Here is a 112899-nt window from a genome sequence, read left to right on the forward strand (position 1 = left end):
TTCTCAGACCACGGCCGCTCTCGATGGCGATCCGAAGGGGTTACGCCAAACTCCAACTCATGAACAACGACGAGCCGCGTACATCATGCGATTCGAGCGAAGGTGCGGCGACGACCGTCCCCACTTCGAGCAGTACCGCGAGTGGGTCGCGCAAATGCGTGATGCCGACGGAGATCACCTCGATCAGATCCTGGACGCCGAATTTGACCTAGTCGGCGACGCTTCTGCTTAGTTCCCGATAGGGCGCATAACGTGCGTTACGTGAATGATGCAATTTTCGACCATGCGATTCAGACGGAACTGACCCATGTGCAGAGCATCCACGACGCAGTGGAAGAGAAAGCTGGCCATCGGGCTGACGCACACAGCGACCTTGCCGCTGACGAAGCCCGATTTCCCGAGATCTGGGCGACATCAGTTGCCCAGCGTGGTCTGGTCCATGCCTGCGAATGCATCGAGGCGGCGGGAGCCTTGATGCTCAACTGGAGCTGGTTCTACCCACAATTTGCACTTCTACGCGCCGCATACGAGTCGGCTGGTGCCACAGTCTGGCTTCTGAGCGCGGAAGACACTGATACACGACTCGCCAGGTTGATCTACCAACACCAAGAATCTTGGCGATATTCATCGAGGGCGTTCGACGGCACACCACTCGACGACAACGGTGAACATCAAGAACGACAGCAGTGGGTGAATGATGTTGCCACCAGGCTGCAGATCGATCCGAGAAGGGGAAACCCCGGTGGATACGAAAAGCTGATCAAGGCAATTGACGACCTCCCTGGCCACCCAGAATCACTCCTCACCGCCTGGCAACTCTGCTCCGGAGTCAGCCACGCCAAAACATGGGCGTTGAACACCGTAACCACCGAAGTAGAGAGCTCCACACTCTATGCACATGGAACCCTCAGTGGACGTGTCCCGAATTCGGACCTGTTTCTATCGACCCTTCGAATCGCCCGGCGCTCAGCGCAGTACGCCTGGGCCCTCTACCAAATCCGAACCACTACTCGACCACACACGCTCAGCTTGAAAACTGTTCAACGAGACAACGACAGCGGCGAAGAAGTGAGTCGACCAACCGCAGAAGGGTGACGACCGCTACCGGTCCAGCTCTCGCAATTGCCCTGCTAAAGCGGCAGTAGATACGGCTTCCCTTCGCTGAGATGACCATGACTGAATACCCTGTTTGAAGGTAACAAGCTCGGTTGGTCTCGGAGCTCTAGCTCAGGCAGCGCAGCAGCTCACCTCGGCGTCCGGGGTGCTCCGCGATGACCTGATCGCAACCATCTAACGCGGCCGTCCATCTACAGTACTGGCGTAGAACGTACTGTCTCACAGCATAATTGATTAGTAGAAGCGCAATCCGGCGGTTGCGATCGTCTCGAACGCACCGTTCTCGTCAGGCTTCATTTCCTCCCCTGCGATGGTTCGCAGGGTCAACATCAGTGGCTGCAATTCACGTAGCATCGCGCGTGCTTCATTGACTGATGGTCGTTTACCGATGGCAACCTCCAGGGACAACCTGTTGACCATTTGTGCATTCAGGTCACCGTTCCGCAGGACGGCCCAGGGCTTTGCATCCTCAACCTCCACATCGTTGAATCCCTCCTCGAGCTCCGTCCTCGCGCGAGCGGCTAGCACTGCGGCGGAGCCGACTACGAGAGTGTTCTTCGGTGCTTCCAAGTAGTACATCTGCGCAGCAGATAACAAGTGGTAAGGGTTGATTTCGTACAAGGGTTTCGACACCGAGTCCGAAACACCAGACGGGAGCGAACCTTGCTGCGCCTCTCTGACTTTGGCCAGGTCGTACAGAAAATCAGCTATAAGTAGCTGACCGACCACGCCGTATCCGCCGAGCAGGATGAGGTCCGGGAGGTGCACATCGTGGTCGAAGTCGATGGCACCGCGCTGCCGATCGGCCAGAGCGAACATCGTGGCTAGGGCCCTTCCGGAAGTCTCTGCATTGGACTTCCGTTGCGCCACCAACGATTCTAAGAGAAGCTCCCTCAGCCGCCGGAACTCCGAACGGTCGTACTCGACGTGGGGATCTTGATCGTATGCGACCTGCACACCACACATTCTCGTCAGGAGCGGCACGAGGACTCTGGGCGGGAGTGTGCCGCCATCGCGCGCGTATTGCTCCAACTCCAGGGCAAGCGTCACGATTGAATTTGCCTCTGCTGCGGCATCTTCGTTGACCAAGGCACTCGCTCGAGCCCTGTGAAACTCGGCCACAGCGGCGTTGAGCGGCTGATTCAGTTTGATCTGGAATCGTCGCTCTTTTGCCTTGTTCGTCGCAACCGCCGTGAGGTTCCTCGTCACGGCCAGTTTCGCACGCAGTATCGCCACTTCATCGTGCAAATCATCTTCGACTGTACTGCAGGCGATTTGAGCTGCACGTTGGGCAGCGGCCGCTGCGTTTCTCGCCAGCTGCCCACCGAGAGCATAGTGGCGTCCTTTATCGGCTTCGATGTGCTCCGTACCGGTTTCGGCGACCTCTTGCGCCTCACTGACGGCCGCGGCCGAAGGCGGCAGCATGAGCAGACTGTACGAGAGGTGACAGCACTGCGCCGCCAGCAGATGATGCTCGTCCGGATGCGTGCGAACCGTCTCCGCGTACATCTGTCGCATGCGACCGACCGCGTCTTCGACACTCGACTCGCCGAGGGCTCGCAGAAGACGCAGCTGATCCTGGACGAACTCGCGGTTGTCGTTGACGGTTTGCCGCTCGGTCTGCGCTCGTAGACGAGGAGAAACTTGGGCACCGACATCGTCTCGCTGCTTCACGAGAGCAGCTACGACGTCGTTCACCGTCCGAAATTGGCGTGTCACCGTGTTCGGTGCGACCTGCGCCTCTTCCGCGAAAGCTTTCATGGTCATGGTCCCGAGGTCCACCCCGGAGCTCTCGAGACGCTCGGCCACGCTCAGGATTAGCTTCCTGCTGTTCTGCATACGTGTCTTCGCGGCCCGCTGTCGCGCTACATCCGCTTTGTTGCCACCATCCGACATCGAACACCGCCTCTTCCCGTAACTGTGCGTCATCGAACTGTAACCGTTGACATCCACGTGGATATCGACAATCAATGTGTGTCGATTCTGCCGAGGCGTATGTACAGCACCGTCGATCCTGAGCTACGTTTCCGATGCAAGGTTCAAAACAGCCTTTCACCAGGAGGAACGCAATGTCCATCGACATCCTGCCCGCGGACCGGATCACACCTTCCGAGAAACACGTCCCGAACCAAACTGATGCAGAACGGGCGGTTGCTGGAAAGCCCAATTTTCCGGCACGTCTGCGCCGACTGGCCGTGACCGCTGGCCTCACCCTGATGATCGTTGCGGCCATGGTGGGGCTCACCGCGCCGACCGCATCGGCGAAGAGCGGAGACTGGGGCCATACTCCAGGCACAAGCCTCTACGGCTGTACGAACCCGTCGGTGTGCAGCCGCGGAGCTCAAGCAGTCGGTGCAGGGTGGATCCAGGTGTGGTGCTGGACGGATTCGTACTGGCAGAAATGGTTCAAGGTGAGGGCCTGGACCGGCCGGTCATGGAACGAAGGGTGGGTGCCCACGGTCCGAGTGGACATCCAGCCGCAGGTTCCGCGCTGCTAGGCAAGAGCCAAGCGTATCGAGAGAGCACGTCGAGAGGGCCCCACCATCTGGTGGGGCCCTTTCGCGCGTGTCAGCAGGCTGCGGTCAACTGCTCGAGGTGGATCGGGCACTTGGTGGCCGTTCAACTGAGCAAGCTCTGCACTCCGACTCCGACAAGGTCTCGGGAGGTTGGTGGGGTGACCGCATTGCCGCACATCCGCACGTTGCGTTGCTTCGTTCCACCGCATAGCACGTAGGTCGACGCGAATCCCATTGCGCATTGGAGCTCCGGTACGTCGAGCATTCTGAAGCACAGGTCTTCGACAGCAAACGAACGCCGTGTGGTCTTCCGGTGGTGAGTGGCCGCGGGAACGACCAAGCCATGGTGGTTACCCGATGCCGTCACGGTGCAGAGAGCGTCGCTGACCGATCGCGCAGTCGAACCTCCACCTCGTAGCTCTGCGATGAACGGGGTGATCACCGCATGATGGCGGCCGCCCGCGGATACGGTCGAGAGCGCCTCCGAGGTTCGATGATTCTTCGACTGGCCCCGCAGCACCGACACGAACGCCGGGGCCCGCCCCTCAGACGGCCGTGGGCTTGCCTGCCGATACTCGAACAGCGTGCCCGCGGATTCTCTCGCGTCCTCGGCATGCGGAGCTGCCCAGTACCGGTCGATGCCGGCCTGGATTCGTGCGATCGTTTTCGGCTTCAGTGGACGAGTGCGGTCCCCGATTCGCTGGCCGGTCTTGGTCCAGTCGATGATGGTCGAGGCGGGCAGCCAGTCGGGCTCGAGCACGGTATCGGCACACGCACGTGCGGGGCACCGGTAGGAGTACTGGCTGCGGTACTTGCCCACGGCCACCGCTGGGTTCTTCCAGGCTTGCAACGCACGCACGGGCCCGCAGCGAGAGCAGGTTGCCGGCGGACGGACCGCGGTCTCGAAGTCAGGTGCCCGGTTGCCGGCCTTCCAGAAGCACACGTAGACGCGATCGCGGGACTGCGGCGCTGGTGTCCCGAAAGTCCATGAGTGCATCGAATTCAGGCAAATGAGGCGATGTTCGTAACCGAGGGCGCGCATCGCCGCGATCCATGGCCTGTAGAGAGGCCATGAGTAGATCTCGACGACGTTCTCGACGAAGACCAATTCGTATCGGTGATACTCGGTGAACCGAACGACGTCCCACATCGTCGCCCTCGATCGCTCGGCGGCCTCGGACGGTAGGTCGTCGGACAGCAACGAGATCTGCGCGGCGAGGCGCTTGGCCCCGCGTGCATTGGAGTGCCAGGTGCATTCGGGGCTGAACCATCCGATTGTCGTGCGAGGAAACAGCTTCGGAGTGATCTGAGAGAGGTCCGCGAGGATGTGCTCGGTGTGCTGGTGGTTGTATTGGTGCGTCTCGATTGCTTTGTCCCAGTGGTTCGATGCTGCCGATACTCTCACCCCGGGGATGGAGATCATGCCGGTCGTGGATCCGCCGGCACCGCAGAAGAAGTCCGATGCCGTGATGTCGAGCGATCCTTTCATCGGCCGGCTCCGTCGGGCGTGCTGTCCCACACCCGTCGGTCGAGGATCCGGCCGGCGGCCTTACGGCCGACTCGTCGAACTTCGGTGCCGTCGTCGAAGTGGTGGTAGTCGCGGAATCGGGCGATCACCTCCGCTGGTGCCCACTCGCCCCACTGCTTGAACAGGAAGGGCACATCGGCAGCGGTGCACTGGTCCCGGATATCTCGTACCCATCGCGGATGCATCGGCCGTGCCTCGCGGCCTGACTCACCGCCGACGATCACCCAGTCGAGCGCTGGTTCGAGCTCGCCGCCGCATTTCGAGTCTTCGACCGGACGAAGCCCGTCGCGAGTCAGCGCTCCTCCGATTCTGCTGGGTCGTAGGCGCGTGAAGTCGATCGGTCCGAGGAGCGGTTCGGCAGAGACGAACCGAAGAGCTGCAGGCGTGTCCAGCAGCGCCCATACTCGCAGGTCTGCAGTCTTCTGGTCTTCGGCCGAGACGCCGATCCACAGGTTCGGCAGGGGCCAGCTCTGGTACCAGACATCGGCGGGGCGGAAGGCTGCGACGACACCTGCGATGGCGTCGTCGACGGCGCGGCGGAAGGCATCGGACTGGAGCAAAGACCGCATCCGAGCGGGTCTCTTGGTGAGCAACTGAAAGGTGTGCTGGCGGGCGAGCGCGATCACCGCGAACACCCTGGCGATGTAGTCGTCCGGGATTGCAGGGTGGAAGAGGTCGCTCATCGAATTCACGAAGATCCGGCGTGGTCGGCTCCATCGCAGCGGCTGGTCGAGCTTGCCGGGGCGCATCTCGACGTCGAATCCGTGCTCGAAGTAGTGCCCCGGTGTGCCGCGGAACCGCTCAGCGAGGGTTTGGGCGTAGCAGTGATCACATCCCGACGAGACTGCGGTGCAGCCGGTGACCGGGTTCCAGGTTGCGTCGGTCCATTCGATGGCCGTGGCGTCGCCCATCATCGCTCTTCCGGGTCGTGGAGGGCGTCGAGGAGCTGGAATCGTAGGTCGGCGTCTATCTCGAATGAGATACCCCTGCTGGGCAATTCGATCGTGTAGCTGTTTCGATCAGGTGTGGTCGTGATGATCCATGGGTTGGGGTGGAGCGGGGCAGCGTTTGTGTCGGTGGTGGGGTCGGTTTCGGTCATGGCGTCCTCCGAACGTTGGGTCATCGGCTGCAGACGCTCGACGCTGTTTGCGCATCGGCGCTGGTGATGTCGAGGTCGTATTTCGCGGCCACGGTGAGATACGAAGTGACGTAACGGCATTGGTAGGGCGTGTTGGGTGGCAGCCAGGTGTCGATTCCTTTGTCCGACTTCTGCTGATTCGTACGTCCGTCCACCGCGAGCAAGTTGACGTCCACGTCGTTGGCGAAGGCGGTTCGCTGGTCGATCGACCAGGCCCACGCCCCTGCGTTCCACGCCCTCGCCAACGGGTACACGTGATCGATCTGAATCTTCCCGAGGTCGTCGATCGTCGATCCTGTGTAGGGGTCGTGGAGTATCCCTGCTGCGACTTTGCAGTCGCGGGTTCCGGGCTTGAACCCGACGTCGATCAGTTGGGTTGCCAGGACGTCGTTTCGAGTGTCACAGCCGTTGTGCGATCCAGGGGCGGAAGAGTCGTCGGTCCACGCCGGGCCGAACACGCACCCTGAGCCCTTCTTGCAGGATCGGTCGTATCCATCGACGTCTGGGAGCGAGTCCACCGTTTCGAGCTGAGCGAGGAGCTGCGCGATGGGTACAGGCGTGCTCGCCGCAGTTCTGTCAGCGGTCTGGACCACCGCTGGTCGTGAGAGCGGATCGGCGTGCGTTCCGAACGTGTAGGTCCCGACCGCGAGTAGGGCCATCACGATGGGCACCGCGATGCGGAGTCGTCTGCGCGCGCTCATCGAACCGCCTCCGCCGGCAAGGCTGCGTGCCCGCAGCTTCCGCGCCGATTACCGTCCGAGTGATCTGGCCACCGATGCAGTAGTGCCAGGGTCAGCGCCGAGAAGGCAGCGAGCAACGTGCCGGCCAGGGAGACGACCAAGCTGACGGTGACCAGGTCCTTCACGATCGGCAGAGCCCCGTTGAAGATCGCGAGCATGCCGACGACGTAGCCGACACACGCGAGCGCAACAGTGCGAGCCTCACGGCGGGCATCTTCGGCCGCGAGGTGGCGCTCTACGTCGTGGATGGCGCACTGTCGACCAGATTGTGGGTCCATCAGGGAGTCCTTTCGTAGTGGGCGCGGTGGCAAACGCAGTCCTGTACGGGGTAGATAGCGTGGCGGTGAGGTCTGTGACAGCTGGCCACTGAATCGCAACCCAGGAGAGTGCTCCTGTGGCCGCACCGTGCGGGCGATATGCGACCGGGTGTCACAAGCGTTGCGAGTTCGGGGCCGTCGGGTACTGGTCTAGTGGCCGGTCGCCGGGATGGACCGGGCCGACGTTGCGACGCCACGGCCCGGTCAGGTAGTCGTAGTGCTCTTGCGTGAAATCGGAACCGATCAGATCTCGTGCGACCAAGCCTCGGCCGACATCGCGGGCAGCGACTCTGGCAGCCCCGCGGCCGAGGACGCCGAGCAGATTCATCGTCGCTGTGAGTTCGTGACGCCGATTGTCGCCGCAGGCCGCTGTGTGGGCAGCGTGCGTCGCCATCCGCCAGCGGGGTGCGCACCACCACGCGGCGCTGACCGTTTCCGGCGCCGTCTCCAGAAGATCGGACTCGACGTCGAGGGTGCGCGCCAACGCGAAGACCTGCCGCCATTGTGAGCCGAAGACCACCTCGAAGACGTGATCTGTCAATTCATGGGCAGGAACTGTCGGCTGGAAGCGGTCGGTGGCGGTCGGGGTGGTAGCGAAATACGTCTCGGACAGACCGTGTTGCATCCGGCGATGGACTTCGCCGGCGATGGCCCGGTATGCCCTGCTGTTCGGGTTGCAGCCGGTACTGCCGGCAGGTTGTGCATGCGGTGAGAGGCGGACCGCCGGCGGCCGCGTTGTCGAGCTCGAAGATTTCATGGGTACTCCCGTTTCTGTGGGACAGATGGTCGGTCTGTCGATCAATTTCTGACTGGTCTCTGTACCGCTATGCGACCAACAACGCGGCTCTATTTCACTCTGCTACTTCACTTTCCGATCTTTCAGTGCCGTCCAGCCAGTCACCGATCCTGCCGCGGACGGCGTCGCCACCAGGAGGATCGTCGTAGGCGTCTTCGAGCGCTCCCCGCGCCCCGGATGAGATGACCGCGAGATCGCAGTCACGTGTCTCGACCCAGTCGCCCCACGTCCACCCCCTTCCTGCGTCGATATGAAATTGCGTCGCTGCTGCCGGAACACCGTCGACGAAGACTTGCGTGTGGGTAGGTCCGTCCGGATCGCGCACGACGATCACCTCGATCCGCGGTGCGGGGGCGAACTCTCTCGTCACGATGTCGCACCGGCCAGACGCTCCGGTCTGTCGAACTCCCCTGCCGCCCGACTGTTAGAGCTCACGATTCGGTGCCGGCGGGAAACATCCTCTCTCGCCGGCCGTGCCCTCTGAACGGGCTTGGCATCCATTGCGCCACTGCGCCGTCGAAGCAGCCACTCGATCCCAGTTGCTACAGCACACGCCGAGCAAGAAGCGGCGAACACCATCGCTACACGGCGCGGATCTCCGTCGATGGCGGCATGGTCGGTCCGGCGTAGCAGTGCAGCCCAGGCCAATCCGGCAAATGCAGCAAAAACCGCCAACACTCCCGCCGCACCACGCGTTACGGCCAGCGCGCAGTATCGCGGCGAACCCGAACTGCTCGCAGGTCCATGATTCCTACCGTCGATCCGGACGAGGACTCTCATATTCGACACACCTCTGCTCTTCTCGGAAGTCGGATGGTCAGTCCGCTCATCTGGTGAAAACGGCGACAACAACGAAATGGTCGACGCCGCGGCTTTTGTGGAACCACCCACCAAGCCGATACGCCAGGACACTACCCACCGGACCCGGAGTTTGCTAGGGCTCAGCAGCGAAAACGTCCCCGGCGCACCCAGTGCCGGGGACGGGCCTGGGGCGAGCAGCGACCCGGCGCAATCGAACGCCGTTCACTCCTCTCCCCCAGGGCGTCCCCTACTCGGTCCCGTACAGCTCGCAGCGGTAGTGGTCTTGACCGCGTTCGTCCACGGCGTCCCAGTCGACGCCGACGGCGTCGGCAAGGTGCCGCAGGTCGCTCAGGAAGTCTCCGAACACCGTTGTCAGTTCCTCGGTTTCGAGGCCGATCGGTCTGGCGTATGCGATCAGCCCTTCGGCAGCGTTGGCCGCTCGGACACCGTTGTCCCGGCTTTGGGTATCGAGGGTGTAGCCGATGCGCGGACGCTCGCGTCCCTCGACCGATGCGTGGAGTTCTTTCGGCGTCTCGATGCCAGGTAGTCGCTCGGCCCTGTACTCGATATTTGTGTCGGACATGTTGTGTGCCTTTCTTTTTGGGGGATCGCTACACGATGGTCGTGCAGTGCAGGGCGGCCATCAGGCCGGTGTGGGTGGCGTGAGCCGGGGATGGTTCGGCGTGGTCGAGGACGTGGGCGGTGGCGTCATCGATGACCACGGTCATGTGGGCTCGGTGGCGGGTGAGCATCACGCACGCTCTGCCGGGGTCGAGATTGAACGGCTCGGCTGTCCGGTACCCGGCAAGTGGGTGCAACACGACAACGGCGGCGCGTTCGAGGCCTTGCAGAGAGTTTGCGGTGCCGACCAGTACGTCGGGGTGATCCGAGAGCAAGGCCCGGACAGCGGCAGCCTGCGTGACATGAGGGACGACGACAGCCAGGTCCGCCGCTGTCATGGCCCGCTGTCCGTCCGGTGTGGTCACATCGGCGTCCAGCAGTTCTCGCGTGCGCTGGGCGCACTGTGTGGCCAGGACTGGGTCGGTTGGGCCTCCGATGACCCGCACTGGCCGATGTGCGAGTTCGGGCAGGTCGGGGCCGCTGGACTCGGTCAGATGCTCCGGTGGGCGACGGGAAGTGAAAGGCAGGCCGGGGTAGAACAGCGGTTGAATGAGGGCCGTTGTCCTCGCGCCGAGACGCCAGGTGTGTTGCAGACGGACCACGCCGACCGAGTCGCCGTGAGCTGCTTGCAGAGCGAGGGGGGCAGGCAGGTTCGGTGCGGTCTCGCTGTCCGACCACCGCGATACGTCTCCGGTGACCACCGGATCGATCTGTCCGGGGTCTCCGACGCAGACGACCTGTCGAGCCATCGCGCCGAGCGCCCCCAGATCGGCGTAGGTGCATTGCCATGCTTCGTCCACGATCAGCACATCGGCACCGATTCGGTCCGGGTCCGAGAAGAGCCACCGCGCCGTGGTACCGATGAGAATTGCGCCAGTGTCATTCGGCCACCGCGATTTTCGTCCTGTCACTACGGGAGTGTTTCCACTGTCGGGGAGGGGTGCTTTCGCCTTCCAGATCAACGCTGCTCGATCTGTCAGCGCGCCGAGCCGACGTGCGATTTCCACGGCTTGTTCTCGGGTTTGCGCCGCGATACCCACCCGGAGGTCTGCGCGATGGGCCAAGGCGGCGGCGAGCAACGCGACCAGTCGAGTCTTTCCTGCGCCCGGTGGTGACGGGACGACGACGGCGGGGTCTCCGGACCACACGGAGAACAGCACGCGTGCAGTGATCGGGTCGGCCATGATCTGCGATCCGGGCCATTGGGCGGGCGACGACGGTTCGGTTCCCCTGAAAGGTGTTGCGTCGGATTTCGGGGTGTCCGTTTGGGGTGCGACGAAACGCATTGTTGTGCCGTTCTTCTTCTAATGTGTTGTCAGTGAACATTTTTGATCCCCTAGTGATCACGGGCATCCTCTGCACCCGCTATCAGGACATCGAGCGGGACTTCGCGGCGCACGGCGCTCGGGGCTTGTCCGGTCGAAAGCCAGGAACGGCGAGCGCGGTACAGATTCCAGTACCTCGCCCGTCCTGCTCGCATCGTCGCCGGTGAAGGCGGTTGGGGCATCAGGGTCACCTGGTCTCCGTCGTTCGGTGCGTGCGCTCCGACCGAGCCGAGACCGAGCGTCAGTTTGCCGTTGACCACCTGTGCGGACGTGACGTCGGCAGAGAAGCGCTCGAAGGGTTGATCGAGCGGTGATCCGACCCATCCCGTAACTGCCGAATCAACCCGCATCCTCGAGTCCAGCCGGTCGCAGGTCACCGACACCGACACGTTGCGGCGGCGTGAACCTGTCGGCGGTGCCGCCACCGATGCGATGCCCTGGGCCACGCGTCCTGTATGCAGCGCACGTACTCGCCACAATGGATCACTCAGCAACGCAGCGGCTTTGAGGTCGGCGGCATCGCATCGGGTCCGCAGTCCCATGGCTGCACTAGCCGAGTTGTCCGGCCGTGACCAGTCGTGGCCCGCAGTCGCAGCCGACAATGTCCGATCCCAGGAGTATCGGTCATCGTCGTGTATCGAATCGAGAAGCGGCAACAGCGGTCCCGTTGCGATGCACGCTGCCCACTCATGCAGGCCTGCGACACTCTCGTCGGTAATGCCGAGCCAGTACCGCCATGTTCGGGCCGCTCGCTCGGCGTCGGGCGCAGTGCCGAGGACCAGATGCGAGGACGACGCAGCAACCAGATCGATCACCGCCGACGTTCCGGGATGGTCGGCTCGATCGGCCCACCATCCGATCATTGCGGCAGCCCCCGCTATGTCCGGATCAGGGTGGTGGGCGTGCGCACGCGCCAGGGCCAGCAGGCTCGGTATCGTCCCGGCGTCATCGGTGAGCAGCATGGCCGGTTCGGCCGTACCCATTGTGGTTGCGCCGTTGCGAGCGAGCAGGGCCAGAGCCTCGGTGTCGTGCGCGGATTCTTCGGTGCGTCCATCTCGTGCGACGGAGACGAGCGCAGTTGTTCCTCGTGTGGCCGCACGCACGGCCACGGCGGTCGTGGACGGCTTGAAGGTGGCGTGGGCGAGCCGAGGGACCGGTTGCATCTTCTCGGCGGCGTAGAGGCGTTGCGCGAGGTCGAACCACTCCACGCTCATCGCGCGTCACCGTCGACGAGGATCGCGGCGTTGCTTGCGCAATTCCACCCTGCGCGCAACGCCGTTGTGGCTGCATCGGCCGCTGCGCTGGCGACGACAGCGCGGATATCGGCGGCTGCGATTCCAGTGCCGGTGAGCACCCTGTCTGCGTACTTGAGCAGTTCCCCGGGTCCGGTTTCGTTCATCGCGTGGCCCCCGATCCGACTGGCACGTGCACCGTCGATGCCCATGCCGGTGTGCCGCCCCTGCCCTGGACGCCGCCGATGATTGCGCACACCAGGTGCGACCTCGTGGGCCGGTCGGGCCAGGGTGTATCGCCATCGGTCAGCACCACGACGACGTGGGGTGCAGGGCGCGCAGCGTTGGCGGCGGCGATTCCCACCCTCATATCGGTTCCGCCACCACCGACCAACGTCACATCAGCGACCGATCGTACGTGTTGTGCCGTAGTGGATTTGGCGTCACACGCCAGAATCCGAACCCGGTCGCGTGCGATGCCACCAGCTTTGAGAACTCCCGCCACTTCGCCCATCGCGGCATCGAGGTCCGCGCTCGTCATCGACCCGGACGTGTCGATGACGAGCGAGACCGTGATCGACGGCCCACGCATAGCCGGGGCGACGATTCCGGGAATGCGACGGCGGGAGGGACGGGAGTAAGAATAGTTCGTCCTACCCGCCTGCTCTGCCAACGCACGCCGAATTACGGCCCGTAGCAGCCGATCCCACGCTACCGTGGGCGGGGCGAGAACGTCAGCTGCCCACCGGACCAGTCCCGCCGGGGCACTACCCCTACCGGTACCAGATGCTTCGCGAACTGCCTGCGCGACGGATCGGCGCACCAGGTCCGCTTCCGCATTGTCCAGCCCCTCCGTGATCACTTCTCCCGAGCCGATGAGTTCGCCGGGGACCGCAGGGCACCCCGATCCTGATCCGCATCCCGGATCGCCCTCAGCGCCAGCGAGTTCGGTGACAGTCTGATGCGCAAGCGGGTCACGCAGGTAGTCGTAGTACTGCTCGGCTGTGTCTCCGGAAAGGCAGCCGAATGATTGAGGGGTGATCACCCCTTCGGGCAGGCCGACTCCCGCAGCCAACAGGTCGTCGTTGATTTCGGCGTCGGCCGCGAAGTTCCACACCAGGTGATCGATGGGCTTCGCCAGAGCGGCGGCGCGGTCGGCGTGTGCCCGTAACAGATGCCCGACCTCGTGCAGCAGCACTGCACCGACCATCGGCACCGGCCACGCGCAAGGCCCGACCAACAGATCCGGGTCCAGGTACAGCCGCCACCGGGCGTCGACCGCGAACGTACCCAGGCTCGGTGCCGCCACGGGTTGCGCTGCGAACAGAGCGCGCATGAAGTACGGCATGTGTTCGGCCGACACCAGCCGCGCGAGTCGGAACGCTCGCATTTCAGCCGGTTCGAGCTCGCGCACGCCGCTCATGCAGCTGCCTCGACCAAGCCCGCTGCCACCAGCATCGGCGCAAATCGGCGCGCGCTGGCCGGAACGGAGGCCTTCGCGGGTCGCGCTTTCGCCAGAGTTCGTGCCGCAGCCCCGGCTACGTCGGGCGCTCCTGCCTCGGCGGCGGCGATCAGCGGACCCCACGCGTTGCGCCACGCTTCGACGGTGCCGCGCGAGGCCGCCCACGCCGTCACGCCGGACAGCACTGCCCACACCAGATCAGGGCGCGAGCGCCAGTCGAACGCTGTCTCGGGGTTTTCGATCACGGCTACGGGGTCAGGGAGGTCGGCATTGCGACGCCATTCGAGGAACTCGACACCGGTGCCGTCTCCGATCAGACCGAACACCACCGCGTTGGTCGCGGCATTGTCGTCGTCACGAAGATGCGGCAACACCTTCGCGAGCATCGACCAGGTGCGCCGAGACGGCCATGCTCCCCCTGTCTGCACTCCGACCTTCGGGAACGCATCGAGCGCCTCGGGTGCACGCTGGATGTACCCGATGATGGAACTGCGCACCAACGCCTCTCGCTGCTCGTCGGTGGTCACCGCACGCGACGAGGCGGTGCTTGCCCATCCTGTCGCCATGCCGTCGAGCCATTCATCGACAGACGGCGTGAACTCGATGTGGCAGAAGCGGTTTGCCAAGGGGGCCTCCAACTCGTACCCCCCTGCCGCGCAATCGGGCGGATTCGCGCCCGCGATGACCCGCGTTCCTTTCGGTAATTGCAGATCACCCACCTTCAAATCCAGTGCGACTGCCAGCATTGCCGCCTGAACGGCCGGTGGGCTCGTGGTCAGTTCGTCCAGAAAGAGGTAGCCCCCACCCTCGGCATGTAGTCGTCGCGCCCAATCCGGGGCCTCCAACCTCACACCGCTCTCACGGACAACCGGCAATCCTGCGAAGTCGGCAGGCTCCCGCAAGGACCCCAAGACTGTTTCGCACAACACCCCTTCGGATGCAGCAAGTGCTCGAACCAGGCTCGATTTGCCCATACCTGGACCTGAGATCAGCAAGGACGGGACACCCGCCCTTCCGCACGCGTCCACAACAGTTACCGCAGTCGCCAAATCCGGCATTGAAAAGCTCCTCGAAAGATGGGCAAGATGGTCAGTCTCACCAACAACAGAACGCCTCAATCATACCGCGTACAAGCGCATTTCACCCGCCGTAGCGCCTTCCGATGGTCCCCGGCGCACTCGGTGCCGGGGACCATCGGAAGGCGGGGCTCAATGCGCACCGTCCGAAACGTGCGCTGCGTGAAGTGTCCGGGTCCCTCGATATCGTCGAACCCACTCGAAAGACCGGGTCGTCCGAAAGAAAGGATCCAACACGTGGACTCACTCGATACAGCCATCGCTGCGCCATCGACCGTGACGGACGAAGTTCCGTCATGGCACTCGGACGCGTTGTGCGCACAAACCGACCCCGAGGAGTTCTTCCCGCCCCCGGGTGGAGCAACCAGCAGAGCAAAGCGGGTCTGCGCAGAATGCCCCGTCAGAGCTGCTTGCCTCGACCATGCACTGACATACAATGAACAACAAGGCATTTGGGGCGGAAAGACACCACGAGAGCGCCAAGAGCTGCAGCTCACCACAGCCGCAGAGCGCGGGCCTACCAGGCAGCAACAACAGGCGCTCACGATAGCTACGCTCTCGGCCCAGAACGTCCCAGCCGAGGCCATTGCAAACCAGCTCGGACTCACCACCCGTCAGGTGTACCGAATACGCTCCCGCACAGCGTGAGCCAATGCGCGTGTTACCGGTCAGACCTGACTGGCGGTGCCGACGCGTCTGCAGCTCACCAGAACTCTCTGTCGTCGACCATCCACAGCACGTCAGGGCGTGGAGTGGTATTCCTCCAACGCTTCCAAGCAGAGGGCTTGCTGGCACCGGTCATGCTGGCGATATCGGTAGTCGTGGCACCCTTTACGGCTGCCTCGAGGGGGGGGCAGCCTCAGACACATGGGCTTTAGAAAACATCTCGAGCAACGAGGCCACACGTAGTTCGGAAAGCGCAGTCTCGCGGGCACGAGCAGCAGGATCGTCACTGTCGTTCGCGATCACCAGGCCGTATCTCCGACAGATGTCTTCGAGCTGTTCGCGGAGTTCGATTGTTTCCCGAGGAGTGAGTCGGCGCATGCGGTCACCCGTGGTTGATCGTTGAAGCGTCTCGACTTGCGTCGCTCCGCGTTGAAGGCTTCTCGTCGCGGGAGACGTCTTCGCCGGCGAGAAGGTCGGCCAGGACGACCGCGCGTGCCGCATGGGCCAAGATTTCGGCAGGTAGCGGTGGACCATCGAGGGTTCGGATTCGCATGGTTGTCAGTATGGCGGCCGGTACCGACAAGTTGCTGTCCCGCAACACTTCCGGGGCTAGCTAATGGGTCAGTGGGGCGTCCATGGCATGCATACCTCGCGCATTCTCGATCGGTGCATATGCGGTGGCCGTATCGCGCCTCGGCCCACACCGCCTGTTTCAACTGTTGGCCTGCCCTGCAGGCAGATGCGTGGGCTCAGGCGACCGAGGTGGCCGTTGGGATGGAGATGGCCGGCCGACCAGGCATCGATGTCGACGGGCTGCACTTCCCATCTGAGCACGTGCCCCTCGCCCTGGCTGCGCTTCTTCCCGATCGCATCGATCGAGGCCAGCGTTGTGCTCACTCGGTCGATGTCGCCGACACCTCTCCAGAGCACAGTCCGCGTGGAGGTCAGCAGGAGCGGCATTTGGCGCGCGCGATACCGGCCCTGTCGGTCGGAGATGACCGACGGTCGGTACCTCGCGAGTTGCTCGAGCGCACGGTGGTCGGGACGGCCGCTCCAGTGATGAATCTCCGGGGCGTCGGTCCCGTCCTCGGGATAGGCACATGTCGCGTACCAATGCCAGTCGTCACCTCCCGCCAGAGTGCATCGAGCGAGTGGTAGATCCAGATCGGCCGGGACCTCGTCTGGGCCCGCTGCTTCGAGGTAGTTTCCGCGATCGCGCGCCGCGGCTTTCTCGTCTTCCCACATCTCAGATGCGAGCAGTCCATCGAGGCTGGTCGCCCACGGGGCTGCATGCGCAAGTCCAGTCGCCAGGTGTGCTCTCACCTCGAACGGTGTCATCACGTCAGCGCCTCCATTACTGCTAGCGCCTCGTCCCGGTGCTCACGAAGGTGGGCACGCCAGTCGAGCTCGTTCGGCTCGTCGCCGGCGAGGAGGGTCCGCTTGAATCTAGTGCGAACCAGGCCGTGCCCGATCGCTGTACGCCCGCCGATGGTTCCGGATTCTACGAAGGCGTCAACGACGTCGGCGAAGAACGCCGCGTCCAGATCGGTCGCGCGATCGAGACGCAGGAAGGACTCGAATCGTGTACCAGCAGGCAGTGTTTCGATCTCGTATCGCATCAAGGAACTGCCCTCGACCGAGGCTTCGTCGGTTCGGGCGACTGTGGGAAAGTCATGATCGGTGGAATCGTCGAACCGGCTGTACCGTTCGAGAGCCATCGTGTCGAATTGGCTCAGGACAGCACGGTCTGGTGCGGGCCGGGTCATGAGGTGGTCGGTTTCGAGGACGTGTGGGATGACTTTCCCCACGCGGAGACAGCCGTCGATCATCCGCCCGCCACCGCTGCCTCCGAACACGCTGATCTGGGGGTTCAATGCCCGAAGCCGATGGAGCCGTTCGCCGGACAGTGGCTCTCCGGTGACCTTGGTCAGGCTGCCCCCGTTCCGGAGTGTGTGTGCCGCGGACAAGCTGAGAAGCCCTTCGTATGCCAGGGCGTCCCGCAACAACTCCTCACCGATTCGGCGGAGCGCGCCTCGGAAGGAGTTGCCCGACACTATCGGCACCAAGGCCGCGGACCCGTTGGGCTGCAGTATCTTTTCGCGACGGAACAAGGTGGTTGTGGTAGCGCTGTGTTCACCGCGGTGCGAGATCGCCGAGACCGCTGTGATGTCGAGCTGCCAGCGCAGGGTTGAGGTCACTTCTGCCTCCTGGGCGATGTCGCAGCCTTCGTGGTGGACCGGAGCGCTTGAACAGCCTCTGCCACGATTCGCGTTCGGAGAACGAGAGCAGTGGTGTTTTCCCGCAACAAGGTCAGAACCGGGATCGAGTCCTCGCGCAAGAGGACCGATAGTTCGAGGCGCTGTTCCTTCGTCGACGGCGCTGACTCGAGATCAGTCGCCACGGTGCTCCACCAACGATCGAGGTCGGCTCCACCGGTGTAGGTCGCGACCCGAACTCGGTCTGGCAGATGATGGTCCCAGTACAACTCCCTTCGGCGGCCCACCCACCCGGTATCCCAGTTGATCCCGTAGTGCAGGAGCAGCAACAGTCGTTCAGCTGTGGCCGCAGCGCCTGTGACCGGCGGCAGAAAGTTCGCTGCGTTCAACCAGGTTTGGGTCGGCGTCGCAGCTCGGGTAGGCGTCATGCCGCCCCCCTTTTGGACGTTGAGGCCGTCGCCGCGAGGTCGAGATACACAGTCCGCTCCCGCCAGGGGCCAAGGCGGTCCCAATCCGCGAATACCGACGACCACGCACGATGCGGAATGGCCTTCAAGGTGCCGAATGCTGGCGCTGCGCGCGCAAGAGCTGTCACGGAAAACCCGCGCCGTCGCAATCGGACGACTGCACTCAAGCGTTCCGCGTCGTACTCGGTCCACGGAAGCGCAACGTCATCGACTGCTACGCGGCCCCACAGAGCATGAGGGAGAACATGCTTACGCCCGGGACGTAACGGGACCACGACGGCAGAAGTTGAAGAGATTGCCGTTCCGAGAACGCTACGCAAGCGGGTCTTGGACAATTTGGTCGCGCACGGAGGGTCACTGGTGACCAGCATGAGATCCGAGCGAAGTGCCGTGGTCGAGTACACCCAGACGCAGACGCGGCACATCGTGGGAGCTGCGACATCCACCCACCCGTCGAACCCTGTGAACGTTCTCGACACAGTCTCACGCACTCGCCGGCCGGCACCTTCTGTCGCGCGCCCGCACCTCGCGCACGCGGTGTCACCCGGAACCCCGGCCGACACCCACGAAACCGGGGATCCTGTTGCGGCGACGTAGGCAGTCGTCACAACATCGAGTAACGCACTGCCCCTTGATAGTTCGACCATCTCTGCACTATATCGGTGCCCCCGGACACTACGGACAGGCCAACTTTCGCCGACATGGTCCGACTCACCAAGGAGTCGGACCGGATGTTGGCGCGTGCCGGCCGACGTTGGGAGGAAAGTCGTCGGCCAGCAAAGCGGCTAGCTCCACGAACGCGCGTTGCGCAGGCTTGCCCAGCAACTCGAGATCGATTGTGTCCCCTTCGGCGAGGTGGTCGTCGTACGGAACTACCTGCACGGCACGAGTCCGCTCGGCGAAGTACGACTCGAGCTGCTCGATATCCAGGGCCGTCGAGCCCTTCCGCGATTCGTTGATGACCACGACGGTGCGTTTGACCAGGTCATCGAAACCGTGTCGCGAGAGCCATTCGAGGGTCGCCCCCGCGCTGCGTGCCCCATCCTTGGCAGCGGACGAGACCAGGACCAACGCGTCGGCTTCTTTGAGTACTCCCGCCATCGCCGAGTTCATCAGACCAGTGCCGCAATCGGTCAAGATGATGTTGTAGAACGATTCGAGGATGCGCAGTGCGGCGATGTAGTCGCGCTCGTTGAATGCTTCCGACACAGACGGATCACGTTCGCTTGCAAGCACTTCGAGCCTGCTTCGCGCCTGCGAGGTGTAGATTCGCACATCCGAGTAGCTGTGTACTGCTTTGTCTGCCAGTAGATCTCGAACTGTGCGGTCGCTGTCTCGGTGAATACGGTAGGCAAGAGTTCCGAAATCCGGATTGGCGTCGTAGGCAATGACGCGGTCACCACGCAGTGCGGCAAAGGTCGATCCGAGACCTGTTGTCGTCGTGGTCTTGCCGACCCCACCCTTCATCGACAGGACTGCGATCTTGTAGTTCCCTCGGACCGGTTGACGCACTCGCCGAGTGAGTTGTTCGTACTCGAGTTCGGCGGGCGACTGACCGGGATTAGCGGTGCCGAACGAGAGTCGGTAGAGCCATCGTCGCCAGCCCTTGCTCGGCGGCAATTGGGCACGTCGGATCAGTTCGATCTCATCGATCGACCGTGGCGACGCAGCAGGGGCAGCTGTCGGCACGGTCGCACGCTCCGGCGCTACGAATTGAACAGGCTGCGAGGTGAAGGGGCGACGAACTGTCACTGCCTGAGAGTCGGGGACGGCACTCTGCTCCGGGCGAGCCACCGGTGCTGAACTGCTGTTCGACTCGTCACCGAGCCACTCCTTGGCGGACTGCGCGGATCCACTCTGCGCTCGGCGTGCCGGCTCAGACGATGCCCGGTCCGGTATGGGCGGGTGATCATCGTCGGCTCGTGGCGGCCACGGGATCCTCGCGGACCGGAGAGCATCTGTGTCTGCCTGCCTCTGGGTCGAGGTGTTGGGCACGTCGTTTAGCCGGTCATTCGGTGCGAGTTCTGATGCGACATCAGGTGCGTTTTTTGATGGGTTTTTGGACGCACTTTCTTGCACCCCTTCATCCGCGTTGTCGGATGCGATTCGAGGTGCGTCGATTGGCACGAACTCACTGGCTGGGGGGAGTTCCCGGTCTGCCGACTGCCCGCCAGAGCGGTGGACGGGGGCTTGATCCTGCCCAGTGGGGCGATCTCCTGACTGCACTTCCGGGCCAGAGGCGACCGGCTCCTCGGTCGATTTGTGCGCCGCCGACGGATCGACTACCCACCGGGGCAGCGCGCTGCCTGTATCGGACTCTGCGGGACTCATCGGTCGCCACCTCTTCCTCTTACTCATTCAACGGACGATATCCGGGCGAACATAACACCGACACCGGACACCTCGAACACCCCAAAAAACTGCACCGGAGGCGACCGCATTGAAGCGGGCGTTCACCCGTTTTGTGCCGAAGCGGCTGAGTAGTCGAGGTTGAAACTGTCCATGTTCCGACTATCGTTGTGGCGGTGCGCAGCAACGATTTCGACGGTCTCGATCTCACTCACTTACGGTCCCTTCGATCCCCGCGGCATAACATTTCGGCGATCATCGACCGTGTCGGAGAACACCTCGATAAATTCGACGGCTATGTCGCATTCAGTGGCGGAAAGGACTCGGTGGTTGCTGTTGATCTGGCCCGCCAGGCCGATCCAGATGTCCCGGTGGCATTTTTCGATTCCGGCCTCGAATATCCCGAGACCTACGCCTACGTCGAGCAGATTGCGACGAAGCTGGGACTGGACTTGCATATCATTCGCGCTGAACCATCACTGCTGACGGTAATGGCCCGGACCGGGGAATGGGACCATCGCGGCATCCCATCGGCTCACGTGCCCGTACAAGGGTTCGAGACCTTGATCGCGCAGCCGGCCCGAACAGCACATGCCACGTTCGGCGACGGAGAAGTCTGGGGTGTGCGGGCAGATGAATCCAGGAAAGGGACCGGCAGGTGGTCGATGTACTACTCGGCTCTCGCACGTGAGATCCGCGAACGCTGCCAGGGCACGAGCTGCTGCAGCAGCAGAGCCGAGCAGCGTCTACACCACGGGGGAACGATTCGACGCGCCGATGGAACCGTGGCGTACGGGCCAGTGTGGGATTGGTCGGCGGCTGATGTTCTCGCGTATTCGCACCGGCACCAGCTGCCGACCAACCCTGTCTACGCCAAGCTGGCCGCCTTGGGCGCACCTGCAGCGAACCTACGCGTGTCGCACATTCTCGACGGGAATTTCCTCGAATCGGGCAAGATCACTCGCCTCCGTCGCGGTTGGCCAAGCTTGTTCGAGGAGATCGCCGCAGCGCTCCCTCGAATACGCGAATTCGTGTAGATCGCCATATCGACTGTGCGCGTGTAGTATTGCCGACACTGAGATTGCACAGGGTGAGTCGGAGGCACACCACACGGTGGCCTCCGACTATTTTTTGCGTCGAGCCAGAGCCAGGAGATCTCACATCGGCCGATCGGCGGTCAGATCACTCTCACCTGCGTCGGGTCACGTTTGTCGGAGAGGTGCCAGAAGAACTGCGTCCGCAGTTCACGCCACCTCGTGATGATCTCATCCAACCGCTCCTGCGACTGTGGGTGCGCTAGCTCAGCTGTGGCCTCGCTCAGCCACGGTACGAAGTGCCGCTCCGCCTCGCGTCCTCGCGCCGAGCTCGACATAAAACCCTCGAGGCCCGCGCCCGCCAGATCTGCTCGAAGCAGTCGCACCAACTGGCGCTGAGTGATCGTCCTCGGCTCATCGGACAGCGACGGGCTCTGCTCGGCGGCCTTCCTCCGATGCTTCAGCTCGTACTCGCACCGATGAGAGGCTGCATCGATCACCGCAAGAGCTGTATCGGTGTCGATACCATCGGGCAAACGTGCAATGACCTGTGCTACTTGCGCTTCGATGGGTGCCCAACCTTGATGATCACTCGACCGATACCACCAGGTCATTACTGCCGCGTGATCCCATGCCGCCACCATTCTGCGCTCGAGCTTCGGCAACGCACCGACTGCATTGCCGATCGCAGACAGCTGATCGCGGCAACGCGCCCGCGCTGCGTCCGCGAGTAACCGGTCATCGTCGCTGTCGGTGATCTCAGCGATACGCACCAATTCCTGCTGCTGAGCCAGCGCAACTCGCGCCTGCGTCACCAACGCCGCGGTCTCGGTTCGCGCTGATTGCAGCGCGAACCGTGTTGACCGACGACGGGAAGGAGACCAGGGCACCCGAAGATTCATCACGCTGTCCATGATGCCAAAACCCTCGACTCAATTGCACGAGCTACATCGGCACTAGGGCGTGTCTCCTAGATGTGAGTGTGGTTGTGCTCGAGAATGTTTCTCGTGTCGAGATTGCAGATGTTCACCGATGAGCAGTGGGGCCTGATCGAACCGTTGTTGCCCTCGTCCGATGGTCTTCGAGGTCGGGCGTTCCGGAACAATCGGCTGGTGGTCGAGGGGATTGCTTACCGATATCGGGCGGGGGTGGCATGGCGTGATCTGCCCGCAGACTTCGGTCCGTGGCAGACGGTGTGGAAACGACACCGCCGCTATGCCGGTGACGGAACGTGGGATCGAGTGCTCGCGGCGTTGTTGAGCGCCGCCGATGCCCGCGGCGGGGTGGATGGGCAGGTGTCGGTGGATTCGACAATCAACCGAGCACATCAGCACGGCACGAATCTCGCTCGTTCCACAGGGGGATCTGTCGAATTACATGAATCTGCTTGCCGAGCCCGATGATCACGGTATCGGTCGCTCTCGTGGTGGGTTGAGCACGAAGATTCATCACCTCACCGATGGGAACGGTCTGCCGTTGGTCGTTCTCATCGGTGCCGGGCAGGCGGGTGACAGTCCGATGTTTCCGATCTTGCTCTCGCACTTGCGGATCGAGCGGGCGGGGTCGGTACCGGCGCGTACTCGCCCGGATGCGGTGCTCGGTGACAAGGCGTATTCCTCGCGTGCAATCCGAGCGTTGCTGCGGTCGCGGCGGATCGAGGCAGTGATCTCCGAACCTCGCGATCAGCAGGGCCATCGGCGTAATCGGGGCAGCGGTGGTGGTCGGCCTCCGAAGTTCGATGCGCAGAAATACAAAGGCCGCAATGTAGTCGAGCGTTCCTTCAATGCCGTCAAACAGTGGCGGGGGCTTGCCACCCGGTACGACAAATTGGCGCTGACGTACCGGGCGGGCGCGCTCCTACATGCGATTTTCCTGTGGTCGCGCCACATCACCCTTTAGGAGACACGCCCTAGGCCACAAAGTGCGGTTCCCCTTGGTCAGAGCACGAAACGAAGTACGCGGACGTCGTGGTCCGGAAACCCGAAGCCCCCGCCGTCAGCCGGGGGGTCGTACGCCCCAGGCCGATCGCACCAGAGCCGGAATCATCGGCTAGGTTGCGCCGCGTCGGCGGGACACCACTGGCGATCTAGCCGAAGAAACCCTTTGCCGTTTCCGATCGGTATCTGGAAGCTCAGACAGCAAATCCACTGTCCGCGTGCTGTTTTCGCCCACGCATGAAGAAGACCGGGCGATTTTACGTCCATCGAGAGGCCTTCGGACCTCTCGCCTGTCCGTCACTGTTGCTGGAGCGTGACCGTTCAGGATGAAGTCGTCGTCCAACCGACCGATCTCCGATCGAGCGCACGACGGGCAATCGAAATGGTCCTGAGCTTGACCTACGGGGACCGCACCTACCTCCAAACCGAGTACTCATCCTGGCCGTTGCCGCGGAGGCGTGGGGATGTCGGGTTCGGTGCTGTTGATCCGCCGAAACTATGCTCGCCGTCATGTCGTACGACAGCTTAAGGGCGAGGATCGAAAGAGTTGCTGAGATTGCAACCAACCTGACCAATGATCCGAATGCTCCGAAGTATCACCACGTGGTCCCTCAGTCCTACATCAGACGTTGGACCCCCGGCGGAAAAGGCGCGGTACGGTCCGTTCGGATCGACGATGGTCGCGGGAAGCTCGTGGGGCCCAGGAAGGTTGGCGGGGTAGAGCAATTCTATCGACTCGAAGCCGACGACATCGACCAGACCTCGACACCCCCGCTGGTCGTCGAGGTCCTACTGGAGGTGTTCGACAAGCTCGCCAAGGTTCGGATCGACGAACTCCTCGCAGCCGAGCCTGGACCTGTCACCGACGTCGAGATGAAGCGCGATCTTGCGATGGTGGTTGCCGCGCAGATGAGCCGTGGCCAATCGTTTCGCCAGGAACAGCTCGATCTCCTCGAGTATGCATCCCGGCAGGATCCGATCGAACACTCGAAGGTCGCAGCTCGTATATGGCTCTTGTCGACCGGCCAAAGCTTGGATGACGAGACGATTGAGGTTGCCGCAGCACAGATGCGCGAGAAGGACCGCCGATCGTTGATCAGCCAAGACCACAAGCCTCAGGCAATCCAGCTGATGATGCAAAATTTTACGAAGCTGATCGTTCCCTTGATCACGCGGAATTGGGCCGTCTACTGCACTCAAACGCCTCTGTTGACCAGTGACGACCCGGTCGTTGTTATCGGAGGTCCGTCCACTGATCGCCGTGTGAAGCCCGGTAACGCCAGTGCGGCCGTGTGGATCTACCCCATCGACCGTCATCGGCTTCTCGCGTTCTTTCGCCCGGGCATCTCGCCGCAGCTCCCCTTCGTTCTCGACGCGGTCGAGACCTACGAGATCAATCAGGAGATCGTCGCTGCCGCCTACGAAAAGATCTTCGAGCATCCCGACGACGACATCGCGAGCACCATCACAGTGCCTCCGTGGCCGGTCGTTCCCCGCGCCGAGACAGTGGTCGAGCTGTCACGTCGTCCGACCCGGTGGTTCGAGAGCGCGGAGCTGCCGGCTGCACCGGTGTCCCGTTGGTATCAACGCTGATTCAATGACCCCTGCCGCGGTAGACAACGTGCATCCGTATCACTTGGGGACGTGTCGTTAATCCATTTCAAAACGGTCAATTGGGTTGTTGGTCTGCAGGTGTCGTGCTGGCGTTGTAGAAAGCCCGCGCGGTGTCGATTGCGGCACGGGCGGGTCCGGTGGTGTGGGCGATATTGAGCGGCGGCGTCCACTGCGCGATGACAGTGGCTTCGACCGCGTCCGGTGATGAGTGTTGGCACCAGCTCAGTTGTAAGTGTGTGTGCATCCATTCGGTCAGGTGAATCTCATCGGGGCTGGCTTTGCCGTGCGCCCGCTAGCCGCCGCCGTCGGAGATGCGTCCGATGGCTTCGCCGGTTTCGTCCGACACCGCTTGTCGGTGAGTTCTGACACCACTCGGGCCGGATCCACGCCGGGGATGTAGGTCTGCGTCGACACCACTGCTCGGGCGTACGACCTCCGGTCAGCTCGTCTGCTTCTTGGTGGCCTGGGCCAGACGATAAGAGTCGGTGCCGGTCTCCAGGATGGTGCCACCGAAGGTAAGCCGGTCGACGATGGCCGCGCACAACCGGGGGTCGGTGAATGTCTTGGTCCAGCCGCCGAAGGACTCGTTGGACGCGATCGCGACCGAGGCCTTCTCCTCACGCTCGGTGAGGACCTGGAAGAGGAGTTCCGCACCGCGGCGGTCGAGCTGCATGTAGCCGAGCTCGTCGATGCACAGCAGGTCGACTCGGCCGTAACGGGCGATGGTCTTGGCGAGGGTCATCTGGTCGGCTGCTTCGACGAGCTCGTTGGCGAGCTGGGTCGCCAGGGTGTATTTGACGCGGTAGCCGGCCATGGCGGCCTCGGTGCCAAGGGCGATCAGCAGGTGCGACTTCCCGGTGCCGGAGTCCCCGATCAGACACAGCGGCTGGCCCTTGTGGACCCATTCGCCCTTGGCAAGGGTGTGCACCACGGCGGGGTCGATGTTCGGGTTGGCGTCGAAGTCGAATGCCGGCAGGGACTTCTCCCGTGGGAACTTGGCCGCCCTGATCCGCCGCTCGGACCGGCGGCGGGCGCGGTCGTCGCACTCGGCGAGGAGCAATTCGGCGAGGAACCCGCGGTAGGACATCTGCTCACGCCCGGCCCGGTCGGCGTACTCGGTGAAGGAGCCGCGGATGGTGGGCATCCTCAGCATCCGGCAGGCCTGGTCGATCGCGGCGTCAGCGGCTTCCTCGGTCATTCCACGGCGCTTGGTGGTCACGGTGCAGCTCCTTCGTTCGGGTTCTCGCGACGGTTGGGCAGCAGCTGGTCGTACTTGTCCACGCTCGGCAGTGGGCGAGTGTCGGCTGGGAGGTGTGCGCGCAGCCGGCGCTCGGTCAGCGATCGCACGGCAGGGGCCTCGCCTTCGCCGTACGCCTCTGAGCCGACATGGGCGGTTGGGTGGTCCAGGGCCGCGTCATCTGCCGTGTCCTCGTGCTTGCGTGCCTCCAACGCGACCGCGTCCGCGGTCAGCGCACCGGCACGTAGCGCGGTTGCGAGCCCGGCGACGACCTGCTCGTGGGGAAGGTGGCGATGCAGCATCAGCACCTCGATCAGGGCCCGGGTGCCATCGGCGTCCCCGTGGGCCTTGCATGCCGCTGCCCACCAGGCGTCGTGCACCTGGGTGAACCGTCCCGATGCCCGTGCCTGCTCCAACGCTGTTGCTCCGGGGAGCGCGCCGGGTTTGCGGAGGAGGACCTCGAGGTAGTGGTCCAGGTCGACCCGAGTCGCGCCCTTGGTCATCAGTCGCTCGTGGCGGGCGATCTCGGCCTTGCCGTCGTAGATGATCAGGTCGCTGGCATTGAGAAGCACCCGGGCTTGGCGGCCGACCAGACGCGCGGGGACGGAATACTTGTTCATCCTGACCGTGACCTGGGCGTACCGATCCACGCGCGGGGTAAACCACCGGCCGGTCTCGAACACCTCGACAGGTAGTGGCGCGAGCAGTGGCTGCTCGGTGACGAAGTGCTCCCCGACCGTGCGGGCCCGGGACCCGATCCGACGAGTCTCGTCTGCCAGGTCCCACTCGTCGACCAAGCTGTTGAGCTCGGAGAGGGAGTCGACCTCGGGGATGGGGACGAGGTGGTTGCGGCGGAACCAACCGATCTGGCCCTCGACGCCGCCCTTCTCGTGGGCCCCCTGGATGCCGGGTTGGCAGTAGAACGCCTCGATGCCGTAGTGCGATCGGAACGCCGTCCAGCGGTCGGCCTCGACCCGCTGACGGCTGAACCCAATCACGCTCGCGACCGCGGCCTTGAGGTTGTCGTAACGGATCTTCCCGACCGGCACCCCGCCGAGGACGCGGAAGGCGTGGGCGTGGCCTTCGAAGAAGGCTTCCTGTCCCGCAGAGGCACTGATGCGGTGCACGGCCTTGCCGGAGTAGGAGAGTCGGAGGCTGAACAGCGCGCAAGTGACAAGCTCGCCCCGCAGCTGGATGGCCACATCACCGAAGTCGACCTCTGCCTCCCTGCCCGGGAGATGTTCTTGTGGGATGAACGTGGCTGCGGGCTCTCGACCGGCCTCGATCCGGATCTCCCGGCGTCGGGTCGCGACGTAGTCCCGCACCATCCCGTATGAGACCTCGTGGGCGTCGTGCTCGTCCAGAAGCCGATCGAAGATTCGCTTGGCGGTGTGACGCTGCTTGCGCGGAGCATCCAGATCGTCTCGCAGCCAGGAATCGATCACCCCGCGGTGTGGATCGATCCTCGATCCACGCTTCGGCTGTGGCTTGCGTGGCTCCGGCCACGCCGAGGCCTGCGCGGCAGCCACTGTCCGGTACCCCACGCCGTGCTTGCGCTGCAGGGCGCGGTTGGACATCCCGGCGCGGACATCGCGCCGGATTGCGGAGTACAGGTCGACCCTGGACCTACCCGCCGGCACGGACACGCCCGTCTTGGGTCGGGCCGGAGGTCATCGGCCATTGCCGGAGGTTGGTGTGCCGAGGCATTTTGCGATGCCGTCGAGAATCAGGCCGACACCACGCCGGTAGGCACCTTCGGGGTCGTTGGCTTTGCCGGTCTGTTCTCCGAGGGTGCGGGAGACGCGCGAGGCGGTCGGGAACCGGGTCTGGTCGCCGATCGCGTTGGTCAGGGCCGGTTCGATGTTCGACCACCAGTCGGTGTCGTGGTCTTCGCCCGGCAGCCTGGAGTCTTGGGCGGCGCGTGTGGCGCGGGCGGTTCCCTGCACCAACGAGAGCAGGGCGGTGAGGGTGTGCTCCATCTCGATGTCGGTGAGCCCGATTCCGTCCAGGGCGCGCAACTCGGTCTCGTACTTCGTTGAGGCCCCTGGTCCCGGGACTGGGCGTCCGGTAGCGAGGTCGGTGATCCAGGGATGGGCTTGGCAACTCGCCCAGTTCGCTTCGGCGAGCGCGGTGACGCGTTCCCGCCAGTCCGCGCCCTCGGGGATCGTGACGGCCTCGTAGGTCACGCCGGCGACTTGATCGAGCATGAGCTCGACGAGTTCGGCACGGCCACCGATGTGTGGATACAGCGCCATCGCGGTGACCCCTGCCTCCTCGGCCAGTCGCCGGATTGTCACGGCGTCCAGGCCTTCTCTGTCGGCGAGGTCGACTGCCAGTGTGGTGACGCTTTGGGTGCTGATCCCGCTGCGTGGGCTCACCGGCGAGTCACGCCAGAGCAGTCCGATCAGCTTGAACTCGTCCACGCCTGTGCGCTTGGCCATCTCTGTCCTCCTCGAACTCTACGTTGTATACTACACCGTAGAACGCGACGAGAGGAGCAGCATGGATGTCGAGATGAGCCCACCTGGCTCGATCCGGGTCGAGGCGGTGCGCAAGACCTTCCCGAAGCGGGACAAACCCGCGTTGACCCGGGTCGATCTGCGCGTCGACTCCGGCCGGGTGTGCGCACTGCTGGGAGCCAACGGTGCTGGCAAAACGACCCTGGTGCGGATTCTGACGACGCTGACGGGAAAGGACTCCGGCACTGTGAGCGTCAATGGCTGGGACGTGGACCGCGATCCTGCACGGGTACGGGCATCGATCGGCGTCGTGGGGCAGTATGCCGCCCTCGACGAGGTGCTCTCAGCCAGGGAAAACCTGGAACTGTTTGCCCGGCTGATCGGGCTCTCACGTACCGCGGCCCGGTCGCGGGCAGCCACGCTCCTGGAGCAGGCGGGCCTGAGCGAGCACGGCGGGCAGAAGGTATCCGGGTTCTCCGGTGGCATGCGACGTCGCCTGGACCTCGTGACCTCGATGATCACCCGTCCCGCCGTGCTCCTCATCGATGAGCCGACTACGGGCCTCGATCCGATCGCCCGTCGCACGATCTGGAACACGGTGCGCTCGTTGGTGGACGAGGGTACTACCGTCCTGTTGACCACGCAGTACCTGGAGGAGGCCGACGAATTGGCCGATGACGTCGTGATCCTGCGCGAGGGTTCCGTGGTCGCCACCGGCACCCCATCGGACTTAAAGGCGCTCGTGGGAGAGCCGCGGATGGAACTGCGCGACCCCTCCCTCGAAGACGTCTACCTGCATCTGCATCAAGGGGGCGACGCAGCATGAGCGCCACGACGATCGAGCACCACGGTCCGGCCACGGGCAGCATTCTGCGCGAGGCCGTTATCCTGACCGGCCGCGCGATGCGGCACTGGCGGGCGCGGCCGGTCACGTTCAGCATCCAACTGCTGTTCCCCGTCTTGGTCATGCTGCTCATGGGCGGCCTGCTCGGCGGGGCGATCGCCGGCACCACAGGCGACTACATCGTCTTCGTCGTGCCGGGCATTCTCGCCTTCACCGTGCTATCGGGAATCGAGACGACGATCACCGCTGTCACCGGAGACGCCGCCAAGACCGTCACCGACCGGTTTCGCACCCTGCCCATCTCCCGCGGTTCGGTGCTGCTGGGACGGGTCTTCGCTGACATGCTCACTGCCGCCGTGGAACTCGCGGTCGTCACCGCCGCAGGACTGCTGCTCGGCTGGCGTCCCGAAGGGGGCGTCGCCGATGTTGTGCTCGCCTACGTCCTGCTGCTGTGGCTGAGGTTCGGACTGCTGTGGGTCGGCGTCTGGATCGGGTTGAAGGCCGGCACGCCAGAGGCGGCCACGACCGCCCAGCTTGCGATCTGGCCGGTGGCGTTCCTCTCGACTGTGTTCGTCGATCCGCGCACGATGCCGGCCTGGCTCGGAGTCGTCGCCGAATGGAACCCCCTGTCGGCGACCGCATCCGCGGCGCGTGAACTGTTCTCGGGCACCGACCTCACCGGGGTTACCTTCGTCGCCGACCACTCCGTGCTCTTCGCCATCGGCTGGCCGCTCGCGCTGACCGCGGCGTTCATCCCCCTCGCCATTCGTGCCTACCGGAGACTGTCATGACGACCACGACCCACGACGTGATCCGCGTACGCGGAGCCCGTCAGAACTCACTCCAAGACATCGACGTCGACGTCCCCAAGCATCAGCTCGTGGTCGTCACCGGCGTATCCGGATCAGGCAAGTCCTCGCTGGTGTTCGACACGATCGCGGCCGAATCAGCGCGCCAGCTCAACGAGACATTCTCGGCTTTCGCCCAAGGCAGGCTCCCCAGCTACGCCCACCCCGACGTCGACCTGCTGGAGAACCTCTCGGCCGTTATTGTGGTGGATCAGCAGCGCCTCTCCGGCGGACCTCGCTCCACGGTCGGGACCATCAGCGACATCGGCGCACGTCTACGGCTGCTGTTCTCCCGCATCGGTGAGCCGGCCGCCGGCTATTCCAACGCCTACAGCTTCAACGACCCCGCCGGCATGTGCCCGAACTGTCAGGGGCTCGGCGTCGCGGCCTCGGTCGTGGAATCCGAACTCGTCGACGACGACCGCTCCCTCAACGAGGGCGCGATTACTTTCCCCAAGTTCAACCCGGGCACCTGGCTGTGGAAGGCCTACGCCAAGTCCGGGTTCTTCGACCCCGACTTGGCGATCCGCGACTACACCCCCGAACAACGCGAGCTGCTCCTGAACGCACCCGCCGCCAAGCACACCCCGCCCGCCGGGATGGATGCGGTCGGCACCGCCTACGAAGGCCTCGTCACCCGGTTCAACCGGATCTACCTCCAGCGCGAACCCGACTCGTTCAAAGGCAAGCAGCGAGAGGCCTTCGAGCGGATCGTGTCGCGTGGCCCCTGCCCCGAATGCCACGGCTCCCGACTCGCCGCGCCTGCCCGCGCCAGCCTGATCGACGGCAAGTCGATCGCCGACCTCAACGCTATGCAGATCAGTGACCTCGCCGAGCGCGTCGCCAAGATTGACGGTATCGGCGTGGCACCGCTCGTCGCGAACCTCTCCGTCCACCTGAAACGGATGATTACCCTCGGGCTCGGCTACCTCAGCCTCGACCGGGCCACGTCCACCCTCTCGGGAGGTGAGGCCCAACGGATCAAGATGGTCCGCCATCTCGGCAGCGCCCTGGCCGACATGCTCTACGTGTTCGACGAACCCACCGTGGGCCTGCACCCCCGCGACGTCGCCACCCTCGGACAGATGCTCGAGGCTCTGCGTGACCGCGGCAATACCGTGCTCGTGGTCGAACACGATCCGGACATCATGTCAATCGCCGATCACATCATCGACCTCGGCCCCGGAGCCGGAACCTCCGGCGGCCAGATCGTCTACCAAGGCGACTACGACGGCCTCACCCAGGCCGACACCCCTACCGGGCACGGACTCCGCGAGCACCGGCGCGCGACCCGGACGCGGCGTGAACCCGACGGCTGGATCAGCATCGACGATGCCACCACCAACAACCTCCAGGACGTCTCCACCCGCGTCCCGCGCGGCGTGATGACAGCCGTGACCGGAGTCGCCGGATCGGGCAAGTCCAGCCTGATTCTCGGCAACCTCCCCGCCGTCGAACCCGACGCGATCGTCATCGACCAACGCCCCATCCGTGGATCGCGTCGCTCCAATCCGGCCACCTTCACCGGCCTGCTCAACCTGATCCGTGATGTGTTTGCCAAGACCACCGGAGCACCTGTCGGGCTGTTCACCCCCAACTCCACCGGAGGATGCCCGGCCTGTGAGGGCAACGGCATCATCTACACCGACCTCGCCTTCATGGAAGGCGTGATCACCCGATGCGAAGTTTGCGAAGGACGACGGTTCACCCCCGAGGCCCAAGAGCATCAGGTCGATGGCAAGAGCATCGCCGACGTGTTCGAGATGAGCGTTACCGACGCACTCGGCTACTTCACCCAGCCCGCGATCGGGCGCATCCTGTCCCGGCTTCATGACGTCGGGCTCGACTACCTCACCCTCGGACAGACCCTCACCAGCCTCTCCGGCGGCGAACGTCAGCGACTCAAACTCGCTACCGAACTCGGAACCTCGGGCCGCACGATCATCCTGGACGAGCCGACCACAGGACTGCACATCGCCGATATCTCTCGGCTCCTCGGGCTGCTTGACCGGCTCATCGACGCCGGATCGACGCTCATCGTGATTGAGCACAACCTCGACATCATCGCCGCCGCCGACTGGATCATCGACATCGGCCCCGAAGCCGGACACGAGGGCGGACAAGTCGTCTTCGAGGGCACACCAGACCAGATGATCACGGACGGCGGGACCTACACGGCCGAACACCTACGAGCTCGCGCGAAAAACTGACACGGTAAGGCCAGCCGCACTGCCTGGCTCCGGCCTGTCCTCACCACCGATTCACCGACGTCCAAGACAGACGATCTGGAGCCGGTCCACAGCTCGAGATCAAGCGGTGTCAACTCTGGCCGACACCCTCCCAAGCCATAGCCGGGTGGTGCTGGCTCTGGGCGACAAGCGGTGTCGGATGAGACCCCCGTAGCCAGTCCGACTTTCTTCACGTCCAGGTGCACCATGTACCCGGGATGCTTCGCGGTGATCGTCTGGATTTCCCGGTTCGTCTCCGTCTCACCGTTCGGGTCGATGAATCGGCGGCGGTTCAGGCCGAGCTGGGCCAGGTGCCGGGTGATTGTGCGCCGACTGACCGCAACACCGTCTGCATGCAGTTCGAGGGCGATGAGGGACGCCGACCACTTATGCCCGCGCCGTAGCCTCCTCGATCCGAGCTACTGTCTCGCCAGCTGTCGCTCTCGGCTGCTGGGCTGACGCAGACGAGCGGACAAGCAGGCCGAGCTCGCCGAACTGACGGTACCGGTTCACCCACTTCGATGCAGTTGCGCGGGAGATGCCCATCTCTGCCACGGCGTGTGCGATTTGGTGGGTACGGCAGCGTTCAATCAGTCGATTGCGGCCTTCGGGAGCGAGCGGCGCATTCTTGTGGCTGCGCCTGCGTGGTTTGTCGCCGATCGACGAACTTGGGCTCGAAGTCATGCTCTGCGGCCCAGCGCTAGGACGTGACAATCCCGTCATGGATCGATACGCCTAGAACAGTCCCAGCACCAGCGTGATCGCCAGGAACAGTGCCAGCTGATAGCCGGTGTTGATGGTCGTCAGCTTCAGTGGCTTCTGCTCGAACGAGTTGTGCTGAAGAAGGGTCGATGCGGACAGTGTCAGCCAGGCGACGACCCCAACCACCACGGCCATCCACACGGAGTCGTTACCGGTCGCAGCCGATGTGAGCCCGACGGCGAACGCGAGACCGACCGTGGTCGCGGCGTTAGACACTGCGAGCAGGATCAGGTTCCGCGTTCGGACAGGTTTGTTCTTCTCCGGCGTGATGCCTGTGAGCCCCTCCCAGGCGTCCGCGATGGCACCCTTTAAGTACCAGGCCATCGCGACAACCATCCCCGCGACGAACGCGAGGAGCACACCAATCCAGCTGATCTCCATGCCTGTACCTCCCCGATGGCCAGGGCACGGCCAGCCCCTAGCGACGATGATGTTCACTTGATATAATCAATCATGGTTGAAAATGTCAATCGGGCGTCACGTCGATCTTACGGCCAGTTCTGCGGGCTGGCACGCGCGCTCGACATCGTCGGAGACCGTTGGAACCTCCTGATCGTGCGCGAGCTGCTGCCAGGCCCCCTGCGATACAGCGACTTGAAAGCCTCCCTGCCGGGCGTGGCGAGCAACCTCCTGGCCGAACGGCTGCGGACGATGGAGGAGACCGGCGTCGTGGAGCGAGCACTGGGAGACGCAGGCGTCCTCTATGGACTGACGCGATGGGGCGCGGAGCTCAAGGAGCCGATGGAGGCTCTGGGGCGGTGGGGCGTCCCTCTGCTAGCTACCGGGCGGGGCGATGACGAGTTCCGGCCACGATGGCTGACTCTTGCCCTGCCTGCCATCCTCAATGGGAGAACGGCAGCACCGCCTGTAGAGGTTGGCTTCGAGGTGGAGGGCCTGCTCATCGTTCTCCGTATCGACGAGGATGGAACGAGCGCGCGCATCGGTGACGACCATCGACCGGAGACCGTTCTGGCGGCCGAGGCCGATACCGTCGTCGGCCTCGTCGCCGGTACCCTCACCGTCGACCAAGCGCTCGATGCAGGTGAACTCCGCGGAGACACCGGCACCCTTCGGCGAGCGTTCGTAGGCGACGCCGCCTCCAAGGCCCTGGATCCGAAGGGTCCGTAGTCGGAGCGACGCCGTCAATACCGTCATGGCCAGCAACAGCTAGAGACCTTCGGATCCCACCTGCCCGTCACTGTGGCTGGAGAGTGACTGCATCCCCAGTGAATGTGGTGGCGGTGTGGTTGCTGCATATGGCGGCGATGATGTGTCGGTGCGCAGCCCTGCGCCCCGGCGCTCAGACTAAAGATGTGCTCAGCATGCTCTTCGCCCCAATTGCCAGTGTTCGTAGCGCGTTGTTCGGACTCAGACCTAATTCGGCCAGCGAGTACTACCGCGGTCGATGGCTATAACCGTCCTTGCCCAACGTCATCGTTGGTGAGTGCGGTCATGTGTTCCGTCGGTCGCGCCGGGGCCGAAGCGCGGACCGTAGTGTCCTGATTTTCGACGGCCGTAGCCACACCGTCGAGCGCGGTACGGATGAGTTCACCGTAGGAATCGTCAGGTAGAGCCGATAGGCGTTCGCGGGCTGCGGTGAGGTGTTCACGGGCGGTGTCGAACGAGCCGAGGCGACGATAGTTGTCGGCGAGGTTGAGATGGAGTGAGGGATAGAAGCCCTCGATGTGCAGGTTGGTGTGATGTTGTTGGACGCGTTGTTCGCTGACGGCGTCGGCGGCGTCGAGTGCGCGCACGTCCCACGCGAGGGCTTGTGCAGGATCGGTATGGAGATCGGCCATGTAGTGCGCAAGAGTGCAGCGGTGGAACGGATCTCCGCTGACTCCGATGAGCTTCCACAGGTCTTGGAGTTGGGTGCGTGCTGTGTCTGCGTTTCCGCTGCGTCCGTCGGTGACGGCCTGAGCAATGAGGTCCATCGTCGGGTCCGTGTTTGCGTCTGTCATAAGTGGTGCTCCTTCGGTGGCGTGGATTCGTCTGGAGGTGGGGGCATGGTGGGCATAGCGACTGTCGTGAGGTCGCCGTGGTCGGCGGAGCGAATGGTGGCCGGCTGTGTGTGGCCTCGGAAGTCGATCAGCAGGTCCGCTCCGATTGCGCTGCTGATTGCGGGATAGAGCGTGGTGAACTCGAACCAGACTTCGATCGGACTTCCGCTTACGCTGGCGGGTATTTCAATACGGTTGTCCGACTCACTATTTCCGATGTCGACGCCAATTTCAGTGACGCGAAGCCCGATCAGGGCGGCTGAACTGTCCTCAAGAGCCTGTCGGAGCATTGCTGTCGACACTTGGACACGGGTAGTTATCGCTGGCATGTCATCGAGCATCAACCGGTAGTCAGGGAACGGCTCGGTCAGTAGTCGGCAATACCGGTCATCGCAGTTTGGCAGCCGCATCCACAGGCCGTAGGCGGTGGCTTCGATCCGTGCCTGCGCAGTCCGTCGTAGATCAGCCAGGCAACTGCGCAGATCATCGCCGTTCACCGTTGCAGCCCACGCTATGGCGGTCGGGTTCGTGGTTGTCAGGGTTCGAGTGGACAGTCGATAGCGATCGGTTGCTGTCACGGCCACAGTGCCGGTTTGCGCTTCGAAACGCACACCACCCAGTACGGTGACGCCTGGTTCGTTGCTGGTAGCGGTGAGTACCTGCTCTATCGCTGCCGCCAGTACCGGTCCGCTCATCGCAACCACCGTCGCCGAGGCAATACCGGTCAGCGTTGATTTGATGGCGTCTGACTGCTGACGTGCGGTTGTAGCGTCCTTGGCTACGGTGTCGACGTGTTCATCGATCAGGCGGATGGCTTCGTCGACATCAGCATCCAGAACCGATTTTGCCTCGTCGGACAGCCAGCCGTAGACGTGCAGGAGATCTCCGCCGCCGCACGCGGACGCGGACGCGGACGCGGACGCGGACGCGGACGCGGACGCGAACATCATCTGCGCAAGTAGTTCCTGTGCGCCGCCGTCGAAGTACGCCTCGATTTTGGCCGAATCATCGCGCGATGCGGCAGCGAAGTACGAGGCGAGCTTGCGGGCGGCGACGATGGTGTCGATTCCGCGCAGCGGATTCCACCAGAACCCGTCGCTCGTGGTGAGCGGACCTTCGGCGATGCCTTGCAGGTCGTAGCGCCACACCGTGCCGACCTCCTCGCGGACACCGCGAGTGAAGTCGTGTCCGTCGCGCTTGTTGGAGGTGAACAGCGCCGCGCCGGGCGCGGTGCACAGTGCGTCGATCGCCAACGCCGCAGTCTTGCCCATACGAGGTCCGGCGAGGGCGAAGAGCATGTCCTCCCATGACATGAATACCTTCTGGTTGCCCTGGACGGTGCGTCCGACGACGACTCCGATGTCGGAGTCGTCGAGGGTGTCCAACTCGGCAAGATCGGTTCGTAGCGACTTCGCGCGTTCGCGTGCCTGTTTGCCGGTCACCCCGGTCAGCTTCGATGTCGGTCCCATCAGGCGGGCCTTGGCGTCGACGTCGTTCTTGCCGCTGCCCGTCGCGCGGGCTGCGGCGGCGACGCCGGTGAGACCGGAGACGATGATCACCGCGATCACGAAGATCCATGTCGATACGCTCGGCCACGTCAGCTTTCCGCCGGCGACCGAGAACAGCGCCCCGAACGGGTTGACGGGGATATCTTCACCGGTGTCGACGAATACGTGCCCGAGCCACAGTGAGCCGTAACCGAGCGCTATCAACACGATTACCACCGAGACGGCGATCAGCGGGAACATCGACGACGATGTCCCGGCTCCCTTGGAGGTCGGCTTCTTGGTCACCATGCGTCCACACCAGCCCCGGTGGCAGCGTCGACGCCGCGGTCGATCTCGATGACGTTCGCGACTCGGTCGGTGATGTCGACGACCGACTCCGACGGGCGGTTCTGGCGTGGTGTCTCGAGCATCAGATCGGCCAGACGGATCGGTTCGACGTCCGCAGCGGTGGAGGACACATCGAGGGTGCGTTCGGCTATGTCGTCGAAGTCGAGGCCATCGAGCTCGGCGGGCAACTCAAGGACGTCCAGCGACAGACCCGGGCGCAGTACCGCGTCATCGATGCCGTTGTCGATCAACCGTTCCCGCCATGCATCCTCGTGCACAGCCGTGCGGTCGAACGTGGCGTTCGCCCACTCCTGCTGCACCGGGTCGGTGAAGGTCTGCGCTGCGATCAGCTCGTGTGCGACACCGGTCGCGGCGAGAAATGCCGCAGCCCGCGCCAGCGAGAGGTCGGAATCGATCAGACCGAATGCGCGACTGTCACTGCGCGGCTCGTAGGAGTGCGAGCGTGCGCGAATTTCTTCGCGCCGGGTGTGCGCCCGGTCGGGCAGACTGCGGCGGCGTGCGGCAGCCAGCGCAGCGCGGCGACCGCGTTCATAGGCGGCTGCAGCGATCTGTGAACGACGCTGCAGCTCGGCCGTCGAGACAGAGCGAGTTGTCATCGACGTTCACCACCGTCGATGGTGAACGAGATGTGGTCAGTGCTGGGGGAGAGCGAGTGAGGAATCGACATGGAGGGCCTTCACTGGGAGCGTCGGCCAGCCCACAACGACTATGCACGCACACGAAAAGCGGTGTGGTGAAGCGCTGTTGCTGGATGGACGCTCGACCGTGACCCTCATCGACGGTCGAACCTGAACAAGCATAACTCATCGCCGGATGCTCTCGCATCCTCTCGGCCAGACGCTTAGTCACGTCCTGTGATCACCCCGTGTACCCGCTCAACCTGGGTCTCTGCAGCGAAAAGGCATCGAAGTCGTGCGTGACTCGGCGACGGACCGGCAGCATGACAGTTATGGGTGATGTCATCGAGTTCGTCCCGCGGTTCTTTCTCACCGATCGGCAGCGGAGGCTGATGCGGATTCACGCGGGGGTATGCGCCGACGGCGCGTACGACGACATCGAAGAACGCGGAGACGATCCTGTCGACCCGACCGACTGGTGGGATCTGTTCGACCGACTGCCGGAGTGCACCTACAACGAATCAACCCTGTGGCGACGCCAGATGGCCCGATCGTTCGACGACCTGGCCGAAGACCTCGACGCCGGCCGCCTTCCCCGTCCCCGCACGATGGCCGAGCAACTGGCGCTCATGATCGTTATCTTGCAGGCCTCGGCCGCTCTGTCCGACGCCGAATACGGCGAAGACGTCGCCGCCCTCGACGCTCATCCTCACGACGGCGACTGGGATGCCGTCTCGGACGGCCTGATGGACGATCGTGACGCCGAAGCGTTCTATCACCCCGCCACTGCCGTGCAGTGGCTACAGATTTTCCCTTGCGATACGTGGTTCGCACCCCGCCTTGGCGAACAACCCCGCGATTCTCGCCGGGGGTTCAGGCGATGAGTTCCCACGAGCGGCTCGTAGCACGGTCGTTGGTCCTCGCGGACTTACGACTCATCGAGTAGACCACCACGAGCAGCCTTGCGGGGCTGGCGATCCTTGTCTCCTGTTTGCGCAGGCCATCGCACCCCCATCGTTGCCAACTCGTCGGCCGTAAGTACCTCGCCGTCGAGAATGTCCTCGAGCAGAGACTGCTGGGCCGGTTCGAGGTCGATCAGTTGTGTCAAGACACTCAATAGGTCGGAGAACTCGATCGACCATTCGGCGGGCCACGTTGTGACATTGACGCTATCGAGGGGCGATCTTCTTTTTCCCTTGGGCCTTGCGAGCCGGTAACCGGTCCACGAATCGATGATGTTCGCGCCGCCGACGGTGTAGTCGCGGACCTCCTGGGTCACTCCAGTCCATCGGCCTTCGCCTAGTCGTAGGATTTCTGACTCGGGGTCGTAATCAACGGACGACGGCATCGAGTTGCCGACAGATGTCGCGTAGACCGGGTGTGCGGCTCCTGGCTGGACTCCCTCCTGAACCGAGATCTTTCCTGAGGGGTGTTCGCCCTGATCCCCGTACGTGTGAAGCCAGACGATGTGCCTTCCGAGTTGAACGGCTCGGGTCCATAGTTCTGGGTTCGTTGTAATGGGGACTCGCACGCCCGGGGTCTTGAGATCGGCGGAAAAACGCTCGACGAACCCGGGGTGCGAGCAGACTGCAGCGAGGTAGTACACAACATCGGCGGGGGCGACGCCCAGATCGAATTGGGCTCGCAATGCCTCGACCAAACCTGCGGCCAGGTTAGGCGTTCCGTCAGGATGCAGCATAGGAAGCGCCCGGCCTCCACCACTGCCGCGGAAATGGTGGACGTCAGGAATGAGCGACGTGAAAACAAGCCCTGGCCCTGACTTCGGAAACTCTGAATGGAGCTCGATCGTAAAAACCTGGCCCGGTATGCGTGCGTGCCATAAGTCCGGTGAGGGCTGAATGATCAGCCGTTTATCCGCGATCAGCCATTGTCGATCGAAGGACCGATAGCCGACACGCACGATTTTGGGGTCCGTGATGATGACTGTGGAGTTGAAAGGTGTCAGGGTGTCGGTCTCGACATCGTCACCGAACAGTGGTGTTTTCGTTTTGGTCAGTGACGCGTCGCGGCCCTCGCCGAATTTGGTCGACTTCACGGACGGATCGGATTCGTTGACTAGATCTCGAAGGCGTTCTTCAAGAATGTCTTTACTGGGTCCGTACACCCAGCCCCGTCCTGCGAGGACGCCGTTGGCCCGCCATGGCATCAGATCATCGACAGCAGGGTATTGGTCCCAGGTGTCGGAGCCTGCCGGGACGAACGAGTCGGTCCAGCCAGTGCGAGCTTGTTGCCAACCCGGATCGGAAAGCTGGAGGTGCGCGAGGCGCTCGAACTTTTCGCCTCGAGTTCCGTTGACGTCGATGTATCGGATATCAGCGGGTACGTCTGCGTCGGTGTCCGGGCGACGCAGGAACATCGCAATGGCCACAGGGGTTTCGATGTTGAACACGGCGTTCTTACTCGGGGGCTGCTTGCCCTCCGGCGTGACGTTGATGATCCACCCATGTGAACAAGTCGACCGCAAGTACTGTCGCATTCCGCGAAACCCAGGACCTGAAAGGTACCCGGTAGCAGTGATGAAGCAGACTACGCCGCTGCCGCCGTCGCGAACATCAGGATGATTCGTCGATTCGAAGACCTTCCATGTGGCCCATCGCCAGAAGTAGGCATAGAGGTTGCTCAGGTGCCGCTCGTGCCGCCCGTTTCCCTCCAGTTTGAACGCATTCAGCGGGGGCAGGTTCGTCGCTGGATCGCTGCCGGCCTCGATCCATCCGCCCATGCCGCCGGCATGGTCTTTGTAGGGCGGATTGCCGATGCAGACCTGGATATTGCGCTCGCGTTTGACTGCGTTCGCTTGCTGTCGTTGCTTGGCAATCAGCTGGAGTGTGTAAGAAAGTTGCGTCTTGCTCGCACTGTAGGGGTCTTCGAGGGTGTCAGCGACGTAGAGATTCAGTCCCGAGGCAGGCATCTGCGCCCCTGAATCGCGCAGCGCGGCGGACACTCGCAACTCGGCAACGGAAAACGGCCCGGACTGCAGTTCGATTCCGTACAAGCGTGCAACGGTGCTGGCAACCGCTTCCGGCGCAGCCCCCGGGCCGTACTGCTGGGCAGCAGCGGCACCGACGTGCCTGAGCACAGACAGTGGATATGTTCCTGTACCCATCGCGGGGTCGATGATGCTGACGTGGGGATTGCGCAACCCCTCGGGCTTACCGAGGTGACTTTTCAGAGCGTCGTCTGTGAGTCGGACCATCGCATCCACCACTTCGACCGGGGTGTAATACGAACCGGATTTTTTGCGCTTCTCGGGGTCGTACGTTCCGAGAAAGTGCTCGTAGAGGTGTAGATAGACGTCGTCGCCGCCAGCAGCGATCGCGGGCCACCGTGCGGCGGAGAGAGTCCGCGCAATTATTTCGATGGCGGTCCATGTGGGGGTCTTGGTGACGTGGGCGGTCAACAGGTCCAAAGCCTTACCCATCAGGCTGTAGTTGCCTTCGAGCTTGCGGGCGACATCGTGCAACGTTCCAGCACTGATGTCGATCCCGTCACTGACAGCGAGCACCAGAGCGAAGACCACCGTCTGTGAGAAGCCGTCTGCGAACTCCTCGTCTCGGGAGTGCGGGAACAACAGTGTGCGCCAGTCTCGAGCGATGCCGAGGAACGGTTGTAGGTCAGGATCTGCGCCAGCTTTGATTGCACGTCGCTCTGCCTTGAGGGCCAACCGAACTTCCTCGCGAAGCATCCGAGCCAGCGGTGCCAATGTGTCGACCAGTTTAGAGACCGATGAGATCGGGGCAGGCTCCCACCGCAAGAAGCCGTTGAGCAGCATCTCCATGCGACTCGGCGCTGTGAGCTTGCCTCGTGTTCGCGTCAGACTGGGTGTGTGAAGGCTGACCGGCTCGTCCACCAGTTCGCCGTATCGCCACAGACGCCACTCCACGCCGTTGGTGTGAAGTAGGTTGGGAAGTTCTTTCAGGCGCTGCCACTGCCGGTAGTTGTGGGTCGTCTTTCCGTAACTCTCTGGGTCGAGACTTACCCCTGGCGCTTTGAGCTCGATGTGCCCCACCAAGACGTCGTTGACACGAACACCGAAATCGGGGCGAACCGATCCGTCCTGCTCTCGAACCTCATCGTGCGCAACGGTTTTCATGCCAGATTCGGCTCCCAGGTCTTCGATCAACCTGGCGACAGGGCCGGAAAGCAGCGCTTCACGCTCTCCCGGCCCGTCGAGCTTGTCTTTGGCAGTGGTGCCGAACTGGGCGATAAGGTCCGCAAACGTCATCTGACTACCTCCATTTGTTGGCAAACCGTAACCGTTGAACGCGCGGGCCCGGCGTCCGGGAGGCATGATCGGCTGGGCCGAGAAGCCACCTTTGTACCAAGCCGCAGGCCTGCACACGACCTAAGCGAAACTTGTCCGATGAACCCCGCGGACCCTGCGCGCCGACCCCACACGGCTCGCGAGATCACAGACATCACTCGCCAGGCAGTGATAGACACACTGACACTCGATCGCGACTATTTCTGGGTAGGCAAACTCGACGAAGTCACTTTCCTGAGCGCCCTATACGACCTGCACGACCTTCCCAGCACCGACCGTCGGTACACGGACGCCGCCGGCGACATACACCAGCACTGCATCAACAACACTGACTGGGGAGAGGGCTGGGTCTTCGGGGACACCAGGTTCAGCATCCGCACCGGTCCAGATGATGCTTTCCTTCGGTTTCTCACCCGCACCGTGCACCCTCTCGTACGAGACCCCGATATCGCAGAATCCATGGTCATTCGCCTCAACGAACTGCTCGCCCCCGACAACTACGAGCTGGTCGCAGACGGAACCATCAGTGGGCGAACACTTTACAACTGGCGACGAATCAGTAGCTTCCATGGCGACCGCCCCGCCGGCCTGGTCCTCGACCGAGCAACACTCGACGACCGTACAACTCTCGATCGACATCTGAGACGTATCGAAGCAAGCATCGCAACGGATCCCGAAGCTGCAATCGGCGCGTGCAAAGAGCTGATCGAGTCTGTGTTCATCCAAATCCTCGATGACCTTGGAGGGACCTACAAGCGCAGCGACGACCTCCCAACCCTCTACAAAGCGACCAGCAAAGCGTTGGACATCGCCGGCAAATCAGTCGAAGGTGACGCCGCCGCGAGCTCGGCCGTCAACGGGCTCTTACGAGGACTCGCCAGCTCGGTACAAAGCCTCGGCGAGCTGCGGAACAAAATCGGAACCGGTCACGGCCGAGGATCTCCGAGCACCGCCGATCGACGACACGCCCGGCTCGCCCTGAACTCAGCTGTGGCCATCAGCGAATTCCTGTTCGATGTATGGGACACACGGTAGATCGAAACGCGCTACTCGAATCGGCCTACGACGACATCCGAGGAGCGTGGCGACGTCCGGTCGATCCGGACCCGTGGTGGTATCCGTTCGCGATCCCCGTCGGGGATTCCGGCGATGAGGCGGCGAAGCGCTTCTCCGTCGGTCGGTCCGTCGCCACGAGTGTCAGGTGCGGACTGTTCGTCAGTGCCCGGCTCTACAGTGGCGAGTGTGAGCGACAACGAGTCCGCGGCCACGGTGCCTGAGCGTGTGCTCGATGAGTGTGCGCACGTGTTGATCGACAAGATCGATCAACTACTCGATCGGGTGACCGACCGCGCTGTGGCAGCACCGACGCCGGGGTCGGCGGCGTGGGAGTTGGAGTGGAGCATCCGAGACACTCCGATCGGACGTACGCGCGTGGCCGAACGCTCCCGTGTGCGAGAGGAATTGGCGCGCCGCGCACTTGCCGGCCTCAGCATCGCCGAAGGTTCCACACTGGCGGTGCCGGCTCGGCACGCTCCCCCGGTCCGGCCCCGCCGGACGAAGCCCGGACGTGTCCACGTCGACGAGGCACAGCTGACATTCTTCTGAACCCGCCGCTCGAACTCGTTTCCCGATGGGTGCAGGCGTACGGCCCCGGCTGCTGTCCTGCGGCACCCGTTTACCGACGCACGGTGCGTTTCTTGGTGCCTGCGGTGGATTTGCGGTCCTCGAATTTCAGTTTGAATCCAAATGTCTTGCTGCCCTGAAAGGTGCTCGCGGCCAGTGCGCCTCGGGCCCGGTAGGTTTTACCTGTCTTGCTCGTGGCGTCGAATTCGATGGTCTCCCCGGCCAGCAGCGCTGCGACTTCCTGCTCGGTAAAGTCCTTGCCGGGCCAGTGGTCGTTGGCACCCCATCCGCGGCCTTTGAACGTGACCTGTTTGCCTTTCCACACTCCGCTGACCAGATCGGTCCGAGGTGCACGCTCCTCGAACTGCGGGTTGAAGCTCACGTGTGGGTACTGCTTGCCGTCCTTGTCCCTCACTCCTGGTTCGAGTTTTCCCGTGCAGGTGAACGTCTTTCCCGACTTCGCGCTCGTCGCGACGATCTCGATGACCCGGCCGGCGAGCAGTGCCGCTACTTCGGTGTCGGTGAACCGGTGGCCGCCGAAGACCCGCTTCGCACGGGTCACGACCGTGCCTGCGTGAGTGAAATGCAGCTCCGGTGGCAGCTCGATCATCTCGACCGTTTCTCGGGTCACCCCGGCCTTGCCCATCCGTGCGGTGAGCTCGCCGGACAACGTCCTCGCATTCGCCGTCATCGTCGCGAGGTCGCGGCGCACCAGATCCGCCACGAGGGACAGATAGTCGGCTGCCTCGCCGGTTCCGGCCTCGATCTGCGCCATCTGCTCGAAGACCTGCTCGGTGATCGTCAGATCCCCGATGTGCGTGCCCGGCAGGATCCGATGGTTGAGTTCACCGATCGCGCTGAGGGTGATCTTGCCGCGCTTCTCGACCATCAGGGCCTTGCCGGCCGAGTTGTTCGTGACCTCGGCATAGGTGCTCGTCCGGGTCGCACCTGTACCTACGCTCCGCTTCTCGAGCTGTTTCATCAGCCATCCCATCGTCGGATGCGGCGGCCGCGGCGGGAAGCCTTCGTGGACGAAGGGGTCCGCGACGCTGCCGAGCGCGGTGACTCCTTCCGGCTGGTCGCCGGTCTGCTGGTCCTCCTCGTCGACGACGAACACACCTTTCCATCCGAGTACTGCGGGCACATTCAGCGTGCCGACGAAACTCGGGTATTTCTCGACGTGCCCGCGGTGCTGGTCGTACTCGTAATCGGGGGCGAGCATCGTCAGGTAGTTCTTGGCGAGGAGCTCGTAGATCTCTTTGCCCAGCTCGCCGTAGGCCTTCTCCACTGCCGCGAGGCTCGGCGGCACGTTGGGCCCTGGACGGTTGGCACCGTGCGCGCCACCGGCCTTGATATGGCTCGTACGTGGGCCGCGATGGCTCAGCGCCGCCGGATCCACGCCCACCACACCGGCGATCGCGTCGACCGATGGAAGCAGCTCGTTGAACTGCTCGATCGAGATGAACTTGTCCTCGGTGCGCGGGTAGGACACCACCTGCGCCTCGTACATCTTCTGATAGGTGTCGAGAACGTTCTTGGCTCCGAAGCCCTTCTTCGCGAGCAGAGACGACAGTCCGGCCAGGTCCATCAGTCTCGGCGGTCCCGTTTTCTTGCGTGTGGTCCCGTCGTGGGCGACCGGTGACGACTGCAGGCCGCCGGGAACATCGTTCTCGTTCTCGAATTGATCGACCTCGGGGTCGGTGTACGTCACGCCGTTCTCGTCCCTAAACCGGTTCTCGTAGAACGCCTTCTTGACGTATCCGTGGTGCGCGTCGAGCCCGTCACCGACGATCACGACCATCGCGGACTTGAGCCGCCCGTTACGCAGTACCGTGCTCGCCCCGGTCGTCTTGGTCGCAACTCTGGTGAACTGCATCGAGAGCATGTCCCACTTCGACCGGAAGTCGGCCTTGCGGTAGTCGCCCTCGGCAGCGATCGCCGTGACCGACCGACGGGCTGTGAATGCCTTACGCAGTGATGCCGGTGTCTCGTCCAGGAACTCCATGCGTTCGAGCTTCTTGTTCTCGAGGCCCAGGTACTCCACGATCTCCCAGCCCAGCAGTGAGCCTTCACCGGTCGGATCGAGATCGGCTGCATTGCAGATGCTCTCGCAGCCCGAGAGGGTCGTCTTCAGTTCGTGGAGCAGGCTTTTGGCGTCCGGATCGATGACCAGCTTGCCGCCGGACACCCGGCGTCGGATTTCTCGCTCCCAGCGGAAGTCGTCGGCGTTCCACGGGAGATGTTCGAGCTCCCAGCTCTTGTACTTGTCGGTGAGAGGCGCGGGCACCATGGCGGAAGGGTCTTTCAATTCCAGCAGGTGGCCGCGAGCGTGGACGATGACGTACTCCGTGCCTGCGAACGTGCCACTCATTCCGCCCAAAGCGGTCGCGAAGTTACGTGCTGCGGAGGGCTTTTCGGTGAGGATTCCGACTTTTCCCATGACAATAGATCCTTCTCTGCGGTTCGTGCGGCGTGTGGACAGCGAGGGTGTTGCCGGTGGCCAGTCGGCTAGAGACCTGCGCTGATGAGGCGATAGTTCGCGACTTTCCAGCCGTCGTCGGTGCGTTCGAGGTCGACGGCTCCGGTGTAGCCGGTGAACGGGGTGATCTCACCGCTGCGGTGTTGGACGACGCGGTCGATGACGACAGCCACGGTGGCCTACTTCGCTGGCCTGTCCGTCACTGTTGCTGGAGCGTGTCCGTTCTGGAATGAAATCGTCGTCCAGGGGATCTACGCATTCGCTGCGCTGGGCGGGGAGGTTGTCAGGCAATTGGCTCCGAACAGGGCCTTGAGATCGCCGTACAGGGCTGGTGTCTTGTGTACTCGAAACTTCGGATCGGTTGCCCACCGTGTCGTCGTCGTGCCGGTCAGGGCGATGTGAACGTCGGTGTTCCCGGGATGGCGTTGCAGAGTTTCACGAAGGGCTTCGATGTTCGGTCGTGTACAGGAGTGCACCGCGAGGGTGAGGGTCATTGGGGAAAGAGATGGGTCGGCATTCCCCAGCTCAGGCACGGAGATGTCGACTGCAACGACTGACGTTCTACCTTCGCGAATACTGACGTTTGCGGTAACAAGTAAGACTGAATCCTCAGTGAGCGCATGTTGGGAGCCGGCGTAGGTCGTCGAGAACACCAGTATCTCGGTGGCAGCGTCGAGATCAGCGATCTCGACGATGGCCCACGACTCACCTTTCTTGTTCACGCGACGGTCGACAGCGGCGACGATGCCACCAATCTTGATCTTCTGGCCGTGACGAACCTTTCCGGCATGCACAGCCGCGATGGAGGTGTCCGTCATCGATCTGAGCGAAGTGGCGATGCCGTCGAGCGGGTGGCCGGACACATACAGTCCCAACATCTCTCGTTCGAGTGCGAGCTTGTGCTTGGTGTCCCACTCCTCGTCCGGCACTCGGACGTTGAACACTGCGGAGATGGACTCGTCGGCGTCCTCACCGCCGAACAGATCGAATTGACCGATCGCCTCGGCCTTCTTGGTGCCCATCACCGCGTCGATTGCGTCGGCGTGAATGAGCATCAGGCCCTTGCGTGGATGGTCGAGTGAGTCGAACGCGCCGGCCTTGATGAGGGATTCGGTGACTTTCTTACTGCAGGCAGTGGCGTCGATCTTGCCGAGGTAGTCCGAGAAGTCGGCGTACTTGCTCGTCTGCTCGCGTGCCCTGATGATCGACGCCACCACGTTGGTTCCTACGTTGCGGACCGCACCGAGGCCGAAACGGATGTCTTTGCCCACCGAGGCGAAGTCGACGCGAGAGGCGTTGACGTCGGGAGGCAGCACGACGATGCCTCTGGTGCGGCAGTCCGCTAGGTAGATAGCGATTTTATCCTTGTCATCGCCGACCGAGGTGAGTAGGCCCGCCATGTACTCGGCTGGGTAGTTGGCTTTGAGGTAGGCGGTCCAGTACATGACCAGGCTGTATCCGGCGGCATGCGATTTGTTGTAGGCGTATCCTGCGAACGGCAGAACGGCCTCCCACAGTGCGGTGACAGCATCGTCGCTGTATCCGTTGCTGCGCATGCCGTTTCGGAAGTTCTCGAACTCGGCGGCGAGAACTTCGGGCTTTTTCTTACCCATCGCTCGCCGGAGAAGGTCGGCCTGCCCGAGCGTGTAGCCGGCCACCTTCTGCGCGAGCTGCATGATCTGCTCCTGATAGACGATCAGGGCATATGTCTCTCCCAATATTTCGCGGAGTGGTTCCTCGAGTTCCCGATGGATCGGGGTTACTGCCTCGCGGCCGTTCTTGCGGTCCGCGTACGCCCAGTGCGCTCCGACCCCCATCGGACCTGGTCGATACAGTGCGTTCGATGCGATGAGGTCGTTGAACTCGGTCGGTGCCATGCGAAGTAGAAGCTCTCGCATACCAGCCGAATCCATCTGGAAGACACCGAGGTTGTCTCCTCTGGCGAGCATCTCGTAGGTGGCCGCGTCGTCCAGTGCAAGGGTGTCGAGGTCGAGGTCGATTCCGCGGTTGGCCTTGATGTTGTCGATCGCGTCACCGATGACGGTGAGGTTGCGCAGACCGAGGAAGTCCATCTTGAGCAGGCCGATGGCCTCGCACGACGGGTAATCCCAGCCGGTGATGATCGCGCCGTCCTGCGCGCGCTTCCACACCGGAATGGCGTCGGTGAGCGGCTCCGAGGACATGATCACCGCGCACGCGTGCACGCCCGCGTTACGGATCAGGCCTTCGAGGCCCTTGGCCGTCTTGTAGATCGTCGCGACGTCGGGGTTCGAGTCGATCAGCGCGCGAACCTCGACGGCCTCCTTGTAGCGCTCGTGCGACGGATCGGTGATGCCCGCAACCGAAATGTCCTTGGCCATGATGGGCGGCGGCAACGCCTTGGTGATCTGATCGGCGATCCCGAAACCGGGCTGCCCGAACTGCACGCGCGCAGAGTCCTTGATGGCCGCCTTGGTCTTGATGGTGCCGAACGTGATCACCTGAGCAACGCGATCGCTGCCCCACTTCTCGGTGGCGTAACGCACCATCTCACCGCGGCGACGATCGTCGAAGTCGATATCGATATCGGGCATCGACACACGCTCGGGGTTGAGGAATCGCTCGAACAACAGCCCGTGTGGCAACGGATCGATGTTGGTAATACCCATGGAGTAGGCCACCAACGATCCGGCCGCGGAACCACGGCCCGGCCCGACCCGGATACCGACGGAACGGGCGTAGTTGATGAGGTCACCGACGACGAGGAAGTACGCCGGGAACCCCATTTCCAGGATGACGCTGATCTCGTACTTGGCGCGGTCGCGGTACTCCTGCGGCACACCGCTGGGGAAACGCCATTCGAGGCCTCTGTCGACCTCTTTCGTCAGCCAGCTGCCTTGGGTATCGCCCTCGGGAACCGGGAAGATCGGCATCCGGTCGCGGGGTGCCCACACCTCGTCGTACGGCTGGACTCGCTCGGCGATGAGCAGCGTGCTGTCGCAGGCACCGGGCACCTGGTCATCCCACAGTGCACGCATCTCGGCGGCCGACTTGAGGTAGTAACCGTCGCCGTCGAACTTGAAGCGAGTGGGGTCACTCAGAGTCTTACCGGTCTGAATGCACAGCAGCGCCTCGTGATTCTCGGCAGCATCCTTGGTGACGTAGTGGCAGTCGTTGGTAGCGAGCGGCGGGATGGAGAGCTTCTTACCGATATCGAGCAGACCCTCGCGGACACGCCGCTCGATGGACAAGCCGTGATCCATCAGTTCCAGGAAGAAGTTGTCCGGTCCCCAGATCTCCTGCCACTTGGCAGCAGCTTCGAGCGCCTCACGCTCCTGACCGAGCCGAAGACGCGTCTGCACCTCCCCCGACGGGCATCCAGTGGTGGCGATGATGCCCTCCGCGTGCGAGGCGATGATCTCCTCGTCCATGCGCGCCCATTTGCCGAGCTGGCCTTCGATCGACGCGAGCGAGGACAACTTGAACAGGTTCCGCACGCCGGTGGCGTTCTCCGCCACCATCGTCATGTGCGTGTACGCACCACTACCGGAGACGTCGTCGGACTTCTGGCTCCGCTCACCCCACAGCACGCGCTTCTTGTTGAACCGCGATTCCGGGGCGATGTAGGCCTCGATACCGATGATCGGCTTGATACCGGCCTTCTTGGCCTCGTTGTAGAACTCGCTGGCCCCGTACATGTTGCCGTGGTCGGTCATGCCGACCGCCGTCATCTCCAACCGCGCCGCCTCGGCGAACATGGCCCCGATCTTGGCGGCACCGTCGAGCATCGAATACTCGGTGTGGTTGTGCAAATGCACGAACGACGTTCGACTCATGGTCACCCCGATCAGCTAAGAACGCCTACTGGTTGTCGGGATCACCTCGTCCCCAGTAGCCATATGAGCAGCTAGAGTCACAATGAGTCGAACAATCGACACGCGTAGTCGAACAACTGTTAGATGTAGAGCAGGTGGCGAAGTTGGATCTGGATCTGTCCGCGCTACGCGCGGTGGTCGCTATTGCCGATGAGGGTCAGTTCAGTCTGGCTGCGTCTGTGTTGGGTGTAAGTCAGCAGGCGGTGTCCAAGCGAATCGCCAAGCTCGAGGGCCAACTCGGCACTCGTTTGCTCGAGCGGCAGACCGGCAACGTCGCGCTGACCGTTCACGGTGCTCGCTTTCTGCCGCACGCGCGCACAGTCCTTACATCGGCCGACACTGCAATCGCAGCGGTGCGAGAACTGCAGGTACTCCGTGTCGCGGTGCATGGTGCCCAGATCGTCGACGGAAACCTGATGAGGTTCTACTTGGAGAGGCACCCGGACGCCCAGATCGAGCTCATCATGATGGGACCGTCGAAGACATCGCGAGACGCGGTGGTCGCCGGCCGAGTGGATGTTGCATTCGCCCGCCATAACTGGAGTGCTCATCGTTTGCCGACCTATGTCAATGCTGCGCCGGCCTACCTCGACGCTCTGCATCTGTTGGTCGGTAGCGGCCATCCGCTCGCGCAACGCGACCACATCGAGTTCGACGACCTCGCCGACCTCACCGCATGGGTGCCCGGAGCCGGATTCGACTCCGAAGTAGGCGACTTCTACCGCCAGCTGAGCGCCAGTTGCGGCGTCACAATCAACTCCGAGCGGCACCCCGGCGGAATAGGTTTCACCAACATCCTCGACCGCATCGCGGACTCCCAGTCGTTAGTCACTTTCGGCGGCGAAGGAACCACAACGCCGTGGCATCCCAATATTCGTCGTGTACCCATAGTGAACCCCACGCCCGCCTACCCCATGGCACTGCTGTGGCGAGAGACAGCAAGCTCCCATCCTGCGCTCAACTCGTTGATCGACTTCGTCGCCGGCAGCTACCGCAGCAACGAAACCAGCTCTGTATGGCTACCAGAACCAGATCGCGCATTGTTCCGAAAATGACCGCCGCACCACGCAGGTGCGCACTCCACTCAAAAGGGATCGCCGACAGCCGTTGCTGTACAACGCTTTCTGAGATGAACAAGCCTTTCCGCAAGGGCCACGCCCGCAACCCGGAATCAGTCAAAATCGATTGCAACAACAACAGTTCACCGGCTAGAGACCCTCAGAGCGGACCTTGAGCGGCGTCCCGTCACGGAATGAGCCGCCTCCCGACGAGCCTGCCACAGTGAGCGCCACGTTTTGTGCACGGATGGACAGATGTCCACGTACTGTTGCCCACCATGCCGAGACCTGGTTGGCGTGTTTGTATCACTCCACACGAGTTGGTGCCGCGGCCAGCGGTGCCGGACACAAATTTGGAGTGGCCTGGGTTCGCGCGGCCAGAGTTGGTGGCCGGCACGCCGTTCCTCATTGACCCATCATTTGAGTATGACATCGAGTTGAATGCCTTCTTCAGATCAGTCGATATGCAGGCGAAGGCGCGCCACACCCAGGTGGGCTACGCCCGCGATCTAGCCGCGTTTTTGAACTTCGTTGCTGTCTCACGAGACAGAGCTCGTTGGTGCGACGTCAACGAGGCTGACCATCTGGCGTACTGGCGCTGGCGCAGGATCGACTCTCAAGGGCCGCACATACAAGGTGCGACATGGGACCGAGAGGTTGCCGCAGTCGACAAGTTCTATCGATGGCAGGTCCGCGCGGGCCATATATTGAACAACCCTGTGCCGCAGAGAGTTCGACGACCAATGCCGTTCGGCGCGGGCCTCGTCCGTCATGACTCTTCGACCACAACACCGGCAACCTACTCGCACGATGCCGCGACGGATCGTATCGAGTGGCTCCCACCCCAGTCCTACCGTTTATGGCGCGATGTCGGGATTCGCGGATATCGCGCCGACGGTGTCCACGACACCGGGTTTCGCGGTCGCTGGGCGGCGCGCAATGCATCATTCTGCGACTTGATGGTGCGCACCGGCATGCGGTTGTCCGAGCAAGCGGCGCTGACGGTATTCGATGTGCCAACAGCTCGCGGTCTCGGGGGCTATCAACGTTTTTGGCTGCCGACGGCCATCGCCAAAGGTCGTTCGGCCCGCCGAGTCTACGTTCCTGAATCCGTGATCGCCGACCTGATCGGGTACGCGACACTCGATCGCGCGGAGGTCATCGCCCGCGCACGCGCCTGCGGACGGTACGAACAGGTTCGCCGCCCGCTCGTGATCCCTGATCCGCATTCGCCGGTCGTCGTACAGACTCGGTCCGGTCTGCGATCGACCGTGAAAGTTTCCAACCTCGATGCCGACGAACGACGCCGCTTGCTCATCGACGGGCCCGATGGCTTGACGCCGGCCGCGTTCTGGCTGTCGGAGTTCGGCACCCCCATCGCGGTCTCGACCTGGAAAGACATGTTCGCAGTCGCCAACACACGGTGTCGTCGAGCAGGAGTTCCTCTGACTGCACATGCTCACCTCCTGCGGCACACGTTCGCGGTGGTGACTCTGGAACAGCTACAGCGCGGACATATCAGCGCGATGACCGAAATGACTGCCGAACAGCGAGGGCAATGGACACAGATCTTCGGTGACCCTCTGGACTGGGTGCGACGTCGCCTCGGACACCGCTCCGTGGTGACAACACAGATCTACTTACACGCGCTGTCGGAATTGGAAATGGAAACGCGAATGATGTTGGTGCCCAACACATGGGAAGATCCCCGCGACACTCCACTCGACGTCTTCGACGTCGCCACTGAGAACAAAACACAGTGAACGGTCGCGGCAGTACCGGCACCGGGCGCCGCGCGATGCTCCCATCTGGCCCGTACACACCGACCGAAGGCGAACACGCCATCGCCTCCGGCCTCACGGTCCGATTCGATGGTGAAGACGGCCGGACTCTGCTGGTGGACGTCGCGAAGATGGCGCTGCCCGGTTGGCACACGGCAGTTGCAGAGGCTCTGGCCCTTGCCCTCGGGGCGACGGGACGCAGCAGGACGCTCAGCTCAGCGAAGGGACTGGTTACGAGGGTGCGATCCATGCTGCGATCCCTCTCGGAACTGCCGGATCCACCGACCGGACCACCGTTGCTGGAGACCGCCCACCTCCAATCTGTCTACAACCAGCGCAGAATCACGCAGAAGGACGTCTACGCCTGGCGAGGCATCGCACTTTTCGGACAGTTCCTGACGTTGCCACCGCTGGTCGATACGGTGAATTCATCAGTGATCGACTACACCTGCCGCCAAATCGGGCAGACCCGGATTGGCCAACCTGGCTACTCGGACGGAGAGTTCGATCGTATTCTCTCAGCCGCTCGGTCAGACATCACCGCATTGCGCGATCGAATTCGACTCTCGGAAGCTGCAATAGGACAAACGGGTGAACAGGAAGGCTTGGAGGGCGACAAAGAGCTCGTCGCGATTGCGGAATCAGGAGTCGTACCCCCGAGCCGGAGCTTCAGCGCGCACGTCGTCAGACTGGAGCTTGCGAGCCGGCTCTATATGACGATCCGGGACCTCGCGCCAATGCTCGTGTTGATGGTGGCGCTGACCGGCCGCAATATCGAAACCATCAAAGAGCTCCCCTGGGAACACCGAATCCTGGAGACACGCGCCGTCGAAGTTCGTGTCATCAAACGCCGCCGCGGCAATCACCGATGGTTCGAGACCGCGACGTGGGAGATCGGGCCACCGGGTCGCGAACTGCACTATCCCGGCGGTCTTTACCTACTGCTACACGAACTGACCACTCGCAGCAGGAACACTTCTGGCAGCGCATCCGTTTGGTCGATCTGGCGTAGCGGCCACAACACCGGCCTTCGCGGTATCGAAGAACATTTCGACCCATTCGCTCGCGAACTGACCGCGACAGCAATCAACCTTGCCGGATGGCGCACCCGGCATTGCCTCCACGCTGACGTCGTCGACGGAACGCCCCCGGCTCCGCTTGCGGTCACCGGCAACCGGATCAAGACCACGGCAGACGTGCGCCGTACCAAACAGATCGGCGGTCACCTCCCGTCCGCTGCCCGGAGCAACACCATCCCGGTTCTGTTCCGGAACTATCTACGCGGAGACCCGACAACACAGGAATGGGCACACACCGTTGTTGCGGCTGCCGTCAGCGACGCCGAATCGAGCGCTCTGGCAGCACACAGACGGGCGCTGCACGTTGCAGGAGGCACACTGAACGTGCAGCCGGAACGCTCCGCCACCAATCCTCACGGGGATACCCCGCCGACGCACACAGACGCAGCCGATACCGCCTGGTCAGCGTGCCGGGATCACGACCACCATCCCGCCACCGGGAGAAGCTGTCGCGCATCGTTTCTCGACTGCTTTCACTGCGGAAACTGCGTGATCACGCCTGATCACCTTCCTGGACTGCTCGGATTGCTCGATGCGCTGGCGGCCCGCCGCGATCAGCTGTCGGAGGCCGATTGGTGGGTCCGATACGGACCGACGTGGGCGGCCATCCGCCATGACGTTCTCTCGAAGTTCAATCGGTCCGAGATCCTGGCGGCAACGGAGATCAAACCCACCGATGCACTTCTCGATCTCGTCGAATCACCATGGGAGCAAACATGACCAACGCCCACCCTCAACCGTCGACGTCGCACCCGTTCGACGAACGATGCGTACTGAACGGGCGGCCGGTGCGCCCGGAGACAGAACTCAGCCGAGCTTCCCGATTCGTAGAGGACGTCTGGGATCTCAGTCCAGCTTTCTTTCAGCAACATCATGTTGCTCTGATCCTCGACTTCACATCCGTGCCGTCTGTCTATCGCACCGTGGCCAAAGAACTTTTCATCGGGCTGCTGGGCGGGCCTGCACCCGCCAGAGGACGCGGCTTACCGAAGGTAGCGACGATTGCCTCGATGTTGCCCACGCTCCGCCACTTCTTCTCCTGGCTCGCTTCGCGACCCAACCTGCGCCAGCCGCTGCTATCGGAGTTGCAACCTTCCGATTTGATTGCGTACCAACTGCATTTGCTCGCGACGCAACCCACTCTCACGGTTCGTGATCGCTATCGCAGTTCGGTTCGGTCGCTCTATCGCTACCGCGGACTCATGGTTACCGATCAGCTGACTTTCGACCCGTACCACATCGATGGTTGGAGCGAGTCCGGCGACAGGAGCGGGCCAGACAACGCGACCGCCAGAATTCCGGAGGCGGTGCTCGGACCCCTACTCACCTGGAGTCTGCGGTTCGTCGATGAGTTTGCATCGGACATTCTCGCGGCAGACCGCGAGTGGCGACGAGTTCGATTGCAAGAAGGGGTAGTTCCGCCCGAGGCAAGGCGTTGGGTAGAGAAGGATCTGGTCCATCTGTTAGCTGAATACCGTGACGCAGAACGCCCACTACCGGGACACAACGGCCAACCGAGCTTTCGCCACCTGTCCCGCCTGCTTGGATGCGATCGCTCGACCTTGCGGACTTACCATGACCTCATCGAGGACACAGCTCGACTGGTCGGGGTCGACAACGATGTCTCGTGTGACGTGGTGATCAACGGACGGATCAACGGGTCCCCCTGGATTGACCGCATCCTGTTCAATCGGCGTGATCGGCAGGCCGGGATCTTGCACCTGCTGTCGGCGCTGAGCGCAGCCTGCTACGTGATCATCGCGTTCCTGTCCGGCATGCGTGACAGCGAGATCAAGCATCTGCAGCGGGGCTGCATCAGCGTCAAACGTGACCCTCACGGCAGGCCCTACCGGTGGATGATCACCAGCCTGGCGTTCAAAGGTGAACGCGACCCCACCGGAGTGCAAGCGACCTGGGTTGTCGGCGCTCCGGCCGCCCGCGCCGTGGCGGTCCTCGAACTCCTCCAACCCCGTAACGAAACCCGGCTGTTCGCACCCTCAACTCATGGCACCGCTGTGCGGATCGGCAAAACCGCCGCCCACGTCAATTTGACCAAGACCACGAACGACCACATCAACAATCTGGTGTCCTGGATCGATGGCTATTGTCGCGCACATGATCTCGCAGAGGACATTCCGGCTGTGAATGCCCAAACGTGGCGGCTGACAACCCGCCAGTTCAGACGAACACTCGCCTGGTTCATCGCACGCCAACCCGGCGGATCCATTGCCGGGGCAATTCAATATCGCCACCAAGCTGTCCAGATGTTCGAGGGCTACGCCGGCACATCGGATAGCGGTTTCCGCGCCGAAGTCGAGTCAGAGGAGGCCCTTGCCCGAGGGGAGGGTCTGATGGCAATGATCGATGCCCACGAACACACCGATCTCGTTGGACCCGCCGCCGACGAAGCCCGCCGACGTCTGAGCGAGCTCGAGTCGAATATCCGATACCAAGGACAGGTCGTCACCGACCGGCGTCGGCACGACCGCTTAATACGCCGATTCGACCCAGCAATCTATCCAGGCCGATACGCCACCTGCGTCTACGATCCGGACAAGGCACTGTGCACACGCGCACAAAACCTTTCGGGCCAGAACGCGCCGACGCTCGGTGGTTGTCGACCTCTCGAATGCCGCAACGTCGCGCTCACCTCAGGCAACCTCGACGAGTTGCGTTCGGAGAGCTTGATGGCGCTCATCGAAAATGCTCAACTTCGCTCAGCGAAAGTGCTCACCCGGTAGCGGTGATCACTGTAGCGGTTGACGGGTCCCGGTGACGGCTTTGCGGAGCTTCTCCGATCGTGCGTTGTGATCGCGGAGCCGGTAGGAATCACCGGACATATCGAGGACTACCGATCGATGCAGGAGACGGTCGAGCATGGCTGCTGCGACGGTGTCGTCACCGAGAACCGTTCCCCACGATCCGACACCACGATTGCTGGTGATCACGATCGATGTCTTCATATACCGTTGCGAGACAACCTGAAACAACGCCGAAGCCGCCTCTCCCGGCAACGGAAGATACCCGAGTTCGTCGATCACCAACAGTGTCGGCCCGGCGTAGAACCGCATCGTCGTCGCCCATCTGCCTTCGATCGCAGCCCGGTGACATCGAGCGGCGAGATCGGCGGCGGTGGTGAAATACGTCCGATACCCGGCATGCGCAGCAGCCCGCGCCAACCCGACCGACAGATGCGTCTTCCCGACCCCCGGCGGGCCGATGAGCAGCACATTGGTAGCGGTCTCCAAATATCTGCAGGTCGCGAGCTCGTCGATCAGCTTCTTGTCGACCCCGGCGGCGTTGTCGAAATCGAAGTCCTCGAGCGATGCCGGGGTCGGCAGGCACGCGAACCGCAACCTGCCTGCCAACCGCCGCGCTTCGGTGGCAGCAACCTCGATCGAGAGCAACCGCTCCAGCGCCGCCGTCATCGACAGCTCCTCCGCCGCGGCCTGGTCGAGGACCGCCGGCAGTGCTTCGGCGGCGTCGGCGAGTTTGAGGACCCCGAGATGGCCACGCAAACGTTGGTAAAGGCTCGCTGCTTCCGCGGTGTTCGGTGCGGGAAGTCGATCGGCAGCGGCACCTCCTTTCGGTGTTTCACTCATGCGAGAGTGTTCCTTCCCCGTGCAGCCCGCTCGTAGGCCGAGAGGTCGATGACATCCGATGATGCTGCCGCGGAATCGGTTTCAGCTGCTCCTGTCGAGTAGTTCGTACTATGGAAACTGCTGCCACGCAATACTTCTGCCGCCCTGAGCGCATCAGGCCCGGGTGGTATCCGTTCTTTGCGGCGGTGCGGTTTGCCGGTGTTCGCGGTCGCCATCGCGGCCCGTTCGAGTGCGACGACATGACCGCTGTCGCGGACGATCATGCCGAGACCGTCGGCGGCGACCGCATGCCTGGCGACAGTGATGCCGGAGGCGGTGACGATGTCGAGATGACTACCGCCGACGGGGCGGGTGACGGTGACCTGCGCGGACGCCAACTCCGGCGGGACGGAGTACTGGTTGCCGCGGTAGGACACCAACGCTTGCCGCGACGCCGTCCGACTGTCGCCGAGAATCACCGGATACGCCGTCGCCGGCGGTTCCTGCAGGGGTTCGGCCGCTGCGAGGTCGGCGACAGTGCTGGTTCCGTCCGGGGTGTGGCGGGTGCGACTGTCGGAGATGGCGGCACAGAAGTTGTCGAGATGCGCTTGGGCCTGCTCGACGCTCATGTCCGGTAACGACCGCCACCAGCGTTGTGCTGCAGTGTGATTCGCTTTCTCGACGACACCTTTGCGGTTCCCTCTCCGCGGTGGGCAGATCGCGACCGAGACCCCGTAGTACTTCGCGACGCCGGCGAAGCTGGCGGTCACCGCACCGGACTCGGGGTGGCAGACAGTGGCCATCCGGTCGAAACGCCAGACTCGGGTGGTGCCGCCGAGAGCGCGGACAACGCGGTCGAGATTGTCGACCAGATGTGGTTGATCCATCGACGGGGTCAGTACCGCCCGCCATTTCCCCGAGTGTGCGAGGGAGCCGACCCACAGGTGTGCTGTTCTGCCCCAACCCCATTCAGTCGGCGGGTTCGGTAGATCGACGTAGTCCCATTGGGTTTCTTCGCCCGGTGGGTGGTCGATGATGGCGTTGGCTCGGTCGGTTGCGGTCCTGCAGGCCAGGCAGATCGGGCGTAGTTTCTGCTGCCGGATCTTGCGGGTCATCGTCGGATAGGACAGTGCGAAGCCCAGGGCCAACAGTTCGTCGAACAGGGCGACCGCCCACAGGTGCGGGTCCTCGGTGAATCGGTAGCGGATGTAGTCGATGAAGTCCTCGAACGGGTCCGTCGTGGACTTTCGTCGCACACCTGGGGTGGTGGTTCCGTTGATGTAGTTGCGGACGGTGCGGCGGTTGCGGCCGGTATGGCGGGCGATGTCCGAGATCGACATGCCTCGTTTGTGCAGTGCGGATATCTCCATGTCCTCTTCCCATGTAAGCATGAGATCGCGGGTCTCCTTCGGGGCGCTGGTGTGTGGTCAGAGACCATCAGCATCGGAGGAGGCCCGCCCTCATTGGCGGAGCCACACGGGTGAGCACTTTCAGAGATCAGATCTGGGCACTTTCACTGAGCGCCGTCAAGCTCCGATATCGAGCGCGAGCTCGAACGAACACCGTCGCTGCCTCCGTTGCTGCAGCATCGACTACGGCAACGGAGTGAGCAGATAAATCAGTTCGTCGACCGACACGATCCGAACTCAATCCGATGAGTAAACGCATCGACCTCCCGAGCGAGCAGGACGTCCGTCGAGTGATGACAGAGCACATCGAAGACGCAGCATCGGCCGGCGGCCGCGCCACTGTCATCGGCCTTGCCCGTCGACTGGGTCTGTCCAACGCAACCTTCTGGCGGCACTACCCCGCTATCGCTGCCGAACTCAGAGCCGCTTCCGTCGCAGCTCCCGTCGCCACACGGCATGACGACCGGACCGAACTCCTTGCCTCCAACAAACGCGTGCAACGAGACAACGCGGCGCTGACTCAAGACCTCACCCTCGCACTGGCCGTCATCCAGCGGCTAACACTCGACAACCACGCCCTACGGAAAGAACTGGAAACAACGTCAGGGGTGACCTCCCTGCAGTCACGCTCGAGCTCCGCGGACGCTGTCGTGGGCGCGTGTGGCCGGCAGGACCGCTAAGCCTCGATCCACCGATAAAGCTGCAAGATACTGGGCGTCGGGGAGGAAGTATCCTCCGACCAGAATTAATTCGAGTTCTCACACAGCGAATCAGACCAGACCACTCCGAGTATGTTCACCGCTGTCCTTTTTGAGATGACTCGTTCAGCTTTTGACGTCGGATGGCAGATACACCAACGACAATGCTTGCGATCCCAGCCGCGAGGACAAGCGTTGACAGCGGATCAAATTCATTAGTCTCCACACGCGTGTCAAAATCCTGTGCAGCGCAACGCACGACGACTAGCGGTAGGAGGGGACGACTGGACTCGACGTCGACAGCCCCCGGATAAGCATTCTCGCAAATTTCTGAGGCCGAGCGACCGAGCCCAATCTGGCTGGTCGCCCCAAATGCAACACCAACGAGCAAGACGCCGATTAGAACCAGCAGGACAGCTGGCCGTAGCCACCGAGAACCTGTATTGCTCATGCGTTCGAAGTCTAGCCGCCGTCGAGTTGGCGGCGGTCACGGTGACCGAATTGTGACCAAACTCGTGTTCGCGTGTCTCTCCAACGGTGGGCAAACTGACCGTACTGTTCGGTTCGTCCTTGATGCCCTTCACTGTGGGAGCTCCATGAAACCGAGCAGGCTACCTCTCAAGTCGCATATTGGCGATCCAAGCCCATTGATCAATGTCCGCTTCAGGCAGCATCGGACGCGAAATCAAATTGTCGCTCGAAGAATGTCACTTATCGGTGCGTTAATTACATCCCTTGCATTGCTAGTTTCTACACCTGGCGTTGCGAACGCCGATCAATTTCGCAACAACCAGTGGGTATTCGGCTCCATCGAACGCGAATTTATCGATTTCCTTTCCGGTGCTAACCAATACGGCCAAGGCGGCACCTCGAGTATCGGAGAACCCACCAGTGGCGAGCTTTACGCAGGAAACAGCAACGAGGGGCGGTAGCAGGAATTCGGGTTTACTAATCGCATTTACTGGTCGCCGAATGTCGACCCAAACAAAGGTCGTCAAATCGGCGGCTTGATCATGAACAAGTGGCTTAATTTGCCATCGCGTCAGTACAGAACGTATGTCAACGGCCCGTATCAGTACGAGAAGCGAAGCGACGAACGTGGACGACTCGGGTACCCGGTCACACGTGAGAGCCCTGCTTCTGGCGGGCGGTACAACAACTTCCAGGGCGGCGCGATTACATACAAGTTCGGAGCCACATCTGCCTATGCCACCTGGGGTAACATTCGCGATCAGTGGGCTGCGCAGAACTACGAGCTTGGACCCTTGGGCTTCCCGAGCAGTGATGAGTACCTGTGTCAAGATGGAACAACGTCCAATGATGGTTACGAGTCATATGGCGCTTCCGGACAGAACTTCCAGAACGGCCAGTATCTGACGTCAGGACGCAGGCCGCCGACATTGGGCTACAGCTCAGTCCTCTTCTCCAAACTCACCTATCAGTCATCTTCCCAATACACGACCGCAATTTCGCAGGCATCCACTGCTTGGAATGCACTTGGGAGCGTCCAGGTTACCCCCTATGACCCTGTGAACCCGACGCTCACTAATGTGGAAATTTCCGACGCCAACCGTCCGGACGTCACATGGGCCGGGCTATACAGCAACACCGACTTTGGGGTGGACACTATTCAAATGAATACAGCGAAGCTCGGTAACGCCAGTAATCAACGGAACGTTATGACACACGAGATGGGTCATGCGCTCGGTTTGGCGCATAACTGCAAAAGTCAGCTGATGGATCCGATTTCAAACTCATCGGTTTTTGCGCCGCAGTTCATGGATCAAGCCGCCTACCGTCAACTCTGGGGATGACATGATGAAGGTCAGAAGTTTAGGATCAAAGTACGGCACGGTGGGCGTTGCGAGCTTATTCGCCTGCATTGTATTAGTTGGCTGCAGCACTTCGGCAGGCACGCAACCTGGAGATGCTGGCACGACTGCCAGCGTGACTACGCGCACACAAGCAGTGGAAATGGACTCGGCTTTCGATGTGACAGACCCTCAGCAGCTTGCCGGTTGGGCCGACGCGGTCTTCGTCGGAACAGTGATTGAGCAAGTCGGTACGAAGGCAGTTGGGCCGTTTCCCGAGACGCAGTTTTCTGTTGAGGTGCTTCAGACCCTAAAGGGTGACGTCGCGGGCCAAATACTCGTCAATCAGCAAGGCGGGTATGGCACCGACGGTACGTTGTACTTACTGGACGATGACCCACTGATCGAGCCGGGAGCAACATACCTTATGTCGGCTGGCTTCTTGCCGTCCGAAAACTGGTACACGGTCGCTCCACGCGCGGGCAAAGTGACGTTGTCAGCAGAGGAAGTTGCTGCCGTCAGCGATGGAACTGCGCGGCGATCAACCGATGAGCCAGCGCCGGTCGCAACAATGCGAGATGCCATCGACAACGAGATTCCGTTCGATCCGAACCGCGAATCGGAGCCCGTCAGCTCCGAACCGCCAGTGCCACCAAGGTAGGTGTGTGACTTCAGTCGACTGGACCGGAAGCTGATCTTCACGTCCCACCAGTGCAGTTCGGGGGTGTATGACTTATTCCCGAACTGCACTGACGTTTTAGCCTGTCTTGGCTGTCGACGGGCCAAATCCTCATCCGCGGTGGCTCCGCTACAGCGGCAGCTCATGGTCCGAGCGTGATTCGGGCAGGTGTCGAACCCTCGTTGGTGATGGCCCGAAACAGCGGGATACTAATCGGATGCACAGTGGTCAGAGGCAAACCCCGTCTACAACACGTTGACCAACACCCTCTGAGGCGGATCGACGATGCGGCGCGTGGGGGGATCGAAGGTCACAGGCCAGTTCTCGTACAGATCACCGTTCATTGCGCGACCGCCAATCGGTGCGGCCGGTGGACGGGAGTTGCGTCGGTACTCGCGGGGGCCCAATGCACGCCGTGCTCGCCGAACGTGGGTGCAGTGAGGGTGTAACGGCCTGTGCGCTGGGTGATTCCACGTCCGTGGACGGCGGTCTCGATGGTGATCGAGCGGATACGGCCCCTCCCCTGCTCGATGCCGCCGTAGCCGACGGGCCGAGACGAAATCCTCACGTCCAGACCAGGCATTCGACCGTCCGTGATCGCGAGTACTCCTGCGTGCTCCGTTTGTCGCTTGCCAGGGTGATGGGACCACCTGATTGCCAGAGGGTAGGGACCACCGTGGCGCGTTATTGAGGATGCTCGTTGTCGTTGGTGGCGTCAACTGTTCCGGGTCGGGTGCGTTGGCGGTAGGACGGTCCTTCGATGACGAGGGTGTGTGCTGTGGAGGTCAGTCGGTCGATGGCGGATTGAGCGAGGAGGGTGTCGGCGGTCATGGTCAGCCACTCCGCCGGCTCCCGGTTGGAGGTGACGATCGTGGTTTTCTTGCGGTGGCGTTCGACGATGAGTTCGTAGAAGTCGCTGGTTTCGGTCGCGTCGAGTGGTCGCAGCGCGAAGTCATCGATGATGAGGACTTCGATGGCAGTCAGCCGTCGGATTTCGGCGTCGACGGTGTTGTCGAGTCGGGCCGCTCGGAGGCGGGTGAACAGTTTGTCCGATCGCGCGAACAGGACACTGTGGCGGCGGCGGATTGCCATGTGCCCCAATGCTGTTGCCAGATGCGTCTTCCCGACTCCGACGGGGCCGAGGATGATCGCGGACTGGTGAGCGTCGAGGAAGCGTAGTGAGGTCAGATCCCCGAGTAGGGTGCGGTCGTAACGGAGATCGTCGTGGGTGTTCCATGCGTCGAAGACCATCGCCGGGTCCAGTCCTGCTTTCGTCGATCGCAATGTCGCAGAGCGGGAGTCGCGTCGGTTGACTTCGTCGGCGAGGAGCACTTCGAGGAACCCGATGTGACTGAGTTTGTGTTGCCGAGCCAGAGCTGCTCGTTCAGGCAGTGTGTCGGCGAGCGCGCCGAGTTTGAGGGCTTTGAGCAGTCGGACGAGGTCGGTGCCGACCGGTTCGGTGGTGGCTGGGGTGCGAGTGGTGGTCATGAGGGTCCTTCCGTGGATGTGGGGCCGGCGTCTACGACGGTCAGTGATGGTGTTGTGGTGGAACGGAATTCGGATGGGTCTCGTGAGAAGCGTGTCGATGCCTGCCCGACCGCTGCCGGTAAGGACGGTGCTGTCTTTTCGGTGGCCCGCTCCAACATGGAGGCGATCTTGGTGACCGAGACGACGTCGAGGTCGAGCGACAGTGAGCAGGCTTGTTCGACCCGGTCGGCTCCGTAACGTCTCACCAACCCTTGAAGGCGGTAGACGCTACGAATCCGCGTCCAGGGCAGTGGGTCGTCGAGGATTCGTTCGGCGTAGATCCCGATGTTGCGGCCATGGCCGTTGCAAGTTCTGATCAGTGAGGTGACATCCCGTAGCGCGTAGCCGGTCTTGTGTTCGGGGAGGTCGGCGCGGTCGGTACTGCGCCCACCTGCAGGTTGGCGGGGATGGATTTTCACCAGGGTGCCGCGGTGATAGAACTTCACCAGCTCGGTGTCGGCCCGGACCGACAGTGTCGATCCGATCCACTGCTGCGGCAACGAATACAGTGCCCGCCCGATCTCGGCGTGGAAGTCGCGGTGGACTTTCACGTCCTTGAAGATCGGCACGTCGTACTCCGCCGGCACCGGAAGCAGCGCCGGCAACTCTGATTCGTCGAACACTTCGAGCGGTCGGGCGCAGGTCGTGCCGTGGATGCGCATACCCGCGGTGCTGCTGCACCACCGCACAGCAGCGTCTTGCGCTTGGGTGAGGCTGGTGAATCGTTCACCGGCCCAGAAGTTCCCCCGCACATATTGCACGGTGCGCTCGACTCTCGGTTTGTCCTTCGGCGACCGCACCCGCGCCGGGTCGGTGACGAACCCGACGTGGGCGCTGTAGTCGAGCCAGCCATCGCTCAACCGCGGAGTGATCGGATCCGCCGTCGTGACAACAGGTTTGAGATTGTCCGGGATCAAGACCGCGAACACGCCGCCGAAGAACTTCCACGCTGCTTCGCAGCCGGCGATCACCGCCACCAACGTCTGCGAATAGCTCAGCCACACGAACATGTGTCGGCTGTAGACCGCGGTGAAGATCAAGGCGTGGACTTTGCGGGCCCGCCCGTCGTCGGGGTCGGTGAGCATCCCCAGATACCCGAAGTCGACTTGGCATTCGATCCCGGGTTCGCCGTCTACGACGCGGACCGTGAGGTTCTTGCGGCCGAAACCGCACCTCTCGGTAGCGAACCGGTGCAGTGTCCGGTACGGCACCACGCATCCTTGACGGGCAAGCAGCACTTCGATTTTCGCGATCGTGAGCGGTTTGCGTTCACCCTCACCGGCCACCCACTTGGTGATCTGCTCCTGATGGGGCACCAGTTGCTCCCATGCCGCGCCGTGACCGTGGGGCCGGTCGGGTCGGACAGTGGCGACGACCGCCGCGATCACCTCGTCGCTGACCGCGTCGGCATCGTCGGTTCTGGTCAGGCCGGCTGCTTGGGCTGCCTCGACGTAGCGGCGGACCGTTTTGCGATCCACACCGGCATGCTCGGCGATCGTGCGCAGCCCCGGTGCGGGCAGTGCCGCCGTCCCGAGCCACAGCCGTAGTACTTCTCTGATTTCGTTCACACTGATCTCCCGAAAAGCCATGCTCACCGACCTCCGTGACGGACTTCGTGCTGTCACAGACGATCGAACGAGCAAACGACGGGACCACCGGCAAGGCGCGCCGGTGGTCCCATAACTGGCAATCCAGGTGGTCCCATCACCCTGGCAGAAATCAGGTCACGCTGGTCCCATGCTCATGGCAGACGACACCGTTGACCGGACTACGCAGCGACACGCCTGATCGCATGAATCCGATCCGAGTGTCGCGGGGTAGACATCACCTACCTCGGCCTCAAGAAAGCGGTGTCGCATGATCGACGAAGCAGAGCGAAACATCGAGCAAGTCCAGATCCCCCGATGGGGCAAGGTCGAAAAATCCGACGGAACCATCCCCTGGCTGGTCGTCGACGAGGATCTGGTGCCGGTAGAGCCGATCCGGCGGTTCCTCCTCGACTTCGTCGCACGGGGTAATCGACCGTGGTCGGTCCGCAGCTACGCCTACGACCTTTTGCGATGGTGGCGATGGCTTCGTGTCTACGAGATCGACTGGGAAAGAGCGACTTCCGCTGAGTCACGGGATCTGGTTCTGTGGATGATGCGGGCCGACAAGCCTCGGAACGCAGCGCGGACCAAATCGCGGACCACTGTGGGAACAGTCAACGTGATCACCCGCAAGCGATATCTCGACGACCGATATTGTGCCCGCACCATCCGCCATTCCAATGCAGTGGTGCGGGCGTTCTACGAGTTCTGGATCGAACGCGGTGAAGGCCCACTGGTCAATCCGATGCCGGTGGCACGAGGGGCGGCCCGGGTGAATGCGCATCACAACCCGCTCGAACCGTTTCGGCCCGGTGGACGGTTGCGGTACAACCCGAAACTTCCCGTCCAGCGTCCCCGGTCCATACCCGACGATCGGTGGCTCGAGCTGTTCGGTGCGCTGCGCTCGAACCGGGATCGGGCATTGTTGGCTTTGGCGGTCAGCAATGGTGCACGAGCTGCGGAAATCCTCGGAATTTCTCTCGAAGACATCGACTGGGGAGACCAGTTGATTCGAGTGACACGTAAGGGGACACGCGTCGATCAGTGGCTCCCAGCCAGCCCGGAAGCGTTCGTGTGGCTTCGCCTGCATCTCGCGGACCTGGGAACATCCTTGGACGTGAACGGATCGCTGTGGCTCACCCTCCGCCGCAGATCCGACTCCTCCGCTGCTCTGGAGTATCGACCATTGACCTACGACGCGCTGCGCAAGGTGCTGACGCGGGCAAACGACGTTCTGGGCACCAACTGGACGATGCACGACCTCCGCCACACCGCAGCCATACGAATGGCACACGACGGAACACTCACCTCGCGCGACATACAGACGATCCTCGGGCACGCGCACCTGTCGACCACGACCGAGATCTATCTCGTCGAAGACCAAGACGACACCATCCGAAGGGTCCAGCATCATCTCGCGCACCGAGCCGAACACATGATCAGCAATCCCCCTACCGTGGCCGCTGGTTACGACTCTGCGGATCTGAATGTGCTGTTCGGAGCGGTCGAGTCATGAACGTGACACCCACCGAGCTGCCGGTCGCACAGCGGGCCAACCCACGGTTGCAGTACCGATTCAAGCGCCACGAAGACCTTGCCGACTCCGCTCCGATCGGCGGGGCCAAGGATCTACTCGACATCGAAGAGATCCTCGATACTGTTCCAGTATTTCTGTATCCCAATGGTTCTCGTGAACACGGTGCCAAAAGGGCATGCCGACTGATCCTGGAGTGGCTTCTGACCTTCCCCGGCGCGGGATGGCAGGAGCGCTGGGTTCATTCCGGTGCCGACGTAGGATCGTCCGACTGGCTCGACACCTTCCACGACAATGCCGACCCACGAACAGTGGTGACCCGAAGCCAAGAACTGCGGCGCGGCCTGATCCTTCTTCTGGTCGCGCGGGTTGTCTTTCCCAGTTACGAGTCCATGTCAGCAATGCAGTGGACCGGGCTATACGCCAAGCTGCGCACCGCTCACCACCCCGAGATGTTCACAGCGTTGGAGGCCCGTGTCTCGGTTCTGGCGGCGAACTCCAAACAATGCAGCACCGCGATGCTGGTGGCATGCAAGATCGTTCTGCATACGGGGCGCGATCTCCATGAACTCACTCCGGAAGACCTGCTGGGCTACCGCGCCTGGAACATGGTCAGTGATCGCCCGACCTCGGCCAGCGTGCAACTGGTGTGGGCGGGACTCGACGGTATCGCCGACCTGCGGGGAATCAAGAGCTTCGCTGCAGCAATTCGGCGCGGACCCCGCCCGACGGGTGAATTGGTCGACCGATACAACCTCGTGAACACGACGGTGCGGAACGTTCTGGTGCGCTACCTCGACGAACGACGACCGAGTCTGGACTACGGCGGCTTCGCCGCCCTTACCGGAGTTCTCGCCGGCAACTTCTGGGCCGATATAGAACTCCACGATCCAGGCCTCGACACCATCGACCTCCCGCCGGACGTTGCGGCCGGGTGGAAGCAACGACTGTCGGTGATCACCGACAAAGACGGAACCACACGCCCACGAGCAGGGCGACTGGCAGTGATGATGACAGTGCGCGGCTTCTACCGCGACATCGCCGAATGGGCAGCCGAAGACCCCACCTGGGTGCAGTGGAGCGTTCCGAACCCCATCCGCAAAAGTGACGTCGAGGGATACAGCAAAGAACGCGCGAAGACGACAGCGGTCGTGCACCAACGAATTCGCGAGCGTTTGCCGCACCTTCCCTCGTTGGTCGATGCCGCTCACGATCGCCGTGACCGATCGGCCGCGCTACTCGCTGCCACCGCGTCGGTGGCGGTCGGAGAGACCTTCGAGCATCTCGGAGTGCGCTACCGCCGGTCCATCGCGCCCTCGTTCACGAAATCCAGCTGCCAGCACGATCATCCACCGGTGCTCGCCGAAGTCATCGACACCGGCGAGATCATCGAAATCGAAATAGAAGAGCACGAGGCATTCTGGGCATGGGCGGTGATCGAGACGTTCCGCCACACCGGAATTCGAGTGGAGGAACTCCTCGAACTCACCCACCTCGCAGTCGTGTCCTACACACTGCCATCGACCGGCGAGATCGTGCCGATGCTGCAAATCGTCCCGTCCAAAACCGGCGAAGAACGCCTTCTGCTGGTCAGTCCGGAACTCGCGAGCGTGCTGGCAACGATCATTGCCCGCCTCCGAACCGCCAATGACGGCACAGTCCCGCTGACCGCGCGATACGACGGCCACGAACGTATTACCGATCCACCGCTACCGCATCTGTTCCAGCATCGAATGGGCTGGCTATGGACGGTGCCGACTCGAAACTTGATCCAGAAGTGGCTCAACCAAACCCTTGCCGCCACCGGAATCGTCGACAACGCGGGCAACCCGCTCCGATACACAGCACACGATTTTCGGCGGATGTTCGCCACCGAATCGGTCGGCAGCGGACTGCCGATCCACATCGTCGCAAAACTGCTCGGGCACAAGCACATTTCCACAACGCAGATCTACACTGCCGTGTTCGACGAGGAGCTCGTTCGTTCCTTCCGCACCTTCCTCGACGCACGCCGCGCCCAGAGACCGGAGGACGAGTACCGCAGCCCCACCGACGCGGAGTGGAACGAATTTCAGCAGCACTTCGAGCATCGCAAACTCGAACTCGGAACCTGCGGGCGTCCCTACAACACCCCATGCAAGCACGAACATGCCTGCATCCGATGCCCCAGCCAGCAGGTTGACCCCAACGCCCGCGTACGGCTGACGGAGATCATCGCCAACCTCCGCGACCGCATCGCTGAGGCACGCAACAACGGCTGGACCGGCGAAGCCGAAGGCCTCCAAACCAGCCTCACCGCGGCAGCAACGAAGCTCGTCAGCCTCGACCGAACGGCAGGCCCGAACGCCATGACATCGCTCGGAATCCCTGCCATGCCTTGAGGGAGCTCCATCAGTTTCTACGCGGGCCGGAGACAGGTGCGCTGCATCTAATTTGGTAAGGACACGGCGACCAGGTCATCTGTTCGCGGCTCCATCTCGCGAAGTAGGTCGAAGGCCTCGGTGTCGGGTCTACCGCAGTGATTCTTCGGAAACTGCGGCCGGTACCCGGCTCCGGACGCATCGACGAGCCACACCGCCGGAGGGTTGAGATAGTCACCCGAGCACGAGTAGAGGATCGACACCCGAAACCGGTAAGACGTGGCCTCGAATGCTGCCGCGACTTCATCGACGCCGTCGCCGGAGTAGGTCAGTTGCCGCACCGCGTAGAACGGAACCTCCACCAACTGCTGGTCCGGGCTCCCACACACCATCACCGACGCGACCGTGAAATCGGCGGGTCGGGAACCGAATTCGGGACTGTGCGGAATGCTCAGTGTTGCCCCCGACAGCACACCGCTCGACACTTCGCGATCGGCGACACACGACGGCACCGTCGCAATCGCCGTCCTCGGGGAGGGCTCAGGCCAGAAGTAGACAGACAAACCCGCAACCAGAACTGCCACCACAGGCAGCACGATCAACCATCTCCGTCGGGTCACGTCAGCTCTCCTCGGTGCGAGCCCTTGTGGTGCAGGGCGTTTCGCTATGACCATCGAGGGCAGCAGTCACGACCGGCGTCGAGTCAGAGACAAGCCCGCGACCGTCGAGACCAAGATCCACCAGCGCACCGTAGAACCAAACCACGATCTTCGGCCATCGGCGAATACCTCACAGCTTCAGTGTGCGAACTCGCCGCGTTGCGGCTGCTGCCGCATGCTGCTCGTGGGCGAACAGCAGTCCGTAGGTGAAACCGTTCTCTGCGGGTCGGGTTCCCGCCGCGGCTCCGAGGCGACGAAGGAACCCTGCTGCGACGAGGCTGTCCTGGTGTTCGCCAAGTACTTCTTGGAAGTGTTTGTAGCGCCGGATCGTTTTCTTCGAGCGCTTCGTGCCGAGTAGCGGTGTCGCCAGCTCCGCGGCGTACCGCGCACGCTTGAACGCCTTACGTGCTCGGTGCAGAGCTTCGTCATCGCCGGCCACGCCTGAGACTGCGGTCTTCAGGCGGATGCGGGCTTTCTTGCCGGCCTTGGTCGCCAGCGACGTCACGTTCCTGCGTGGGAGTGACCGCACCGAGGAGTCGAGGGTGTCGAGGGCCTTGATCAGGGTGGCATACCGGTCACCGGCGAGGACGGTATCGACGTCGGCTCGGTAGGTGCGCTGTTCGGCAGCGAGGGTGGTCTCGATATCGGCGGCCACGGGACCAAGCACCCACTCGTCGGGAAGATCGGCCACCGCTTGAGCGAAGCGGGCGCGCTGTACTTCGTGGTCGCGGACGTGGCCGAGGATTCCGGCGTACCAGGACAGTTCCTCGTCCAGACCGGTGGCGACGGCCGGGTCGAAGGCGCCGCCGAACACTCGCACGGTGCTGCGGAGTCGCCGGATCGCAACGCGGGTGGCATGGATCGGATCCTCACCGCGCCGCAGCGCTGCATCTCCTCCTCGAATGGCACTGATCTGCTCACGCACGTAGGCGGCAACGGGCGCTGCGCCAGCATCTCGAGTCGATGTCGAAGGTTTCGTCGATGTCGTCATCGTTATGGATGCCCCGGATGCGTGCCGATCGAAACCACCACGGTCGATCCACGCAGTCGCCGACCCACCCGCGCGGAGAACGGCTTCACATACGGCATATTGTTCGCGAACGAGCCTCAGGCGGCCGGAGCCGCGCAACGACGCGCTCGCGCACTGAATCTCTGACCGGTGGTCGCAGCCGCTGAGCGTCTGGCGCGCTGTCGGCCCCCTGCGTGTCAGCGATCGTCAGTTCGGGCGTGAACGACTCGCATCACGAACCCTGGATGCCGATCGCGACCGTACTCCCAGCGGATGGTTCGGGTGGGACCGTCCCGAGGAGGCCTGACGCTGATTCCGCGGTAGTCGTACCCGTCTTGCGGTACCTGCTCCCACTCGAAATCTACGGTCTCACCTTCGACCAGGTCGACGCTGGAGCCTGTGATGTAAACCGTCTCGTGCTCGCGTGTCGGAGGCAGGGTGATCGCCCGCAACATGCTGATGTGAACCCAGCAGCCGCTGGGAGTGTCGGCCGACTCGACGACGCCCCACCCTTCTTCACCACTCCACACCGCAACGACACCTGTACAGGTCACCGGCTCAGCGTAGCGACGCCGGTCGCTCCGACTCCACGCATTCCCCCCCTGCGGCGAGTTCCCACAGTGTCAGGTGAGCCGCCTGCCCTGACACGGGCATGCAGGGTGGTGGCGCGTAGAGCGGGGGAGCTTGTGGCGGTGACAGTCTGATTCGGGACCAGTGTGACGGTCTGATTCGGGACCCACCCGGGCTTCGGCGTGGCGTCGTGACGGCTTGATCTGGACCCACTTCCGTGGCGTCAGGAGGACCCGCATCCAGCGGTCCTCGCGGCACCGGAAGTGGGTTTCGGGATGAGGGTGCGTGTGGAACTGTTCGCTGCGATCCGTCGGGACGCCCGGGTCGAGGGCATGTCGATCCGAGCGCTCGCACGCAAGCACCAAGTCGGACGCGGCACCGTTCGCCGGGCCCTCACGTCCGCGGAACCACCGCCGCGGAAGACCCCGGTGCGTTCCTCGCCCCGGTTGGATCCGTTCAAGTCGGCCATCGACGACATGCTCCGCGCCGACCTTGAGGCGCCGCGGAAGCAACGGCACACCGCCCGCCGGATCCACGTCCGCCTCATCGAGGAACACGACGCCATTGAGGTGTCGTACTCGACGGTTCGCGACTACGTCCGCATCCGCCGCACGCAGATCGGCCTCGAAGCTGGCCGCCGGGTCGAAGTCATGATCCCCCAGGAGCACGCGCCAGGCGCAGAAGCAGAAGTCGACTTCGGCGAGCTCTACGTCATCCTGGCCGGGGTGAAGACGAAGGTCTTCCTCTTCACATTCAGGTTGAGTTACTCCGGGAAGGCGGTGCACCGGATCTACGCCACCCAAGGCCAAGAGGCGTTCCTCGAGGGCCACATCGCCGCGTTCAACGAGATCGGCGGCATCCCCGCCCGGCACGTCCGGTACGACAACCTCACCGCCGCAGTCACCCGGGTCGTCAACGCGCGCGGTCGTGAGCGGGTAGAGAACGACCGCTGGGTGCTGTTCCGCTCTCACTTCGGGTTCGACGCGTTCTACTGCCAGCCGGGCATCGCCGGGGCACATGAGAAGGGCGGTGTGGAAGGCGACGTCGGCCGGTTCCGCCGCCAGCACCTCGTGCCCATGCCCGTCGTCGACTCGCTCGACGAGCTGAACGAGAAGGTCCGTGCCTTGGACGCCGCCGACGACCGCCGACGGATCTCGTCGCGGATCCGGACCGTCGGCGAGGACTTCGCGACCGAACGCGAGAACCTCGCGCCGCTCCCGGTCGAGGGGTTCGACCCCGGGCTGATGCTGAACCCGATGGTCGACCGCTCCGCGATGATCACCGTCCGCATGGCCCGGTACTCCGTCCCGGCGCGGTTCATCCACCGCCGCGTCCGCGTCTCCTTGCGCGCATCCGAGGTCGTCGTGTTCGACGGCCGACTCCAGATCGCCCGGCACGCCCGCGTCATCACAAGGGGTGGCCAGTCGGTGAACCTCGACCACTACCTCGAGGTGCTCAAGGGTAAGCCGGGCGCATTGCCAGGCTCCACCGCGTTGGCGCAGGCCCGCGAATCGGGGGCGTTCACGCCTGCGCATGAGGCGTTCTGGGCGAACGCCCGCAGGCGGCTCGGGGATGCGGTCGGCACCCGGGAACTGATCGACGTGCTCCTACTGCACCGCGCCATGGCCGCCGACGAAGTCGAAGCCGGGCTGCTCGCCGCAGTGAGCGTCGGTGCAGTCTCAGCTGATGTGGTCGCGGTCGAAGCACGCCTGCACACCACCCTCGCAGCGCCCACCGGGGCCAGTTCAGACCGTCATCCCGTTGCGCAGCCCAGCGATGGCGAACGACGAGATGGCGACGCCAAGCGCAGCCGGAAGGTCGTGTCCCTCACCGAACGCCTGCTGCTCGACCCGGCCGCGGTCATCGCCGGCCTCCCGCCCGACACCCGGCCGCTGCCGTCGATGGAGAAATACCAGCAACTGCTCGGCCGCCGCACCGGCACCGACCACCACCCCGACCCGATGAGTCCCGATGAGAGCGGAGCACCCCGATGAGCACAGTCACCAGCGTGACCACCACCTTGCGCCGCCGCCGCGGCCTGACCGAGGAAGCCGCCGTAGCGGCGGTCGACCAGGCCTGCCGGAGGCTCCGGCTCCCGACCATGCGGGCCCTGCTTGGCGACGCGGTCGCGGCGGCGAACAAGGACCAGTTGACCTACACCGGATTCCTCGCCGAGCTGCTCCTGGCCGAGTGCGACGACCGCGACCGTCGGTCCACCATCCGGCGCGTGAACGGCGCCGGGTTCCCGCGGAGCAAGTTCCTCGCGGACTTCGACTTCGACGCCAACTCGAACATCAACCCCGCCACCATCCACCAGTTGGCGACCGGCGAGTGGGTGCGGAAGGGCCAGCCGCTGTGCCTGATCGGGGATTCCGGCACCGGCAAGTCTCACCTGCTCATCGGCATGGGGACCGCAGCCGCGGAAAAGGGATTCCGGGTAAAGTACACCCTCGCCACGAGGCTGGTGAACGAGCTTGTAGAAGCAGCCGATGAGAAGCAGTTGGCCCGCACGATCGCTCGTTACGGCCGCGTCGACCTGCTCTGCATTGACGAGCTCGGCTACATGGAACTGGACCGCCGCGGCGCCGAACTCCTCTTCCAGGTCCTCACCGAGCGAGAGGAGAAGAACAGCGTGGCAATCGCGTCCAACGAGGGCTTCGCCGGCTGGACCAAGACCTTCACGGACCCGCGCCTGTGCGCGGCCATCGTCGACCGCCTCACCTTCGGCGGCAACATCATCGAAACTGGTACCGACTCCTACCGGCTGGCGTCGACCCGGTCAGGGAACGCGTCGCGGTGACGCAATCAACCGAGCCTGTTTCGTGCGCACGCCGCACCCGGTGGGCTGTCACTGCGTGCTGTCCCGCGTGGTCATCGGGCGCCCCCGAAGGATCCGGCGGCGTCGCTGGAGAACCCCGAGCGCCAGCACTACCAGCGCAGACGCGGCAGCGAGCGCGCCGATGAGTGTCGCCCGTGTCTGGATCCAGCTGGAGACCACCGCGGAGACGTCAGTGAGTCCGCCACCACGGCCCGCGGCGACCGGGGCGTCGCTGGTGGCCGCCGGGTACCAGTACCAGGCCAGATAGGCGCCGGTGAGCAGCAGGACGACAGCGGTGACCCGTGGGCCATGGCGGGCCAATCGCGCGACGTGGCGGGTGAGTCCGCTGCCTGCCGCGGCGGTGGCCAGGGCGAGCAGCAGCAGGACGGTCGCCGAGCCAGCAGCGTAGACACCGAAGACGAGCAGGAGCCCGGCATAGCTGTAGGTGGCCTGCGCCTGCGCGATGACCGCGAGGATCACCCCGAACGTGCACGACAGCGAAGCCAGCGCGTAGCCGACCCCAAACGCAGCCATCCGGGCAGTGGGTGGGAGTCCCGCGGCTGCCCGGCCGGGGATCCGAGGCACCCGCACCGAGACCGAGCGTCCGGCTAGCATCCACAGGCCGAGAACCACCAGCAGGATGCCGACGGCCAGGCCAAGCGACGGCGCGGCGCGAATCAGCCCTCGGGCGCCGGCGCTGACTACCAGGCCAGCTGCCGCGAGGGTGCCGGCGAACCCCACCGCCAACACGAGACCGGCCCGCAGCGCCCGCAGCAGCCGCACCGGGACCGTTGAGGCATCGGTGTCGCCGAGGGTGTGGGTGATCCAGGCCGGGAGTAGCGCGAACCCGCACGGGTTCACGGGCGCGACCATGCCGGCCGCGAAGGCGAGGGTGAGCAGTCCGCCCATGGGTCAGGCTCCGGCCTTTGCCAGTTCGGCGGTGATCGTCGCGGCGTCGGGGTCGGTGGCGCGGAAGGTCACCGTGCCGTCGGCGTCGACGACGATCAGGGTGGACAGAGCGGCCACCTCGAATCGCCGGGAGAGTGCCGCGCCATCGTCGATTGCGGCCGGTACGTGTTCGGCGTCGACGGACTCCATGAAGTCGCCGATCAGGGCCTTGGATTCGCCGGGGTCCATGTCGACGGCGAGGAAGCTTGCCACGGTGCCGGCGTTCTCAGCGGTGGTGGCGGCCTCGCCGAGGGACCGGACGCCGTTGACGCATTCGCCGCACCCGACGGAGAAGAAGAACACCGCGGTGGGCTTCCCGTTGGCGGGCAGGCTGATCTGCTGGCCATCGACGCTGGTCACGGTGGCGGGTGAACCGGAACCGGCGGTCGCGGGGTCGGCACTGTTGCCGCAGGCGGTCAGGGTCAGCGATCCGGCGGCGAGTACGGCGGCGATCGAGAGCGCGGCGTGGTGGCGGCGGGTGATTCTCATCGGTTCTGCTCGTCCTTCGGGTCGACGTTTTCGTTGGTGGGCATGGGCGGGCAGCAGCCGTGGCCGGCGGTGCCGCCGCCGCGGCGGGAGATGGCAATCAGCGCGAGGATCGCCAGGGCGATCCCGGCGCCGATGACCCACGGGTTGCGGAGGAACGCGCCGATACCGGCGATCGCGCCACCGGCGATGAGGATGGGGAGCAAGGCGCAACAGGCGACCATGAGCAGCGCGGCGCCGGCTCCGAGGAGCAGGCCGCTGCCTCCCGGGCGATCGTCGTGGTTGGACATCATCGGTGTTCTCATTCCCTTCAGTGGGTATGGGTCAGCAGCAGCTGTGGCTGTCGTCGGCCGCGGCGGGCGCCTGGAGGCGGTTGAGCAGGCCGGTGGCGAGGGCGGCCCCGATCCGGCACGCCTCGGCCACCGGGACCACCTCCGCGCCGGGGTGCTCGGCCAGCCAGCCCGCGGCGTCCTCGGGGGAGGTGAAGTAGTGCACCTGGTTGCAGAAGGAGGAACGGATCGAGGTGATCTGCTCCGGGTTCACCAGCGACACCACCGCGGTGGGCGGATCGACGCTGGTTGCACCTTCTGTGGGGTCGACGTTGACCCGAACCGGCTCGCCGCTGACCGGGGAGGCCGACTCCACCTTTGCCGGGCGGTCCAGCAGGGCGGGGAAGATCAGCGTGTCCAGCGCACACCAGGTGTAGAGCTCCTCACCGGCCACGGTGAACCGGTGCGGGGTGGGGCGCAGGGTGAGGCCCTGGCCGATGATCCGGCCCTGATCGTCGTACTCGGTGTCCGGCACCGCCGCGAGACCGCGCCGTACGTCATCGAGGGTGCGGCTCGCAGCCGCGGCGAGTTGCTCGACGGTGACGGGGTCGCCGTCGACGAGCAGCCGCAGCAGCGGGATCAGCAGGCCGGCGTCAAGGCCGGTCTCCTCGGGTCGGGTGAGTCGTTGGGGCAGTTGGGTGCTGAGGTCCGACATCGCGGATGCCTCCTTCGTTGAGTGGGGTGGGTGCGGGTCAGGCGCAGCAGGAGAGCTTGGAGACGTCGGTGGTGAAGGCCTTCGCGACGATCCGGATGCCCTCGGTCATGGTCAGGTAAGGCGCCCAGGCGTCGGCGACCTCGGCGATGGTCTTGCCGATGATGTGGACGCCCGCGGCGGCCAGTTCGCCGGCGTCCTTGGCGACCGCGGTCAGGCCGAGGATCTCGCCGGTGTCGGCGTTGGCGACCATCTTGATGAAGCCGCGGGTGTCCCGGTTGACCAGCGTTCGCGGCACGTATTCCAGCGGGAGCACCCGGCAGTCGCAGCGGATCCCGGCCGCGAGGACTTGGGCCTCAGTCATCCCGACTGCGCCGATCGCGGGACTGGTGAACGTGACCCGGGGCAGCCGCATGTAGTCCACCGACCGCTCGGCGTCGGTGAAGGCGTTCTCGGCGACCACGGTGCCGTGGTGGGCGGCGACATAGACGAACTCGGGGTGCCCGGTCACGTCACCGGCCGCCCAGATCCGCGGGTTGGAGGACTGCAGCTGGTCGGTGACCACGATCTCGCCGACCTCGCCAGTCTTCACCTCGACCGCGTCGAGGTTGAGCCCGTCGGTCACCGGTCGGCGGCCGAGAGCGACCAGAACCTCGTCGGCGCGGAACTCCTGCGCGCCACCGGAGACGTCCGCGGTCACCACCACCTGGCCGGTGGCGGCGTCGCGGGTCACGCGGGTCGGGACCGCTCGGCGGACCACCCGGATGCCCTCATCGGCGAAGACCTCCTGCAGCGCCTTGGAGACCTCCGACTCCTCCTTCGACGCGAGCCGGGACCGAACCAGCAGGGTCACCGTCGACCCGAGCCGGGCGAACAGCTGCGCCTGCTCCAGGGCCACGTAGCCACCACCGAGCACCAGCAGCGAGTCGGGGACCTCGGTCAACTCCATCGCCGTAGTCGAGGTCAGGTACCCGGCCTCCTCCAACCCTTGGATCGGCGGGGCCCAGGGACGGGACCCGGTGGCCACCAGGTACTGCGCTGCCTCGATGGTCTCGACGCTGCCATCCGCCGCGGCGACCTCGAGCAGGGGCGAATCCGGAGTGCCGGCGAACGCGGCGTTGCCGCGGCGGACCTGCCAACCGTAGGAGTCGGCGACGTCGACGTACTTCTCACCCCGCAGGGCCTCGACGAGATCCTGCTTTCCGCCGATCAGGGCCGGCATGTCCACCGCGCCCGCGACGCTGGCGATGCCCGGGAACCGGGTCGGCGCGTCCGCGGCCACGTGCCGGGCCTCCGCGGCTGCGATCAGTGCCTTCGACGGCACGCAGCCGGTGTTCACACACGTGCCGCCGAACGTGCCACGCTCGACCATCACCACCGACTTGCCCAGAGAGGTCGCACGAATGGCCGCCGCGAACGCACCGCCGCCGGATCCGATGATCGCGAGGTCGTACCTGGTCTGCATCCCGATTCCTCCCAGAACTGTTGGGAAACGCTCCTGATGCAGCGATACTGGACCTTCCAGTAAAGGGGAAGGTCAAGCGAGACCTGCGACACGATGGAGGCCGGGATGCGGATCGGAGAACTCGCCGAGGCGGCAGGCACGACCACCAAGACTCTGCGGTTCTACGAAGAGCAAGGGCTGCTGCCCCCGGCCGAACGCACACCGGCCGGCTACCGCGACTACACCCCCGACGCGGTCAGCCGGATCGACTTCGTCCACCGCGGCCAAGCGGCCGGGCTCACCCTCGCCCAGATCAAGCAGATCCTCGACATCCGCGACCACGGCCAAGCTCCCTGCGGCCACGTACGTGACCTGCTGGACGCGCGCCTTGCCGACATCGACGCGCAGATCGCCGACCTCACAACACTTCGCGACAACGTGGCTGCGCTCCGCGACGATGCAGCCCTCCCAGAGCCCGAAACCTGTAGCCCCGATCAGGTCTGCAGATACCTATAGCCCTCGCCACTCGGCAGTGACCACCGAGACCAAGGGCGTGATTAGCCGGTGCCAGGTGGGTCCCAGTCAGGCCGTCATCGTGGTCCCAGATCGGGTTGACACAGCCAAGCTTGAGGGCTTCTATCTCTCCTCTAGGGGTGCGGTAGTCGAGGAACCTGCTCCAGTAGTCGAGATGCGTGAGTCGATCGAGAACCAGTGGATCCGTACACCGAATAGTCAGGCATTCGGTAACGCAGTGGGAGGTGCGCCGTCCGTGGCGCACCTCCCACTGCCTTACGCCGGGAGTTCATACTCCTGTGTGGTGACCGCAGGTACTCTTTCGATGGCCGTGAGCGGGTCGCCCTTGAGTTGACCACAGCTGTCTTTCGGCAGCTCGAGGCGCACTGCGCGAGATTGTGGATCTACAGCCCACACCACCGGGATCGGCGCTGAGCCGACAGCATCGCAATCCTCTGGATCGCGGGGTGGGTCGGTCGGTGTGTTCACAACCGCTAGCGCACCGACCACGTCCCCGCCTGCGCGTTCGGTCTGGCGCATTATCTGCGTGCCGTTCTCCGGTCGGTCACCGTAAAATTCACACACCACAAAGCCCACTGCATCGAAGGTGGCCGGAAGTGCGCCTGCGACTGGGGCATTAGGGATACCGGGATTACTGGTCGCGGCACCAGGCATCGCACTCACGACGACGTTCGGGGCAAGGCAAGATGCCTGCGGGACGACCTGACCTGCCGGTAAGGCTACCGATTCGCCGCGGGATTGAAACCAGAACGTAGCCCCGGCGACAACAATGAGCAGCGCGACTCCACCGATAGCCACGCTGCGTCTTCTAGACATGGTCGCATCGTAAGCGCACCACACCCCTAGAGCTTGCTGGTCAGATGTAGAGCAGGTGGGTGGCGGTACCGTCGAAGCGTTCGAGGTTGTCGAGGACGCCGGTGTAGTTTGCGGGCCCACAGGCGACGATAATCCATGGGTCGGCATGGCACCGATCGAGTCGCCCCGTCGATATCGATCATCGGCGACCCGCTCGTCCTCAGGACTGGGCCGGGGCCAGCCGCGCGGACGGGTCGGTGTCGTAGTGCTCACTGGTCTGCGTTCCTGACAGAGTGGAGTCACATTCAGGGCGTTTGTTCACTGTTCACCTGTCCGTCGCCCTATGGTTGCTCGCGGCGGCTGCGACGGTCGACGGGCCGGGTGATACTGCAGTAATGCCGCTGACACCTGACACCCCGCACGAGCGAGATCGGATGCTCGCGTTCGCCGTGCAGTGGATGCCGTACGGGGGCGGCGACGCCGAGGACATCATGGTTGCCTTCGGGATTCCGCCGGAGACGTATTTCCGCAGGCTGCGACACCTGCTGGCCGACCCCGCGCGGCCCGTCGACCTCGATTCCCGGACCACGGACGCTTTGCTGCACGTATGCCGTCGTCGCCTCGAACACAGCGCGGCATCCGCCGGCCGCCCACAGGTAGGGCAATGACCAGCACACGCGAAGCGGCCACCGCCAGGGAATCGGCGCAGTTCATCACACATTCACCTGGGGCGGAACACTCGCCACGTTCCGGTGGCCAGAAGATGAACGCACCCAGCACGAAACCGTCGTCGACCACATCCCGGCGAGGGCCCGACAGCTCCGATCGTGCGCAGGCGCAGATCTTCGCGGCAATGCTGACTGTCGAGATCAACGCTGTTTCGGCGCTCGTCGACGAAGCCGAACAACTCGCCCACAAAGCCGGGCGAATCGGCCAAGGCACCGCCCGGCTCTGGCACAACGAAGAAGCCCGGTCGCAGCGAAAATTGCTGTACGCGCTGCACCGCCAACTCGACGCCCTCCACACACGGTTTACCGATGTCTCGGGGTAGGCACCGACTGCCCGACTCCGGAACCACGCCGGACACCCAATTGACCACACCCCGAACAGAGCGGATCGTTCAAAAGATGACTACCACCGAACACGAGCACATCGACGCCGTCCGCGATCGCCTCGGTGCCCAGTTTCCCGATGTGCCGCGCCCGGTCATCGACGACACCATCGCCGCCGAGCATGCCCGTTTCGAGGGCAACTCCATCCGCGATTTCGTCCCGTTGTTCGTCGAACGCAAAGCCCGCCAAGCACTCCAGGCCCACGCCCACTAGCGGTCCGCGACACTCCGCCGGTTCAGGTCGAGGGAACGCTTTGGTGCAGCCACGAACTCTGCCCGTTCTCGGCAGCACGATCAGCTTCACCGATGCGGGTACCGGTCCACTCGTACTGTTCCTGCACGGCAATCCCACCTCGTCCTACCTGTGGCGCAACATCACGCCCGCCGTCGCAGCACACGGCTACCGCACAATCGCGGTGGATCTGATCGGCATGGGAGCCTCAGGCAGGGTACGGTCCGTCGAGAGCGTGTGACTGGCTAGCTCAGACACCTCGACTTGCTAACCCCGCTTAGTCCGGATAAGAGTACGGTTTCGGGCCAACAGGGCACGCGCCCGGGTCGGCGGTACGTCGCGACCATGGACAGTGGTCACCACAAGATCGAGGCCATCGAGACAAATACTGGCGGCGTCGAGAGGGTCGGCTTGACCGGGATCGATCAACGCGATCTTCGACAAGTCCCCGCCGTGTTCGTGGACGGCAAGGAGCCCGAACTTGGGTTGACCGATCAGGGCGACGTGGTGGCCGGCCGCAGTGGCGGAGGCGACAAGTCCGACGAGAATCGATCCGGCACCGGTGATCGACAGGGCCGTTCCGCGGGCCAGTGCGCCGCGTGGGAGCAGTTCCGACAGCGGCATGGGCACCGGCAGGGTTTTCAGGGTTCGCGAGCGCACAGGGACACTCAGGGCTCGTTCATCGCCTTCGGTCGCGGCGGCCTGCGCGTGCGGCTGCGGCGGGGCGAATACGGGCGAGTCGTCTGAATCGGTGGGAGCGTGGTCTCGGCGTCCAGGGATCGCAGCCATGCTGCGGCGCAGAGCGGCGAGCTGTGCGGCCTGGTCCAAGGTGGTGAGGTCGGGGATCGAGTCGACGGTACCGGCCATGAGCTGCGACCTTTCGCCGAACGGATCAGTCCCCTCAATCTATGGGAACATACGTTCGATGTCGAACTACCTGCGTACGTCCGATCCCCGCACTGATTCCTGAACCCTGGCGGCGTTCACGAGGTATTCGAGACGGAGTTCGGGGTCGGCCGTCAGGTGGCGATGTTCGGCGAGCACCCGGCGGACATGCTCAAGGCCTGCGCGCACGGTGGGGTCGTCGGGGTCGTAGCCCTCATCGACGATGGCGGCGCGTTCTCGATCGGGTCCATACCTACTTGGACGCGGCGGCTTCTGGTGCGGTTCCGGCGTCGTAGATCAGATCGTCGGCCCCTTCGTAGCGGTAGGCCCGCTGCCCACTCGGCAGGGTCACCCACCCCGACTGCCCGTGATCAGGGTCCGGATCGAAGCTGCGGTCATCGGTCATCGGCCAAGTATCCCTCAATCAGATTGCGAAACCGATCCCATTCAAATACCGGGCTACGCTGCCGGCGAGGACGCACCCATGTGGCCCGGAAGTTGCGCCTGTCACCAGTCCCAGGACCACTGCGCTCCGCGCACTACACAACCGATCTCGGCGGTACTTGATCGTCGTCCGCCCTGGCATCGGCGGTAGCGGCTGGGGCCAGCCTGATGAACATCTCGACGCAGAGTGCTCGACCTTTACTGGCGTGGTCGGCTTCGGTCGTACTCCTGGCGTTGATGGCGGCGGCTCCGAGATCTCCGGCCGCGCGGTAGAGGAACGATGTCAGGAGGGCGAGGGTGCGTGGAGCGGGAGTGGTGACGATGGGAGGCTCTCCTTGCTTGATTGCGACATCCGAACTCGATCGACTTCCAGAGCGGCGTGTAGGACGGAAGCTGTTCATGAGCTGTAGCCCCAGGTATGGAACCTTGTTTCTGTACATGCCGGGCAGTAGTTTTCGTCGTCGTGACTCCACCCGGGTGGAGTCACGATCGCGGCGACGGCGGCGCGCCTGTCGAAAGCTGGTAGACCGCATCCGGTGCACCAAACATCCCACCGCTGCGCGCATTCGATTCGATCGGCTTGTGTGATTGCTTTCCCAATCAGGACTGCAGCAGCAGCCGAGACCACAAGTGCCCCAACACCGACCATCAAAATTGAGATCGTCATCTGCAACCTATTCCGCCTGCTCGTCGGTGCCGATTGCTCCGTCGGTAGGCCCCGTTGCGGGGTCGTCCTCGGGTCGAACTGCGCGGAAGTCTGCGCGCGGCATGATGTCTGGATGGAATCGCCATGGAGCGCGGCGTTCTCGTCTGTGCGGTGGCGGTGAGGGGTTCTCGGTTGCCATGGTTCTTTCCTTTCGTCGATCAGTCTGTGTCGATGTCTTCGAGTTGTACGACGAGCCTTTCCCCGACGGGCTGACCCGGTCGCTCGTAGGGGACGAAGTGCGAGTTGACAACGCGATAGCGGGTGCCACGCGGAAGGAGATGGCTCGTGTCGTCTCCCTTGTCCGATGCTCCGAGGTACAGGCCTCGCGTTGTCTGGATCTCGAAGACTGCGTCCGTCGGATGGCTGTGCGCGTCGAGCTCGTGGATCGAGTGGCGGGCGCCGGTGAAGCGGTCGAAGGCTACGACCGAGCCGGGTGAGAGGGTCTCCGGTAGTTCGGATGGATGGATGACGGCGTTGGGCAAGCTCACGACGGTGTAGACCAGGTGTCCACGTCCGGACTCGCGCTCGTACCGCTGGATGGCGCGGTCGACCCGCTGGATGTGGCGGCGCTGGTCGTCATCGAGCCGCACTGCATCGCCGTTGACATCGGACAACGCGTCGTTGGTGCGCTTCCAATTGTCTGGATCACCGATCAGCGAGCTCATCGCGCGGTACTGGGCATGTGGAACGTTTTGCTCGACAGTTCTCTTGGTAGCCGATCGTGCATTGCGCTGGCGTGCGCTGAGACTTCGGCGGAGTTCGATTGCAGCCGGCAGCGTCCGTCTTTTTCGTTCGTTCGTGATCGGCGCGGTGGTGTTTCGAGGAAAGGCTCGTTCGAGGTCGCGGCGCGCGCGTGTGAGACCGGGGAGTCCTTCGATGTCGGTATCGAGACCGCGGGCGTGCTCCCGGTTCGCGGCTCGGTCGGCGAAGCTTGCGTGGGGTAGAACTACCCCCTGCTTCTTCTCCAGGTCTCCGCTGGATCCACGGTCGGGGTCGAACGCGCCCCCGTCTGGGGTGACGCGATTGCGACTACGGCGCGCGGACGACATCGAACTCTGCACTGACGGGATCTCGCGGTTCTGGGCGCATAGGGAGTACTGCCATCCCGCGCCGAGCGGCTTGGCTGACGCGACCTGCAGCGACGCCGAGGTGTTCGACGGCGCTGCAGGTGCACGATTGTCGGGTGCCGCCACCCGGCGACGCGACTGCCGGGGTGAGGGTCATCCCGGCCGACCGGGCAGATCGGTTGGGGTTCCAATCGTCCATGCGACATCGACGACGTCGGACAGGGTCCGACTCAGGTGGCCACAACTGGTGCATTCGCCGGGCAGTTTCTGCGAGACGAGAGCGAAGAAATGCTCGTCGCACGCGAGGTGGGCCATGAGCTGCCCGCCGGCGCAGCAATCCTTCATCGCCACGGCCCACCGTGCACCCCGTGGCGCGGATCGTCCGTCCCGAGAACGGGGTTCCAGCGAGCAGACGTCGCATGCAAGCTCGATATGGGTGATGGCGTCGGTTCGTTCGGTGCTCATCGCACGGCCCCCTCTGGTTGTCTACGGGATTCCACGTCAGCTCGCCATGGCGTCGTGTTCGCTGTGCTCGTTGTGGTGGTCGTTCTGGTGGTGCTCGGATGCCGGCCCGTCGTGGTTCTGCTGTCCGCTCTCGTGCCCATGGGGTTCGCCGCCGGTGCTGTCTGTATCTGCCGACGGGCTCGGCGCGGGCTCTTTCTTGGTGGTGGCAGGTTTTGCGGCTCCCTTCAGTGATGGGCGGACGTAGCCGCCCTTCTTCAGTTGGGCGGTGGTGAAGCCTGCAGCTTTGGCGGCGTCGTAGGCCGCGATGAACTCGGCGGTCGACTCGACGTGTTCAGCCTGGGCTTTGGCGACTGCATCGGCCTTCTGTCGGCTGTTCTCGGCTGCTTCGACGAGGTTGCGCATCGCAGTGAACTGCGGGCCGAGGATCTCGCGGGTGGTTGCATCGGCCTGGTCGGCGGTCTTGGGCATGATTTCCTTCTTTCGTGTTGTGTGCAAGGGACTTTCATTCATCATGGAAGGAGGTTTGCGGTCGATCTGGTGGTCAGTTCATTGGTTCCGACTCACCTGCAGGGGTCGCAGCGGTGTCGTCGAGACCGCAGAGTTGCCTGGCCGCGGCGGCATCGCCGCGGGTGATGGGCAGGGCGTATATCTGAGCCACGCGAAGGTATTTCGCTGCAAAGGCACACGCGAAGTCGCTGTTGTCCGGATGCCATCGAGAAAGACCGCGCTGAGCTCTGTCTTCGACTGCCGGCGCGCTGGCGACGATGATGTTGTTGTGGACGTCGCTGACGAATCGTTGCTGCTGTTCAGGTGTCCACGCAGCCGCGCCCAACGTCCACGCAGCATCCAATGGGTAGACGTAATCCGTTGCCGCAACCTCTTTTTCAGTTGCCACATCGTATTCGGCGGTGGCACCGGTGTATGGATCGTTCAACACGCCCTGTGCCACAACGCAATTGTCCGTCCCGGCAACGAATGTGACGTCGTCGAGCTCCGCTGCCAACGCGATGTTCATGGTGTCGCATCCGTGATCGCTCTCCGGCGGCCGCACCTCGAGTTCCACCGATCGCCGATCATCGGGCCACCTCGCCGCGCTGTCGAGATCGGCGACGACGGGCAACGCGTCGAGAAGGCCCGCAACGGTGATGACGTCGTGGAAGACCTGGGGCGGTGGCGGTGACGAGTCAACCTCACGGTGGTGGTCCGTGGTTATAACCACGACGGCCGCGGCCGCCACGGCGACCATCGCGGCGGCCGCACCGGCTGTCCATGCGATCTGATGTGTCTTCGCCATCGTGGCGATCACCTCTTCGGGAGCTGTCGAGTTCGGGGAAGAAAAGAAATCTGTGGCGGGACGACGTGCAGGGAGGAGAAGGGTCAGGACGCGACGAGGGCGAGCGCCGTGCCGAGTACGAGATACGGGCCCAGCGCGATATGCGACCGCGCAGGCTCGGATCGGATCGCTCGAAGAACTCGGGCGACGATCACTCCGACGAATGCCGTCAGAATCGAGAACACCAGCGCCGCAGGGAGAGCTGCCCATCCGACGTAGCCGAGGACCATCGCGAGCGAGACCGTCAGGCGCGCATCACCGATACCGATTCCGCCGCGCAGAAGAACGGCAAGCGCGAAGAACACCACACCTGCTGCAGGGCCGGCGAGGAGGGCGCGGCCGACCGCGCCCCAGGTGCCGTGAACGACTCCAGTGAGCAGAATCATTGCTGCAGTTCCACCGGCGGCCAGATACGCAAGAGCGGACGGAATCCGTTGCACGCGTTGATCGATCCACGCAATCCAGGGCAATACGAGAGCCAAGAACACCAAAGCCGCATGCGGTGAACTCGCCGGAGTGCTGGCGGGCACAGAGACGACGCCCCACACGACGCCGGAGACGATGACGGGAACTTTCGTCCCCAGCGCCGCCTCGTCGACAGAGATCTCGACCCGTTCACACACCGCGATGACCGTGGGCCGCAGCGCGGCCGCCAGGAGTGCGCCGACGATCCCAGCCATCGCAACGATCGAGATGCGGCTGACAGCCGCAATCCCGGCTCCTGCCTGGGTGCCGGCCCAGGATGCCGACGAGGCCACGATCAAGACCCAGAGGAGGCCTGCCGCCAGGGCGACAACGACACTTCTGACGTAGTCGCTACGCAACATCAGCTTCTCGTTCACCATCAGAACGAGCGGCGTACACGGCCATCCGGGCACGGTAGCGAATCTTCTTCTTCAGCGCTGAGCCGAGATCGATTCCGAGCACGTCCGCGAGATGCTCCGTGGACCACTGCCTCCGAAGCGCGATCGAGACGATCTCTGCCTGCTCTGCAAGTGTGAGCGGCAGTCGCCATTCGCCGCACAACCGACGGTAGACGGCCGCCTCGTCGATGCCGCGGATGCCTCGGGGCGAATGTGGACGCGCTCGAGGGTCGTCGATTTCGTCGTCGTCCCAAGCAAGCGGCGTCGCCCATCCCTGCTCGCGGGCTGCGTTCCGTACCTGTTCGTCCGGACCTGGTGTCATGGAGATCTGGTCGTAGACATCGTTGATGACGGACCAGACCTCACTGGGGACGACTTGATCAGACGGCAACGTCGAGAGCTTGGGGACCGACAGTCCGGTCAGTTCGGACAGCGCTTGCACCGAGTAGCCCATCGCGACGAGTGCCCGGATTCGTCGCTGAGCTCCGACACCGAGTGTCATCGCCCGACCCCGGCTGGGGTGGAAGGTGACGCCGAGAATCGCTTTCGAGATGCTCGCGGTGATCTCGGTACATCTGAGGTTGGCGACCGTTTCCACATCGCTGAGGTTGAGCTTCGTCAGGTCGAGGATCATCTGGTCGGGCATGCCGCCGAGCCGTAAGGACAGCAGATGGCGGCGGGCCGGGCCGGAGGGCACCGATGAGGTACTCCCACGGCGAGATGTTCTGTTAGATCCCGCCGCGGGAGCGGAGCGAGGCTGCGCACGCGCAGCACCACTGCCGTCGCTCGTCGGACCGAAGGAACCACCCCTCGGCGTCGTCGAGCAACTCCATGAACCGGTATTCCGGTCGCGATTCATTGTATTGCTATTGGGCACTGCATCACACAGTGCGGGGGGAAGTTTCTTTTGCGTACGCGAAACCACGTCGACGTCAGTCATAGTGCATCCCTTTTCAGTTGATGCGGTTGGTCAGACCGCACATCAGATGTTGGGGACACTACCTCGCGGGAGTGCATCGCGTCCAGACCGTCGGGTCGTTTTTCTTCGGTGATGAGAGCGCCGCGGTCGTACAGTCCGCCGGCCGCAACGCCGGTATAACGATCTGCCTCGGCTCTTGTTCGGCATGCGACGAAGGCTGCGAGCGGGCAGATCTCGCATGATTCGAGGAGATCCGCTGCAGCGAGGGTTGCTTGCCGGCGGCGTTCGAGGCGTGGGAGCCGTGACTGCAGCATCTCTGCGACGGTCACTTCACGCGAGGCCCAGTTGCTGTCTCGGACACACTGTCCGAGTGGCATCGTGAACGATTCTCTGCTCGCGATCGCGCGTAGTTCTGCGCGGCGACCACTGGTGGCTTTCGTTCTCATCCCCGGTCACCTCCGTGCAGACGAGCCTGTCGGGCTGAATAGGCGGTGCGGCCGGCGCTGATCGCGACGGCTCCGAGTGCGATGACGACAGCGAGAGCGACGATCAGTCGTCGACCGTCGAGACCGGCACCGTCCGATGCCGGGATCGCCACCATCGGGGATGCCTCGCTGGCGATCAGGATGGAATGGTCGACCATCCAGGCGATGGCTGTCGACCACCACAGGCCTGCGGATCCGAGAGCCATGGTGGCCGCGAGGGGGGCGATCCAGATCAGCGCCATCTGATCGTCGTCCGAGAGTGCTTTGCTGTTGTTGCCGTGCTGGGGCATGTGGTTGTTCCTCTTCTGATCGAGTGTCTCGCAGGGTGATTCAGGTGGCGAGGGCAAGAGGGCGACGAACTTGAACGGTCACATCGAGAGGAATGTCGAGCACCCCCTCGGCATCGCCGTCGCCGCGCCAGGTCAGCCCGACCATGTCGTCGCCGGAGTCGTCGCCGTAGATGGCGGGCTCGTTGTCGACGACCACCCAGATCCCGGCGTCCTCGTCGAGGAGAATCAGGTCGCCGGCCACGAGGTCGACCGGGGCGGTGTCTTCGGATTCGCCGTAGCCCTCCCAGTCGTCGACGTCCGAGTCGGAGTCGGGCACCACCTGCAGGTGCGGGCGGTCGAAGCGCACCGGCGAGGCCGGCACGAGGACGGCATGCTCCTCTTTCGACGTCTGAGAGTCGTGCGCGGGCTCGCGAACGGCGGGGGTGTCGAGGTTGAGCATTGCCATCGGCGACGAAGCGCGACGAGCGGTCTCACTGTCCGCGCGAGTCTTTCGCCTGGCGACGGGATCGAGGTTGGGATGGTCCGCCGCGCGCGCCCACGGCGCACCGGTGACGTGATGGAAGCGGATCTCTTCTTCACCGTCCTCGGTGCCGCCGGGATCCGGGTCGAGAATCACCAACCGCTCGTGCCGCACTTCGAGAGGACGCAGGCGGTCCAGCACTGCGGCGTCCTCAGTGTCTGGCGCGGTTTTGCGGGGGTCGGGAGTGAAGTAGGTCTGAATTTCGACGGCTTGGTTGTGGTCGTTGACACTGGTCGCACGCCCACGACATCCGCGTGGGATACCGACTCCGGTGGTTGCCGATTCCCACATCATCATCGCGCCCTGCGGACTCAACCGACCCATCGATACGCGCTGGCGAAAGTTGTCTCGCATGTCTCCGCCGAAGTACTCGGCATCGGGACGCTGCGTTCCCAACACCATGTGGCACTTCGCTGTGCGACCTTTTCGCCCGATCGACGCCACTTCCTGAAGGGTCTTCGGCTTGGTGGGGTCGCCCTTACCTTTGATGCTCGAGTACCAGTTGAGCAGGTTGCCACGAAAATCGGCGTACTCGTCGATGAACAGAACGACAGGCTCGAAGTCGGCCTCGGTAGCTTCTCCGTTGACGATCAGCGAGTACCGGGTTTCCATCAGCTTCCAGAACCGATGAATTACTGCGATCTGGTGCTCCATGTGACTGGCGACGATCTGCACATTCGGCCAGTCCTGGAACCCCAAGAACTCGACCCCTTTTCCGTCGACGACCCACACAGGCCAGCCGTGCGCGGTGAGCTGTGTCAGCAGGGTGTGAGCGGTGACGGTCTTTCCGGTTCCGGATGCGCCGACGAGCATGAAGTGCGGGTCGATCGCCGGCCGCCACACCATGGGGTTGCCGTCCTCGTCCTCGCCGTACGAAATCGCGACCGAGTCGTAGTCGGAGTGCGCGAGGTCGCCGAGGTCGGTCGTGGACCTTTCGTCGTCGAGGCCGGCCGGGTTGTAGAGCTTCTTCGGAAAGGTCGGGCGCACCTCGAAACGCACCCAGTCCGTTTCGAGGTTCCAGCGAGCACGCCACCGGCCGGGCAGATTGACGCTCACTACTCGTTGCACTCGGGCCCGATAGCCCTCGGACTCGAGTCGATGTCCGACCTCATGGGTGGCTTCGACAGCCACAAGATCTCCGGTGCTCGGGTCCGTCTCGTGTCTGGTGATCTTTCCGGTCGGCCCCAACAGCGCGAGAATCGTGCGCGTGGCTTTGACGAGTTCGGGCGAGACATGCGTCTCGGAAATGGACCGCGTGTCCGGGACGAGAACGAGTCGGCGCTTGCGTGTGTTGTGCTTCTGGATCTGGTATCGACCCCAGCTCTGCTGGGAGAGCAGTTCGACGACGCGGGGCTCCCACTGGTCGTCGAGAAGGAGCGCGGCCGACTGATAGCGGACCGTGATCCGGCCCGGACGGCCGGGCCACTGTCCGCGCCACCGAGTCGCCGTCAGGACATCACGGGTCGGCGGTGACGCGGTCAGCCTGCAGAGCTGCTCGATCGCCCGATCGGTCTCTTCGGCTCGGATCGTGGCTCGATAGCCGTTGTAGCCGACGACCGCGCCAGCCCCGACGCCGAGTGCTGCCCCACCCCAAGCGATCGCGGCGTCGAGCTCCACTATCGGGCCCAGCGCTGCCGACACAACTCCACCGGCCACCCAGAGCACACAGTTGCGGATCCACGGATTGTTCTGGGGGTCGAGCGACGGGGCATCACGCAGCGACCGGTATCCGTCGAGGGGAGCCTGAGCCGGGGCGGGTAGTGCGCCCATCATGCATCCCGGGTGATCGTGATCAGGATGCCGTCACTGGAAGTCGGGCGCATCGTTGCGGTCAGGGCCACGCGGCGGCGGCCGACTTCGTTGTTGAGATGGGTCGGGTTGTAGTCGAGGGAGAATCTGCACGCGACGTGAGGCCGGCAGTGCACGGCGCGGATCGCCGCCTCGACAAGCCTGCTCAAGCGCTCGTCTTCGGAATCGACGCGCAGGTTGCTCGAATTCCACTCGACGACGAGAGACCAGACCTCGTCGGTGGTTGCGAGGGTCACGATCCGGTCGGTGGGATCGTCGAGCCTGAAGGTCTCGATGCGAGCGAAGTTCGGCAGCGCTCCTCGATCGATGACAGGACTCAGGGGGCCGCCCGCGGTTCGACTGCTCCTCGAACGTGCCCTCGCTACGTGTAGTCGTGTCGGTGCGCTCATGGGGACTCCCTGTCTCGTCGTGCCTTCTCGAGAACAGGTAGATGCAAGTGCGTCGACTTCTGTGACAACTGCAGGGAATCTTTTTCCGACAACTCTTCATCTCGCGCAGCAGCGCATGCGTTCATGGCCCCATCACTGGCACACCGATCGGTCACCGGTGATCTATCGGTGATGGTGCGACCGACGTCCGACAAGTCGAGCTGGGTGTTCCGACCTACCGGCACCCGTGCAGTCATTTGCCTTCGACACCCCTTGACATGGGGGGTACGCTGCAAACTGCGAAGCGAAGCGAGCAAGGCTTGCAGCGACCTTCCCACATCCGGGGCATATAACCACCAATTCTCGGCAGCATCGGTGCCTCATCAACTGCTCATCGGATACGGTTCGATTCCTCTCTCACGCACCTTCGGGCAACGGCCATCCGGCCTCCGTGCCAGGCATGACCGCCACGAGATTCGACATACGCAAGCCACCCCGATCTGCCTGGAGCGCGGCTCCTCGTCGCGGATCCGCGAGCCAAGGACGGAAGCTGATGGTCACGTAGCGCGAGGGGCAAGAACGGCGGCCACCGATCACGGGAAACATCGCGCCCCACGGCACGCCCGTACAGGGCGACCGGACAGCGGCCGGCGGCCCTCACCGAGTCATGTGCAGCGAGAGGTCAGAAGTCGAGAGTGTCCACACTCCACCCGACTGCGGTCGGCACTGCCGATACCCACACGGTCGTGGTGGAGTCGACGGGGACCGTGGCATCCGAGGTAACGGCCGATTGCGTTATCTCCGCAACTCGATAGATCCGCTCGGCGGTATCTGCCGGGCATCCGGAGCAGCCGATCGAAACGGTCGCGGTGATTTCGGCGTCTTCTTCCTTCCACTGTTCCCACTGGGTGCCGGGGCCGCGCTCCGTCGTTGCAGGGGTGGAAAGTTGAGCCGCGAGGTTGTCGGTGAACCATCGGCGGGCGCGTAGAAACGCGTCGGTCGAGCTCGTGTCGGTACTGGGGTACCAGGTGAACGAGGTAGTCAGTGCTTGCCTGATCGCGGTCTCCGCGGCGGCGGCATCGCTGTTGGTCGGAGTGGGGATCTCGGTTGCCTCGACCGGCAGTGGGTCAGGTTCGGGTAGCGCCGGCGCGATCGGCGCGCTCGTTGTCTCCGGCGTCGCCGAAGCAGCATCATCTGGGTCGGGTGAGCTGCAAGACCAGGCGATCGCCACCACGGCTACAACGACGACGAGGACGGCTATAAGGCGTCGAGCGACAACGGACATCAGATCCTCCGAGCTTTCATTCCAGCCATGAGTGGAGCTTGTTTGACGACGTCTCCGGTGGTGGGGGCGTGAATCATTTGTCCGTCACCGATGTAGATGCCGACGTGCCCCGGGCCGTTCGCATCGAACGATCCAAACACGAGATCACCGGGCATTGCCTGATCGATCGGGATCTCCGAACCCACTCCCCACTGGGCCTCGGATGTGCGCGGCAACGTGATGTTCTTGCCCGAAAAATAGGCGAAACTGGTCAGGCCCGAACAGTCGAATCCCCCTCGGGACGGGCCGTTGACATCTCCGCCGCCCCAGACGTAAGGGGTTCCGAGGTACTGGCGTGCAGCCTCGACGACATTGTCTCCGTCAGCGCCGGTCGGGACGAACCGGCCTGCGGAACCTTGGGATGTGTACTGCGCCTGTCCGGCCAGAATCTTCGCAACATACGGCTGTGTTTGCGTCGTGTAGTCACCGCCGGACGGCATTCCACCGGCCGCGAGCACCGCGCCAGGGCCCGCGTTGTAGCCGGCAATCGTCAATGCCGTCGGGTCACCCTTCACTTTTCCTGCTGCGATGGCGGCGGTGATATCGCCGTTAATCGCGCACATGAAGTGAGCCTGTGAGATCACTGCATCGCCGATGGAGTTGGGGTCGGCGCGCCCGTCTCCGTCGTAGTCCTTGCCCCACGTCGCCCATGTACCCGGCATGAATTGCGCCGGCCCCAACGCTCCGGTACTCGACACCGGCGCGGACGGACCGTACTTGAACCCGTTCTCCGCAGAGAGCTGAGAAGCGATCAGCGGAGCACTCACGCCCGGGCAGACAGCTCCCGCTTTGCGGATCCACGGCTCGAACTCGGGCGGCACGGACCCGGCTCGAAGATCTCCGCCCGCCGTACCGAAGCCACAATCGACTACTGCACCGACGCCGGTCGCTGAACCATCACCGGCCGATTGCGGGCTTCCCGCCTGACCGAGTTTGATCATCGGGTCGATAGCGGTTCCGCCCTGTAGACGGCCACCTTCCCAATATTCGAAGTGCAGATGTGGGCCGGTGGATCCGCCGGCATTGCCGATGTCGGCGATATGGTTGCCGACCTTGACCTGTTGTCCCTCTTTGACGAGGACGCCGTTGGGATACATATGCCCGTACACGGTGGAGACCGGTTTGCCGTCGACGATCGAGTCGAGAACGATCCACATTCCGAAGCCTCGAGCGGGCCCGGCCTTGACGACAGTGCCGTCGAGAGCTGCGTAGATCGGGGTACCGATCGGGCCCGCGAAGTCGACGCCTTGATGCATCGTCCCCCACCGCTGCCCGAAGGGGGACGTCATCGTGGTCGTTCCATCACGAGTCGGCTTACCGATCGGACCGGACGGCGTCAACGGCGACGCATCCTCGCCACCGGTGCCGGAGGAGACCGTGGGAGCGCAGCCGTTAGAGCCCGACGACGTGACGATCACGATGACCACCAACGGAACGACAACGAGGACACCGAGAGCAGCGATTCCGACCGCCAGAATGAGCTTCCACCATCGACGGGGCGCTTTCGAGTCCGGCGACACCACCGTCTCAGGCGGGGCCACCAAGGTCATCGCCGTGCGCCTGAAGCAGCCCGATGGAGGATCTCCGTCGGATTCGTGGTGGCACCGGGTTCGACGGTCGGTCGTGCACGACGCGGAGTGCTCGACGCCCGCGTGGACCTGTCGGGAAGCAGTAGCGGCGAGCCCTCATCGGTGGAGTACTCACGGAAGCGTCCACCTCCAGGGCCTGTCACCGTGGCGCGGCTGACCCGAACGTTTCGGCTTCCAGGAGTCGACAGCGCCGGAGCGGTAGCCACCGGACGCTTGATACCGGGTGCACTCGTTGCCTTGTCGCCGTGAGAGCGGCCCGTCGATCGGTCACCGACGGAACTGGGAACCGGAGTGTGGGAGTGACCGGAGCCGCCGACCGACGGCGACGGGGGAAGGTCGATGTTCATCGGCTTGCGGAGCCGGGGATGGGTTTCGGAGGCCTTGGTCGTGCTGGCGCTGGCGGCCTCGGCGGCTTTGGCGTCGGTCCGTCGACCGACGACCTTCTTGACACCGGCCGTTGCAATTCTTCCGGCCGAGTAGACCACGGCAGCAGTTCCCAACGTGGCTGCACTGCTGGCGGCGGCCGTCCCGTCGACGAGAGCTTTACTTGCCTTGGCGGTTCGGGCCGTTGCATGGGTGGCTGTCTTGGCCAGTCCCTTTCCGCCCTGATAAGCCTGGCGGGCAACCTGCCCGGCGTAGGCGGCTTGGGCGAGTGGACTGGTGGGGGTCTTGGTCGATATGGCTGTCGGTGCAGCTCCCGGTCTACTTCCGAGTTTGCGCGCAAGAGCGTCGGAGGCTTTCCGTAGCCCCTTCACTGCGCGGCGGTAGAGAATGATGCCCGCGATCAGAACAATGTCGGTCAGGATGAACTTCATCATCAGCGGAGAGTCGCCGTCTCCTCTGAACAGCTGCCCGATCACGATCATGTATCCGACGAGGAACACCACCGCGAAGATGACGATGACCATCGACATCAGCACCGCTGCAAGGGTTTTCCACAATGCTCCGCGGCCGGCTCCGGGCAGGATTCCGATGACGGTCACCACGATCCCCTTGACGGCCGATGCGAGGGCGGTGAGGACCGCGAGGATGAGGGTGAACGCCAGAATTGTGGCGAATCCGAGCAGGATCACACCGGCCAGTAGCATCGCGATGCCGGACCCGACCTGTCCTGGTCCGGGGTGATCGGCGAAGTCCTTCATCTGTTTTGCGCCTTCGCCGCCACAGCCTTTGATGTTGTCCTTGAGGGTGTCTCGGGTGTTGCCGTCTGCTTTCTCGTGGCCGGCGTCCCAGGCTTGAGTGCAACGTTCTCCGTCGGGCGAGCCATCGATGACGCGGCCGAAGTTCAACAGTTGGGTCGGCTGCCTGATGAACGTATCGGCCATCTGCTCCGAGATCTCGTCGATGAGTTCGTCAGAACTCGACGTCGTATCTCCTTCGTTCGCCAGGCCTGCCGCGAGCTGCACTCCGGCGTCGCGCGCCTGCATGATCAGGCCGTCTTGTCCCGCGACTCGTTCGACTGGATTGGAGAGGATTCCCACTGCCGCAGCAGCGATCGCGGCTGCCATCAGGAGTTCGTACACTCCCGTCGTCCACCGTCCGCGAATGACCCACCACGCTCCGACGCCTCCAGCAGCAGTGAGAAGGAGCCCCGTGAGCTGGAATTGATCGGTGACCGTCTGCATCGCATCGCCGATCGAACGGAACGGCGCAGTGAGCAGCTCGAGCCATTCGAACCGCAAGGCGTAGGTGACGAACCAAATCGCGAAGCCGGTCACCCCTCGGTACACCTCGTACTCGAGCATGATGAAGGTGGAGAACACGGTGTACATCGGGTGTCCGACCGAGCCTTCGTCGATGGACATGAAGTAGTCCCAGACCAGAATTCCGTGAGAGTCACGAACGTCCATCCAGCTGAAGGTGCTGTTGCTGGGCAGGGTTTCACCTGGGTCGGCATGTGCTGGGGACGCCAGGGCGATCGCCAGCAGGCCGATCATGTGCCAGAGAGCGGCACCCGTGACGATCGCGCGGCGGATCCGAGATGCCACTACCCACTTGAAGACCGGGCCGAGGAAACGACCGAGAACACTGCACCACGACCGCGGGATCCACGACCACAGCACCAGTTCGAGAACCATCTTGACGCCGCCGCCAATCGAACTGGGCCGGTGCGCAAATCGTTTCGACATCACCATGTCGCCAACTCCGCAGCGCGCTCCGTAGTCGATTCCTTCGGGGTCGTACTCGCCGCTTGGTATCTCGCTTCCGATGCCGGAAGTAAGACCTTGATGCGGCCGACGTTGCCGGCAGGATCGCGCATGTAGCCTTCTCCGCGGCGATGCGGTGCGACGTATCCGTCTTTGCCTTCGACGGGCGAGGTGTTTTCCATCAGCTCCTTGAGCAGGTCGGCATCGTTCTCCCCGACGCCCAGCCACTTCAATGACTTCTGTGCGAGCCGCTTGTCTCTCTGTCGAAACACGATTCGGGTGGGGATGAGCCCGCGCAGCGTCTCGGAACCGAAGTCGGCTTCAGGGTCGTGCGATCCGAGCATTACCGCGGCATTGTGTTTGCGGCCGTCCCGAACGAAGTCGATGACGATATCGACGCCTTCGCTCGACCGCGTCAGGTGGTGGCATTCGTCGAGTAGAAACACTCCGAGCGTGTTGGGGTCCGCGAAACAAATGCCGCGGGCGATCTGCGCGATGAGGGTGTACATCATTCGCCCAACCCGCTTCTGGAGCGACATCTGCTTGAACAGATGCTCGTTCTCCACCTCACGCTCCGAGGGCAATTCCAGCGTGTGAGTGCGGAAGACGATGGCCCCCGCACGTGGATTGAACGGCTGTAGGTCCTCCCGAAATAGGGCTGCTGCATAGGATTTGGTGGCGTAGACCTTCAGCTTGCCGGCCAGCTCTCGCGCCCCTTCGAGGGTGCATTCGCTTTCTAGATGCGAGACCAGCCCCGGGGTAGCGAAATTCCCGAAGCGAGCGCGGTATTCCGGCTCGAGCACTTGGGACAGCAGAACACCCAGGCGATCGTCCGGCTGAAGTTGCAACAGCGGCAACAGAATCGACACCGCCACTTCGCCTCCACGGGCAGGAGAGAACAGACGAAGGGGGTCCATCGTCACGTCCGGCGCAGCGGTATCGACGACCACTGCGTCTGTGATTGCTTCTGCCCATAGTGCGTACTCCCCCAGAGGGGTTCGGTCGACCACGATGACCTGACCGCCGCGGTCGACGACCTGATTCCCACTGGTCTTCAGGTAGCCGGATTTACCGGCTCCCAGATCGCCACACGCTCCCACCGAGCCGGATACGTCACGTGACGATTTCTTGGCTATGTCGTGATGCACGACGCCGGTGCGCGCCGAGGAAATGTTGAGTGCGATCAGCGGTCCGTCTCCGTCACCGAGATCGTTGCGGGTGACCGGTACGTACGCGGCGAAATGTTCGGATGTGGTGATCTGCGCGAACTCGTTGCAAATCGATGGCGTCGGCACACCGGGGGTCATTGCCCAGAACAGCTCCTCCTGGAATCCGATCGGGGCCTGCAATCTATATGTCGAACTCTCGAACTCCTTCGCCAGCTCGCGCTGATATGCAATGGCCGTCTCTTCGTCCGCGGCAGCGACACAGAAGATGGTGGTCGATTGCACTTCCATCTCCATTGCGTCCGCCTCCAAAAGCGCGTTGTACTCCGCGAGGGCCACGGCGGCATCGTCGAGGACGCTGCCGGTGCTCAATTCGTCTTCTCGCTGGGTGTATTGATCGTTCATCTGCACCAAGGCGCGGCGGTTCTTCTTCAGGACCTCTGATGCGGCGGAGTTCTTGAATCGGATCGCCCAGTCGACGTCGACGCCGCCCAGGTTGTCCGCGAGAGTCAGGTACTCCGAGCCCGGAAACAACGTGCCGCCGGAAGGAGTGGCGGCGAGCACCAGGAAGCACTGATAGCTGGCCGGCGGTGGCGTCACCTCCCATGGTTGGTCGACTTTCAGCACGCGCGACAACGTCGGCGCTTTTGCCCGCCAACCCGATTCGGGGCGATCGCTTTGAGCCCCTTCGTCGAGCCGCGCGGCAGTGAAGGATCCTCGGGCGGTGCCTGCGGGATGCTCGGTAGCGGTGGGCATGTCGGTATCGAGGCCGAGGCCGCGCTGCAGAGCATGGTGGTGCAGCCACACCATCTGGGAAGGGGTTGCTGGAGTCGCGTCGTAGAAGGCAGGGATGGCCGCGGCGATCTGCGCGGCCTGAGCTGCACGGCGTTCCCTCTCGTCGATGGGAATCGAGGAGGGCGGCATCCCCAGCAGGTCGGCCACCGAGGACCATGCAGCGGAGGTTGCCGACTTGATGGTGTCGCCGAAGCTGTGGTTGGCCAGGGGGATGGACAGCCAGTAGATCCGCTGGCCGGGTCGGATTTCGTCCAGGCGGTCGATCGTGGCGTCGCATTCGTCCGCCCACGCGGGGTGAAGATCGAGATCGATACCCCGTTCCATGCGCTCGACGATGGCCATCGGGTCCAGGCTGACCGCGACACTGAGCAGGAGGGATTCTCCGGGAAGAGCGCGCAGCAGCATCTTGTGCATCGCCCGCGCGGTCTGTCGGTCCTCGATCGGCCGGTACCCGTACGGGATTCCGGTCAGGACGTAGTCCGCCCAGACAACCCCGGAGCGGGTCCAACGCAAGTTCGAGGTGATGAGCCTGTTTGGTTGTTCCATTACGCCTTCTCTCGGGTCGGGGTGGGGGCCGCTGCAGCCATCGCAAGCAGCTGCTGAACGCTGCTCGCCGGTGCCAGGTTGGCGACGTCGAACGCTTCGGCCGGGGCTGGACTCTGCGTGCGTTGGCGTGGGTCGTCCGATCGCGGCAGGGCTGGCGCAGGTGCGGTCTTTCGCTCCGGTCGCGGCTGGGTCAGAGGTCGCAACGCTGGTGCGGCCGACACTGTCGTGTCGTCGAGCTCCACCGGTGCCGCGGCATTCCGTACTCGACCGGGGGTTGTCCTGGTAAGTGCTGGGTCACCGATAGCAGCGCCATGGCTTGACGGGGCGTCGAGGATGATCACCGACCCCAGTACCGCGTGAGGGCGTTTGATTCGGATCGGTTCGCCGTTGATCTTCGATGGCGACATGGCTCCGGTAGCCGCGCGCCCGACACCCCGGACTACGGAGATCGGATTCCGTGCTCCCTGCGGTAGCCTCCCCAACGCCCACAGGGTGCCGCCGGCGACGCCGAGGAAGATGGCACCGTTGGTGATGACACTGCCCTGCGCCCACAGCGACTGGGTTAGCCACAGCAGTCCGCCTGCGATACCCGCGCCCACGAATTGGGTCAGGGTGTAGGGGCCGCCGGGTATCTTTCGGCCGTCCGGTGCTTTGCCGATCAGCTGCGGAAAATTCCGCGCCTTGGTGAACATCTTGACCACGCTCCGCGAGGAGGCCTGCTGTTCGGTCATGGTTGGTCACCCTCCTGCGGGATCCGTTGAATCGAGGTGTTCGTGGGTTGGCCGAGCAGGGTCAGATGAACGCCGCGATCGGATCGGGCACCACCACGACCTCGCTGCTCTGGGGCGAGGCGGTTCCGGGGAGCTCGTCGCCGACGCTGTCCTTGACCGCCGTCATGTTCCACGTCACCCAGATCAAGGCCCCGCCAACCACGATCGCCACCAATGTCTTGGCAATGGCGAATTGACTTTTGAAAGCGATGGCGGCGACAAACCCGATGACTCCGACAGCTACGACAGCGCGAATGAGGTCCTGCACCTCCGTGGTCTTCTGGTTCGCCCATTCGATGATTCCTACGGCGATGACGGTCGACGACGGATCGGCCAGGAGCGAGGTAATGGTCATTGTTCGTACCTTTCGGATGGGGAGAGAGCAGAGCATCAGTTCGGTTGAGTCGGTGCTGCGGAAGAGCCAGCGGTAATGCCCGATGCGGTCGAGGTCGGCACGGCCGTGGTCGGGGTTGCTGCACTTGCACCGGTCGAGTTCGCAAGCAACGGCATCGGGTCGAGCGCGGACACCTCCCACCGGCCGCCCCTGGCGATCGCAGTCAGCGGATATTGCACGGTCGAGCTCTGTGCTCGTTCAGTCGCTGTGACGGTCGCGGTGGCGAGCACCCGTACCGTCGCGCCGTCGGTCGGCGATCCGGACGCACCCGTCGAGAAATCGGTGTCCGAGACGAGGTCGGTGATCTGGACACTGGTGTACGGCGCGGGGGTGACGGCGCGAATCGGTGTGCCGGGTGAGGTGTAGCGCGAAATTTCTCCGGCACCAGCCACCATCGCTGAGAGGAACTGGCCGATCGACTGGGTGAGCGAGTGATCGAGGCCGACCCGGAATCGGTAGCCGAGCGTGATGTCACCGCCGGTCGCCGGGGCCGCTACAGCGGCGGGGACGGCTGCAGCCCGCGCGTCGTCCCCCACGAACACGACAGGTACCGAGAAGTAGCGGCGTTCCGGCGTCGCGGCCGGGTCGCCCCCGACCGGAACCACCGAGACCGACACGACGATCGCGTAGTTCTGGCCGGCCGCCTGTAGCGGTCCACCTTGCGACGTCGATCCTGTAGAGCCCTGATTTCGCGTCGGTGGATCGATTGCTTTCACGCTCGCGATTCGAGGGTCGGACGCGGTATAGCTCGCCTGAGCCGGAAGCGACATTCCGTCCGTGCGGACGAAGCGCGCGAGGGCTTTCTCGTCTCCCCGCTTCGATTGCAACCACGTCAACACGAAGTCCTGCGCGAGGTCTGTCGCTGCTGCCTCACGAGCTGTATCGACGAGGGGCTGAGTGTTTGCTTTGCTCTGGATCGGCGTCGTGGACCCGACGCCGGCCAACACCAGAGCCAGTGCCACTACTCCGGAGCCGATGGCCGCGAGCAGACCCCACTTCATGGCCTTGGTTGCGGTCGCTTGTTTGCCGGCCCACTGATGAATCTCGGTGGTCGGCGCAGCTTCTGTCGGCTCGTTCGAGCCCTTCTTGCGGAGACCGATCTTCATGAGATCTCCTCGCGCCGAGACGGCTCGACCGTGGCGGCTACGAAGCCCTCGTCGACCAATCGCAGAGCGCCTCGACCGCGGGTCGCCATCATCCGTTCGAGCGCTGCCCTCGCCTGCTCGGCCGGCTCACCGAGCACGACATCGCGGACCCGGCTGGCGATCTCTTCGCTGAGTGGATTGTCGCCAAGTTGCGCCGCGAGGCCGCGGATCTCTTCGGACACCGAGTGCACGCGAGCGGTGTCCGAGAGCAATGCGGCCGACGGATCGTGGTCGTCCATCCGGGGTCCTCCTGTCGGTAGCCCGCCGTGTACGGGCTTCTGAGAACAGGTAGATCCCGTCGAGTGCGGGTCTGTGACACAGCCGACCGGAAATTTCTCGAACTTTTTTCACCGCCCCGCGCCGTCTCGTCGGGCTGTTATCACCGCGGCCATGTAACCGCAGGTCACGGCGGTTCATGTCGAACGCGGGGCGATGCCGTTTTCCGGTGCCTCCAAGCCCGACGGGTATAACAGCGAGACCGTTTCAGGGAAGAATCCGCAGCTCAGCGGATATAAGGCGCTGTTTGTGTCAGAGGCGATCGAACTTCAGTTGTCTCTCTCAGGAGCGCCCCCGTGACCTCGCCGCAGCCTTCCTCGCCTTCCTCCACTCCACTCGGATACAGCACGTCGCTGTTTTCGGCGATCAACGCCGAGTGGACCAATCTCTGCGTCGACGCCCTCGCATGCCGCGAAGTCCGCTCGTGGGCAGATCGACATCCCGCATGGTCTGCCGCTCGCTCCGTGGCCGACATCGCTGACCTTGCCGCTCTGGACAGTGACGCTTCCCTGTCCCTGCTGCTCATCGAGCACAGTGAAGGGAGCGCCCTCGCCGGTACAGTTCTGGTCCGATTGATGCTCCCCAAGCTGATCCGAATCCATCGCTACGCGCGGCTGGACGGAACCGATCACAGCCGCGAAGAACGCGCCTCTCGCACCATCGCCGCCTTCTATGAGGTGATCGCCACGTACCGATTCGGCGGCACTGGGATTGCCGGGGCGCTCTCGCTTCGGACGCTGGGGCTGATCACCAAGACATGCGAATCCGCGGTGGAAACGCCAGCCGAACCCGACCAGCTCCACCGGGTGGCCGACGGATCCAAAGACCGCACAACCAGCAATCCGTGTGAGGTATCGGCACGGGAATTGCATTCGGTTCTTGCATGGGCGGTGCAGTCCAAGACCATCACTGCCGATGAGCACTCACTTTTGATCCGTGCGTATCTCGTCGCCGAAGGTGCCGATCTCGTAGCGCTCGCCGTCGAGGAGAACTGCTCTCCGGCAGCTCTCCGACAGCGTTTGAGCCGCGCTGTCGCGCGCGTCCGCGACGGGGTAGCAGCACGCACCGGCAACACTCCCTCGCCGGGAAAGCGGACGTTCTTCTACACCCGATCCCACCATGAGTCCGCCTCGGCGAGCTGAAGTCCACCACCATCAACCCCGCCCTCACCTACGAAGGACGCTCATCATGACCGCATCTCGTACACGCAAAAGGATCGTTGTCAGCGCAGTCGGGCTCGCCGTCACTGCCAGCATCGTCGTCATCCCCTCCGCCATCGCAGACCCGCAAGCCGGTGCCCCGGCATGCCCGGACAACATCTTGGTGGCCATACCCGGCACCACGGAAACCAACGAGCAAGCCGACCCGAATGTGCCAGTGGGAATGCTCCGCAACGTCGTGGAACCACTCAACTCCGAGTTCTCATCCCAGGAACTGCAGACCTACACAGTTCCCTACGTCGCGACGATCGTGAACGACAAAGCCCAGACCTACGGAACCAGCAAGAAAGAAGCGATCGACCGCGCATCGCAACTCATCTCCGAGAAAGCAGCCGAATGCCCGGGCACCAAATTCGGGCTGACCGGCTTCTCACAAGGGGCCGACGCCGCGGGAGATCTGGCCAGCAAGATCGGAAACGGCGAGGGCCCGGTGAGCGCCGATCGCATCTTCGCCGTGGGCCTGATGGCCGACCCCGGCCAGAGTCCGACGGCCGGCATCCAGCTCGGAACCAAGACCACCGGCAACGGCTTCGTCGGTGCGCGACCCGAGGGATTCGGCACTCTCAACAACATCACCGCCAGCGTGTGCGACCCCGACGACACTTACTGCAACACCCCCGACGATGCCATCGCCACGCAATTCGTCGGGCAACTCGGATCGAAAATCGACGCCTCCGATCCCGCATCCTCGGTTGCCGGCGTCGTCACCACACTTCTCGGCCTCGACGGACAACCCCTGACCGACACACTCGGCAAACTGAACACCGCAGTGACCACAGGCAACATGCTCACCGTCCCGCAGCTCGCACTCGACCTCGCCGGCAACGTCTCCACACTGAGCGCAAAAGTGGCAGAAATGACCATCCCCGGGGCAGACATCGCCCCGATGGCCACCACCGTCTCGCAGCTCACCGATGCAATCCACCGCGGTGACATGTTCGCTGTTCCGGGCCTGCTGGCGACCCTCACACCCCAAGTCATCACTTTCGCCAGCCAATTCAGTTCGATGATCGGGACCGTGGTGTCCAAACTGCCCATCAACGAATACATCGCGATCGGCACCACCGCAGCTCGGATCTCCACCAACGCAGCCGCCCAGAACTATGTGGCACTACCGGCCGATCTCGGCAAACTCGTCGGCCAGGTCAACAACGCGGTACGCAAAACACTCCGCGCCCTCCCCCTCGACGAGTTCCCCCTTTTGAACCGACTGGCCGACGATCTCACCCCAGGCCGTGTACTCGACGAAGTGCTCAACTACGCCACCTCTCTCGCCACCGACTCGCACAACTCTTACGCGAGCAAGCCGATAGCCGACAACGGTCGAACCGGTGCAGACGAGCTCACCAATCTCTTCCGCACCCGGATTACCAATCCCACTGCACAGATTGCTTCGTAGCCGACCTACCTCGCCACTCGAACACAAGGAACCGTCACGATGCTGACAGAGCTGGACGACCCCAACACCGACATCGCTGTCCGCATCGACGCGCACGACGCTGGGGGCACCCGAACGTGGCACCCCCAGCGTGACGGTCACCTCCTCCTCAACGCCGCACCACCGGCGTCGACGCGCCTCGCGCACACCCTCACAGAGACCCTCAATGCCCACACTCCGCACGTCTGGATGGTCACGGTGAGGCCGCGGACGGCCCCCACGTTCGCGCGGGCCTCGGACAACGACCACAATCCCGTCGCCGTCATGGACTCCGTATGGCGGTTCACCACTCAACGCAAAACTCTGATCGACAACGGTCAAGCCACCACCCGGGACTTCACTCCCGCATACCTCGTCATCGATTCGCTCGACGACGTTGTCGCCACCCTTCGCCGCACCTGCAGACGCAGCCTTCAACTACTGTCCGCCATCGCAGACCGCGGACACTTAGCCAACGTCTACCTCGCTGCCGTCACCGATCTGCCGGCACAAGACGCTCCCGCAAACCCCTGGACGGACCTCAACGCCACGCGCCTGGCGACGGACCCGCGTCGGCGCGTAGAACAGCGATGAACGAGCCGGCAGCCGACGTCGACAAGCTCGACTCACTGTCGAAGCAGGCGGCACTGACTGCGGTTGAATCTGCGGTGGTGCTGGCAGCACTCTGCCTTGCGATTGGCGTGGCACGGTCACCGGCCGGTGCTCGGCCACGCGGTACCGCCGCAATCCTCAGCAGAACGGCCGGGGCCGTCGGAACGGTTTTCGGCTTCACGGTAATCGGCCTAAGCATGTACTTCCTCGGCGTGGCAGCAGCATTCACAGCCGTGTGAAACACGTTCGCACACAACGCTCGACACACATTCGACAGAAATGAGTAACAGCATGATCCTCACCATCGCCGGAAGTTCTCGTCGTCGGCAGCGCGACCGACTCGCAACAGCACTGCGGGACACCGACCCACGCCACTTCACTGCCGACAACGCCGCCGCTATCGCGGTACGGGTCACCGAACTGGCACTGACCCCATCACCGCGGCGCGATGACCGATTCGCCTACAGCCCCGCCGAGCGCGAGACACTACTACGTAGCGCCCAAGTCTTCGCCACCCTCGCCGCAGCACCGGCGGCACAGTCATGAACGCCCGCAGCCGCATCATGAAGCGGGCGTCGACCCGGCACATCATCGGTACCGACATCCCCCTACCCACCGGCCCGTCGCTGATCACCTCAGCTGCGCAGGCAGCCGCTGCCATTGTCACGACGGTCGCGATGCTCGGTGCGCTGGCCTTCATGGCGATGCTGACGACAAGGTTGGTGCATCTCACCCCGGACCCGGGGTGGTTCGGAGACTTCACTGCCACGGCGCATGCGATACACCGGATGAACGTCATCGGCGGGTACGTAGTGCTGTTCGACCTGGTGTGCATGGCGATCCTCGCCGCTGTCCACGTCCACGCGGCCGCAACCCAGCGGCGCTGACCTCAGCACACGCGAATCCAGTGAAATCTGAAACACGCAGGCATGAACGGCAACTACCAACTCGTCCCCGGTCCCCCAGGGCCACTCGATGGAGAAACTGCCGATCTAGGTGTTCTTCCCGGGGACGGTGTGGACGGTCAGTCGCTCGATAGGCGACTTACTATCCGGGGCGGTTCTGGTCTTTGCACGAGTGATCGACGACACGGCAAGCGCGAGTACGGGTGTCGGTCGATCAGCTTACGATCGACCGATGTCCCTACCTCCGCCTTCGGTTCCGGATGGGTCGAGCACCGCCGACGTCTCAGAGTGCATTGTCCTATTCGACGGCAGCGTCCAGATCGACTACGGCCAGTTCTACTTTCGATCCTCTGATGGCCAGGGCGGGTGCGACTTCGATGGAGCTTTCATCGGTCAGCGCAACGGGTTGTGCGGTGCAGCAACGCCAGGCCAGCTCGTCCTGATCACCGGGCCTAACGTAGGCGATCCGCATGTGCGCGCCGAGCTCCACACTCGCGAACCCGCTCTCGACGACCGGTGGGAGGACATCGTGGAAGCGACCATGATCGTCCCTGAGCGTTCGGCGTACTCCATCGTGGAGTTGGGTGGAGACGCACTCGGAGATTCCACGTACTTCTCTGCAGGGAGCTACCGGGTGCGGTACAGCGCCTCGGGAACGGACGATGCCCATCCCGCATCCACCAATTTCGTCGCAGATTCCGATGATTACTTGTTGCAACTGTGGCCGGCACACACCGCCCCGGATCGAGTGGTCAAGCAAACTAGCAGTTCAGCGGCCTACTGAGGTTCCCCCCGGATGGTGGACACCGAGATAGCGGGACCGATAGTTCCGCTGGAAGGATGTCCCCATGTCCCGCAAACGCAGGTCGTTCACGACCGAGTACAAGGTCGAGGCCGCCCGTAGGGTGATCGATTCCGGCCGCACCATCGCCGAGGTCGCCCGCGAACTGGGCATCAACGAAGGCCTGCTCGGCCGCTGGGTTGCCGACGAACGCCGCCGGATCGAAGCCGCCGCCACCTCGGGTGATCAACCGCTCACGGCCGCGGAGCGTACCGAGCTGGCCCGGTTACGCCGACAGGTCTCCGAGCAGGAGAAAGACATCGCATTCTTGAAAAAAGCGTCCGCGTACTTCGCAGCCAATCAACAAAAGTAGAGCTCTACACGTTGATGGCCGCGGAGTACGCGAACTCCGCAGTCCACCGGATGGCACGCCTGCTCGAAGTGTCGACATCCGGCTTCTACAAACACCAAGGACGCAGTGTGACAACTAGATTGGCGCAGCGGCAGCAACGTCGAGCCGATCTGGAGGCGAAGATCCTCGCGATCCACCAGGAGTCGAAAGGCGTCTACGGAGCACCCCGAATCACCGCCGAACTCCACGACCGGGGCGAGGTGATCACCGAGAAAACCGTCGCGAAGATTATGCGCTCCCTCGGCATCGTCGGCATCAGCCCACGCACGTTCAAGATCCGCACCACCGTGGTCGACCCGTTCGCCTCGTTCCCCGACGACCTGGTCCAGCGCCGGTTCGATCAGGGCCGCCTCGACGCGGTGTGGACCTCCGATATCACGTACCTGACCTGCGGCGAGGGCGACATGTACCTGTGCGCCATCAAGGACGAACACTCGAAGAAGGTCCTCGGGTGGGCCGTCGCCGATCACATGCGCACCGAGCTCGTCCTCGAAGCTCTGGACATGGCTGTCGCCGAACGCGGCGGCGATGTCGCGGGCACAATCATGCACTCGGACAGGGGAACTCAATACACCGCCGCGGTCATGAAGCAAGCGTGTGAGCGGCACGGGTTGCGGCGCTCGATGGGCGAGACCGGCATATGCTGGGACAACGCCGGCGCGGAGAGCTTGTGGTCGACGTTCAAGCACGAGTACTACTACCGCCACACGTTCGCATACAGGACCGAATTGGTTGCTGCAGTTGACAACTGGATGAACTTCTACAACACTCGACGACGGCACTCCACAATCGGAATGCTCAGCCCCCACAGTTACGAACAGTCACTGAACGCGCCCATCATGGCCGCGTAACCACTGTCCACTTTTCGGGGGGAACCTCATACTGGCACGCGTATTTCTCGCAGTAACAACACTTCACTGGCTAGAGACCTTCGGCACAGACTTTCAGCGCCGTGGCGACACGGAATCGTCCGCAAGAGCCTTCGTCATGGTGGCCTGCACCTGTGCGATCGCACTGTCGAATTGGTTGAAACTTCTGTGTCGCAGTACATCCCACGTCATCGAACCTGACAGAGCAATCAATGGATAGAGCCTGCTTCACTCCAGCCCGGACGATGAGGCTCCAAGACCTGAGTGCCGAGGGCACCGCCCGGCCAGATGGACAATGGTCAACTGCAAAGCCCGTCTACAACACATTCACTTTCACCGACATCGGTGGATCGACAATGCGGCGGGTGGGTGGCTCGAAGGTGGTGGGCCAGGAGTCGAAGATGCCGGCGGAGTTGTCGGTAGTCATTGCGCGGCCGCGAGTGGTCGTCGGCCGGAGAGGTCGCCGGCGGGCGCGGGTGTCCAGCGCAGACCGTGCTCGCCGAAACTTGGGGCGGTGAGGGTGTAGCGGCCGGTGCGGTGCTGCGTTCCGCGGCCGTGGACGGCGGTTTCGAGGGTGATCGACCGGATTCGACCTCTCCCCTGCTCGATGCCGCCGTAACTGTGGACGGTCGATGCGATGGTGAGATCGATACCCGGCATGTGTCCGTCCGTCAGGATCAGAATGCTGCCGTGCCGACGATTCCTGGCAAGCAAAGCTCTTGCGCGCGTGGGTGGTACGTCACGGCCGTGCACGGTCGTCACGACCAAATCTACCCCGTCGAGACAAATCGAGGCGGCGTCGAGAGGGTCCGTCGATCCTGGATTCACAAGATGAACTTTTGCGAGATCGCCACCGTGTTCGTGGACAGCGAGCAAACTCAGCCTCGGTTGGCCGATGAGGGCGACGTGATGGCCGGCGGCGGACGCTTCGGCAATAAGGGCGATCATCATCGATCCGGCGCCGGTGACGGTGATGGCGGTTCCACGGGCGAGGGCACCGCGTGGGAGCAGTTCGGCCAGTGGACGGGGCACGGGCATGGTCCGCAGGGTTTTGCCGCGTACAGCGGCGATGAGCGGTTCCGGATCGTCGTCGACGACCGGCGTGACCCGATCGAGGGGTTCGACCCGATCGGGTGCGGTGATGGTGGGCAGGTCGGCAAGCGCGTGGTCGCGGCGGCCACCGGGGACGGTGGCCATCCGGCGACGGAGGACGTCCAGCTGGGCGCTCTTGTCGAGTCCGGTGAGATCTTCGATCGCGTCGACGGTGGCCATGGGATCGACCTTTCGCCGTGCCGGTAGGAACTACCGCCAGAGTATCGAACACCCGTTCGAGTTGTCGAATGTGCTGGTGAGGTCGGTCAGCGGGGAACGGCGTGGCCGTCGAGGTCCGCCGAGGTGAAGGTCCAGGCGAGATGCCGGTACAGGCCCAGGGTGCGTTTGACCTGGTCGAGAGCTGTGACGACGGTCGGGTGGTCGGGGTCGTGGCCTTCGTCTCGGACGGTGGCTCGTTCGTCGTGGTCCATACCTGTTTGGACGCAGCCGGGCTCTAGTTGGTTCCGGCAACAGTCATTCGCGTGAATGACTGGACGAGCATGGAGTCCGACCAGACGGCGCACTGAACAAGGCCAGCGCCGCCGCGACGATCGTCCGCAAGGAATGGCTGACGAAACTGTCGCGTTTCGTTAACCTGGAGTAGGTGCCCGCTCTTCAAGGGTCAGGGTGTGCGGCCGGCCACCGAGTTCGCTTCGATGACGGGGGGCCTCGACGGTGTCGTTCGCAGTTAGGCGCGCCAGCGGCGAGAGGATCGGCTCCATCGTAAGCTTTACCTTGACAACTGACCGACCGACCCGAATGGGTCACCGTCGCCGCCGGCTAGTTGTTCAGCACCGGGATAATGCCTTCGTTCCTTCTCACCGGCGCTAGGGGCTTGAGGTCGGAGCAGGCATCGACAGACCGCGGTGCAGCCAGCTACGACCGTCCTCAAAATTTTTCGATGGCGATTGGAATACCGCGCCCGATCGTGATGAACGACTGCCCCGAAAGCTGGAAAAGACCCTCGACCTCCTTACCCAGTTCGTCGAGCAAATCTTTGCCGGTCGTGTCATCGACCTCGAAGGTCACTCCGTCGTAACGGATTCGGTAGCCCATTGTGATGTCCTGTCGTCGATGCCAGCGGTCCGAGCCGTGAATGCCGCCGCATATGCAAGGCTACTTGCCAGCTCCCCGCTTCATAGCCGAAAGCGTCACCGACGCCGGTCAGCACACCGGTCTCCACGATGTCGCGCTTGTCTGGGTCCACCACACGCCTCCCTGTCACGAGAGCAGGATGAGCGATTGCGCAGCTGGTCTTCTGACTCGAAATATCAGTAGACCAGGGGCATTCACTCGCAAAACGCCAGCAGAGTGTGCAGTCGCCTGGCTGGTCGACCTAACCGATCGAGTTCGGTTGCGCACGGGCTTGCCTCCTCGACGGTCATTCGTCGAACTTTCTAGGCTGGCACGCTCCTCGGGTCAGCCCCGCGATCGGCGAGAAGCCGGTCGTGTTTCACATTATGTCGTGCAATGCTGCAGGCAATTGTTGCACCACTGGCAGAGCGGGCATCGTTACCGACGCGCGGGGGGGCTGTTTCAGGCTCTCTGCCCGGAGCATTGATCCACCCTCGGACGGTGTGGCGGCACTCGACGCACCGTGCATCGTCCTACAGTTCGATCATGAACTCGCCCAACACAGGTGGCGTTGATCGGCAAGGTGCGAGCAGACTCGAGGTCACGCGCACTGCGGGCGGTGACGACAACGGAGACGATGTGGTCGTTCGTGTGACCTTCGGAACCCGCTCTTCTCGGCTCGGCGGTGGCCACAAACAGGTCGGGGACCCGAATCGTGGTACCGATCTCGATGACGACGAGGTGTTCGAGGGTCTGGTGATCGAACTGACGCCGCGACAGCGCCGGTTCGTCGAAGTGGCTGCATGGACTCTCGCCGACGATGTCTACGATGCGATCGAAGATTTTCGCCGCCACCCTGATCTTCATCGCCGCCCCGAGGAGGCAGCGCACGGCATTTCGATTCTCAGTGAGTTCCCTCCCCTGACGTGGAAGCAGTCGGCGTCCTGGTGGCGTCAGCAAGCCCGATGCTTCGACGATCTCGCGATCGAGGCACAGAGCGGTGATCCCGAACCTGTCTGTACCGGAGAGGAAATGGCGCTCCACCTGGTCCTCGGTCGAGCGCGGGCAATGGCCACCGACGAGTCCGATCGCCGTATGGATTTGGTCGGCGGCATCGCCGCGCACGACAACGACGACGATTGGGATGCTCCGCTGGACTTTCTGTTCCAGGACCACGATGTGCTCACATTGTTCGACAGTGATATCGAACCGCATCCTGGTGCAGTCAATCTCGTTCCCGCGGAATGGTTCACCCCGTTCGCGGACAGTGAACCACGCACACCGGATCGCGGTTTCAGACGCTGACAGTCCACCCCGGCGGAAGGTAGATCCCGGCGATCCACGGGGCCGCGCGCCCGGCACCGCGTTGGCAGAGCCCCGTAGTTCTCGGTTTCGAGCCAACGTGGCCCGAGACAGCGAGAAGTGAGCGAGCGTGTGCAAACCAGGGGTGGAAGCACATCGATTCTGATGGCGGGGTATCGATCGGGCTCGTTCCGATGTGGAAGTGGCGGTGAAGTAACACGGGCCGGCCTGCCCTGCGATGTACAGGACACGTGCGTCGTTGCCTGCGACTGTTCGCAGGTCCTGCAACGCGCGTGTGGATTGCCGGTTCGAGAGGTGGCCCGGCGATCTGTGTGCCCGGTGCCCGGAAGAGGTTGCCGGGCACACAGACAGCCCTATCGCATCATGCACAGGTCAGCGGTGGGGCTGTTCTGGTTTCTCGTGAGCGCCTGTCGCTGTACCGCGATGATTCGGTCGGCCGACGAATCGTTCTTCGGTGGTCGAGACCATTGCGCCGATGCCATCGGTCAGGATGCACCGCACGGTGAGGTTGTCCCCGAACAGGGTGCGGTCCGCAGCGACCAGGAACAGATCACATCGCAGTCGATCGTCACCGCGGACGGGTCGGTGTTCGCGGCCACGGTGACCGACATGTTCGAGCAGATAATCCCCGACGTCCTCGAACAGATCCAGCAGTAGTCGGGCAGCCTCGCTGCGACCGATCACAGCTGACGGATGCGCGGCGGTCGTGCTCGGACATTCGTAGGCCGCGATCGACAGTGAAGTGTGCTCGCCGTGCAACCGGTCCGGCACGAGGTTCCCCAGCACAAGCCCGACATCGGTTAGTTCGGATCGTCGGTGAGAACCGAGCAGCGCGCTCAACTCTCGTAGCGAGGGCGTGCGGTCTGTGCTGCAACCGGAGTTCGCGTCGGTCATCTGGCAGGGCCGTCTTGCCGCACGGGGTCGGACCTGTTGTGTGAGTGAACGGTCATGATCACCGATATGGTCCTGCGGTCATGGCACGTACTTCGTCTAGTGACCTGGCACTTTTCATCACGGCGTCAGCGATGTCAGGGCGTCCGCGAGGTCGGCGTGCAGAGCGAAGGTCTCGTTCAGCCCCATCAGTATCAGCGGCCGACTCGTAGTGGGACCGTCGGCCACCACAGCGAACTTCGAGACCCCCTGCACTCGCAGGTGCGCGTCGATGAGAACTGTCATGGAAACCGCGGCGAGGAAGGACACCTTCGTGAGGTCGATGATCAGGGCCGATGGTGTGGCCTCGGCGACTGCGGCATCGATCGACACGATCAGGTCTGGGGTGGTGCGCAGGTCCAGGTCACCGCGTACGGACAGAACGGTTGCAGTTCCGACTCGTTCGACTGCGATGTCGAGAGGGCCGGAACCGGCCGCGTCGTTCTTCATGACACACTCAACACCTTTCACCTCGGCTCACCCGAAGTACCTGCACCAGAAGACATCCTATCCATGGACCCGATCCGTGAGCCGCGGATTCCATCGACGCCCGAGCCGTAGTGAAGACCGTGGGTCGTTCGGTCCACCGCAGATCAGCCGACGACCGCGGCGCGCCGGTACATTCGTACCGGAACCGGTGCACGCAAGTGTGTGCAATGCTCGAGATCAATACACCACCCGGCTTCCTGACCTCGATGTTGCACACTCGGTCGCTGCGCTGCGGGTCCGTAGTGTAATAGGCAGCCGCGCTCGGACACCCGCATCTACCGGGCACCCCACACCCACACTCCGGCACGGGTCATAGGTTCGCGTCTGTTCTCGCTCGGGACCGTCGTCTGGACGCCCGTACCGACCGGGTCACCTGAATCGCTTCTCCGACAACGAGAACGAACAGTGCGCCGATGAGCACGATCAGGGACACTGCAACAACGCCAATCAATACCGGATACATCGGATTATGAGGCCCTTCCTCGACTTCTTCGCCCGCTCGAATCTTCTTCCCTGGACGGGCGTCGCCGCGTCCGACGACAGTTGGTCATCGCCCGATGGGGAGTGACCCTGACAACGTCCGGCTGCGTGCAGGCACACGTGTACGTGTACGCGGGTGTCGGCGAATCCGGTGCAGCAGTATCAGTCCGGTGATCATGCCCGCGGCGACGATACCGATCAGTAGCCCCACCTGCTGTGACCGCACGGCGTCGGAGGTGTCAGCAGTGCTGACACC

The 112899-nt window shown here is 63.5% G+C and carries 113 protein-coding genes and 3 pseudogenes (1 of these 116 only partly in view); 46 read left to right on the top strand and 70 right to left on the bottom strand.

The genetic code is table 11. From position 1 onward, the window contains the following. On the top strand, nt 1-232 hold a 232-nt coding region (locus tag RHODMAR_RS29295; RefSeq protein ID WP_232433765.1), incomplete at its 5' end, for a hypothetical protein. 29 nt (nt 233-261) lie between these two features. Next, nucleotides 262-1095 (top strand): hypothetical protein, encoded by an 834-nt coding sequence (locus RHODMAR_RS25290; RefSeq protein WP_157226214.1) that lies wholly within the window; start codon nt 262-264, stop codon nt 1093-1095. Nucleotides 1096-1350: 255 nt separating this feature from the next. Here the strand turns inward: RHODMAR_RS25290 and RHODMAR_RS25295 are convergent, their stop codons facing one another. Then, on the bottom strand, nt 1351-2790 hold the full coding sequence (locus tag RHODMAR_RS25295; RefSeq protein WP_157226215.1) for a hypothetical protein: 1440 nt from the start codon (nt 2788-2790) through the stop codon (nt 1351-1353). A gap of 395 nt (nt 2791-3185) precedes the next feature. Here RHODMAR_RS25295 and RHODMAR_RS25300 point away from each other — a divergent pair, with 395 nt between their 5' ends. After that, nucleotides 3186-3614 carry a hypothetical protein gene (locus tag RHODMAR_RS25300; RefSeq protein WP_008720517.1) on the top strand — a complete coding sequence of 143 codons (429 nt, stop codon included), beginning with the start codon at nt 3186-3188 and terminating at the stop codon, nt 3612-3614. Between the two features lie 121 nt (nt 3615-3735). Here the strand turns inward: RHODMAR_RS25300 and RHODMAR_RS25305 are convergent, their stop codons facing one another. From RHODMAR_RS25305 to RHODMAR_RS25365, 13 genes are all read right to left on the bottom strand, one after another. Beyond that, complete coding sequence (locus tag RHODMAR_RS25305; protein ID WP_008720518.1) at nt 3736-5121, bottom strand: DNA cytosine methyltransferase; 1386 nt, start codon at nt 5119-5121, stop codon at nt 3736-3738. Then, nucleotides 5118-6071, bottom strand: coding sequence for a DUF5131 family protein (locus RHODMAR_RS25310; RefSeq protein ID WP_042940324.1), 954 nt, complete (start codon nt 6069-6071; stop codon nt 5118-5120). Before RHODMAR_RS25310 ends, RHODMAR_RS25305 begins: the two co-directional genes overlap by 4 nt. After that, nucleotides 6071-6259, bottom strand: a complete 189-nt coding sequence (locus tag RHODMAR_RS25315; RefSeq protein WP_157226216.1) for a hypothetical protein — start codon at nt 6257-6259, stop codon at nt 6071-6073. Before RHODMAR_RS25315 ends, RHODMAR_RS25310 begins: the two co-directional genes overlap by 1 nt. A 20-nt stretch (nt 6260-6279) precedes the next feature. Next, the gene (locus RHODMAR_RS25320) at nt 6280-6999 is read right to left on the bottom strand and encodes an HNH endonuclease family protein (protein ID WP_008720522.1); all 720 of its coding nucleotides are present in this window, start codon (nt 6997-6999) and stop codon (nt 6280-6282) included. Further along, complete coding sequence (locus RHODMAR_RS25325; RefSeq protein ID WP_008720524.1) at nt 6996-7316, bottom strand: hypothetical protein; 321 nt, start codon at nt 7314-7316, stop codon at nt 6996-6998. Before RHODMAR_RS25325 ends, RHODMAR_RS25320 begins: the two co-directional genes overlap by 4 nt. Nucleotides 7317-7467: 151 nt before the next feature. After that, on the bottom strand, nt 7468-8112 hold the full coding sequence (locus tag RHODMAR_RS25330; RefSeq protein ID WP_157226217.1) for a hypothetical protein: 645 nt from the start codon (nt 8110-8112) through the stop codon (nt 7468-7470). A gap of 94 nt (nt 8113-8206) precedes the next feature. After that, entirely contained in the window at nt 8207-8521 is a 315-nt protein-coding gene (locus RHODMAR_RS25335) for a hypothetical protein (RefSeq protein WP_008720527.1), read from the bottom strand. A 678-nt stretch (nt 8522-9199) separates the two neighbouring features. Then, nucleotides 9200-9535 carry a hypothetical protein gene (locus tag RHODMAR_RS25340; protein ID WP_008720531.1) on the bottom strand — a complete coding sequence of 112 codons (336 nt, stop codon included), beginning with the start codon at nt 9533-9535 and terminating at the stop codon, nt 9200-9202. A 28-nt stretch (nt 9536-9563) separates the two neighbouring features. After that, nucleotides 9564-10859, bottom strand: a complete 1296-nt coding sequence (locus tag RHODMAR_RS25345) for an AAA family ATPase (RefSeq protein WP_008720533.1) — start codon at nt 10857-10859, stop codon at nt 9564-9566. Nucleotides 10860-10909: 50 nt separating this feature from the next. Beyond that, nucleotides 10910-12112, bottom strand: a complete 1203-nt coding sequence (locus tag RHODMAR_RS25350) for a hypothetical protein (protein WP_008720535.1) — start codon at nt 12110-12112, stop codon at nt 10910-10912. After that, nucleotides 12109-12297, bottom strand: a complete 189-nt coding sequence (locus RHODMAR_RS25355; RefSeq protein WP_008720536.1) for a hypothetical protein — start codon at nt 12295-12297, stop codon at nt 12109-12111. Before RHODMAR_RS25355 ends, RHODMAR_RS25350 begins: the two co-directional genes overlap by 4 nt. Then, nucleotides 12294-13553, bottom strand: a complete 1260-nt coding sequence (locus RHODMAR_RS25360; RefSeq protein ID WP_008720538.1) for a vWA domain-containing protein — start codon at nt 13551-13553, stop codon at nt 12294-12296. The genes RHODMAR_RS25355 and RHODMAR_RS25360 overlap by 4 nt, the downstream gene beginning before the upstream one ends. Continuing rightward, on the bottom strand, nt 13550-14650 hold the full coding sequence (locus RHODMAR_RS25365; protein ID WP_042940326.1) for an ATP-binding protein: 1101 nt from the start codon (nt 14648-14650) through the stop codon (nt 13550-13552). Before RHODMAR_RS25365 ends, RHODMAR_RS25360 begins: the two co-directional genes overlap by 4 nt. Before the next feature lie 153 nt (nt 14651-14803). Here RHODMAR_RS25365 and RHODMAR_RS27790 point away from each other — a divergent pair, with 153 nt between their 5' ends. Next, nucleotides 14804-15316, top strand: coding sequence for a WhiB family transcriptional regulator (locus RHODMAR_RS27790; RefSeq protein WP_081606116.1), 513 nt, complete (start codon nt 14804-14806; stop codon nt 15314-15316). A 639-nt stretch (nt 15317-15955) separates the two neighbouring features. On the opposite strand, the gene RHODMAR_RS25380 is transcribed toward RHODMAR_RS27790, so the two are convergent. The 3 genes from RHODMAR_RS25380 to RHODMAR_RS25390 are packed head-to-tail and all read right to left on the bottom strand — an operon-like array spanning nt 15956 to nt 17978. After that, complete coding sequence (locus RHODMAR_RS25380) at nt 15956-16672, bottom strand: hypothetical protein (protein ID WP_008720544.1); 717 nt, start codon at nt 16670-16672, stop codon at nt 15956-15958. Further along, complete coding sequence (locus tag RHODMAR_RS25385) at nt 16672-17532, bottom strand: RAMP superfamily CRISPR-associated protein (RefSeq protein ID WP_008720547.1); 861 nt, start codon at nt 17530-17532, stop codon at nt 16672-16674. Before RHODMAR_RS25385 ends, RHODMAR_RS25380 begins: the two co-directional genes overlap by 1 nt. After that, nucleotides 17529-17978, bottom strand: a complete 450-nt coding sequence (locus RHODMAR_RS25390) for a hypothetical protein (RefSeq protein WP_008720549.1) — start codon at nt 17976-17978, stop codon at nt 17529-17531. The genes RHODMAR_RS25385 and RHODMAR_RS25390 overlap by 4 nt, the downstream gene beginning before the upstream one ends. A gap of 399 nt (nt 17979-18377) precedes the next feature. Here RHODMAR_RS25390 and RHODMAR_RS25395 point away from each other — a divergent pair, with 399 nt between their 5' ends. Continuing rightward, nucleotides 18378-18614 (top strand): hypothetical protein, encoded by a 237-nt coding sequence (locus RHODMAR_RS25395; protein ID WP_157226218.1) that lies wholly within the window; start codon nt 18378-18380, stop codon nt 18612-18614. Between the two features lie 114 nt (nt 18615-18728). Here RHODMAR_RS25395 and RHODMAR_RS29300 read toward each other — a convergent pair whose 3' ends face one another. Further along, nucleotides 18729-19706, bottom strand: coding sequence for a MinD/ParA family ATP-binding protein (locus RHODMAR_RS29300; protein WP_051048287.1), 978 nt, complete (start codon nt 19704-19706; stop codon nt 18729-18731). Nucleotides 19707-20536: 830 nt separating this feature from the next. Between RHODMAR_RS29300 and RHODMAR_RS25405 the strand changes: the two genes are divergently transcribed. Next, entirely contained in the window at nt 20537-21403 is an 867-nt protein-coding gene (locus tag RHODMAR_RS25405) for a phosphoadenosine phosphosulfate reductase domain-containing protein (protein WP_008720555.1), read from the top strand. A 140-nt stretch (nt 21404-21543) separates the two neighbouring features. Here RHODMAR_RS25405 and RHODMAR_RS25410 read toward each other — a convergent pair whose 3' ends face one another. Further along, on the bottom strand, nt 21544-22314 hold the full coding sequence (locus RHODMAR_RS25410) for a hypothetical protein (protein WP_042940329.1): 771 nt from the start codon (nt 22312-22314) through the stop codon (nt 21544-21546). A 93-nt stretch (nt 22315-22407) separates the two neighbouring features. Between RHODMAR_RS25410 and RHODMAR_RS27800 the strand changes: the two are divergent. Together RHODMAR_RS27800 and RHODMAR_RS25425 are read left to right on the top strand one after the other, a co-directional pair. Further along, nucleotides 22408-23299: pseudogene (locus RHODMAR_RS27800) on the top strand (IS5 family transposase). A gap of 641 nt (nt 23300-23940) precedes the next feature. Beyond that, the gene (locus RHODMAR_RS25425; protein ID WP_157226220.1) at nt 23941-24930 is read left to right on the top strand and encodes a DUF4238 domain-containing protein; all 990 of its coding nucleotides are present in this window, start codon (nt 23941-23943) and stop codon (nt 24928-24930) included. 76 nt (nt 24931-25006) lie between these two features. On the opposite strand, the gene RHODMAR_RS28460 is transcribed toward RHODMAR_RS25425, so the two are convergent. The 4 genes from RHODMAR_RS28460 to RHODMAR_RS25440 all read right to left on the bottom strand — a co-directional run bounded on the left by RHODMAR_RS28460 (nt 25007) and on the right by RHODMAR_RS25440 (nt 28629). Further along, nucleotides 25007-25213: a GIY-YIG nuclease family protein gene (locus RHODMAR_RS28460; RefSeq protein WP_332307791.1), complete on the bottom strand. Its 207-nt coding sequence runs from the start codon at nt 25211-25213 to the stop codon at nt 25007-25009. A gap of 177 nt (nt 25214-25390) precedes the next feature. After that, the gene (istB, locus tag RHODMAR_RS25430; RefSeq protein WP_198289540.1) at nt 25391-26149 is read right to left on the bottom strand and encodes an IS21-like element helper ATPase IstB; all 759 of its coding nucleotides are present in this window, start codon (nt 26147-26149) and stop codon (nt 25391-25393) included. A 17-nt stretch (nt 26150-26166) separates the two neighbouring features. After that, nucleotides 26167-27828, bottom strand: coding sequence for an IS21 family transposase (istA, locus tag RHODMAR_RS25435; protein ID WP_042940362.1), 1662 nt, complete (start codon nt 27826-27828; stop codon nt 26167-26169). 30 nt (nt 27829-27858) lie between these two features. Beyond that, the gene (locus RHODMAR_RS25440; protein WP_008720567.1) at nt 27859-28629 is read right to left on the bottom strand and encodes a TetR/AcrR family transcriptional regulator; all 771 of its coding nucleotides are present in this window, start codon (nt 28627-28629) and stop codon (nt 27859-27861) included. Nucleotides 28630-28702: 73 nt separating this feature from the next. Here RHODMAR_RS25440 and RHODMAR_RS25445 point away from each other — a divergent pair, with 73 nt between their 5' ends. The 3 genes from RHODMAR_RS25445 to RHODMAR_RS25455 are packed head-to-tail and all read left to right on the top strand — an operon-like array spanning nt 28703 to nt 32549. Then, nucleotides 28703-29473, top strand: coding sequence for an ABC transporter ATP-binding protein (locus RHODMAR_RS25445; protein ID WP_042940364.1), 771 nt, complete (start codon nt 28703-28705; stop codon nt 29471-29473). Beyond that, complete coding sequence (locus RHODMAR_RS25450) at nt 29470-30282, top strand: ABC transporter permease (RefSeq protein WP_008720571.1); 813 nt, start codon at nt 29470-29472, stop codon at nt 30280-30282. Before RHODMAR_RS25445 ends, RHODMAR_RS25450 begins: the two co-directional genes overlap by 4 nt. Further along, nucleotides 30279-32549 (top strand): ATP-binding cassette domain-containing protein, encoded by a 2271-nt coding sequence (locus RHODMAR_RS25455; protein WP_008720573.1) that lies wholly within the window; start codon nt 30279-30281, stop codon nt 32547-32549. Before RHODMAR_RS25450 ends, RHODMAR_RS25455 begins: the two co-directional genes overlap by 4 nt. A 197-nt stretch (nt 32550-32746) precedes the next feature. Here RHODMAR_RS25455 and RHODMAR_RS29305 read toward each other — a convergent pair. After that, nucleotides 32747-33251: pseudogene (locus RHODMAR_RS29305) on the bottom strand (helix-turn-helix domain-containing protein); the annotation flags it as partial. 51 nt (nt 33252-33302) lie between these two features. After that, a complete protein-coding gene (locus RHODMAR_RS25465; protein WP_008720575.1) occupies nt 33303-33710 on the bottom strand; it encodes a DUF1761 domain-containing protein in 408 nt (135 codons plus the stop codon). Nucleotides 33711-33782: 72 nt separating this feature from the next. Here RHODMAR_RS25465 and RHODMAR_RS25470 point away from each other — a divergent pair, with 72 nt between their 5' ends. Continuing rightward, the gene (locus tag RHODMAR_RS25470; RefSeq protein WP_008720577.1) at nt 33783-34457 is read left to right on the top strand and encodes a winged helix-turn-helix transcriptional regulator; all 675 of its coding nucleotides are present in this window, start codon (nt 33783-33785) and stop codon (nt 34455-34457) included. A 281-nt stretch (nt 34458-34738) separates the two neighbouring features. Here RHODMAR_RS25470 and RHODMAR_RS25475 read toward each other — a convergent pair whose 3' ends face one another. Genes RHODMAR_RS25475 through RHODMAR_RS25485 form a run of 3 tightly spaced genes read right to left on the bottom strand, consistent with a single transcriptional unit; the run spans nt 34739 to nt 37781 of the window. Further along, nucleotides 34739-35290 (bottom strand): hypothetical protein, encoded by a 552-nt coding sequence (locus tag RHODMAR_RS25475; protein WP_008720579.1) that lies wholly within the window; start codon nt 35288-35290, stop codon nt 34739-34741. Further along, a complete protein-coding gene (locus RHODMAR_RS27215; RefSeq protein ID WP_008720582.1) occupies nt 35287-37125 on the bottom strand; it encodes a DNA polymerase III subunit beta family protein in 1839 nt (612 codons plus the stop codon). Before RHODMAR_RS27215 ends, RHODMAR_RS25475 begins: the two co-directional genes overlap by 4 nt. Beyond that, nucleotides 37119-37781, bottom strand: coding sequence for a hypothetical protein (locus RHODMAR_RS25485; protein ID WP_008720584.1), 663 nt, complete (start codon nt 37779-37781; stop codon nt 37119-37121). The genes RHODMAR_RS27215 and RHODMAR_RS25485 overlap by 7 nt, the downstream gene beginning before the upstream one ends. 344 nt (nt 37782-38125) lie before the next feature. Here RHODMAR_RS25485 and RHODMAR_RS25490 point away from each other — a divergent pair, with 344 nt between their 5' ends. Further along, nucleotides 38126-38686 carry a hypothetical protein gene (locus RHODMAR_RS25490; protein WP_051048275.1) on the top strand — a complete coding sequence of 187 codons (561 nt, stop codon included), beginning with the start codon at nt 38126-38128 and terminating at the stop codon, nt 38684-38686. A gap of 44 nt (nt 38687-38730) precedes the next feature. On the opposite strand, the gene RHODMAR_RS25495 is transcribed toward RHODMAR_RS25490, so the two are convergent. Next, nucleotides 38731-41913: a type ISP restriction/modification enzyme gene (locus tag RHODMAR_RS25495; RefSeq protein ID WP_198289536.1), complete on the bottom strand. Its 3183-nt coding sequence runs from the start codon at nt 41911-41913 to the stop codon at nt 38731-38733. On the opposite strand from RHODMAR_RS25495, the gene RHODMAR_RS25500 reads away from it, so the two are divergent. Both RHODMAR_RS25500 and RHODMAR_RS25510 read left to right on the top strand, forming a co-directional pair. Further along, nucleotides 41896-43119, top strand: coding sequence for an abortive infection family protein (locus RHODMAR_RS25500; RefSeq protein ID WP_198289537.1), 1224 nt, complete (start codon nt 41896-41898; stop codon nt 43117-43119). The genes RHODMAR_RS25495 and RHODMAR_RS25500 overlap by 18 nt on opposite strands. Nucleotides 43120-43326: 207 nt before the next feature. After that, the gene (locus RHODMAR_RS25510; protein WP_042940333.1) at nt 43327-43689 is read left to right on the top strand and encodes a hypothetical protein; all 363 of its coding nucleotides are present in this window, start codon (nt 43327-43329) and stop codon (nt 43687-43689) included. Between the two features lie 70 nt (nt 43690-43759). Here the strand turns inward: RHODMAR_RS25510 and RHODMAR_RS25515 are convergent, their stop codons facing one another. From RHODMAR_RS25515 to dnaE, 3 genes are all read right to left on the bottom strand, one after another. After that, nucleotides 43760-46147, bottom strand: a complete 2388-nt coding sequence (locus RHODMAR_RS25515; RefSeq protein WP_008720593.1) for a DNA topoisomerase — start codon at nt 46145-46147, stop codon at nt 43760-43762. Between the two features lie 68 nt (nt 46148-46215). Next, nucleotides 46216-46359: a hypothetical protein gene (locus RHODMAR_RS28470; protein WP_157226223.1), complete on the bottom strand. Its 144-nt coding sequence runs from the start codon at nt 46357-46359 to the stop codon at nt 46216-46218. Nucleotides 46360-46437: 78 nt separating this feature from the next. Continuing rightward, nucleotides 46438-50001 carry a DNA polymerase III subunit alpha gene (gene dnaE, locus RHODMAR_RS25520; RefSeq protein ID WP_042940372.1) on the bottom strand — a complete coding sequence of 1188 codons (3564 nt, stop codon included), beginning with the start codon at nt 49999-50001 and terminating at the stop codon, nt 46438-46440. Nucleotides 50002-50135: 134 nt separating this feature from the next. On the opposite strand from dnaE, the gene RHODMAR_RS25525 reads away from it, so the two are divergent. The 5 genes and pseudogenes from RHODMAR_RS25525 to RHODMAR_RS25540 all read left to right on the top strand — a co-directional run bounded on the left by RHODMAR_RS25525 (nt 50136) and on the right by RHODMAR_RS25540 (nt 56699). Next, nucleotides 50136-51095: a LysR family transcriptional regulator gene (locus tag RHODMAR_RS25525; RefSeq protein WP_008720596.1), complete on the top strand. Its 960-nt coding sequence runs from the start codon at nt 50136-50138 to the stop codon at nt 51093-51095. A 281-nt stretch (nt 51096-51376) separates the two neighbouring features. Next, nucleotides 51377-51787, top strand: a pseudogene (locus RHODMAR_RS29475) (site-specific integrase); the annotation flags it as partial. A 270-nt stretch (nt 51788-52057) separates the two neighbouring features. After that, nucleotides 52058-52861 carry a site-specific integrase gene (locus tag RHODMAR_RS29315; RefSeq protein ID WP_232433769.1) on the top strand — a complete coding sequence of 268 codons (804 nt, stop codon included), beginning with the start codon at nt 52058-52060 and terminating at the stop codon, nt 52859-52861. Nucleotides 52862-52896: 35 nt separating this feature from the next. Continuing rightward, nucleotides 52897-54678, top strand: coding sequence for a hypothetical protein (locus tag RHODMAR_RS25535; protein ID WP_141215008.1), 1782 nt, complete (start codon nt 52897-52899; stop codon nt 54676-54678). Next, the gene (locus RHODMAR_RS25540; RefSeq protein ID WP_008720602.1) at nt 54675-56699 is read left to right on the top strand and encodes a hypothetical protein; all 2025 of its coding nucleotides are present in this window, start codon (nt 54675-54677) and stop codon (nt 56697-56699) included. Before RHODMAR_RS25535 ends, RHODMAR_RS25540 begins: the two co-directional genes overlap by 4 nt. A gap of 6 nt (nt 56700-56705) precedes the next feature. Here RHODMAR_RS25540 and istB (RHODMAR_RS25545) read toward each other — a convergent pair whose 3' ends face one another. After that, on the bottom strand, nt 56706-57560 hold the full coding sequence (gene istB, locus RHODMAR_RS25545) for an IS21-like element helper ATPase IstB (RefSeq protein ID WP_008720604.1): 855 nt from the start codon (nt 57558-57560) through the stop codon (nt 56706-56708). Next, nucleotides 57557-58930: a Mu transposase domain-containing protein gene (locus tag RHODMAR_RS25550; RefSeq protein WP_008720605.1), complete on the bottom strand. Its 1374-nt coding sequence runs from the start codon at nt 58928-58930 to the stop codon at nt 57557-57559. Before RHODMAR_RS25550 ends, istB (RHODMAR_RS25545) begins: the two co-directional genes overlap by 4 nt. 89 nt (nt 58931-59019) lie before the next feature. Between RHODMAR_RS25550 and RHODMAR_RS29480 the strand changes: the two genes are divergently transcribed. The 5 genes from RHODMAR_RS29480 (at nt 59020) to RHODMAR_RS27225 (ending at nt 62118) form a co-directional block, all read left to right on the top strand. Further along, nucleotides 59020-59148, top strand: coding sequence for a hypothetical protein (locus RHODMAR_RS29480; protein ID WP_269744646.1), 129 nt, complete (start codon nt 59020-59022; stop codon nt 59146-59148). 45 nt (nt 59149-59193) lie between these two features. Further along, on the top strand, nt 59194-59628 hold the full coding sequence (locus RHODMAR_RS25555; RefSeq protein WP_042940335.1) for a hypothetical protein: 435 nt from the start codon (nt 59194-59196) through the stop codon (nt 59626-59628). Between the two features lie 614 nt (nt 59629-60242). Next, on the top strand, nt 60243-60578 hold the full coding sequence (locus tag RHODMAR_RS28475; protein ID WP_141217217.1) for a hypothetical protein: 336 nt from the start codon (nt 60243-60245) through the stop codon (nt 60576-60578). Nucleotides 60579-60659: 81 nt separating this feature from the next. Then, nucleotides 60660-61460: a matrixin family metalloprotease gene (locus tag RHODMAR_RS27220; protein ID WP_008720606.1), complete on the top strand. Its 801-nt coding sequence runs from the start codon at nt 60660-60662 to the stop codon at nt 61458-61460. Nucleotides 61461-61593: 133 nt separating this feature from the next. Next, complete coding sequence (locus tag RHODMAR_RS27225; protein WP_141216750.1) at nt 61594-62118, top strand: hypothetical protein; 525 nt, start codon at nt 61594-61596, stop codon at nt 62116-62118. A gap of 358 nt (nt 62119-62476) precedes the next feature. On the opposite strand, the gene RHODMAR_RS25575 is transcribed toward RHODMAR_RS27225, so the two are convergent. From RHODMAR_RS25575 to istA (RHODMAR_RS25585), 3 genes are all read right to left on the bottom strand, one after another. Next, nucleotides 62477-62704 carry a hypothetical protein gene (locus RHODMAR_RS25575; protein ID WP_042940336.1) on the bottom strand — a complete coding sequence of 76 codons (228 nt, stop codon included), beginning with the start codon at nt 62702-62704 and terminating at the stop codon, nt 62477-62479. 116 nt (nt 62705-62820) lie between these two features. Continuing rightward, nucleotides 62821-63624: an IS21-like element helper ATPase IstB gene (gene istB, locus RHODMAR_RS25580; RefSeq protein WP_042940337.1), complete on the bottom strand. Its 804-nt coding sequence runs from the start codon at nt 63622-63624 to the stop codon at nt 62821-62823. After that, nucleotides 63621-65252: an IS21 family transposase gene (gene istA, locus RHODMAR_RS25585; RefSeq protein WP_008720611.1), complete on the bottom strand. Its 1632-nt coding sequence runs from the start codon at nt 65250-65252 to the stop codon at nt 63621-63623. The genes istB (RHODMAR_RS25580) and istA (RHODMAR_RS25585) overlap by 4 nt, the downstream gene beginning before the upstream one ends. A 268-nt stretch (nt 65253-65520) precedes the next feature. On the opposite strand from istA (RHODMAR_RS25585), the gene RHODMAR_RS25590 reads away from it, so the two are divergent. Together RHODMAR_RS25590 and RHODMAR_RS25595 are read left to right on the top strand one after the other, a co-directional pair. After that, nucleotides 65521-66768 carry a tyrosine-type recombinase/integrase gene (locus tag RHODMAR_RS25590; protein WP_008720613.1) on the top strand — a complete coding sequence of 416 codons (1248 nt, stop codon included), beginning with the start codon at nt 65521-65523 and terminating at the stop codon, nt 66766-66768. After that, nucleotides 66765-69167, top strand: a complete 2403-nt coding sequence (locus RHODMAR_RS25595) for a tyrosine-type recombinase/integrase (protein ID WP_008720616.1) — start codon at nt 66765-66767, stop codon at nt 69165-69167. Before RHODMAR_RS25590 ends, RHODMAR_RS25595 begins: the two co-directional genes overlap by 4 nt. 47 nt (nt 69168-69214) lie before the next feature. Here the strand turns inward: RHODMAR_RS25595 and RHODMAR_RS25600 are convergent, their stop codons facing one another. After that, a complete protein-coding gene (locus RHODMAR_RS25600) occupies nt 69215-69766 on the bottom strand; it encodes a hypothetical protein (protein ID WP_157226224.1) in 552 nt (183 codons plus the stop codon). Between the two features lie 169 nt (nt 69767-69935). After that, on the bottom strand, nt 69936-70796 hold the full coding sequence (locus RHODMAR_RS25605) for a CHAD domain-containing protein (RefSeq protein ID WP_051048276.1): 861 nt from the start codon (nt 70794-70796) through the stop codon (nt 69936-69938). Nucleotides 70797-70817: 21 nt separating this feature from the next. On the opposite strand from RHODMAR_RS25605, the gene RHODMAR_RS28480 reads away from it, so the two are divergent. Next, nucleotides 70818-70961, top strand: coding sequence for a hypothetical protein (locus RHODMAR_RS28480; protein WP_157226225.1), 144 nt, complete (start codon nt 70818-70820; stop codon nt 70959-70961). Nucleotides 70962-71011: 50 nt separating this feature from the next. On the opposite strand, the gene RHODMAR_RS25610 is transcribed toward RHODMAR_RS28480, so the two are convergent. After that, on the bottom strand, nt 71012-71368 hold the full coding sequence (locus RHODMAR_RS25610; RefSeq protein ID WP_051048277.1) for a hypothetical protein: 357 nt from the start codon (nt 71366-71368) through the stop codon (nt 71012-71014). 291 nt (nt 71369-71659) lie between these two features. Here RHODMAR_RS25610 and istA (RHODMAR_RS25615) point away from each other — a divergent pair, with 291 nt between their 5' ends. Together istA (RHODMAR_RS25615) and istB (RHODMAR_RS25620) are read left to right on the top strand one after the other, a co-directional pair. Next, nucleotides 71660-73378, top strand: a complete 1719-nt coding sequence (gene istA / locus RHODMAR_RS25615) for an IS21 family transposase (protein WP_008720624.1) — start codon at nt 71660-71662, stop codon at nt 73376-73378. After that, complete coding sequence (gene istB, locus RHODMAR_RS25620) at nt 73375-74184, top strand: IS21-like element helper ATPase IstB (protein WP_006246577.1); 810 nt, start codon at nt 73375-73377, stop codon at nt 74182-74184. The genes istA (RHODMAR_RS25615) and istB (RHODMAR_RS25620) overlap by 4 nt, the downstream gene beginning before the upstream one ends. 48 nt (nt 74185-74232) lie before the next feature. Here the strand turns inward: istB (RHODMAR_RS25620) and RHODMAR_RS25625 are convergent, their stop codons facing one another. The 5 genes from RHODMAR_RS25625 to merA are packed head-to-tail and all read right to left on the bottom strand — an operon-like array spanning nt 74233 to nt 78082. Then, nucleotides 74233-75111: a cytochrome c biogenesis CcdA family protein gene (locus RHODMAR_RS25625; RefSeq protein ID WP_048472691.1), complete on the bottom strand. Its 879-nt coding sequence runs from the start codon at nt 75109-75111 to the stop codon at nt 74233-74235. Between the two features lie 3 nt (nt 75112-75114). Continuing rightward, nucleotides 75115-75639, bottom strand: a complete 525-nt coding sequence (locus RHODMAR_RS25630; RefSeq protein WP_006246580.1) for a TlpA family protein disulfide reductase — start codon at nt 75637-75639, stop codon at nt 75115-75117. Next, the gene (locus RHODMAR_RS25635) at nt 75636-75941 is read right to left on the bottom strand and encodes a hypothetical protein (RefSeq protein WP_040538777.1); all 306 of its coding nucleotides are present in this window, start codon (nt 75939-75941) and stop codon (nt 75636-75638) included. The genes RHODMAR_RS25630 and RHODMAR_RS25635 overlap by 4 nt, the downstream gene beginning before the upstream one ends. A gap of 19 nt (nt 75942-75960) precedes the next feature. Beyond that, nucleotides 75961-76620, bottom strand: coding sequence for an organomercurial lyase MerB (merB, locus tag RHODMAR_RS25640; protein ID WP_006246582.1), 660 nt, complete (start codon nt 76618-76620; stop codon nt 75961-75963). Between the two features lie 37 nt (nt 76621-76657). After that, nucleotides 76658-78082, bottom strand: coding sequence for a mercury(II) reductase (merA, locus tag RHODMAR_RS25645; protein ID WP_006246583.1), 1425 nt, complete (start codon nt 78080-78082; stop codon nt 76658-76660). Between the two features lie 105 nt (nt 78083-78187). On the opposite strand from merA, the gene RHODMAR_RS25650 reads away from it, so the two are divergent. The 5 genes from RHODMAR_RS25650 to RHODMAR_RS29320 all read left to right on the top strand — a co-directional run bounded on the left by RHODMAR_RS25650 (nt 78188) and on the right by RHODMAR_RS29320 (nt 80974). Beyond that, entirely contained in the window at nt 78188-78577 is a 390-nt protein-coding gene (locus RHODMAR_RS25650) for a heavy metal-responsive transcriptional regulator (protein ID WP_006246584.1), read from the top strand. A 1208-nt stretch (nt 78578-79785) separates the two neighbouring features. Beyond that, nucleotides 79786-80058, top strand: coding sequence for a DUF3263 domain-containing protein (locus RHODMAR_RS25660; protein ID WP_042940340.1), 273 nt, complete (start codon nt 79786-79788; stop codon nt 80056-80058). Beyond that, complete coding sequence (locus RHODMAR_RS25665) at nt 80055-80441, top strand: hypothetical protein (RefSeq protein ID WP_008720645.1); 387 nt, start codon at nt 80055-80057, stop codon at nt 80439-80441. Before RHODMAR_RS25660 ends, RHODMAR_RS25665 begins: the two co-directional genes overlap by 4 nt. Before the next feature lie 76 nt (nt 80442-80517). After that, on the top strand, nt 80518-80715 hold the full coding sequence (locus RHODMAR_RS25670) for a three-helix bundle dimerization domain-containing protein (RefSeq protein ID WP_008720647.1): 198 nt from the start codon (nt 80518-80520) through the stop codon (nt 80713-80715). A gap of 43 nt (nt 80716-80758) precedes the next feature. Next, on the top strand, nt 80759-80974 hold the full coding sequence (locus RHODMAR_RS29320; protein ID WP_042940341.1) for an alpha/beta fold hydrolase: 216 nt from the start codon (nt 80759-80761) through the stop codon (nt 80972-80974). A 26-nt stretch (nt 80975-81000) separates the two neighbouring features. Here the strand turns inward: RHODMAR_RS29320 and RHODMAR_RS25680 are convergent, their stop codons facing one another. The 20 genes from RHODMAR_RS25680 to RHODMAR_RS25780 form a co-directional block, all read right to left on the bottom strand. Next, nucleotides 81001-81600: a hypothetical protein gene (locus RHODMAR_RS25680; RefSeq protein ID WP_008720648.1), complete on the bottom strand. Its 600-nt coding sequence runs from the start codon at nt 81598-81600 to the stop codon at nt 81001-81003. A gap of 271 nt (nt 81601-81871) precedes the next feature. Next, a complete protein-coding gene (locus tag RHODMAR_RS28785) occupies nt 81872-82024 on the bottom strand; it encodes a hypothetical protein (RefSeq protein ID WP_198289538.1) in 153 nt (50 codons plus the stop codon). A 712-nt stretch (nt 82025-82736) separates the two neighbouring features. Then, nucleotides 82737-82907: a hypothetical protein gene (locus RHODMAR_RS28485; RefSeq protein WP_157226226.1), complete on the bottom strand. Its 171-nt coding sequence runs from the start codon at nt 82905-82907 to the stop codon at nt 82737-82739. Nucleotides 82908-82926: 19 nt separating this feature from the next. Next, nucleotides 82927-83961, bottom strand: coding sequence for a hypothetical protein (locus tag RHODMAR_RS25690; RefSeq protein WP_008720649.1), 1035 nt, complete (start codon nt 83959-83961; stop codon nt 82927-82929). A gap of 27 nt (nt 83962-83988) precedes the next feature. After that, nucleotides 83989-84300: a hypothetical protein gene (locus tag RHODMAR_RS25695; RefSeq protein ID WP_008720650.1), complete on the bottom strand. Its 312-nt coding sequence runs from the start codon at nt 84298-84300 to the stop codon at nt 83989-83991. 36 nt (nt 84301-84336) lie between these two features. After that, nucleotides 84337-84768, bottom strand: a complete 432-nt coding sequence (locus RHODMAR_RS25700; RefSeq protein ID WP_008720651.1) for a hypothetical protein — start codon at nt 84766-84768, stop codon at nt 84337-84339. A 73-nt stretch (nt 84769-84841) separates the two neighbouring features. Further along, nucleotides 84842-85594, bottom strand: coding sequence for a hypothetical protein (locus RHODMAR_RS27230; RefSeq protein ID WP_008720652.1), 753 nt, complete (start codon nt 85592-85594; stop codon nt 84842-84844). Between the two features lie 83 nt (nt 85595-85677). Continuing rightward, nucleotides 85678-86478 carry a prepilin peptidase gene (locus RHODMAR_RS27235; RefSeq protein ID WP_051048279.1) on the bottom strand — a complete coding sequence of 267 codons (801 nt, stop codon included), beginning with the start codon at nt 86476-86478 and terminating at the stop codon, nt 85678-85680. Next, nucleotides 86450-87193 carry a hypothetical protein gene (locus tag RHODMAR_RS25715; protein ID WP_008720654.1) on the bottom strand — a complete coding sequence of 248 codons (744 nt, stop codon included), beginning with the start codon at nt 87191-87193 and terminating at the stop codon, nt 86450-86452. The genes RHODMAR_RS27235 and RHODMAR_RS25715 overlap by 29 nt, the downstream gene beginning before the upstream one ends. A 664-nt stretch (nt 87194-87857) precedes the next feature. Further along, complete coding sequence (locus RHODMAR_RS25725) at nt 87858-88190, bottom strand: hypothetical protein (protein WP_008720656.1); 333 nt, start codon at nt 88188-88190, stop codon at nt 87858-87860. Nucleotides 88191-88230: 40 nt separating this feature from the next. Next, nucleotides 88231-90483 carry an FtsK/SpoIIIE domain-containing protein gene (locus tag RHODMAR_RS25730; protein ID WP_081606118.1) on the bottom strand — a complete coding sequence of 751 codons (2253 nt, stop codon included), beginning with the start codon at nt 90481-90483 and terminating at the stop codon, nt 88231-88233. After that, nucleotides 90480-90908: a hypothetical protein gene (locus RHODMAR_RS25735; protein ID WP_042940345.1), complete on the bottom strand. Its 429-nt coding sequence runs from the start codon at nt 90906-90908 to the stop codon at nt 90480-90482. Before RHODMAR_RS25735 ends, RHODMAR_RS25730 begins: the two co-directional genes overlap by 4 nt. Before the next feature lie 661 nt (nt 90909-91569). Further along, nucleotides 91570-92172: a hypothetical protein gene (locus RHODMAR_RS25745; protein ID WP_008720659.1), complete on the bottom strand. Its 603-nt coding sequence runs from the start codon at nt 92170-92172 to the stop codon at nt 91570-91572. Continuing rightward, entirely contained in the window at nt 92172-93761 is a 1590-nt protein-coding gene (locus RHODMAR_RS25750) for a peptidoglycan DD-metalloendopeptidase family protein (RefSeq protein ID WP_008720660.1), read from the bottom strand. The genes RHODMAR_RS25745 and RHODMAR_RS25750 overlap by 1 nt, the downstream gene beginning before the upstream one ends. Next, a complete protein-coding gene (locus tag RHODMAR_RS25755) occupies nt 93758-95935 on the bottom strand; it encodes a hypothetical protein (protein WP_008720662.1) in 2178 nt (725 codons plus the stop codon). Before RHODMAR_RS25755 ends, RHODMAR_RS25750 begins: the two co-directional genes overlap by 4 nt. After that, nucleotides 95929-98454: an ATP-binding protein gene (locus RHODMAR_RS25760; RefSeq protein ID WP_008720664.1), complete on the bottom strand. Its 2526-nt coding sequence runs from the start codon at nt 98452-98454 to the stop codon at nt 95929-95931. The genes RHODMAR_RS25755 and RHODMAR_RS25760 overlap by 7 nt, the downstream gene beginning before the upstream one ends. After that, complete coding sequence (locus tag RHODMAR_RS27240; RefSeq protein ID WP_008720666.1) at nt 98454-99185, bottom strand: hypothetical protein; 732 nt, start codon at nt 99183-99185, stop codon at nt 98454-98456. Before RHODMAR_RS27240 ends, RHODMAR_RS25760 begins: the two co-directional genes overlap by 1 nt. A gap of 61 nt (nt 99186-99246) precedes the next feature. Further along, the gene (locus tag RHODMAR_RS25770; RefSeq protein ID WP_008720668.1) at nt 99247-99579 is read right to left on the bottom strand and encodes a hypothetical protein; all 333 of its coding nucleotides are present in this window, start codon (nt 99577-99579) and stop codon (nt 99247-99249) included. 35 nt (nt 99580-99614) lie between these two features. Continuing rightward, entirely contained in the window at nt 99615-100724 is a 1110-nt protein-coding gene (locus RHODMAR_RS25775; protein ID WP_008720670.1) for a conjugal transfer protein, read from the bottom strand. Then, nucleotides 100721-101002 carry a hypothetical protein gene (locus tag RHODMAR_RS25780; RefSeq protein WP_008720672.1) on the bottom strand — a complete coding sequence of 94 codons (282 nt, stop codon included), beginning with the start codon at nt 101000-101002 and terminating at the stop codon, nt 100721-100723. Before RHODMAR_RS25780 ends, RHODMAR_RS25775 begins: the two co-directional genes overlap by 4 nt. Before the next feature lie 333 nt (nt 101003-101335). Here RHODMAR_RS25780 and RHODMAR_RS25785 point away from each other — a divergent pair, with 333 nt between their 5' ends. The 9 genes from RHODMAR_RS25785 (at nt 101336) to RHODMAR_RS25825 (ending at nt 107237) form a co-directional block, all read left to right on the top strand. Beyond that, a complete protein-coding gene (locus RHODMAR_RS25785; RefSeq protein ID WP_008720674.1) occupies nt 101336-102181 on the top strand; it encodes a hypothetical protein in 846 nt (281 codons plus the stop codon). Between the two features lie 46 nt (nt 102182-102227). Then, on the top strand, nt 102228-103658 hold the full coding sequence (locus RHODMAR_RS27245) for a cutinase family protein (RefSeq protein ID WP_008720675.1): 1431 nt from the start codon (nt 102228-102230) through the stop codon (nt 103656-103658). A gap of 39 nt (nt 103659-103697) precedes the next feature. Continuing rightward, nucleotides 103698-104270 (top strand): hypothetical protein, encoded by a 573-nt coding sequence (locus RHODMAR_RS25795; RefSeq protein ID WP_008720677.1) that lies wholly within the window; start codon nt 103698-103700, stop codon nt 104268-104270. Then, nucleotides 104267-104527: a hypothetical protein gene (locus tag RHODMAR_RS25800; protein ID WP_042940347.1), complete on the top strand. Its 261-nt coding sequence runs from the start codon at nt 104267-104269 to the stop codon at nt 104525-104527. The genes RHODMAR_RS25795 and RHODMAR_RS25800 overlap by 4 nt, the downstream gene beginning before the upstream one ends. 40 nt (nt 104528-104567) lie before the next feature. Further along, complete coding sequence (locus RHODMAR_RS25805; protein WP_157226227.1) at nt 104568-104834, top strand: hypothetical protein; 267 nt, start codon at nt 104568-104570, stop codon at nt 104832-104834. Further along, complete coding sequence (locus RHODMAR_RS25810) at nt 104831-105175, top strand: hypothetical protein (protein WP_042940350.1); 345 nt, start codon at nt 104831-104833, stop codon at nt 105173-105175. The genes RHODMAR_RS25805 and RHODMAR_RS25810 overlap by 4 nt, the downstream gene beginning before the upstream one ends. Before the next feature lie 250 nt (nt 105176-105425). Further along, nucleotides 105426-105977: a hypothetical protein gene (locus tag RHODMAR_RS29325; RefSeq protein ID WP_008720679.1), complete on the top strand. Its 552-nt coding sequence runs from the start codon at nt 105426-105428 to the stop codon at nt 105975-105977. Nucleotides 105978-106041: 64 nt separating this feature from the next. Next, nucleotides 106042-106347 carry a transposase gene (locus RHODMAR_RS25820; protein WP_008720680.1) on the top strand — a complete coding sequence of 102 codons (306 nt, stop codon included), beginning with the start codon at nt 106042-106044 and terminating at the stop codon, nt 106345-106347. Beyond that, nucleotides 106299-107237, top strand: a complete 939-nt coding sequence (locus RHODMAR_RS25825) for an IS3 family transposase (protein ID WP_157226235.1) — start codon at nt 106299-106301, stop codon at nt 107235-107237. The genes RHODMAR_RS25820 and RHODMAR_RS25825 overlap by 49 nt, the downstream gene beginning before the upstream one ends. 441 nt (nt 107238-107678) lie before the next feature. On the opposite strand, the gene RHODMAR_RS25830 is transcribed toward RHODMAR_RS25825, so the two are convergent. The 3 genes from RHODMAR_RS25830 to RHODMAR_RS28495 form a co-directional block, all read right to left on the bottom strand. Then, entirely contained in the window at nt 107679-108527 is an 849-nt protein-coding gene (locus tag RHODMAR_RS25830) for a hypothetical protein (RefSeq protein ID WP_008720684.1), read from the bottom strand. A gap of 86 nt (nt 108528-108613) precedes the next feature. Then, complete coding sequence (locus tag RHODMAR_RS28490; protein WP_157226229.1) at nt 108614-108778, bottom strand: hypothetical protein; 165 nt, start codon at nt 108776-108778, stop codon at nt 108614-108616. A 457-nt stretch (nt 108779-109235) separates the two neighbouring features. Continuing rightward, nucleotides 109236-109403 (bottom strand): hypothetical protein, encoded by a 168-nt coding sequence (locus tag RHODMAR_RS28495; protein WP_198289539.1) that lies wholly within the window; start codon nt 109401-109403, stop codon nt 109236-109238. Nucleotides 109404-109967: 564 nt separating this feature from the next. On the opposite strand from RHODMAR_RS28495, the gene RHODMAR_RS25835 reads away from it, so the two are divergent. Both RHODMAR_RS25835 and RHODMAR_RS28500 read left to right on the top strand, forming a co-directional pair. Beyond that, nucleotides 109968-110726 carry a hypothetical protein gene (locus tag RHODMAR_RS25835; protein WP_157226231.1) on the top strand — a complete coding sequence of 253 codons (759 nt, stop codon included), beginning with the start codon at nt 109968-109970 and terminating at the stop codon, nt 110724-110726. Between the two features lie 381 nt (nt 110727-111107). Then, on the top strand, nt 111108-111401 hold the full coding sequence (locus RHODMAR_RS28500; protein WP_157226232.1) for a hypothetical protein: 294 nt from the start codon (nt 111108-111110) through the stop codon (nt 111399-111401). 354 nt (nt 111402-111755) lie between these two features. Here the strand turns inward: RHODMAR_RS28500 and RHODMAR_RS25845 are convergent, their stop codons facing one another. Continuing rightward, nucleotides 111756-112124 carry an STAS domain-containing protein gene (locus RHODMAR_RS25845; protein ID WP_008720689.1) on the bottom strand — a complete coding sequence of 123 codons (369 nt, stop codon included), beginning with the start codon at nt 112122-112124 and terminating at the stop codon, nt 111756-111758. A 586-nt stretch (nt 112125-112710) separates the two neighbouring features. Then, nucleotides 112711-112899, bottom strand: partial view of a hypothetical protein gene (locus tag RHODMAR_RS25850; protein ID WP_042940352.1) — the end only. The gene runs 300 nt beyond the window's last position; 189 of the gene's 489 nt are visible here — the last part of the coding sequence; the start codon falls outside the window, past its right edge; the stop codon is at nt 112711-112713.

The sequence above is a fragment of the Rhodococcus sp. AW25M09 genome, assembly GCF_000333955.1.
GTDB lineage: Bacteria > Actinomycetota > Actinomycetes > Mycobacteriales > Mycobacteriaceae > Rhodococcoides.

Excerpts from the sequence above, each read along its gene's own strand:
- RHODMAR_RS25300 (WP_008720517.1), top strand. The coding sequence starts at position 3,186 with ATGTCCATCGACATCCTGCCCGCGGACCGGATCACACCTTCCGAGAAA.
- RHODMAR_RS25305 (WP_008720518.1), bottom strand. The coding sequence starts at position 5,121 with ATGAAAGGATCGCTCGACATCACGGCATCGGACTTCTTCTGCGGTGCC.
- RHODMAR_RS25310 (WP_042940324.1), bottom strand. The coding sequence starts at position 6,071 with ATGGGCGACGCCACGGCCATCGAATGGACCGACGCAACCTGGAACCCG.
- RHODMAR_RS25315 (WP_157226216.1), bottom strand. The coding sequence starts at position 6,259 with ATGACCGAAACCGACCCCACCACCGACACAAACGCTGCCCCGCTCCAC.
- RHODMAR_RS25320 (WP_008720522.1), bottom strand. The coding sequence starts at position 6,999 with ATGAGCGCGCGCAGACGACTCCGCATCGCGGTGCCCATCGTGATGGCC.
- RHODMAR_RS25325 (WP_008720524.1), bottom strand. The coding sequence starts at position 7,316 with ATGGACCCACAATCTGGTCGACAGTGCGCCATCCACGACGTAGAGCGC.
- RHODMAR_RS25330 (WP_157226217.1), bottom strand. The coding sequence starts at position 8,112 with ATGAAATCTTCGAGCTCGACAACGCGGCCGCCGGCGGTCCGCCTCTCA.
- RHODMAR_RS25340 (WP_008720531.1), bottom strand. The coding sequence starts at position 9,535 with ATGTCCGACACAAATATCGAGTACAGGGCCGAGCGACTACCTGGCATC.
- RHODMAR_RS25345 (WP_008720533.1), bottom strand. The coding sequence starts at position 10,859 with ATGCGTTTCGTCGCACCCCAAACGGACACCCCGAAATCCGACGCAACA.
- RHODMAR_RS25350 (WP_008720535.1), bottom strand. The coding sequence starts at position 12,112 with ATGAGCGTGGAGTGGTTCGACCTCGCGCAACGCCTCTACGCCGCCGAG.
- RHODMAR_RS25355 (WP_008720536.1), bottom strand. The coding sequence starts at position 12,297 with ATGAACGAAACCGGACCCGGGGAACTGCTCAAGTACGCAGACAGGGTG.
- RHODMAR_RS25360 (WP_008720538.1), bottom strand. The coding sequence starts at position 13,553 with ATGAGCGGCGTGCGCGAGCTCGAACCGGCTGAAATGCGAGCGTTCCGA.
- RHODMAR_RS25365 (WP_042940326.1), bottom strand. The coding sequence starts at position 14,650 with ATGCCGGATTTGGCGACTGCGGTAACTGTTGTGGACGCGTGCGGAAGG.
- RHODMAR_RS27790 (WP_081606116.1), top strand. The coding sequence starts at position 14,804 with ATGCGCACCGTCCGAAACGTGCGCTGCGTGAAGTGTCCGGGTCCCTCG.
- RHODMAR_RS25380 (WP_008720544.1), bottom strand. The coding sequence starts at position 16,672 with ATGACACCGTTCGAGGTGAGAGCACACCTGGCGACTGGACTTGCGCAT.
- RHODMAR_RS25390 (WP_008720549.1), bottom strand. The coding sequence starts at position 17,978 with ATGACGCCTACCCGAGCTGCGACGCCGACCCAAACCTGGTTGAACGCA.
- RHODMAR_RS25410 (WP_042940329.1), bottom strand. The coding sequence starts at position 22,314 with ATGGACAGCGTGATGAATCTTCGGGTGCCCTGGTCTCCTTCCCGTCGT.
- istB (WP_198289540.1), bottom strand. The coding sequence starts at position 26,149 with ATGACCGAGGAAGCCGCTGACGCCGCGATCGACCAGGCCTGCCGGATG.
- RHODMAR_RS25440 (WP_008720567.1), bottom strand. The coding sequence starts at position 28,629 with ATGGCCAAGCGCACAGGCGTGGACGAGTTCAAGCTGATCGGACTGCTC.
- RHODMAR_RS25445 (WP_042940364.1), top strand. The coding sequence starts at position 28,703 with ATGAGCCCACCTGGCTCGATCCGGGTCGAGGCGGTGCGCAAGACCTTC.
- RHODMAR_RS25450 (WP_008720571.1), top strand. The coding sequence starts at position 29,470 with ATGAGCGCCACGACGATCGAGCACCACGGTCCGGCCACGGGCAGCATT.
- RHODMAR_RS25455 (WP_008720573.1), top strand. The coding sequence starts at position 30,279 with ATGACGACCACGACCCACGACGTGATCCGCGTACGCGGAGCCCGTCAG.
- RHODMAR_RS25465 (WP_008720575.1), bottom strand. The coding sequence starts at position 33,710 with ATGGAGATCAGCTGGATTGGTGTGCTCCTCGCGTTCGTCGCGGGGATG.
- RHODMAR_RS25470 (WP_008720577.1), top strand. The coding sequence starts at position 33,783 with ATGGTTGAAAATGTCAATCGGGCGTCACGTCGATCTTACGGCCAGTTC.
- RHODMAR_RS25475 (WP_008720579.1), bottom strand. The coding sequence starts at position 35,290 with ATGACAGACGCAAACACGGACCCGACGATGGACCTCATTGCTCAGGCC.
- RHODMAR_RS27215 (WP_008720582.1), bottom strand. The coding sequence starts at position 37,125 with ATGGTGACCAAGAAGCCGACCTCCAAGGGAGCCGGGACATCGTCGTCG.
- RHODMAR_RS25485 (WP_008720584.1), bottom strand. The coding sequence starts at position 37,781 with ATGACAACTCGCTCTGTCTCGACGGCCGAGCTGCAGCGTCGTTCACAG.
- RHODMAR_RS25490 (WP_051048275.1), top strand. The coding sequence starts at position 38,126 with ATGACAGTTATGGGTGATGTCATCGAGTTCGTCCCGCGGTTCTTTCTC.
- RHODMAR_RS25495 (WP_198289536.1), bottom strand. The coding sequence starts at position 41,913 with ATGAAAACCGTTGCGCACGATGAGGTTCGAGAGCAGGACGGATCGGTT.
- RHODMAR_RS25515 (WP_008720593.1), bottom strand. The coding sequence starts at position 46,147 with ATGGGAAAAGTCGGAATCCTCACCGAAAAGCCCTCCGCAGCACGTAAC.
- dnaE (WP_042940372.1), bottom strand. The coding sequence starts at position 50,001 with ATGAGTCGAACGTCGTTCGTGCATTTGCACAACCACACCGAGTATTCG.
- RHODMAR_RS29315 (WP_232433769.1), top strand. The coding sequence starts at position 52,058 with ATGGTGCGCACCGGCATGCGGTTGTCCGAGCAAGCGGCGCTGACGGTA.
- RHODMAR_RS25535 (WP_141215008.1), top strand. The coding sequence starts at position 52,897 with ATGCTCCCATCTGGCCCGTACACACCGACCGAAGGCGAACACGCCATC.
- RHODMAR_RS25540 (WP_008720602.1), top strand. The coding sequence starts at position 54,675 with ATGACCAACGCCCACCCTCAACCGTCGACGTCGCACCCGTTCGACGAA.
- istB (WP_008720604.1), bottom strand. The coding sequence starts at position 57,560 with ATGAGTGAAACACCGAAAGGAGGTGCCGCTGCCGATCGACTTCCCGCA.
- RHODMAR_RS25550 (WP_008720605.1), bottom strand. The coding sequence starts at position 58,930 with ATGCTTACATGGGAAGAGGACATGGAGATATCCGCACTGCACAAACGA.
- RHODMAR_RS25555 (WP_042940335.1), top strand. The coding sequence starts at position 59,194 with ATGAGTAAACGCATCGACCTCCCGAGCGAGCAGGACGTCCGTCGAGTG.
- RHODMAR_RS28475 (WP_141217217.1), top strand. The coding sequence starts at position 60,243 with ATGAAACCGAGCAGGCTACCTCTCAAGTCGCATATTGGCGATCCAAGC.
- RHODMAR_RS27220 (WP_008720606.1), top strand. The coding sequence starts at position 60,660 with ATGAACAAGTGGCTTAATTTGCCATCGCGTCAGTACAGAACGTATGTC.
- istB (WP_042940337.1), bottom strand. The coding sequence starts at position 63,624 with ATGACCACCACTCGCACCCCAGCCACCACCGAACCGGTCGGCACCGAC.
- istA (WP_008720611.1), bottom strand. The coding sequence starts at position 65,252 with ATGGCTTTTCGGGAGATCAGTGTGAACGAAATCAGAGAAGTACTACGG.
- RHODMAR_RS25590 (WP_008720613.1), top strand. The coding sequence starts at position 65,521 with ATGATCGACGAAGCAGAGCGAAACATCGAGCAAGTCCAGATCCCCCGA.
- RHODMAR_RS25595 (WP_008720616.1), top strand. The coding sequence starts at position 66,765 with ATGAACGTGACACCCACCGAGCTGCCGGTCGCACAGCGGGCCAACCCA.
- RHODMAR_RS25605 (WP_051048276.1), bottom strand. The coding sequence starts at position 70,796 with ATGACGACATCGACGAAACCTTCGACATCGACTCGAGATGCTGGCGCA.
- istA (WP_008720624.1), top strand. The coding sequence starts at position 71,660 with ATGAGGGTGCGTGTGGAACTGTTCGCTGCGATCCGTCGGGACGCCCGG.
- istB (WP_006246577.1), top strand. The coding sequence starts at position 73,375 with ATGAGCACAGTCACCAGCGTGACCACCACCTTGCGCCGCCGCCGCGGC.
- RHODMAR_RS25625 (WP_048472691.1), bottom strand. The coding sequence starts at position 75,111 with ATGGGCGGACTGCTCACCCTCGCCTTCGCGGCCGGCATGGTCGCGCCC.
- RHODMAR_RS25630 (WP_006246580.1), bottom strand. The coding sequence starts at position 75,639 with ATGAGAATCACCCGCCGCCACCACGCCGCGCTCTCGATCGCCGCCGTA.
- RHODMAR_RS25635 (WP_040538777.1), bottom strand. The coding sequence starts at position 75,941 with ATGAGAACACCGATGATGTCCAACCACGACGATCGCCCGGGAGGCAGC.
- merB (WP_006246582.1), bottom strand. The coding sequence starts at position 76,620 with ATGTCGGACCTCAGCACCCAACTGCCCCAACGACTCACCCGACCCGAG.
- merA (WP_006246583.1), bottom strand. The coding sequence starts at position 78,082 with ATGCAGACCAGGTACGACCTCGCGATCATCGGATCCGGCGGCGGTGCG.
- RHODMAR_RS25650 (WP_006246584.1), top strand. The coding sequence starts at position 78,188 with ATGCGGATCGGAGAACTCGCCGAGGCGGCAGGCACGACCACCAAGACT.
- RHODMAR_RS25660 (WP_042940340.1), top strand. The coding sequence starts at position 79,786 with ATGCCGCTGACACCTGACACCCCGCACGAGCGAGATCGGATGCTCGCG.
- RHODMAR_RS25665 (WP_008720645.1), top strand. The coding sequence starts at position 80,055 with ATGACCAGCACACGCGAAGCGGCCACCGCCAGGGAATCGGCGCAGTTC.
- RHODMAR_RS25670 (WP_008720647.1), top strand. The coding sequence starts at position 80,518 with ATGACTACCACCGAACACGAGCACATCGACGCCGTCCGCGATCGCCTC.
- RHODMAR_RS25680 (WP_008720648.1), bottom strand. The coding sequence starts at position 81,600 with ATGGCCGGTACCGTCGACTCGATCCCCGACCTCACCACCTTGGACCAG.
- RHODMAR_RS28785 (WP_198289538.1), bottom strand. The coding sequence starts at position 82,024 with ATGACCGATGACCGCAGCTTCGATCCGGACCCTGATCACGGGCAGTCG.
- RHODMAR_RS28485 (WP_157226226.1), bottom strand. The coding sequence starts at position 82,907 with ATGGCAACCGAGAACCCCTCACCGCCACCGCACAGACGAGAACGCCGC.
- RHODMAR_RS25695 (WP_008720650.1), bottom strand. The coding sequence starts at position 84,300 with ATGAGCACCGAACGAACCGACGCCATCACCCATATCGAGCTTGCATGC.
- RHODMAR_RS25700 (WP_008720651.1), bottom strand. The coding sequence starts at position 84,768 with ATGCCCAAGACCGCCGACCAGGCCGATGCAACCACCCGCGAGATCCTC.
- RHODMAR_RS27230 (WP_008720652.1), bottom strand. The coding sequence starts at position 85,594 with ATGGCGAAGACACATCAGATCGCATGGACAGCCGGTGCGGCCGCCGCG.
- RHODMAR_RS27235 (WP_051048279.1), bottom strand. The coding sequence starts at position 86,478 with ATGGTGAACGAGAAGCTGATGTTGCGTAGCGACTACGTCAGAAGTGTC.
- RHODMAR_RS25725 (WP_008720656.1), bottom strand. The coding sequence starts at position 88,190 with ATGCCCCAGCACGGCAACAACAGCAAAGCACTCTCGGACGACGATCAG.
- RHODMAR_RS25730 (WP_081606118.1), bottom strand. The coding sequence starts at position 90,483 with ATGATGGGCGCACTACCCGCCCCGGCTCAGGCTCCCCTCGACGGATAC.
- RHODMAR_RS25735 (WP_042940345.1), bottom strand. The coding sequence starts at position 90,908 with ATGAGCGCACCGACACGACTACACGTAGCGAGGGCACGTTCGAGGAGC.
- RHODMAR_RS25745 (WP_008720659.1), bottom strand. The coding sequence starts at position 92,172 with ATGTCCGTTGTCGCTCGACGCCTTATAGCCGTCCTCGTCGTCGTTGTA.
- RHODMAR_RS25750 (WP_008720660.1), bottom strand. The coding sequence starts at position 93,761 with ATGACCTTGGTGGCCCCGCCTGAGACGGTGGTGTCGCCGGACTCGAAA.
- RHODMAR_RS25755 (WP_008720662.1), bottom strand. The coding sequence starts at position 95,935 with ATGGTGATGTCGAAACGATTTGCGCACCGGCCCAGTTCGATTGGCGGC.
- RHODMAR_RS25760 (WP_008720664.1), bottom strand. The coding sequence starts at position 98,454 with ATGGAACAACCAAACAGGCTCATCACCTCGAACTTGCGTTGGACCCGC.
- RHODMAR_RS27240 (WP_008720666.1), bottom strand. The coding sequence starts at position 99,185 with ATGACCGAACAGCAGGCCTCCTCGCGGAGCGTGGTCAAGATGTTCACC.
- RHODMAR_RS25770 (WP_008720668.1), bottom strand. The coding sequence starts at position 99,579 with ATGACCATTACCTCGCTCCTGGCCGATCCGTCGTCGACCGTCATCGCC.
- RHODMAR_RS25775 (WP_008720670.1), bottom strand. The coding sequence starts at position 100,724 with ATGAAGATCGGTCTCCGCAAGAAGGGCTCGAACGAGCCGACAGAAGCT.
- RHODMAR_RS25780 (WP_008720672.1), bottom strand. The coding sequence starts at position 101,002 with ATGGACGACCACGATCCGTCGGCCGCATTGCTCTCGGACACCGCTCGC.
- RHODMAR_RS27245 (WP_008720675.1), top strand. The coding sequence starts at position 102,228 with ATGACCGCATCTCGTACACGCAAAAGGATCGTTGTCAGCGCAGTCGGG.
- RHODMAR_RS25795 (WP_008720677.1), top strand. The coding sequence starts at position 103,698 with ATGCTGACAGAGCTGGACGACCCCAACACCGACATCGCTGTCCGCATC.
- RHODMAR_RS25800 (WP_042940347.1), top strand. The coding sequence starts at position 104,267 with ATGAACGAGCCGGCAGCCGACGTCGACAAGCTCGACTCACTGTCGAAG.
- RHODMAR_RS25805 (WP_157226227.1), top strand. The coding sequence starts at position 104,568 with ATGAGTAACAGCATGATCCTCACCATCGCCGGAAGTTCTCGTCGTCGG.
- RHODMAR_RS25810 (WP_042940350.1), top strand. The coding sequence starts at position 104,831 with ATGAACGCCCGCAGCCGCATCATGAAGCGGGCGTCGACCCGGCACATC.
- RHODMAR_RS29325 (WP_008720679.1), top strand. The coding sequence starts at position 105,426 with ATGTCCCTACCTCCGCCTTCGGTTCCGGATGGGTCGAGCACCGCCGAC.
- RHODMAR_RS25820 (WP_008720680.1), top strand. The coding sequence starts at position 106,042 with ATGTCCCGCAAACGCAGGTCGTTCACGACCGAGTACAAGGTCGAGGCC.
- RHODMAR_RS25830 (WP_008720684.1), bottom strand. The coding sequence starts at position 108,527 with ATGGCCACCGTCGACGCGATCGAAGATCTCACCGGACTCGACAAGAGC.
- RHODMAR_RS28490 (WP_157226229.1), bottom strand. The coding sequence starts at position 108,778 with ATGGACCACGACGAACGAGCCACCGTCCGAGACGAAGGCCACGACCCC.
- RHODMAR_RS28495 (WP_198289539.1), bottom strand. The coding sequence starts at position 109,403 with ATGGGCTACCGAATCCGTTACGACGGAGTGACCTTCGAGGTCGATGAC.
- RHODMAR_RS25835 (WP_157226231.1), top strand. The coding sequence starts at position 109,968 with ATGAACTCGCCCAACACAGGTGGCGTTGATCGGCAAGGTGCGAGCAGA.
- RHODMAR_RS28500 (WP_157226232.1), top strand. The coding sequence starts at position 111,108 with ATGCACAGGTCAGCGGTGGGGCTGTTCTGGTTTCTCGTGAGCGCCTGT.
- RHODMAR_RS25845 (WP_008720689.1), bottom strand. The coding sequence starts at position 112,124 with ATGAAGAACGACGCGGCCGGTTCCGGCCCTCTCGACATCGCAGTCGAA.